Genomic DNA, 109879 nt, shown 5'->3' on the forward strand with positions numbered 1-109879 from the left:
TTGCCGCCAACTTCCTATCCAGTGTGGCGCTCGCCACTGCCGTCGCCTTCTGGCTGTGAATGAGTCCGAACCCTAGAGGGTGGATTGTATGACGAACTCAAAGCCGAAGAGTGTCCAGAGGAGACCTTCAAAAGGATAGAGTCGGCAAACCTAGGGACCTTCGACTGCTACTGTATCGCATGCAAAAGGGAGACGCCTTTCATCTGTGAGGAGCATGACACGCCGAACCGAGGGGGAGGCCTTCAAAAAGGAAATGCGTTAATCAATCCGCCTCCCGTATTTGCTTTACGTTCGGTCTGTCAGAGATGCTTGAAAACGTACTTCTACGTTTTTCGATACGAGCAAGGCGTGATGACTAAGATTGGCCAGTTTCCTTCGATTGCGGACATTGCCTTCACTGAGCTTCGCGGCATTGAGGCTGGGCTTGAAGAGAGTGACAGAAAGGAACTTGGCAAGGCGTTGGGCCTCTACGCGCATGGCGCCGCTCTAGGAGGATTTGCTTACCTCCGGCGCGTATTTGAGCGAATGATAGATCGTGCCCAGCAGCGGATGGTGGACCAAGGGCGGGCTGTAGAAGAATTCTCTAATCTCAAGATGGCAGAGAAAGTGGCGGCCGTTGCCGATGAGTTGCCCAGTGCGGTAGTTTCCCAGAAGGGCGTGTTCGCTGTGCTTAGCCTCGGCTTACACGAGCTGGACGAAGAAAAGTGCCGAGAGCTTTTCCCGTTAATGAAAGCCGTGATCTTCCAGATGCTGGAAGAAGAAGAGCATCTTCGCAAAAAGGCCAAGTCTGAGCGTGAAACGGCTGGGGCGCTGAGCAAGGTGCTCTCAAGTGGGCTCAAACCACCAATCCCACAGCAAGGATCAACCCCGTGAGCGCGGTCACGATAAGGTGCCATTGGAAGTTGTGAACAACGACCGTTTGCTTGTTCGGCTTAGGTGGAGGATCGGGCACGCGCTCTAGCCGCACAGGCTTACGCTGCGCTGGTACTTGGCTCTTTGGAGGTCTGCGTTTCATAGAATCCACTCACACGAAAAATAGCAATTTCGTTACCGCCGTCATTGCGGTTCGAAGGCCATTCCGTGGTGAGATTCATTTAGGGGGCTTTCCCCTGCCCCGATTCGTAGGCCGGTTTCAGGCGAGGAAGCAAGGATGTTATTTCGCTTTTTTTGCTACCGGCCTGTGGATACCGAAATTCTTCGGCTTCACTGTGAGGTGGACGGCTGTGTTTGTGAGCCGTACTTCCGAGAGGTTCGGGAGTATGTGTGAAGGCGAAAGCAAAACCTGGGAAATCACCGAACATCGGCTGACGATGCGTAAGGAGATTCCTTGAGGGGCATCGGATACCCACTGCTTCCCCATACAAAATGCTCATCTTCGAGCAGCCAATGATATAGATTCCGGTATTTGATATCTGGATGTATCTTAACGCTAACGCCTCCCCGCCGGCCTTTGTCCTCACCGAAAAACGGCAAAACGTAGGGAAAGAATGGCGCTGCTTGGCGACGTCCTGCGAAATGCGCCGTCGTGATTGAAACCACCAAATCGGCTAGCTGTAGGATACGAGAAAGGTGAAACGGCATGCTGACAATTGGGCAGGCCAGCTTTCCAAATTCGGAGTACCGACTTCCTGTGGCAACCATGTCCGCACACACAGATAGATACCGTGCTTCCCCGACCTTATCTCCGCCAGGTCGGTCTATAATCACCATGCCAGTTTGATCGTGACCCAGCCGTCTCTGGAAACGCTCCAATGTCAGGATCAGAGCTGACATTTCATGACTATCCGTACCATCTATGGGCGCGGTACGCGTTCCACACATAGAGACGAAAGCGAACGGATCGAATTCGAGAGCGATTTTTAGAACGGCTCGTATGAGCTGCCCTCTCTGTTAATCTTTCAGATTCGTTTTGAACCAGCTCTTCTTCGGCGGCGACCATTTAAATGCTTCACCTTCCGGTAGACCGAACTCCGATGAACACTCTTGGTTGAGGCGGTTGTTAAGTTCGCTGGCTCTATCAGCGGCGACACTGATTCCTCCGATAGCGACCAAATCATCCATGCCGTCGCGCGCATTATTTTTTTGCTTAGAATCATCTAGAAAAAGCAGGCGAGTATGTCCTGGCATCAAAATCTCGTATCTAGTTGAAGTTAGTTCGAGCTATTCTTTCGACGAACAAGCGGAGCCTCTGCGATCACTGAACTGCGACCGAGGCTAGGAGGGTGGCCGTTCGGACTCGATCCCGTGGGTGCATTTTCAGCGGCATCTCAGCCCCCCGTGTACTGACCGTTTAATTCCGTTTCGTTAAGACTGATCGCAGCATATCAGGACCACGCCTCTTCTCCGAAGCAAGCTAGAACAACGACCGTTTGGCTATCTTGTCCTTTCGAAGCCGCCATTCCGCTCCCCACCCATCACCAGACGTTCGTGCTTAGTTAGCCGCACTCTAAAAGCTGACCGTCGGCTATGAACGGGTTCTGTGCCGAGATCTGCCCAGCGAACGCCCCCGGGCGCCGAAATTCAGCCGGTCGTCACGGCACAGTCAATCACGGGCGCTGAAGCCGCTCGCCAATCTCACCCCAGCCCCGCCCGCTCCAGCAGCCCCGTCGTGCTCGCGTCGAAACTCCCGCCGCCCTTCTCGATCGCCTTCGCCATCTGCTTGCCCAGTTCGACTCCGAACTGGTCGAAGGGGTTGATCCCCATCAGGACCGCGCCGGCGAAGACGCGGTGTTCGTGGAAGGCGATCAGCGCGCCAAGCGTCGCGGCGTCGAAATCGTCGGCGAGGATGGTGGCGCTGGGGCGGTCGCCGGGGGAGTGGCGCGCGGGGTCCTCGCCCTTGTCGCCCGCCATCAGCGCCGCGGCCTGCGCGAAGCAATTGGTCAGCAGGATGCGGTGATGCGCGGGGTCGAGCGCGTCGCCGGGCGCCACGCTGGCGATGAAATCGACCGGGATCAGATGCGTGCCCTGGTGGAGCAGCTGGAACACCGCGTGCTGCGCATCGGTGCCCACCCCGCCCCAGGTCACCGGCGCGGTCGCGCCATCGACGGGCTGCATCTCGGCGGTGACGCGCTTGCCGTTGCTCTCCATCTCGAGCTGCTGGAGATAGTCGGGGAACAGCCCCAGCCGCTCGTCATAGGCGAAGACCGCGCGGGTCTGGCAGCCGCGGATGCGGGTGTAGTAGAGATCGGCGAAGGCGGCGCGCAGCACGAGGTTGGCGCTGCCGTCGGTGTCGCGGAAATGCTCGTCCATCGCCTTCGCGCCGGCGAGGAAGGCGCGGAAATCCTCCATGCCTGCGGCCATGGCGACGGGGAAGCCGATGCTCGACCAGACCGAATAGCGCCCGCCGACGCTTTCGGGGAACGGCAGGATGCGGGTCTCGTCCATCCCCCATTCGACCGCCTTTTCCGGGCTGGCGGTGAGCGCGACGACGCGACCGTAGGGATCGGCGACGCCGTTGTCGGAGAGCCATTTGAGCGCGGAAGCCGCGTTGGTCATGGTCTCGATGGTGGTGAAGGTCTTGCTGGCGACCGCGATCAGAGTTTTCGCGGGATCGCAGGCGGCGAAGGCGGCCTCGAGCGCGACCCCGTCGATGTTGGAGACGACGTGGACGTCGCAATAGGAGAGCTCGCGGCTGAGCGCATCGACGCCCAGCGCGGGGCCCAGCGCCGAGCCGCCGATGCCGATGTGGATCAGGTGGTCGACATCGCCCAGCGCGCCCTGATGGATCGCCTCGACCAGCAGAGCCATCCGCTCGAGCAGCGCCTCGGCCTCCTCCACCTTGGCGGGGTCGCCGACGCCGCGCAGCGTGGCGTGATCGGCGGCGCGGTTTTCGGTCGGATTGACCACCTCGCCCGCGAACAGTTTCGCGCGCATGCCGGCGAAATCCATCGCCTCGGCGAGTTCCTCGAAACCGGCGAGAACCGCGCGATCGAGATGGGTCTTGGACCAGTCGAAGAAGATCCCGCCGGCATCGAGGATCGCGCTCTCATCCTCTGCGCCCTCGGTCCCGCTGCCCAGCTCGATCCGGCCCGAGAGCATGGCGACGCGGTCCGCATCGCCGGGTTCGTCGGTCCCTTCGCCGCCATCGCGGGTGGCGCTGAACAATTCGCGCAAGGTGGGGCGCGGCAGGGCTGCGAGACGGGTCCACAGATCGGCGGGCGAAATCATGCGCAAAAGTCCTTTAATGGCCAGCCCTGCGCGCCTAGGGAATCGCCCCATGAATGGCAAACCCCCACTCGCCGCCACGATCGCATCCGCGCGCGACAGCGGGGCGCAAACCCCGTCCGAAGGTCAAAGGCCTTCCGAGAGCGAAGACCGCGAGGACTGGTGGAGCTTCGCCAAATTCGTGCTCAAGGTGGTGCTGGCGGTGCTGGTGTTCCGCACCTTCCTGTTCGCGCCCTTCACCATCCCCAGCGAGAGCATGCTGCCCGGCTTGTGGAAGGGCGATTATCTGGTCGCGGCGAAATGGCCCTATGGCTATTCCGACGTCTCGATGCCGTTCCAGGCGCCGCTGGTGCCGGGACGGATCCTCGCCGACCTGCCCGAGCGCGGCGACGTCGTGATCTTCAAGCATCCGATCGACGGGACCGATTACATCAAGCGCGCGATCGGTCTGCCCGGCGATACGGTGGCGCTGCGCGGCGGACGGGTGGTGCTCAATGGCGAACTGCTCGAGCAGGAGGTGGTGCGCGAGTTCGATCTGCCGCTGTCGGCCAACACCCAATGCGTGCGCGGGGGGCTGGAAATGCAGACCGCGGCGGGCATGGTGTGTCGCTATCGCATGGCGCGCGAGACGCTGCCTTCGGGGCGCAGCTACCATGTGCTCGACTTCGGGCTGACGCCGCAGGACGATTTCGGGCCGGTGGTGGTGCCGCGCGACCGGCTGTTCGTGATGGGCGACAATCGCGACAATTCGCAGGACAGCCGCTTCGACGCAGCGCCCGGCGGCGGCGTGGGGCTGGTCCCGACCGACCGCCTCGTCGGCCGTGCGAGCATGGTGCTGTGGTCGACCGATGGCGGCGCAGAATGGATCAAACCGTGGACCTGGTTCACCGCCGCGCGCTGGGACCGGATCGGAGAGGGGTTGTGAGCGGCGAGAGCCTCGACCCCGCGGCGCGCGAATGGCTCGATCGCACGGGCTTCGCGGTCGGCGACGAGGGGCTGTGGCGCGCCGCGCTCACCCATGGCAGCCTGGGCGAGGCGAAGGATTACGAGCGGCTCGAATTCCTCGGCGACCGGGTGCTCGGGCTTGCGGTGGCCGACTGGCTCTATGCCCGCAGCGAGGCCCCCGAGGGGCGCTTGTCGCAGCGGCTCAACGCGCTGGTCAGCCGCGAGATGTGCGCCGAGATCGCGCGCGGGCTGGGCCTCGCCGAGCACATCCGCATCTCCAAACAGGCCAGCGCCGATGGCGGGCGCGACAGCGACAACATCCTGGGCGATGTGATGGAATCGCTGCTCGGCGCGCAATTCCTCGAAAACGGCTTCGCTTCGGCGCGCGATCTGGTGCATGAGCTGTGGCGTCCGGCGCTCGAAAGCGGCGCGGGCCAGCGCAAGCATCCCAAGAGCGCGCTGCAGGAATGGGCCGCGGGCAACCAGCGCCGCCCGCCGCAATACGAGGTTACCGGTCGCAGCGGCCCCGACCACGCCGCGCAGTTCACCGTCAGGGTGAGCGTCCACAAGGTCGGCGAGGCCGAAGCGAGCGCGGGCAGCAAGTCCGAGGCGGAACGCGAGGCCGCGCGCCTATTCATGGAGAAATACGGATGACTTTACCGGAATGACCGACGAAGCGATGAAAGAGAACGAAAGCGGCCCCGCCCTGCCCACCCGCTGCGGCGTGGTCGCGGTGCTGGGCGCGCCCAATGCGGGCAAGTCGACGCTGGTCAACCAGCTGGTCGGGCAGAAGGTCGCGATCACCAGCGCCAAGGCGCAGACCACCCGCGCCCGGATGCTCGGCATCGCGCTGCACGAGAGCGACGGCTTCGCGACCCAGATGGTGCTGGTCGACACGCCCGGCATCTTCGCGCCCAAGCGGCGGCTCGACCGCGCGATGGTCAGCGCCGCCTGGGAAGGCGCCGAGGCTGCCGATGCGGTGCTGCTGATGGTCGATCCGCTCAAGCAGCGCCGCCACGAGCTGCTGCCGATGCTCGAGCAATTGAAGAACCGGCCCGAGCGCAAGTTCCTGGTGCTCAACAAGGTCGATAGGGCCAAGAAGGAACCGCTGCTGGCGCTGGCGCAGGAGCTGGGCGAACTGGGCGATTTCGCCGAGATCTATTTCATCTCCGCGCTGACCGGCGATGGGGTGGCCGAGCTCAAGGACGTACTCGCCGGGCTGATGCCCGAAGGCGAGTGGATGTATCCCGAGGACCAGGTCAGCGATGCCAGCGAACGGCTGCTCGCCACCGAGATCACCCGCGAACAGCTCTACAAGCAGCTCCACGAGGAACTGCCCTACGACAGCACGGTGCGCCCGGAGAAATACATCCAGCGCAAGGACGGCAGCCTCGAGATCCACCAGCAGATCGTGGTCGCGCGCGACAACCAGCGCATGATCGTGCTCGGCAAGGGCGGCAGCATGATCAAGTCGATCGGCGCCGCCGCGCGCCAGGAGCTGAGCGAGCTGCTGGGCCAGAAGGTGCACCTGTTCCTCCACGTCAAGGCGACCGAGAACTGGGCGGAAGACAAGGAAATCTACGAGGAAATGGGGCTCGACTGGGTCGGGTAAATGTCCGGAATCTAGCATGTTAGGACTGGACTGGAGGTGCCGAAATCGCTCCAGACCGGGGCATCATGATTACCAGTGGAAGCCACACACCCGGAGTCGACCCAGGCCTCTTCAAAGTGCCGCCATTTGCCGCGATCCGATACGAGCGTCCGGCGGCGACATTGCGCGGCCTCGTTTCGGATTATTTCGTCTTCGATTCCGAAGGACCCGAGGCGCAGAACGTCACCAATTGGATGCTGCCGACCGATCCGGTGATCCGGCTGACGCTGACCTCGGCACCCATTCTGGTCGAAATGGGCGAGGACAGCTGGGTCCGGCGACCGACCGCTGCCTTCTACGGTCCCGCGACCCGGGCCCGCCGGGTGCGCACGAACGGCGGGGTGACCATCGGCGCGGGGCTCACAGCAGCGGGGGTGGCCCGGCTGGCGGATCTCGACCTGTCGCGCCATCGCGACGGCATCGTCGAACTCGAGCGGATCGTCGATGCGCACGCCGCCGCACGGCTTGTCGCCGATTTGCGCGCTTCGGATCAGGGACCTGATGCCAAACCCATCCTTGATGCATTCTTCCTGCAGGCCATGTCTCGACCGCACCGGAGCGAGGGCCGCATCCGGGACTTCGACCGGGCGTTGCGACAGCAAGAACTGGAAACGGCGAGCGATTTCGGTGCCCGGCTGGGCCTGCCGCCCCACACCCTCAGGCGTTTGGCCAACCGCCATTTCGGCTTCCCGTCACAGACGTTGATCGCGCGGACGCGGTTCATGCGCTCGCTGATGGCGATCACCGAAGCGGGCGCCACCAAAGGCTATGCCGCGATCGACGCCGCCTATTTCGACACCTCGCATTTCCTGCGCGATTGCAAGCGTTTCCTGGGCATGACGGCGCGCCAGTTCATGGCGCTGGACACCACCTATCTCGACGTCGTGGTGCGCGCGCGGCGGGCGGTGATCGGCACGGGCAGCCCGATTCTGGACAAGCACGATTAAAGCGCGGGCTGAACGTCGTTATTCCAGCGTCTACCCGGCATCCCAGAGAAGGTCGTCATCCCAGCGGAAGCGGCGATCTCCGTCGGCCTGACCCGACCGCAGCGCTTCCACGAAGCAGATCCCAGCTTTCGCTGGGATGACGATGGGTGGGATAGGCGTTAGCCGTTGATCTCTTCGAATAGATCGCGCCACTCGGGGTTCGCTTGCTCGATCAGCTCGATCTTCCAAGAGCGACGCCAGGCCTTTAGCGCCTTCTCGCGGGCGATGGCGTCTTCGATCGTGGCGTGATGTTCGATCAACACCAGTCGATCGAGGCCGTACCGGCGCGCAAAGGCGGAACCCTTGCCGCTGCGGTGCTGCACCATTCGCGCCGCCAGATCGGCCGTCACGCCGAGATAGAGAACCCCGCGCGGTTTGTTGGTGAGGATGTAGGTGTAGCCGCCTCTGGACATCCAGCCCTCCCCTCGTCATCCCAGCGAAAGCTGGGATCTCTCGCCAGCTTAGCGCCAGCCCGAGACAGATCCCAGCTTGCGCTGGGATGACGCAATGAGCGCATTGGCCGCATTGGTGCCTTACCGCTTCTTCATGATCTCGATCTTGTTCTTCTTGGCGAAGTCCTTGGTCGATTCCTCGCTGCGGTTCAGGGATTTGGCGATTTCCTTGAGGCCCTTGCCCTTGGCGGCAAGGGTGCGGAGCATCCCCGCCTCGTCGGCGCGCCAGGGTTGCTTGTGGCGTTCGAAATGCTCCTTCGCCATCAGTCTTCCGCCTTCTTGGCGGGCGCTTTCTTTGCAGCCGCCTTCTTTGCCGGAGCCTTCTTCTTCGCAGGGGCCTTCTTGGCGGCGGCTTTCTTGGGCGCAGCCTTCTTGGCCGAGGCCTTGCGCTTCTTCTTGACCGGGCCCTTGGCGACCCGCGCGTCGATCAGCGCGATCGCTTCGGCGTCGGTCAGATCCTCCGGCTTGGCGTCCTTGGGGATGGTGGCATTGGTGGTGCCGTCGGTGACATAGGGGCCGTAGCGGCCCGGCATCACCTTCATCTCCGCGCCGCTGACCGGGTGGACGCCGAGCGTCTTGATCGGCTCGGCCTTGCCGCGGGTGCCGCCCTTGCGGTTGGCCGCCTCGGCGAGCAGCGAGACCGCGGCGTTCATGCCGGTGTCGAAGACGTCGCGGGTGCTGGTCAGCTTGGCGTATTTGCCGTCGTGGCGCAGATAGGGGCCGTAGCGCCCGATCGCCGCCTCGATTTCCTTGCCGGTCTCGGGATGGGTGCCGACGATCCGCGGCAGCGCGAGCAGTTTCAGCGCCCATTCGAGATCGAAATCGTCGAGATCCTTGGGGATGCTGGCGCGTTTCGCCTCCTTGCCCTCGCCGAGCTGGATATAGGGTCCGAAGCGCCCGGTCTTGCGCTCGACCGGGAGGCCGGTGGCGGGGTCCTCGCCCATCACCGCATCCTCGGCGGCCTCGTCGCCCTCCCCGCCCGGCTGGGCGAAGCGGCGGGTGAACTTGCACTCGGGGTAATTGGCGCAGGCGACGAAGGCGCCGTAGCGCCCGCCGCGCAGCGCGAGGCGACCGCCCTCACGGCCTTCCTTGTCGCACAGCGGGCAGAAGCGCGGCTCCTTGCCGTCGGCGCGTTCGGGGAAGAGATAGTCGGAGAGATATTCGTCGAGCACCTCGGTGACTTCGGAGGGCTTCTTCTCCATCACCTCTTCGGTCTTGGGCTTGAAGTCTTTCCAGAACGCTTCGAGCAAGGTCTTCCACGCCTCGTTCCCGGCGGACACCTCGTCGAGATCGTCCTCCATCCCGGCGGTGAAATCATAGGCGACGTAGTTCGGGAAGAAGCGTTCGAGGAACGCCGTCAACAAGCGACCGCTTTCCTCGGCGAAGAAACGGTTCTTCTCCATCCGGACATATTCGCGGTCGCGCAGCGTCTGGATCGTGCTGGCGTAGGTGGACGGGCGGCCGATGCCCAGTTCCTCGAGCCGTTTCACCAGCGAGGCTTCGGAGAAGCGCGGCGGCGGCTGGGTGAAGTGCTGATTGGCTTCCACAGCGGTCTTGGCAGGCGCATCGCCCTTGCGCAGCACCGGGAGCAGGCCCTCGTCCTCGTCCTCCGCCTTGTCGTCGAAGCCTTCCTGATAGACCGCGAAATAGCCCGGAAACTTCACCACCTGGCCGGTGGCGCGGAGCTCGTGCCGGCCGGTCGCATCGCGCAAGGTCACGGTGGTGCGTTCGAGCTGCGCGGTCGCCATCTGGCTGGCCATGGCGCGCTTGAAGATCAGGTCGTAAAGCTTGGCTTCGTCCCCGCTGCCCGCTCGATCTTTGCGGAAATCGGTCGGGCGGATCGCTTCGTGCGCTTCCTGCGCGTTCTTGGCCTTGGTGCTGTAGAAGCGCGGTTTCTCGGGGCGATAATCGTCGCTGAACCGCTCCACGATGGCATCGCGCGCGGCCATGATGGCACTCATGTCCATCTGCACGCCGTCGGTCCGCATGTAGGTGATCGCGCCTGCTTCGTAGAGCGATTGCGCCAGCCGCATGGTATGGCTGGCGGAGTAGCCGAGCTTGCGCGAGGCCTCCTGCTGCAGCGTCGAGGTCGTGAAGGGCGGCGCGGGGTTGCGCTTCAAGGGCTTGGTCTCGACGTCCTCCACGGTGAAGCGTCCGTCGTCCACCGCCTGCTTCACCGCCGCGGCGCTGGCCTCGTCGCCCAGCGTCAGCTTTTCCAGCTTCTTGCCGTCGAACTTCACCAGCCGCGCATCGAACGCGGTGCCGTCGTGCTGGAGCTTGGCCAGCACGCTCCAGTATTCGTCCGCGCGGAAAACCTCGATCTCGCGCTCGCGTTCGCAGATCAGCCGCAGCGCGACCGACTGCACCCGGCCCGCGCTTTTGGCACCCGGCAGCCGCCGCCACAGCACGGGGCTGAGCGTGAAGCCATAGAGATAATCGAGTGCGCGGCGCGCCAGATAGGCGTCGATCAGCGGCTGATCGAGCTCGCGCGGGGCCTTCATCGCCTCGGTCACCGCGGTCTTGGTGATCGCGTTGAAGGTCACCCGATCGACCTTGGCGGGCAGCGTCTTGCGCTTGGCCAGCAGTTCGCGGACATGCCAGGAAATCGCCTCGCCCTCGCGGTCGGGGTCGGTCGCGAGCACGAGCCGCGTCGCCTGTTTGGCGGCGTCGCTGATCTCCTTGAAGCGGCTCTGCTTGTCGCGATAGAGTTCCCAGTCCATCGCGAAATCCTCGTCCGGGCGGACGCTGCCATCCTTGGGCGGCAGGTCGCGGACATGGCCGTAGGAAGCCAGGACCTTGAAGTCCTTGCCGAGGTATTTCTCGATGGTTTTCGCCTTGGCGGGCGATTCGACGATGACGAGTTGCATGAGTGTCTGGAACGTCCCTTACGTGTGCGTATGCGTATACGCGCGAAAATGGGGTCGGGATTCGCGAGGCGTCAAGCGCGATATTCGCGAACGATGCAGGAGCGGCGGCGGGTGGACAGGAGGATGGATTGCTGAGCCGGGCGGCGGAGGCGATCCGCTCCTGACTCGCTTCGCGCGCGATTTACAAGGGGTTTGCCAGCGCAGCTTCGGTTCGCGCGATGTAATCGCGGGTCAGCGGGAGAACCCGGCGGTCGCGGCAGTACTGGATCTGGTAATTGCACATGCCGCCGTTTTCGAAGCTCGAGGTCGCCCCGGCAAGGTAGAAGGTCCACATCCGGAAGAAGCGTTCGTCGTACATCGCGACGATCTCGTCACGATGGGCCATGCAATTGGCGTACCACGCCCGCAGGGTCTTGGCGTAATGCAGCCGCAACATCTCGGTGTCGCTGGCGATCAGGCGGAATTTCTCGCTCGCGGCGACCGTCTCCGACAGCGCGGGGATATAGCCGCCGGGAAAGATGTATTTGCGGGTGAAGGCGTCGGTCGTCCCGGGCGATCCGATCCGACCGATCGTGTGCAGCAGCATCACCCCGTCGTCGGCGAGCAGATTGGCGCAGGCCTTGAAGAAGGTCGGGAATTGCGGCCGCCCGACATGTTCGAACATCCCCACCGAGACCAGGCGATCGTAGCGCTTCCCGCGTTCGGGCAGTTCGCGGTAATCGACCAGTTCGAAGGCGACCCGGTCGGCCACGCCCGCTTGTCCGGCGCGTTCCTCGGCCAGGGCCAGCTGTTCGCGCGATAGCGTGATGCCGGTCACCTGGATATCGAACTTGCGCGCGAGGTAGATCGCCATCCCGCCCCAGCCGCAGCCGATGTCGAGCACGGTCTGCCCATCGCGTAGCGCCAGCTTGGCGGCGATATGCGCGAGCTTGGCCTCCTGCGCCTGCGCCAGCGTCTCGACCCCCTCGCCCCAATAGCCGCAGCTGTATTGCATATGTTCGGGATCGAGCATCAGGCGGTAGAGATCGTTTCCGATGTCGTAGTGATGCGAGACATTGCGCTGCGATCGCAACCGGTCGTTGAGCGCTTCGCGGGCGAAGGCGATCCGGTTGCCGAAACGGCGCAGCGGACTGGGTTCGCCGATCGATCCACCGCGATCCCACGGTGCGTTGGTGCGCAGCAGCTCGACCAGTTCCATGATCCCGCCCCGCTGCAGCGTCAGGCGACCGTCCATATAGGCTTCGGCAGCGCCGAGGCGGGGATCCATGACGATGTCGCGCGGCACGCGCTTGTCGGCGAAGGTCAGCGCGACATCGGGGAAACCCTCCGCCGGGTCACCGAAAGAGGTCCTTGTGCCGTCGGCGAAGGTGACCTGAAGGGTGCCCCGCTTCACGATCGAGGCAAGATAGCGGCTAACCAGAGTCTTGCTCATGGGGAGCGATTACTATTGCCCGGATCCCCCGACGGCCACTCCTTTTTCGCTCCGGCGGTTCGCTGCCCGAACGAGCGCTCTGCTCAGGCCGTCAACGAAACCCGCCCCGCTGCGTGGCGCTCGAGCCGGCCGGCGATCTCCAGTTCGAGCAGCGCGAGTTGCACCGCCGCCGCGCTGGTCCCCGACTGGCGGATGAGCTCGTCCACTGCGACCGGGGCGGTGGTGAGCAGCGCTTCGATCTTTGCTGGCTCCGCCTCGGCCAGTTCCTCGGGCGCGCAATCGAACGCCGCGGCGGGTTCGCGGAAGGTCGAGCGCGGCACGCCGTCGAAGCCCGAGAGCAGTTCGATCACGTCCTCGGGCGATTGCACCAGCACCGCGCCTTCGCGGATCAGGTGATTGCCGCCATGGCTGCGCGGCTCGAGCGGGCTGCCGGGGATCGCCATCACCTCGCGCCCCGCCTCGCCCGCCAGCCGCGCGGTGATGAGGCTGCCCGATTTGACCGCTGCTTCCACCACCAGCGTGCCCGCCGCGAGCCCGGCGATGATCCGGTTGCGGCTGGGGAAATGGCTGCCGCGCGGCTCGGTGCCCGGCGGCTGTTCGGCGAGCAGCAGGCCCTCGCTCGCGATCCGTTCCTGCAGCGCGGCATGCTGAGGCGGATAGGCGATGTCGATACCGCTGGCGATCACGCCGATGGTGCGGGGAAACGCACCCTGGTGCGCCGCACCGTCGATCCCGCGCGCCAACCCCGAGACGACGGTGAACCCCGCCTCCCCCAGCGCGGAGGCGAAATCGCGCGCCAGCTTGACCGCCGCGGCGCTGGCGTTGCGCGCGCCGACCATCGCGACGCAGGGCTGCGAGGACAGCGCCAGGTCGCCGCGCCAGGTCAGGATCGGCGGCGCGCTTTCGAGCTGGGCCAGCAGCGCGGGATAGTCAGGCTGGTCGTGGAACAGGTATTTCGCGCCCGCCTTGCGCACCGCCTCGATCTCGCGCTCGATGCTCTGGGCGGGAGCGGCGCGATAGGCGCGTCCGCCGCGGCTGCCGAGTTCGGGCAGCGCCGCGAGCGCCTCGACCGCACTGCCGAACCGCGCGAGCAGCTGGGTGTAGCTGACTGGGCCGATATTGGGCGAGCGCAGCAGGCGGATGCGGGCGAAGGCTTCGGCCTGGTCGAGCGCTCCGGCCATCCCGTCATCCCAGCGGAAGCTGGGATCTCCCGCAGGTCGGGCGCCGGGAGGAGAGCGATCCCAGCTTTCGCTGGGATGACGGAAAGGCCCTGGGCGTCACCCCTTGCTGCCCACCCGAGGCTCGGTCCCGGCAGCCAGCCGCTTGAGATTGGCGCGGTGGAGCCAGATCACCAGCAGCGCGATCAGCGCCAGCACCGGCACGAAGGCGGGGTAGCCGAGCAGCGCCGCGGCCAGCGCCGCAGCGACCACCGCGCACATCCCCGCCAGCGAGCTGATCCGCGATGCCGCCAGCACGCCCAACCAGACCAGCCCGTAGGCCAGCCCCAACGGCCAGGCGAGGCCGAAGCAGACCCCCGCATTGGTCGCGACGCCCTTGCCCCCCTTGAAGCCCAGCCAGACCGGAAAGCAATGCCCCAGCACCGCTCCCAGCGCCGCGGCGGGGACCGGGCCGAAATAAGCCGCTGCGCCTTCGGGCTGTGCGAACAGCCGCCAGGCGAGCAACACCGCGAAAAAGCCCTTGGCGAGATCGAGCAGCAGCACCGCCGCCGCCAGCCCCTTGCTCCCGGTGCGCAGCACATTGGTCGCGCCGATATTGCCGCTGCCGATCTGCCGGATGTCGCCCTTGCCGCCGAGCCTGGCGAGGATCAGTCCGAAGGGGATCGAGCCCAGCCCGTAGCCGAGCAGCGCGGCCCAGAGTGTAGCGATCGTGAACTCGGTACCCATGTCTGCGCGATCCCCCACAATCGGTTCGGGCGCCCCTTGTCCAAACGCCGCCCTTTCGCCTACCGCATCTACCGGAAGCAAGGCCCTTTCGACAAGCTCAGGACAAACGGAATTGGACAAACCCGAGCCGCATACCCCGATCCTGGTGTTCGATTCCGGCGTCGGCGGACTGACGGTGCTGGCGCAATTGCGCAAGCTGCTGCCGCAGGCGCCGGTGATCTATGCCGCCGACATGGCCGGGCTGCCCTATGGCGCCAAGAGCGAGGCCGAGGTGGCCGCGCGGGTCGCGGGGCTGCTCGGACGGATGGCCGAACGCTACCAGCCGCGGCTGATCTGCCTCGCCTGCAACACCGCCAGCACGATCGCGTTGGGCATGGTGCGCGAAGTGCTCGAGACACCGATCGTGGGCACGGTGCCCGCGATCAAGCCCGCGGCCGCGCTCACCAAAAGCGGCACCTTCGGCCTGCTCGGCACCGAAGCGACCATGCGGCAAGCCTATGTCGACGAACTCGAACGCGAGTTCGCCAAGGGCAAGGTGCTGCTGCGCCACGGCGCCAACGGGCTGGTGCCGCTGGCCGAGGCGAAACTGCGCGGCGAGCCAGTGTCGGTCGATGCGGTGGCGCACGAAGCCAAGGGGCTGGTGCTCCAGCAGGGCGGCGAGGCGATCGACACGGTGGTGCTCGCCTGCACCCATTTCCCGTTGCTGGCGGAGGAGCTGCGCGCCGCCTTCGGCGAGGACGTCACCCTGCTCGACGGATCGGAAGGCATCGCGCGGCGGATCGTCGCGCTGACGCAGGGCCAGCGCTTCGAGCGCAGCCGCTCCGATTTCGCGGTCACCACCGGCGACCTCGCGGATTTCAGGAAGCTGGCCGCGGCCTTCGCGGCGCAGAAGATAACCCGGCTCGAAAGCTTCTGAACCCTTGCGAGTCATTCGCAAAGATCGCGGTGGCAAATCGCCCGAATTCTCCCTAGATCGACCTCCGAAATTGCCGCCGCTGGCGGCGCGACGAAGCGGTGACGCGTGAACTACGGACAGGTTTTCGACCAGGCGATCGACCGGCTGCATGCCGAGGGCCGCTATCGGGTGTTCATCGACATCATGCGCAACAAGGGGGCCTACCCCAATGCGCGCTGCTTCCACGGCCACAACGGTCCCAAGCCGATCACGGTGTGGTGCTCCAACGACTATCTCGCGATGGGGCAGCACCCCAAGGTGATCGAGGCGATGGAAAACGCGCTGCACGATGTCGGCGCCGGTTCGGGCGGCACGCGCAACATCGGCGGCAACACCCATTTCCACATCGAGCTCGAGCGCGAGCTGGCCGATCTTCACGGCAAGGATGGCGCGCTGCTGTTCACCAGCGGCTACGTCTCCAACGACGCTACGCTCTCGACGCTGGCCAAGCTGCTGCCGGGCTGCGTGATCTTCTCCGACGAATTGAACCATGCCAGCATGATCGCCGGCATCCGCAATTCGGGCTGCGAGAAGCGGGTGTTCCGCCACAATGATCTCGAGCATCTCGAGGAACTGCTCGCCGCCGAGGACGAGTCCGCCCCCAAGCTGATCGCTTTCGAGAGCGTCTATTCGATGGATGGCGATGTCGCCCCGGTCCACGCGATCTGCGATCTCGCCGAGAAATACAACGCGCTGACCTATATCGACGAGGTCCATGCGGTGGGCATGTACGGCGCGCGTGGCGGCGGGATCACCGAGCGCGACGAGGCGGCGCATCGGATCGACATCATCGAAGGCACGCTGGGCAAGGCCTTCGGGGTGATGGGCGGCTATATCGCGGCCGACAACCGCGTGATCGACTGCATCCGCTCCTATGCGCCCGGCTTCATCTTCACCACCTCGCTAAGCCCCGTGCTGGTTGCGGGCGTGCTCGCGTCGGTCAGGCATCTCAAGGGGTCGAGCGAGGAGCGCGAGGCGCAGCAGGCCAATGCCGCGATGCTCAAGGCGATCCTTGGCGAGCGCGGGCTGCCGGTGCTGCCTTCGACCACGCATATCGTGCCCTTGATGGTGGGCGATCCGGTGCGCGCCAAAAAGATCAGCGACATTCTGCTCGCCGAATACGGCGTCTATGTGCAGCCGATCAACTTCCCCACCGTGCCGCGCGGGACCGAGCGGCTGCGGTTTACGCCCGGCCCGGCGCATACGGTCGAGATGATGCACGAACTGGGCGAAGCGCTGGTCGAGATCTGGACGCGGCTGGAAATGGACCTCGCCAAGGCCGCCTAGCCCGCGCTGCCTGACCTGCAAGGGATTTGCGCAAACCCGCCGCTGCGCTACCACGCCTGCAATAACGCAGGAGAGAGTATGAGCGGGACGCCCGAACAGACCTATGCCGAAATCGTGAGCGGTCGTCGCTCGACGCGCGGCTACCTCGACAAGCCGGTTCCGCGGGCACTGATCGAGGAAGTTCTTGCCCTAGCCATGCGCTCGCCATCCTCGATGAATACGCAGCCGTGGCATTTGCACGTCATCACCGGCGAACCGCTCGACCGCATCCGCAAGGGCAATACCGAGCGCATTCTCGCGGGCGAGCCCGACAGCCGCGAGTTTCGCCGCGGTCAGCCCTTCGCCGGCGTCCACCGCGATCGCCAGATCGGCGTCGCCAAGCAGCTGTTCGGCGCCATGGGTATCGAACGCGACGACAAGGAAGCACGTCAGGACTGGGTGCTGCGCGGCTTCCGCCAGTTCGATGCACCCGTCTGCGTGATCGTGGCGTACGACCGCGAACTCTCCGAAAGCGACGACACCGCTTTCGACTGCGGCGCGCTGACCACCTGCCTCGTCAACGCGGCGTGGTCGCGCGGCCTGGGCTGCGTGATCAACTCGCAAGGGATCATGCAGAGCCCGGTGGTGCGCGAGCACGCCGGCATTCCCGACGATCAGGTGATCCTGAAGGCGGTGGCGATGGGCTGGCCCGACGAGGAGTTCCCGGCGAACGCAGTGGTGAGCACCCGCAAGCCGCTGGAGGAAGCGGCGCGGTTCGTCGGCTTCGACGATCGGCAAGAGTGACCTGAAAGGCCGAGATTTCCCGGCAAAAAACCGCAACAGCGCCCAGATACCCAAAGGCCGCAATGAATAACAATTGTTAACTTAACTATTGTCCGATTTGCGTGGCGTAAAATATCCCAGGAATATCCGCAATTCTCGGAACGCCATCCACTCGGCTCCGTTCATTGACCATACACGCAGTCAAGAATGGAGATACTATGGCGGAGATTCCGATCGAGAAAAAATCCGGATCCAAATGGCTTTGGATCCTGCTGGCGTTACTTGCGCTGGCCCTTATCGCCTGGTGGCTTCTGGATAACGACGGCGACGACGTCGTAGAATACACAGACGAAACCGTAGTTGCGGACACCGTACCCGTAGCAACCAGCATGCTGGTTGTCGGAGAGAGCGTCGATCTGGACGCGGTGGAAGTGACTGGACTTGCCGGCGACATGGCGTTCTACATCGAAATGAACGGCGAGCGCGTACCGGTGTTCTTCGATCAGGTCCCGACTCCCGGTGACGCGACCGAAGGGGAATACGACATCAACCCCGGTTCGATCCTCAACATCGAGGGCGAAGTCCGCTCGGCGACCGATACGCTTCCGGCCAATGCCGATCCGTCGATCCTCGGCACCTCGCAGAACTACATTTTCGCAAATTCGATCGAGATGGTCGGTAGCTGATACCGGCGGCGGTTCTCTGCCGTAACGACCCCCCGATCCTCACAATCAACTCAGGAGAAACATCATGCGCCACGACAAACGATACGAAAAGCTCGACGCCCTCGGCGACTGGAAGCTCGAGCACAAATCGCAGGACATCCGCGGCATGCCGCTGGTCAGCCCCGCAGGTGAACAATTCGGCATCATCGACGATCTGCTCGTCGATCGCGACAACGAACGCGTGATGGCCGTTCGCCTCGAAGATGGCCGCGTCACCCCGGTCGAACCGCTCGACATCCACGACAATTGCGTCGTCTATGGCGAAGAAGCGGTCGCCTATGCCGATCGCGGCGTCAAGGAAGGCCATGTGGTCGACGAAGAAGTCGTCCCCGTCGTCGAAGAGCGCGTGGCCGTGGGCAAACGCGTTGCCGATCGTGGCCGCGTCATCAACGTCCACACCGATGTCGTCACCGACAAGGTCAGCGAAGACGTGCACCTGCGCACCGAGAACGTCTCGGTCGAGAAGCGACCGGTCGATGATCGCCGCGTATCCACCAAGGATGCCAATGCGATGCTCGACGGCAAGTCGGTCACCATGACCGAGCGCAACGAAGAAGCCGTGGTCGCCAAGGACGCCGTCGTCACCGACGAAGTCGTGGTCAAGAAGACCGCCGGCGACAAGGTCGAACACGTCGATGAAACCGTCCGCAAAACCAAGGTCGACGTCGACACCGACGACGCCCGCCGCCGCTAACCGCGTGCGATAGGTAAGGAATGGGCCGGCAGCGGAGACCCCGCTCCCGGCCCTTTTCCGTTCAGGATGGAGCCCCAGAGATGACAAGAACCGACAAGACAGATCCCGCCCGCGGAACGGTCGTGAAGGAAGCGGTCCTCCCGGTCGTGGAGGAACGCGTACGGATCGACAAGACCGTCGAACAGGGTCGCACCGTAACGGTGACGACCCGCCCGGTAACCGAGACCGAAACACTGAGCCAGAAGCTGGCGCACGAACGCGTGACCGTGGAGCGCGTCCCCATCGGCCAGGTGGTCAGCGAAATGCCCTCGGTCCGCGAGGAAGGCGACCTGACCGTGATCCCGGTGGTCGAGCAACGCGCCCGGGTGGTGGTGGAACAGGTGCTGGTCGAGGAGATTCACCTGCGCCGCACGCGAGAGGAAACCGTCGAGAATTTCGAGGTCGAGCGTCAGCGGACCGAGGTCGATATCGACGAATGATCCGCCAGCAATAAGAACGACGCGGGGCGGGAGCGAACTCCCGCCCCGCTCGCGATTATCGCAGGCTCACCACATTGTCGCTGACCTTGCGCGCCCGGCTGCCGTCATAGAGGCTGGCCATCGGCTCGTCCTCGACGATCAGGCTCTGGGTTGCGCCGAAGCCGTTGAAATCGGTCTTCATCGCCGCGCCATAGGCGCCCAGCATGCCGATCTCGATATAGTCGCCCGCCTGGATGTCCTCGGGCAGCGCGAAGGGACCGGGCATGTAGTCGGCATCGTCGCAGGTCGGCCCGTAGAACGCGAATTCCGCTTCGGGCTTTATGAGGTCGTCCTCGAGCGCGCGGACCGGGAATTTCCAGTCGACATGCGCGGCATCGAACAATGCGCCATAGGCACCGTCGTTGATGTAGAGTTCCTCGCCGCGACGCTTTTCGACCTTGACCACCAGCGACGAATATTCCGCGCACAGCGCACGGCCCGGCTCGCACCAAAGCTCGGCGTTGTAGGCGATCGGCAGCGCGTAGAAATGCTGGTGGATGATGGTGAAATAGTCTTCCAGCGGCGGCGGCTCGAGCCCGGGATAGACGCTGGGGAAGCCTCCGCCGACGTCGATCATGTCGATCACCACCGATGCCTCGGCGATCGCCGCGCGGGTACGGTCGAGCGCCTGGACATAGGCGAACGGGCTCATCGCCTGACTGCCGACGTGGAAACACACGCCCAGCCAGTCCGCATGCTGGCGCGCCTGCTGGAGCAACAGCGGCCCCTCGGTGAGGTCGCAGCCGAACTTGCTGGCAAGGCTGAGCTCGGAAAATTCGGAGGACACGCGCAGCCGGACGCACAGCCGCAGATCGGTGGCCGCTTCCCCGGCATCGTCGGTGCAGGCAGCGACGATCTTCTCCAACTCCTCGACGCTGTCGAGGCTGAAGGTTTTGACCCCGTGGACCCGGTAGGCCTCACGGATCGCGCTCGGCGCCTTGATCGGGTGCATGAAGCACAGCACCGCTTCGGGCAGGATGCCGCGCACCAGCCGCACCTCGGCGATCGAGGCGACGTCGTAATGCGTCACCCCGGCGTTCCAGAGCACGCGCAGCAGCTCGGGCGAAGGATTGGCCTTCACCGCATAGAGCGACTTGCCCGGAAACTTCTCGACGAAGAAGCGCGCCGCACGCGTGGCAGCGTGCGGACGGTTGAGAATGACGGGTTCGTCAGGCGCGAGAGCGCGAACTACGGACCGGGCGTCGGGATAGGTGAGCAATTCAAGGGACCCCCAAAACGGTTAGGTTTCGTGACACTGCCTAGCGGTCGTGAGTCCCACCCTTGTTGAAGGGGCTTCGGCAGCGGAGGAGCGCATGTAGGGCCTGCGCGTGCAAAAGCAAGCGGATTCCCCGCGGCCAGCAACGGCCGGTCGCAGCGACATTTCAGGACAGCCGGTTGCGGAAATCCTCATAGCCGAAGCTCCTGACCAGTTCGAGCGCATCGCTGTCGCTGTCCCACAGCCAGATCGAGGGCAGCGGGACGCCGTTGAATGTGTTGGTCTTGACCATCGAATAATGCGCCTGGTCGAGGAATGCGATCCGCTGCCCCGGTTCGGCAGGCACCGGCAGGCGGTAGTCGCCGATCACGTCGCCCGCGAGGCAGGAGGAACCGCCCAGCCGCACTGCACTGCCCTCGCCGGTCTCGTGGAGCCCCGTCTCGTTCAGCATGGCCGGGCGATAGGGCGCCTCGATCACATCGGGCATGTGGCAGGTGGCGGAGACATCGGTGATCGCGAAGGGGACCTCGTTGACCCCGGTGTCGAGAATCGTCCCGACCAGGATGCCGGCATCGAGCGCCACCGCCTCGCCCGGCTCGAGATAGATTTCGGCGCCGGTGTCCTCTTTCGCGTCGCGCAGGAACTCGATCAGCTCATCGCGCTGGTAATCGGCGCGGGTGATATGGTGCCCACCGCCCATGTTGATCCATTTGAGCTGGCCGAAATAGGGTTCGATCGCATCGAATACCCGGTCCCAGGTCTGCGCCAGCGGCTCAAAATCCTGTTCGCACAGATTGTGGAAATGGATTCCCTCGACACCCTCCATATGCTCCTCGGTGAGCTGGTCGAGCGGGAAGCCCAACCGCGAGCCGGGGCTGGAGGGATCGTAGCGCGGCACTTCGCCGGTGGGGACCTGCGGATTGATGCGCAGGCCGACGTCGAAATCGCCGCCGGTCGCCCGCGCCTGGTCCATGATCAGCGCCGCGCGGCGCATCTGCGCGGGCGAATTGAAGATCAGGTGGTCCGAAAGCCGGCAGATCTCCTCGAGATCCTCGGGCTTGTAGGCGGCGCAATAGGTGGCGATCTCGCCATCGTAGAACTCGCCCGCGAGCCGCGCTTCCCACAGCCCCGAAGCGCAGACCCCGTCGAGATATTCGCCGATCAGCGGCGCGACCGACCACATCGAAAAGGCCTTGAGCGCCGAGAGCACCTTGATGTCGGCGGCGTCGCGGATCTCGGCCAGCACCTGGCAATTCGCGCGCAGCTTCGCGGCATCGACCACGAAAGCGGGGCTGTCGACGCGCGAGAGGTCGAACTGCGCAAAGGCGCCCGGATCGCCGGCTTTGGTTTCCATCTTTGTTATCCCGTCAGTCGTTTCGCGCAGAGAACGCAGAGTAGCAGAGCACGCCGAGTTAGTCCGGCCGGTAGTTGTTGACCATCCGCCGGATACCGTCGCGCATGGTCGCCGCGGAGAAATTGAGCAGCAGCCCTACGGGCTGTTGGGTCAATCGAAGATAGGTCAGCAGCTGCTTTGCGTGCGCTTTGCTCAGCTGCTCGACCGACTTGATTTCCAGTATCAAGCGTTCGTCCACCAGGATATCGATCTTGAATGCCGCGCCGAAGGCGTGGCCATCGAATTCGATCGGCACCGGCACCTGCCTCTGCACAAGAAGGCCCCGTTTCTCCAAGCGGCCCGCGAGCACAGTTTCGTAAATACTCTCGAACAATCCCGGGCCAAGCTCGCGGTGAATCCCTATCGACTCTTCGATCACGGCAGAGGAAATTTCGTCGATCGACATTCACCCCCCCCCGCGCTCTCTGCTCCTCAGCGTTCCCTGCGCAAACCGAACCCTAGAACCCCACCGGCCCCTCGAGCTCCGCGACGTTCCACGGCAGGCCGTGCGCGTTGAGCATCTCCATGAAGGGATCGGGGTCGAATTCTTCCATGTTGAACACGCCCCCCTGTCCATTCGGGCCCTTCCACGCGCCCTGCAGCACCATCGCGCTGCCGATCATCGCGGGAACGCCGGTGGTATAGGAAACCGCCTGGTTGCCCGTCTCGGCATAGGCATCCTCGTGGTCGCAGATATTGTTGATGTAGAAGGTCTTCTCGCCCCCCTTTTCACCATTTGGCCCGTCGAGCGCCTCGCCGGTCGCGATGACGCCGATATTGGTCTTGCCCTTGGTGGTCTCGCCCAGCGATTCGGGCTTGGGCAGCACCGCGGCGAGGAACTGCAGCGGGACGATCTCGCGGCCCTGGTATTTGACCGGCTCGATGCTGGTCATCCCGACGTTCTGCAGCACGGTGAGATGCGTGATGTACTGGTCGCCGAAGGTCATCCAGAAGCGCGCGCGCTCCAATTCGGGGACGAAGCGCGCGAGACTTTCGAGTTCCTCGTGATACATCATGTACATGTTCTTGGGGCCGACGGCCTCGAAGTCGAATTCGACCTTTTTGGCCAGAGCGGGGGTTTCGACAAAGGCACCGTTTTCCCAGTGGCGCGCGGGCGCGGTGATTTCGCGGATGTTGATCTCGGGGTTGAAATTGGTGGCGAAATGCTGGCCGTGGTCGCCGCCATTGCAGTCGAGGATGTCGAGCTGGCGGATGGTCTTCAGCTTGTGCTTCTTGAGCCACATCGTGAACACCGATGTGACGCCGGGATCGAAGCCCGATCCCAGCAGCGCCATGATCCCGGCCTGCTTGAAGCGGTCGTGATAGGCCCATTGCCATTTGTACTCGAACCTGGCCTCGTCCTTGGGCTCGTAATTCGCGGTGTCGAGATAGTGCACACCGGCCTCGAGACAGGCGTCCATGATCGGCAGGTCCTGATAGGGCAGCGCCAGATTGACCACCAGGCTGGGCTGCACCTTGCGGATGAGGTTGACCATCGCCGGAACTTCCTCGGCGTCGATCTCGTAGGTGGCGACGTTCTGGCCGGTGCGCTCCTTGACGCTCTGGGCGATGGAATCGCATTTCGATTTGGTGCGGCTGGCGAGATGGATGTCCGCGAAGATATCCGCATTCATCGCCATCTTGTGCACGCATACCGAACTGACGCCGCCCGCGCCGATGACCAGGACTGTCGACATAATAACTCCATTGCTTGCCCGACCGGCGCGCTCGCGGGGCCGATCCGTGATGCTTGCTCACATAGGGAAATGCGCTAGCCCCGCAACATGATCCGAGAAACCATCCGCATGCCCACCCGAGAAGGCGTCCTTGCCGCCGCCCAGAGCATCGCCGCGATCCTGCCGCCCACCCCGCTGCTCCCGGTCGAGATCGCCGGGGTGCGCTGCCACGCGAAGGCCGAAACGCTGCAGCCGGTGGGCGCGTTCAAGATCCGCGGCGGCTGGTGGCGCTTGTCGAACCTGACGCCCGAGGAGCGCAAGCGCGGCGTGGTGGCGGTGTCGAGCGGCAATCACGCGCAAGGCGTGGCCTGGGCAGCGCGGCGGCTGGGAATTCCCGCAGCGATCGTGATGCCACGCAACGCGCCCAGGGTGAAGCTCGAGGCGACCAGGGCGCTGGGCGCGGAGATCGTGCTCTACGAGCGCCCCGGCGAGGATCGCGACGAGGTCGCCGCGCGCGAGGTCGAGCGGCGCGGTGCGGTGCTGGTCCATGCCTTCGGCGATGCATGGGTGATCGAGGGCCAGGGCAGCGCGGGGATCGAGATCGCGGCCCAGCTGGGCGGCGAGCCGTCGCGGATCCTCGTGTGCTGCGGCGGCGGCGGGCTGGCGGCCGGGCTCGCACTCGCCTGCCCGGGCAGCGCCATCGTGCCCGTCGAGCCCGTAGGCTGGGACATGGTCGGACAGGCGCTCGCCAGCCGAGAAATCGTCCGCGTGGGTGCCAATCCGCCCGCGACGATCTGCGACGCGCTCCAGCCCGATGCGACCAAGCCGATCAATCTGGCGGTGCTGCAGGACCGCGCCGAGCCGGGCATCACCGTCACCGACGAGGAAGTTCGCGCGGCTCAGCGCTTCGCGTTCTCGACGCTGCGGCTGGTGGTCGAACCGGGCGGCGCGGCGGCGCTGGCGGCGGCGCTGGCGGGCAAGGTTACGCTCGACGAACGCAGCGTGGTGATGCTGACCGGGGGCAACACCGATGCCGCCAGCTTCGCCGCGACGATTGCCGGAACCGGCGCACCGTAAACAGCGCGTTTGACAATCTTCCGCCGCCGCCTAGTTTCGCGCGCAACAGGGAGGAACTTCAATGCAAGCTCAAATGCTCGCGCCGGCCGCCGTGCTGGTGCTGTGGACTCTCATCATGCTGTTCTGGATGGCGTTCACCCGCCTGCCCGCGATGAAGGGCCTGGGTGGCGGGTTGAAGGACGCCAAGCCCGGCGGCCGAGGTCAGGATCTCGATGGCGTCATTCCCGACAAGGTCCAGTGGAAGGCGCACAATTACATTCATCTGCACGAGCAGCCGACCATCTTCTATGCCACCGCGCTGATCCTGGCGGTGATGGGCGCTGGCGCGCTGGATGTGGTGCTGGCGTGGATCTACGTCGCGCTGCGGATCGTCCACTCGGTCTATCAGGCGACCGTCAACGTCGTGAAGATCCGGTTCCTGTTCTTCATGCTCTCGACCTTCGCGCTGCTGGTGCTGGCGGTGCGCGCGGTGATGGCGACGCTGCTGTTCGATCCGGGTCTGGCGCCCAACTGATGGAAACCGCGATCGCCCAGTCCGCCATCCTCCAGCCGGTCGTGGCGCTGCTGGCCTGGACGATGGTGATGTGGCTGTGGATGTACGCCACCCGCCTGCCTGCGATGACAAAGGCGGGGATCGCGCCGAACGATGCCCGCAAGACCGGCGTCCTCGACGAGCGCCTGCCCGCGCAGGTCCAGTGGAAGGCGCACAATTACAACCATCTCCACGAGCAGCCGACCGTGTTCTACGCGGTCTGCCTGCTGCTCGCGATGGTGGGCTGGGGCGACGGGTTCAACGCGTGGCTTGCCTGGGCCTATGTCGGTCTCAGGGTGGCGCACTCGCTGGTGCAGGCGACCGTGAATGCGGTAGCGGTGCGCTTCGCGCTGTTCGCGCTATCGAGCCTCGTGCTGATCGCGCTGGTCTTCCACGCCGCGATCGGGGTTTTCGACATCCACTTCTAGGCGCTCACTCCGCCGCTTCCTGCTCGGCGGATTCCGCGGCATGCGCATGGCCGTCGGTGTCGATCTCGAGATTGGCGAGGAAGCGTTCCGCGTCGAGCGCTGCCATGCAGCCCATCCCCGCGGCGGTGACCGCCTGGCGATAGACGTGATCGGTGACGTCCCCCGCGGCGAAGACGCCGGGAACTTCGGTCTTGGGGGTGCCGGGTTCGACCAGCAGATAGCCGCCATCGTCCATCGGCAGCTTGCCCTTGAACAGCTCGGTGGCGGGCGAATGGCCGATCGCGACGAATGCGCCGTCGACCTTCAGTTCGCTCGCCGATCCATCGACGGTGTCGCGCAGGTTGAGATGGGTCAGCCCGCCCGCGAGCGGATCGCCCGCAAAGCTCTCGACCTCCTTGTTCCACAGCACCGATATGTTGGGATGGTTCAGCAGCCGCTCCTGCAGGATCTTCTCGGCGCGCAGCGAATCGCGGCGGTGGATCAGCGTGACGTCGTCGGAGTGGTTGGTGAGGTAGAGCGCTTCCTCGACTGCGGTGTTGCCGCCGCCGATCACCGCGACCCTCTTGCCGCGGTAGAAGAAGCCGTCGCAGGTCGCACAGGCCGAGACGCCCTTGCCGCCCAGCTCCTGCTCGCCCGGCGCGCCCAGCCATTTGGCCTGCGCGCCCGTCGCGATCACCAGCGCATCGCCGATATATTCGTCGCCGCTGTCGCCCACCGCGCGGAACGGCGAACCGTTTGCCAGATCGACCTCGACGATGGTGTCCCACATCATCCGCGTGCCGACATGCTCGGCCTGCGCCTTCATCTCCTCCATCAGCCACGGGCCCTGGACCACGTCGCGAAAGCCGGGATAGTTCTCGACATCGGTGGTGATGGTCAGCTGACCGCCGGGCTGGAGGCCCTGCACCACGATCGGCTCCATCATCGCGCGCGCGCCGTAGATGGCGGCGGAATAGCCTGCGGGGCCTGAGCCGATGATGAGCAGCTTGGTGCGATGGGTCGCCATGGAAATCTCTCGGTAAAAGCTTGCGGGAAGCGTCTATATGGGAAGCGGAAGCGCCTGTGTCACGCCACCAGGCGCGCGTGCAAGCGGGTGCGCATGGCGTCGTCCACACCTATGACCTTCTCGAGATAGGCATCGAGCGAACCGTGGTCGCGGTCCACCTCCTCGCGGTAGGTGGCGAGGTAGTCCTCGTGAACCTCGAGCAGCGCGCGGATCGCTTCCTCGTCGAGCTTGCGACCCAGCCGCTGCTCGATCCCCGGGACCGACTGTTCGCGCAGCACCGACAATGTCGGCGCGGCATTGGTGCGCAGGAATTCGGCGAGCTGATCCTCCTCGCTCGCGCCCAGCGCATGCAGCAGCATCATCGCCGCCACGCCGGTGCGGTCTTTGCCCGCGAAGCAATGCACCAGGCTGGCGCCCTCGCGCTCGTCCAGCGCGCGGAAATAGCGCCCGAACATGTCGATCATCGCCGGATTGCGCGGCATGCGGGTGTAGACCGCGATCATCCGCTGGTGGGCGTATTGTGCGGTCGTCGTTTCCGCATCCACATCCATGTGCGGAGGGCTGGAGCTGGTTTCGCCCTCGTAGAAGATCACCTCGCCATCGAAGCCCTCGATCCGGCGGCAGGGATTGCGATCGCGCTCGGAAGTTCCGCGCAGATCGATCACGGTGCGGATATCGAGTTCGGCGATGGCGGCGAGATCGGCATCGCTGGCACCGACATGCTGGCCGGAGCGGTACAGCAGGCCGGTGCGGACATGCCCTCCGCCCGAAACCGACCAGCCGCCGTAGTCGCGGAAATTGTGGATGCCCTGGGTGGGGACGAAGGGTTCTCGAATCATGCGCGCGAGCGTGGCAGCAGGCAGGCCGGGCAACAAGTCCAGTCTAGGCAATCACGACCTATTCGCTGATGTCCGACTCGGCGGGCACGAGGATCAGCGTCTGGTCTTCCACCCGCCAGCCCGACAGCCGCGACAGCACGTTCATGCCCAGCACATTGGTTCGGCCCAGATTGGGGGCGATCACGACATCGATTCCGCTCGCCTCGACATTGCCGAAGCTGAGCGTGTCGGCGGTGGATATCTGCGCGCTGACCGCACCATTGGCGGTGGTGATACGCACCGGGATGCCGCCGGTACGCGCGGCCAGACCGGCACGATCCGCCACCTCCTGCGAGACGGCGGTCACGGTGGCGCCGGTATCGACCAGGAAATTGGCGGGCACGCCGTTGAGCCGCGCCTCGAGCCAGTAATGGCCATCGGGCGACAGCGGCACCCGCGTTTCGCCGCCCTCGACCACCTGCTCCGGCAGGCCGAGCTGCGGCACCGCCAGATCGATCCGCGAATCGAAGCGCGACAGCTGCAGCACCACGGTGATCAGAATGGCGCCCAGCGCCAGCGTGCTCAGCGTGCGGACCACGCGTCCGGCGGCGATCCGGCGATGCACCATCACCGCGCCGATCCAGCCACCGACCATCGCCACGATGGCGGCGATCAGCAGTTCGAAACGCGGGATCGAGCGCACGATGTCAGCGGTCGCATCGAAGGCCAGGGCGAAAGCGGAAGCGAAGTCCATCACCGCGATATAGGAACGCGACCCCTGCGGGTCCATGAACCGCGGCGGATTGTCGCGCTGGCGTGCAGGGTCACCCCAAATGGGCAATCATGCGATCGGCCAGTTCACGCCCGGAAACCCACGCGCTTTCCACCCGCGGCGCGAGCAGCCAGTCGCCCACCAGCCCCAGCCGCAAGGACGGATCCCACAGCGCGGGCTCTCCCGCGACCGGTTGCGCTCTGGCATAGAGCCAGCGATGCGCGGCTGCGTAGGTCGGCGCGACCGGGGCGACAGCATTCTCGGTAAAGAAAGCCGCGAGCAGCTTTGCGGCAATTGCGTCGGGAGCTTCGTCGAGCCGATCTCGCGTCCATCGCGGCGCGCCTGAAGAACCCAGCTCTCGCTGCCGCTGCGCCCCGGCTTGGCACCGTCGCGCGCCGCCCAAGCCACGGAATCGCCCGTGGCGAGCGTATCGGGCAGCGGCAGAGGCTGCGCGAAACAGGCCATTACCGTCCAGCAGGGCTCCGAGACCGTCCGCTCGGCGCGATCGCCGAACTGCGGCGAAAAGCCCGCGACCAGCGGCCCCGCCTGCTCGGCCGGAACCGCGACGACGACGGTGGAATGGCTTTCCAGCAACCCGTCGCCATGCAGCATCCACTCACCCGCGACCCGATCGAGCCGGTCGATCCGCGCGCCCCAGCCCACATCGAGCCCTTCGGCCATGGCGCGGACCGGCTCGTTCATGCCGGGCACGCCGACCAGCGCTTCGTCGCCCGCGGCGGGCCATGGTGCCACCCTGCCCGCCTGCTGCCACGCCGCAACTTCGGCGCGGAAGCGCTCGTCGCGCGCGGTGAAATATTGCGCTCCGTGGTCGAAGCGCAGCCCGCGCCCCTCCACCGTCACACGCCGGGTCGACATCCTCCCGCCCGGCCCGCGACCCTTGTCGTAAATTTCGACGGTCAGACCGGCCTGCACCAGCGGGCGGGCACAGGACAGCCCGGCCATCCCGGCACCGATGATCGCGACAGTCATGGCAGCACCGCCCGGTCAGGGCGCCTTGCGCGGATCGGTCGCCTCGGCGAGGATCAGCGAGAAGCGCTCCTTGCTGTCGAGCCAGCGTTTGCGCGGCGACCAGCCGCCCGCGTGGAGCAGCATGTCGGCGCTGCGGCGGGTGAACTTGTGGCTGTTTTCGGTGTGGATCGTCTCGCCTTCCGCCATCGCGAAGCTTTCGCCGGAAACCGAAAACTCGATCCCGTGCATGGCTTCCAGATGCATCTCGACGCGGGCGTACTCGTCGTTCCAGCGCGCGACATGGCGCAGGCTTTCGACCGGGATCGTGCCCTCGAGCTCGCGGTTGATCCGCCGCGCCAGATTGAGATTGAACTCGCCCGTCACCCCGCCCGCATCGTCATAGGCCGCCTCGAGCACCGCGCGATCCTTGACCAGATCCATCCCGATCAGCAGCAGCGGCTGGACCCCGTGATCGGCCTGCAGCGTCAGCCGCATCGAGCGCAGCAGCTCGACCGCGGTCCAGGCGACCATATTGCCGATGGTCGAGCCGGGGAAGAACCCGAGCTTTGCCGCCTTTTCCACTTCGGAAGGCAGCGTCACCTCGGCCATGAAATCGGCTTCGACCGGATAGACCGGCAGCCCGGGAAATTTGGCCGAGAGCTCGATCGCCGCCTGACGCAGGAAATCGCCGGCGATGTCGAGCGGGACGTAGGAGGACGGCGCGATCGCGTCGAGCAGCAGCGGGGTCTTGACCGAGCTGCCCGAACCGAATTCGACCACGGCGCGGTCGGGGCCGACGGCGGCGGCGATCTCGCCGGCGCGTTCGGTGAGAATTTCAGTTTCGGCGCGGGTGGGGTAATATTCGGGGACCTTGGTGATATCCTCGAACAATTGCGAGCCGGCATCGTCGTAGAGCCAGCGCGCCGGGATCGCCTTGCGTCTCGCGCGGAGCCCTTCGAGCACATCGGCGCGAAAGGCGCGGTCGACTCCGTCCTCGTCGCGATCGACGAGAGCTATTCCTTCGCTGGTCTTCATCACAGATCTCTGGCGAGGCGCAGGCCGGTGAACTGCCAGCGCTGGTGGGGGTAGAAGAAATTACGGTAGCTGGCGCGCGAATGGCCGCGTGCGGTGGCGCAGCTCGCGCCCTTGAGCACGAACTGCCCGCTCATGAACTTGCCATTGTATTCGCCCACCGCGCCCGCAGCCGGCTTGAACCGCGGATAGGGCAGATAGCCCGAGCGGGTGAACTGCCAGCAATCGCCGAACAGCCCCTCGCTGCCGCGCGGCTGGACCGGGCCGGCACTGTCGAGCTGGTTGCCCGCGGCGGCATCATGGGCCGCCGCCGCGCCTTCCTGCCCGCGCGCGATGGCTTCCCACTCGCCCTCGGTGGGCAGCCGCTCGCCCGCCCAGCTAGCAAAGGCATCGGCCTCGAAATAGGAAATATGCGTGACCGGCGCCTCGGGATCGCGCGGCTGCCAGCCAGCGAGCGTGAACTGCTCGCCCTCGCGCCAGTAGAGCGGCGCGATGATGGCGTTATCCTTCACCCAGCCCCAGCCGTCGGAGAGCCATAGCGTCGCCGTCTCGTAGCCGCCGTCGGCGATGAAGGCGTCCCACTGCGCATTGGTGACCAGCCGCCTCGCCAGCGCGAACGGTTCGAGCAGCGTGCGATGCGCGGGGCCCTCGTTGTCGAAACCGAAGCCCTCTTCCTGATGGCCGATCCGCGCGATGCCGCCGGGGTGGCGGTGCCAGCCTTCCGATCCGCCGCGCAGGCGGGCGTCTGCGGCTGCCTGGTCGTCCGTCGGCTGGCTGAGGTCCCCGCCTTCGCGGGGACTCGCGTCTTCCCACATCGCCGGACCCAGCGGGTTCTGGAACAATGCGTGCTTAATGTCGGTCAGCAGCAGTTCCTGATGCTGCTGCTCATGCGCTATCCCCAGCGCGATCAGGTCGGCGTGCTGCAGATCCTCGAGCAGCGGCTCCATCGCCGCGCTCACATGCGCGCGATAGGCCAGAACCTCGTCGAGCGAGGGGCGCGAGAGCATCCCGCGCGCAAAGCGGGCGATCCGCTCGCCCTCGGTCTCGTAATAGGAATTGTGGATGAAGGCCCAGCGCTCGTCGAACGGCGCATAGTCCGCCCCGTGCTCGCGCAGCAGGAAGGTTTCCCAGAACCAGGTGGTGTGCGCCAGATGCCATTTGGCGGGCGAGGCGTCTTCCATCGACTGGATCGTGGCGTCTGCATCGGACAGCGGCGCGACCAGCGCCTCGCTCAGCGCGCGGGTCGCGCGAAACCGCTCGGTAAGTCCTGCGGTCGGGGCGGTCCCGGATCTGGTCTGTAGCTGTGCGACGGTAAGACCCCCTTGTAGATGCAGCTGCCAATGCGCGGCGAGCGAGCCTCACAATGACGAGAAACCGCCGTTTCCGAAAGGGGTTCCGGAAAAAACCCTTTGCAGAGGCGCTGTCGGACCGCGGGTTGCGCGGTCAGCGCTCAGGCGGCGTCGGCGCGGCGCACCTGCGCTTCGGCGTTGAGCATTTCGGCCAGCAGGAACGCCAGTTCGAGCGATTGCGCCGCGTTGAGCCGCGGGTCGCAATGCGTGTGATAGCGATCGCCCAGCGCCTCGTCGGTGATCGCCACCGCGCCGCCGACGCATTCGGTGACATCCTGTCCGGTCATCTCGACATGGATGCCGCCGGGATGCGTGCCCTCGGCGCGGTGAACCGCGAAGAAGCCCTTCACCTCGCTCAGGATCCGGTCGAAGGGGCGCGTCTTGAAGCCGCTCTCGGCCTTGACGACATTGCCGTGCATCGGATCGCAGCTCCACACCACCGGATGGCCCTCGCGCGTCGCGGCGCGCACCAGCGGGGGCAGGCCCTTCTCGACCTTGTCGTGCCCGAAGCGGCTGATCAGCGTGATCCGGCCCGGCTCGCGCGCGGGATTGAGCGTGTCGAGCAGCCGCAGCAGCGCATCGGGTTCCAGGTTCGGCCCGCATTTCAGCCCCAGCGGATTGCCGATCCCGCGCGCGAATTCGACATGCGCGCTGCCTTCGAAACGGGTGCGGTCGCCGATCCAGACCATGTGCGCGCTGGTGTCGTACCATTCGCCGGTCAGCGAATCGCGCCGCGTCATCACCTGCTCGTAGGGCAGCAGCAGCGCCTCGTGGCTGGTGTAGAAAGTGGTGCGCTGCAATTGCGGCATGGTGTGCGGATCGATCCCGCACGCTTCCATGAAATCGAGCGATTCGCCGATCCGGTCGGCGATATCGGCGAATTTGTCGGCCCAGGGGCTGCGGCCCATGAAGTCGAGCGTCCACTGGTGCACCTGCCGCAGATTGGCGTAGCCCCCGCCCGCGAAGGCGCGCAGCAGGTTGAGCGTGGCGGCGGCCTGCGAATAGGCGCGCACCATCCGCTGGGGATCGTTTCGGCGGGTTTCGGGGTCGAACTCTATCCCGTTGATATTGTCGCCGAGATAGCTTGGTAGAGTCGTGTCGCCCTGCGTCTCGGTGGGCGAGGAGCGCGGCTTGGCGAACTGCCCGGCCATCCGCCCGACCTTCACTACCGGATGCTTGCTGGCGAAGGTCAGCACCACCGCCATCTGCAGGATCACGCGGAAGGTATCGCGGATATTGTCGGGGTGAAATTCGGCGAAGCTCTCGGCGCAGTCGCCGCCCTGGAGCAGGAAGGATTCCCCCGCCGCGACCTGCGCCAGATCCGCCTTTAGCGCCCGCGCCTCGCCCGCAAAGACCAGCGGCGGGTGCGAGGTGAGCGTCTCCTGAGCCGCCGCCAGCGCCGCAGCGTCTTCGTAGTGCGGCAGATGCCGCGCTTCGAATTGCGTCCAGCTGTCGGGCGTCCACGCCTTCGTCATCATCGATCCATTCATCGGCCACACGGCAGTATCGCCGTCGCGTTGCGCAATTATCGCAAGCGGAACCGCCAGCATGCCGCAAGCATGTTTTGCTTGGCCAGCGCAAAAACCCGATTGCCGCGATCGGGATTTCAGGCCCGGCGTCACCGCCTCAGCGTCAGCGTCCCTGCATGATCGCAGGCGCATTCGAGGGGCGGATCTCGCCAGCAAGTTGCGTATCCTCGGGGATCACCGCCAACCGCCAACCGTCGCGACCGCCGAAATATTTCTGCGCCAGCTGCGTCATAGCCTCGGGCGTGGTCCGCGAATAATCGGTGAGCAGCGAGCGCAGCAGCGCGATCCTGCGCGGATCGACGGTCGAACCTTCCAGCTGATACAGCCAGAACAGATTGCCGCTCGAGGCGCGCGAGATCGACTGGCGGAGCGGTTCGGTCACCCGCGCGAGCTCGTCGCCATCGGGGGCGGTGGTGGCGAGCTCGTCGGCGATCCGCTCGGCCTCCTGGAAGAAGATCGGAACGTCCTCGGGCTGCAATTGCGCCAGCGCGCTGATCCGGCCACCGCCGGCGATGTCGCTGGGCCATTCGGAGCGCACGACCGGGGCATAGCTCGCCCCCGCCCGCTCGCGCATCGCGTCGAACAGCCGGTTGTTGAACAGCTGGACGAGGATTTCGAGCTGGCGCGATTCGCGCAGGCCCGCCACCCCGCCGCCGCTCGGCCAGGCGATCACCGCCGCAGCCTGATTGGCATCGCCGCGGTGGTAGCGGATCGTGGTGTCCTCGTCGGCGGGGAAGGAGGGCACGCGCGCTGCGATCTCGGCGGGCAGTTCTTCGCGCGGTTCCAGCGCCCCGAAGGTCCGCGCCAGCGCCGCCACCGCCTCGTCGCGTTGAAAATCGCCGAAGATCAGCACTTCGATCGGACCCTGCGCCAGCAGCGGTTCCCAGAAGGCGCGGAAGCCGGCGGGATCGCTCGCGGCCAGCGCGGCGAGATCGGGGGTGGCGAAGCGGGCATCGCCATCGCGCAACAGCGCTTCCAGGTCGCGGTTGAGCACTCCCGCGGGACTTGTGGCGAAGCTTTCATAGGCCAGCCGGGCCGCAGCCTGCGCGCGCAGCACCGGGCTTTCGTCCCAGCGCGGCATCTCGAGCTTGGCGGCGAAAAGGTAGAGCTGGTCGGCCAGATCCTCCGCTCGGGTCTGCGCGAAGAAGGTGAAGGCCCCCTCGTCGATCGAGAAATCGAAGCCCATCTTGCGCCCGGTGCTGATCCGGTCGAGCTCTTCCTCGCCCAGTTCGCCCACGCCGGAACTGATCAGCGCCATCTCGCCGAGGCGGGCATAGGTGGCCTGCGCCGGGTCGATCGCGCGATAGCCGCCGCCGAAGCGGACCTTGACCGAGACGCGGCCGGGTTCGGCATCATTGTCCCACAGCAGCGCCTTGACGCCATTGGCGAAATCGACCCGCTCGACATCGAGCACTCCGATCGGCCCGGCTTGCACGACATCTCCGGGCTCGCCGATGGGGGGCAGCTCGTCGAAGGCGATCGTGGCGGCACTGAGCCGGGCGCTGCCATCGGGCTCGACCGGAGCGGACAGCGCGGCGCGCAACCGGTCGGCGTCCGCCTCGCCCGCAGCGGGCGTGACATAGGCGGCGCGGATCACCGGCCCGGAAAACAGCGCGCGAGTGTGATCGAGGATCTGCTGCGGAGTGATCGCATCCTTCATCCCGCGGAAAACGGAGAGCACGGTCTCGGGCGCGGCGACCGCTTCGCGGATATCGACCGCCTGGACGATATCGTCGGCCAGCCTGCCCCCCGCCATCACAGAACGTTCCGCGACGGAGCTTTCGAAGACCTGTTCGAATTCGGCGATCTCGCGATCGATTTCTTCATCGGTCGGCGGGGTCGCGAGCGCATCGGCGATGACCGCTCGGACATCGGTAAGCGCAGTTTCCCAATCCTCGCTGAGCGGCGCGAAGCTGACGAAGGTGGCATCGGTCGAGCGGCTGATATCGTCCTGCCGGACCTGCGCGTAGAGATAGCTGCCGCCGGCGCGGGCGCGCGATTCCAGCCGCCGGTTGATCAGCGCCTGCGCCAGCGAATCGCGCAGCAAGCCCTGGTTGTAGGCGATGGTGTCCTGGACCGGACGCCACGGGCGCAGCACGGCGTAGGTCAGGCTGCGCGGCAGATCGGGTTCGACGATCGTCACCGTCTCGCCCACCGGATTGGCGGGATCGGTGCCCGGAGGCGCGAGCGGATCGCCGAAATCGGGAGCCGCGCTCGGTTCGCCGCGGACCTGCCAATCGCCGAACTTGGCTTCGATCTGTGCCGCGAGCAGCATCGGATCGAGATCGCCGACCGCGACGATGACGGTGTTCTCGGGCCGATACCAGCGGCGATGGAAGGCGTTGACGCTGCGTCCCGTCGCCGCCTGCAGCGTTTCCACCGTGCCGATCGGATTGCGGGTGGCAAGCCGCTGGCCGGCGAACAGCGTCGCCCGGCTGGCGTCGGCGCTGCGCTGTGCCGCACCGCCGCGTTCGCGCATCTCGGCGAGGATGATCGGGACTTCGGCGCCCACGGTGGCGTCGCTGAGCACGGGTTCGCGGACCATGCCCGAGAGCAGCTTCATGCTTTCCTCGAGTTTGGCAGGGTCGATATTGGGCAGATCGAGCTTGTAGACCGTGTGTGTCGGGCTCGTCTCTGCATTGGTGTCGCTGCCGAAGGTCGCGCCCAGCCGCTGCCAGGTCGGGATCGCTTCCGACGTGCCGAGATATTTGCTTTCCCGGAACAGCAGGTGCTCGAGCAGATGGGCGTAGCCGCGCTCGTTCTCGGCCTCGTGCAGCGAACCGGCATCGATACGGACCCGGATCGAAGCCTGATCGGGCGGCACGCCGTTGCGGCGCACCGCGTAGCGCAGACCGTTCTCCATCTCGCCGAAAAGCCATTCCTCGTCGCGCGGGACATCGGAACCGCGGTAGATCCACGGCACCTCGTCGCCGGTCTGCAGCGCGGTGGGTGCCGGAGCAGGAGCGGGAGTCGAGACCGGGACCACGATCTCCTGCGCCAGCACCGGGTGCACGGACAGAAGGGCGATCGGGGCGAGGAGAGCAAGCTGCCGGGTGGCGCGCGCGAAAATGGTCATTCGCGGCATATAGGGTGGCATTGGGTGAAGCGGTAGTGAACACGCAGTCCGCTGCGCCCTCAAGTGCCGCCTTGTCCCGGTCCTCTGTCCACCCTACATCCAGACCCATGTTCATTGAGACCGAAACCACGCCCAACCCGGCGAGCCTGAAATTCCTCCCCGGCCAGCAGGTGATGGCCCAGGGGACGCGCGAATTCGCCGATCCCGAAGCCGCCGAGGCCAGCCCGCTGGCGCAGGCGATCTTCGACACCGGAGAGGTCGTGAACGTCTTCTTCGGCAGCGATTTCATCTCCGTCACCGCAGCGCCCGGGGTCGACTGGACCGCGCTCAAGCCGCAGGTGCTCTCGATCCTGCTCGACCATTTCGTCGCCGAGGCGCCGCTGTTCGCACCAGGCACCGCCGCCGGAATCGCGGTTCCGCCCGAAGGCGGCGAACTGCTGGTCGAGGAAAACGCCGAAGACGCCGATATCGTCGCCCAGATCAACGAGCTGCTCGACACGCGGGTGCGCCCCGCCGTCGCTGGCGACGGCGGCGACATCCAGTATCGCGGCTTCAAGGACGGGGTCGTCTTCCTGACCATGCAGGGCGCATGTTCGGGCTGCCCTTCATCCTCCGCCACGCTCAAGCACGGCATCGAGGGCCTGCTGAAACATTACGTGCCCGAGGTCGTCGAAGTCCGCGCCGCCTGACTTCCACTCCACTTGCACAGCCATAGGATTTTCATGCCCCAGCAGTTCCACGACAACACGCTGTCCGCCGACGCGCTCGACCAGATCTTCCGCGAGGCGCGCACCTACAATGGCTGGCTCGACAAGCCGGTGAGCGAGGATCAGCTTCACGCGATCTACGAATTGTTCAAGATGGGACCGACCTCGGCCAATATGCAGCCCGCGCGGATCGTGTGGGTCAAGTCGCAGGAACAGAAGAACAGGCTGGCGGAACTGGCTTCGGATGCCAATGCGGACAAGATCCGCGCCGCGCCGGTCACCGCGATCATCGGCTACGACATCGATTTTCACGAGGAACTGCCCTGGCTTTTTCCGCATACCGATGCCAAGAGCTGGTTCGCCGGCGACGAGGCGGGCCGGATCGAAGGCGCCAAGCGCAATTCCGCGCTCCAGGGCGCCTATATGATAATCGCCGCGCGCGCGCTCGGGCTCGATTGCGGGCCGATGTCCGGAGTCGATCTCGACGGGATCACCAAGGAATTCTTCGCCGACCAGCCGCGCCACCGCGCCGACTGGGTCTGCTCGATCGGCTATGGCGATCCCACGAGCATCTTCGAGCGCAGCCCACGCCCCGATTTCGACAAATTCACCCGCATCGTCTGAGGCCCGCCGCTTGAAGCTCGTCCAAGGCTGAGGCATCGCACCCGGATGCGAACGCTCGCGATCGAATGCGCCACCGAAGCCTGCTCCGTCGCCCTGTTCGAGGGCGCGGACGCGGATGCGCACTTGCTGGATCATCGCCACGAGGTGATCGGGCGCGGCCATGCCGAGCGGCTGGTGCCGATGATCGCCGAACTGCCCGCTCGCGGGCGGGCGGAGCGGATTCTGGTCTCGCTCGGCCCCGGCAGCTTTACCGGCACGCGGATCGGGCTGGCGACCGCGCGGGCGCTGGCAATTGCCTGGGGCTCCGAGGTGCTTGGTTTCCCGACGCTGGCGCTGGTCGGCGCGACCGCGCGGGCTTTCGCCGACACGGCGGAGCCGCAAATTCTGGTGGCGATGACCGGCGGGCACGGCGAATATTTCGTTCAGCTCTTCGGCGATCGCGGCCTGCCACTCGCCGACCATGCTTCGCTGACTCCGGAGGCGGCTGCGGGCTTCGCCGACACGCCGCTGGTCGCGGGCAGCAGGGCGGAAGAACTGGTCGGCCTGCGGGGATCGGGCCAGGCGCTCGACCTGTTGCCCGACGCGCGTTACGCCCCTGCCCTCCCCGTCTCGCTGCTCACCGACCGTCTCTCTCCGATCTATGGTCGCCACCCGGACGCCAAGCTTCCGGCATGACGCAGGACGAGACGATCGACGCCATCATGCAGGTCATGGAACGGGCTTTCGATCCCTATTGGAGAGAAGCCTGGAACCGGCGTCAGGTGACCGACAGTTTCGCGCTGCCTTCGACGCATGCGCTGCTAATCGATGCCCAGGGCAATATTGCCCACCATCCCGCAGAAACGATCGGTTTCGTGCTGTCGCGCATCGTGCTGGACGAAGAAGAGTTGCTGCTGGTGGCGATCGCCCCCGAATATCGCGGCAAGCAACTTGGCAAACGGCTGATAGAACACTCCGCCAGCGCGGCTCGCGACCGCGGCGCGACCCGGCTGTTCCTCGAAATGCGCGCCAACAATCCCGCCGACCGCGTTTACCGTGCCGCGGGCTTCGAGCGGATCGGAATGCGCAAGGATTACTACCGCACTGCCGATGGAGAGAAGCTCGATGCGATCACTTTCGGAAGAAATTTAACCAATTGAGCCGGTCGTCTGTCGAGTTTTACTTGAAAACGATGACAGTGGAGTTGCAATTGTGAACCGAACGGTTCAAGGGCCGCGGCAGAAGCCTCGTCGACAAGAGGCCCCTCCGACAGATCGGATCGCCAAGGATTGAAAATGGATAATTTTGAGAACGACACGAGCGAAATGCTCATCACCCTTACCAGCGACATCGTCGCTGCCCATGTCAGCAACAACAGCGTCTCCGTGGACGAAGTTCCTACGCTGATTTCCAAGATTCACGCAGCCCTCGCTGATCTCGGCCACCATGCCGAGCCCGTCGAGGAAACGCCCGAACCCGCCGTTTCGGTGCGCGCTTCGGTCAAGCGCGACCATCTCGTCTGCCTCGATTGCGGCAAGAAGATGAAGATGCTCAAGCGCCACCTGACCACCGAGCACGACATGACCCCGGCCGAATATCGCGATCGCTGGAGCCTGTCGGCCGATTATCCGATGGTCGCTCCCGAATACGCCGAGACGCGCCGCGATCTCGCCAAGAAGATCGGTCTGGGCCGCAAGCCCGGCCAGCAGCGCGGCCGCAAGAAGAAAGCCGACTGAGCCGAGGCCGAAGCTTGAGCAAAACGCCCCGCCCCCCTATGGGTGCGGGGCGTTTTTGTATTGGAGCATGACTTGCAGCAGCGGATCGACCTCGAACAGCTTTGCGCCGACAAAGGGCTGCGCATCACCGAGCAACGCCGCATCATTGCGCGCGTCCTCTCGGAAAGCGACGATCACCCGGATGTCGAGATGTTGCACGAACGCGCCGCGGCGATCGACGCCAAGATCTCGATCGCCACGGTCTATCGCACCGTTCGCCTGTTCGAGGATGCCGGCATTCTCGACCGCCACGATTTCGGCGACGGTCGGGCTCGCTACGAAGCCGCGCCCGAGGCGCATCACGATCACCTGATCGATGTCGAAAGCGGCAAGGTGGTCGAATTCGTCGATCCCGAACTCGAAGCGCTGCAGAAGCAGATCGCCGAGAAGCTGGGCTACCGACTCGTCGATCACCGGATGGAACTCTATGGCGTCCGGCTCGACCGCGAGGACTGAGACCCGCAGCGCCGCGCGGCTGGCCGCGATGCGCGGCGAGCCCGCCCAACTCGACTGGTCGGACAGGCTCCGGCTCGCGCTGCGCGCCGCGGGCATCATGGCGCTGCTGATCGTGTTCGTGCCGCTGCATTACCTGTTCCGCATCTTCGCCTATGGCTCGCCTTTCCCGATGTATTTCCTGCGCTATGTGGCTCGGGTATCGGGCGCCAAGGTCGAGATCGTCGGCACCCCGCTTCGGCGCGACGTGTTCTTCATCGCCAATCATGTTTCCTGGATCGACATACTGGCGCTCGCAGGCGCCAGCGGGACGGCGTTCGTGGCGAAATACGAATTGTCGCAGGTGCCGGTGATCGGCTGGCTGTGCTCGCTCAACCGGACCGTCTTCGTCCAGCGCGAGAACCGGCTCGGGGTTGCGGCACAGATCAACGCGCTGCGCGAGGCGCTGGCCGACAATTGGTCGGTGACGGTATTCCCCGAAGGGACCACCACCGACGGCCATTCGCTGCTGCCGTTCAAATCCTCGATGCTCTCGGTGCTGGAACCGCCGCCGCCGGGCGTGCTCGTCCAGCCGGTGATGCTCGACTATGGCACTGCGGGCGAGGAAATCGGCTGGATCGGCGAAGAAAGCGGGCTCGACAACGCCAAGCGGATTCTGTCGCGGCGCGGCAGCTTTCGGGTGCGGATTCATTTTCTCGAACCCTTCAGCCCCGAGAAGCACCGCGGACGCAAGGCGATCGCCGCACGGGCCCGCGAGGCGATCGAGGAGGCACTGCTGACCGCGCTCGGCCACCCCTCGCGCGATTTCGCCCATACCGTGGCGCCGATCCGCTACGTCGCGCCCGCCGATCGCAGATCCCCGCCTGTAGACTAGAGCTCGGCACGCACCAGCCAGTCGTGGAATATCCGCACCGGGCGTTCCTCCAGCGCAGTCGGTCGGCAGACGAACCAGTAGCTGTAGGGGCTTTCGACCTCGACCCCGTAAAGATTGGTAAGCCGCGGATCCGCGGCGCGGCGCAGATGATCGTCGTGCATGATGGCGATCCCGAGGCCCTGCGCCGCGGCCGCCAGCATCAGCTGGCCCGAATCGTAGTGATCGATCGCCGCCGGCTCGAGATCGTGGAGCGAGAGTGCCGCCTTCCATGCCTCGAAGCTGGCGGGCAGTTCCTGATGGATGAGAAAGGTCTGCTTCGCCAGCAGGTCGCGATCGGGTTCGGCTCCGAGCGCCTCGGCGATCGCGCGGTTGGCGATGGCGTGGACGCGGTTGTAATCGAGCCGCACTGCATGCAACCCGCTGGCGGGTCCACGCGACAGGATGATCCCGGCATCCAGCGTGTCTCCGACCCGATCTTCGATATGCGGTCCGGTGTCGATATCGATATGCAGCAAGGGATGCGAAGCGCGCAGTTCGCTCAGCCGGGGGAACAGCCGCTGGCTGCCGAACAGCGGCAGCACGCCCAGCCGTAGCCGCAGCAGCGACATGTTCTCCGATTGGCTTTCCACCGCCCGCGCCAGCGCCTCCAGATGCGGATTGACCGATTCGTAGAACGCCTGCCCCTCGTCGGTGAGCTTCATCGACTGGCGCGCGCGGGTAAACAGCTTCTTGCCCACGAAGCTTTCGAGATTGCCGATCCGGCGCGACAGCGCCGAAGGGCTCAGTCCCAGTTCGTCGGCGGCGGCGCGAGCCGATCCGAGCCGGACGGTGCGAGCAAAGGCTTCGAGCGCGCGGAGCGGGGGAAGTCGGCGGATGACCATCGCCTACTCCATGGCGTCCGCAAGGGGTCCTGTCGAGTAGGCGATCAGTCCGCAGCCTCGCGCGCGGGCTCGTGGAGCCGCAGCCGGGTGACATGGGTCTCGTCGCCGTCGATGACTTCGATTCGCCAGCCGCTGGGATGGTCGACCACCGCGCCGACGGGGGGCACCTGTTCGGCCAGCACGAAGGTCAGCCCGCCCAGCGTGTCGACCGATTCCTCGACCTCGGCCAGCCGCGGGTCGATCCGTTCAGCGACCTCGTCGAGCTCCGCGCGGGCGTCGCAGTCCCACATTCCCTCGCCGATCGGGAGGATCAGATCGACCGGGGTCTCGTCGTGCTCGTCCTCGATATCCCCGACGATCTCCTCGACCAGATCCTCGATGGTGATGATCCCGTCGGTTCCGGAGAACTCGTCGAGCACGATCGCCAGATGCATCCGCTGAGCGCGCATGTCGGCCAGCACGTCGAGCGCGTTGCGGGTCTGCGGAACATAGAGCGGCTGGCGCATCAGCACCGTCCAGTCGGCCGGCGGCCGGTCGCCGCGCGCCAGGAAGGGAAACACGTCCTTGAGGTGGATCATACCGACCACCTCGTCGAGCTGCTCGCGATATACCGGCAGACGCGAATGGCCGTGCTCGGCGAAGGTGTTGACCAGTTCGTCCCAGCTCGCACTCGCCTCGACGGCGATGATCTCGCCGCGCGGGATCGAGACGTCGTCGGCGTCGTGCTCGCTGAAATGCAGCAGATTGCGCAACATCTGACGCTCGACCGGCGAGAGATCGCCCTTGCGGCTTTCCATCGTCTCCGGGGTGCCGGAATTCTCGCCCTCGTGTTCGTCGATGGCTTCCTCGAGCTGCGCCCGCAGCGAACGGTCGCCCTGATCGGAGTCGAACAGCTTTCGGATCGCGGGCCAGAGCCCGCCGCTACTTTCCGCGTCTCCCGCGGGTGATGAAGAATCGGGCATGGCCCTCGAACGCACTCCTTTTAAACGCGATCCCCATATGGGTCGGCGATCGCCAGTTTTTCAAGCGCCGCGATTTCCAGCCGCTCCATCGCCTCGGCCTGCGTGTCGCTCTCGACATGATCGTGACCCGCCAGATGAAGCAGACCGTGGACGATCAGATGGGCGGCGTGATCGGCCAGCGGAACGCCCTTTTCCGCCGCTTCGCGCGCACAGGTCTCATGCGCCAGCGCGATATCGCCGAGCAGTTCGGGCGGCCCGTCCGCGCCAAGCGCCAGCAGATCGTCGCGCTCCAGCATCGGAAAGGACAGCACATTGGTCGGCTTGTCGCGCCCGCGCCATTCGCGATTGAGTGCGTGGACCTCGGCATCGGAGGTGAACAGCAGGCTGGTCGAGAGCCGCGGATTCCCGAGCTCGGGCGCAATCATGGCAACCGCCTGCGCCGTGTGCGCGGCAAGGCCCGTCCAGTCGCCGCTGGGCCAAGGGGGCTCGACTTCGGTGTCCAGTTGCATTGCGTTCGGCTTGTGGTTGGAGGGTCCCTGTGACGAATCTGCGTACGGCGGTCGCGGTGAAAAGGGAATGTCCGAGAATGGGTGAGAAGCTGACGTGGGGTATGAAAGTCCTCAGAGCTTGCTCAAACGAGATATCCCGATGGCGCGGATGGAGGACATGCTAGTGTTTTTGGGCATCAAAATCATCCTCTCGGTAGGACCAGGCTTGTGGGACCCAGTTGTGGAGCGGCTGGATATCGCGGGGTTCATAAGCCCAACCTTGAATCCAGAGGCCATGATGCTCGAGTAGTTCTGGCAACACTGCAAGACGATCTTCTAGCCACTCGGCTGTAGGTAATGACCTTTCGAAGATTTCTCCACCGAGAGACCACAATTCAAGTGGTGGATCCGATAAGGGGAGCCCGGTTGCCATCAGTTCTCTGTTCGCGCCCGATGCCGCTTTCTGGACGACCTCATCATCGACAGGGATTTTGTATAGGTCGTGTCGCCATCCTATGGTCCAGCAAACTTGCGGCGTACCTTTTTGTGCATCCGTCAGGTTGGCAATCCAATCTAACGCCGATGCGCTTTGACGGCGCAGTTCATTGAGGTGATCGTCGACTTCGTTACTCACTCCAATATGCCATCGAATTCCTCGCGAAGGGTAAGCTGTCGCGCCCATGCTTGAGATGAGACTACTAAACCTCAGAAACGTCCGCAATTGGGTCGGATGTCGTCAAATTCAAAGCCGCGCGATATTCCCCGCCCTGCTCGACCGCCCATCCCCTCAAGCGTCCGGCCCCTCGTAAGCCTCGACGATCCGCCCCACGATCGGGTGACGCACGACGTCGGCGGCGCTGAAGCGGGCGGTGCCGAAGCCTTCCACGCCTTCCAGCTTCTCGACCGCATCGGCGAGGCCGCTCATCCCGATGCCTCCCGGGATATCGACCTGCTTCGGATCGCCGCAGACCACCATCCGGCTGTTCTGGCCGAAGCGGGTGAGGAACATCTTCATCTGCTCGCGGGTGGTGTTCTGCGCCTCGTCGAGGATGATGAAACTGTCCGCCAGCGTGCGCCCGCGCATGAAGGCGATCGGCGCGATCTCGATCTCGCCGCTGGCCATGCGCCGGTCGACCTGCTCGGGCGGCATGCAGTCGTAGAGCGCATCGTAGAGCGGGCGCAGGAAGGGATCGACCTTATCCTTCATATCGCCGGGCAGGAAGCCCAGCTTCTCGCCCGCCTCGACCGCGGGGCGAGACAGGATGAGCCGCTGGACGCTGCCGCTGATCAGCTGGCTGACCGCCTGCGCGACCGCGAGATAGGTCTTGCCGGTACCTGCCGGGCCGAGCGCGAAGATGATGTCGTCGCGGCTGAGCGAGCGCATATAGGTCGCCTGCGCCACGCTGCGAGGGACGATGGTCTTGCGCCGGGTGCGGATCATGATCGGCGGCAGGTCGGGCTCGCCCTCGATGATCCCGTCGAGCGTGGGCTCGTTGGACATCGCGATCACCGATTCGATCGTCCCCGCGTCGAGATCCTCGCCCAGCGCCAGCCGATCGTACATCGCCTGAAGGACATCGCGCGCGCGGGCGACGTTGTCCTCCGGCCCTTCGACATGGATCTGGTCGCCGCGCGCCGAGATGAACACCCCGAGACGGTTTTCCACCTGGACCAGATTGGCGTCGAACTGGCCGAACAGCGCACCGAGCAGGCTCTGGTTGTCGAAGGTGATCTCGGTCTGCGCGCGGCGGATCTCGCGCTGCGGAACGGGCGGACGCGACAGCGCGGGGGCGGCGCCGTTGCGGGGTCTGCTGACGGATTTTCGAGCCATAGGGTCCTTTGCAACTCGGCCATGCGCGGCCGGGCGAGTCGCAAGATTAGGCTCGCGGGGGCGCAGTGCAAGCGCTGCTGCGGCATGGCGGTGGATTGTCACGCCGGCGCAATGGTTTGGCTCGGATGATCTGGTCTCGTAGAGCCGCTCAGGCGGCGACGTTCTCGCGGATGACTCCGCGCAGGGAATTGGGACCCGCCTCGGCAAGGTGAACCTCCACCAGATCGCCGATCGCGCAATCGCCCTCGAACCAGACCGATTGCAGCCAGGGCGATTTGCCGAGCCATTGTCCGGCGAGCTTGCCCTTGCGCTCGACCAGCACCTCGCAATCGCGCCCCTGGGTGGCGCGGTTGAAGGCGTGCTGGTCGCGGTTGATGGCAGCCTGCAGGCGCTGAAGCCGCTCGTCCATCACCTCCATCGCCACCTGATCCGCCATGGTAGCGGCCGGCGTCCCCGGGCGCGGCGAATATTTGAAGCTATAGGCCTGCGCGTAACCCACCGCATCGACCAGTGCGAGCGTCTCCGCGAATTCGGCCTCGGTTTCGCCGGGGAAGCCGACGATGAAATCGCCGCTCAGCGCCAGATCGGGCCGCGCGGCGCGGAACCGCTCGAGCAGGCGCAGATAGCTGTCCGCAGTGTGGCTCCGGTTCATCGCCTTCAGCACCCGGTCCGAGCCGCTCTGCACCGGGAGGTGGAGATAGGGCATCAGCTTGTCGATCTCGCCATGCGCGGCGATCAACGCATCGTCCATGTCGGCGGGATGGCTGGTGGTGTAGCGGATGCGCGCGAGGCCATCGACCTCGGCCAGCGCGCGGATCAGGCCCGCAAGGCCCACCGCGTGGCCGCGCTCGTCCTCTCCGCTCCAGGCGGAGACGTTCTGGCCCAGCAGCGTGATCTCGCGCGCGCCGGCATCGACCAGCTTGCGCGCCTCAAGCGTGAGATCGGCATAGGGGCGCGAGATCTCGGCGCCGCGGGTGTAGGGGACGACGCAATAGGTGCAGAATTTGTCGCAGCCTTCCTGCACGGTGAGAAAGGCGGCGGGCGCGCTCTTGCGGCGCTCGGGGAGCGCGGCGAATTTGGCGATCGCGGGCATGTCGGTGTCGGTGTTGCGCTCGCCTTGCACCGCCCGGTCGATCATGTCGGGCAGGCGGTGATAGGCCTGCGGGCCGACCACCATCGACACCGCCGGCGCGCGCGCCATGATCTCGTCGCCCTCGGCCTGCGCGACGCAGCCCGCGACCGCGATCAGCGGCGTCTTGCCCGCTTTCGCGCCCGCCTTCACCAGCCGGCCGATGTCGGAATAGACCTTCTCTGCCGCCCGCTCGCGGATGTGGCAGGTGTTGAGCACGACCAGATCTGCCTCCTCGCCCTCGGGCGCGGGGGTGATGCCGCGCTCGCCGAGCATCTCCGCCATGCGCTCGCCATCATAGACGTTCATCTGGCAGCCGAAGCTCTTGACCCTGTAGGTCCGGGGGGCGGTGGTCGGTTTCATGGGAGGGATGCGCCTTACGGGAAAGGCGGCGCCGTTTCAATGCCGGGCGATGCCGGACGAGCTGCCGCTTGCGGCACGGCAGCCGGGTGCTAGACCCGAATGGTTCCACCGCCATCGAGAACCATTTGCTCCGACCCCGCATCCTGCTGCTGCTCGTCGCCATCGGAGCGCTTTTGGCACTGTTCTCGTGGCAGGCTAACCGATATGGTGATACATCCGTCGAGTACTTCATGCAGCGGCACGGCCTCTCCGCTGCCAGCATCGCCTATGGACCCGCGGGAGCGGAGCCGGTGCGGCTCGCCATCGGGACCCATCCCGACGCGATAATGCCCTATTACAGCCTCTCCAAGCCGCTCACTGCGGCGTCGGTGCTGGCGCAGGTCGAGGCGGGGACGATGCGGCTCGACGACCGCTTCGCCGGGGCGAGCCTGCGGCAGTTGCTCCAGCACACCGGCGGGTGGGATTCCGCCACCGCTGGCGATGCCGTCGCGGAGCGCGAGGCCGGGTCGCCCTGCATCGCCCTGCCCGTCCCGCCCCGCCAATTCGTTCCGGGTACCCGCTACGCCTATTCGAACACCGGCTACTGCCTGCTGGGCGCGGCGCTGGAGGAGGCGACCGGGCGGTCCTACGCAGAAGCGGTCCGCGCAGGTTTCCCAGAGGCGGAGGCGATGGGTTACGACGGACTGCTGGGTCCGGCGGGCGGCTGGTCGGGCACCGCAGCCGCCTATCACCGCTTCGCCAGCCGACCGATTGACCCGGCCACGACAGGCCACCCTTTCCCCCGCCCCGGCGACACGCCCTACGGCCTGGGATGGGGCGTGGGGGAGGATGGCACTTTGGCGCATTTCGGCTGGCTGACCACGCGCGGTCACTTCACCGCGGTGGTGCGCAGCCAAGACTTCGTCGTGGTGGCGCTATTCGAGGGCGTGCCGCCCGATCCCGAGCGCGCCAAGCGCGAATTGCGCGGCGTCCTGCTCGGCCTGCGGGACCGACTGCCGGACTGAGCCCCGAACGAGCGGGGCTCAATCCTGCAGGTTTAGCCCACGGTCGCCTTGGCGATCTTGCCCGGATTGGCCGGCGGTTCGCCCTTGGGGAGCGCGTCTACGTGTTCCATGCCGCTCTCGACCTGGCCCCAGACGGTGTACTGCTTGTCGAGGAAGCGCGCATCGTCGAGGCAGATGAAGAACTGGCTGTTGGCGCTGTCGGGCACCTGGGTGCGCGCCATCGAGCAGGTGCCGCGGGTGTGCGGCTCGGAATTGAACTCGGCCTTGAGATCGGGCTTGTCGCTGCCGCTCATGCCGGTGCCGGTGGGATCGCCGCCCTGCGCCATGAAGCCGGGGATCACGCGGTGGAACACCACGCCGTCATAGAAGCCCTCCTTCGCCAGTTCGGTGATCCGCTCGACATGGCCGGGCGCCAGATCGGGGCGCAGCTTGATGACGACATCGCCGCCCTTTCCGTCGCCGCAATCGAGCGTAAGGGTGAGCTTTTCGTCGGCCATGATATCGTCTCCTGAAGTTGCGGCGCCGCTATAGGCGATGCGCGCGCAATGTCACCACCCCGGCCCGGGTTTTGGTGCCTTGCTTTTGATGCCTCCTCCCCTAGAGCGGCGCCATGGCCAAGCGCGAGCGCCCCGACGACGAAGCGATGCCGGGCGAGCGCCGGCAGGCCTCCGCACGCCACGAAGACCGGTACGAAGACCGCGCCGACGGTCGCCCAGACGACCGGATCGACGACGAGCGGATGGACGAGGAGAATATCCTCAAGCCCGAATACGTCCGCAGCGTCCGGGAGTCGCTTGAAGCGGGCGACGACGCGCGGGTTTACGAACTGGTAGAACCGCTCCACCCCGCCGACATCGCCGATCTGCTCGAGCTGTTCGAACGCGACGAGCGCCATCAGCTCGCCGCCGCGATCACCGATCTGATGACCAGCGATGTCGTCGCCGAGCTCAACGACTTCGTCCGCGACGACATGATGGAATCGCTGCCCGCCGCGCGGGTGGCGTCGATCGCCGAGCAGCTCGATACCGACGACGCGGTTCAGCTGATCGAGGATCTCGACCGCGATAATCAGCGGGCGATCCTCGCCGAACTCGATGCCGAGGACCGGCACGCGATCGAAAGCGCGCTGGCCTATCCCGACGAGACCGCCGGGCGGCTGATGAACCTCGACTTCGTGGCGGTGCCCGAGCATCTCACGGTCGGCGATCTGATCGATTTCCTGCGCGAGGATCGCGCGCTGCCCAACGACTTCTTCGAGATCTTCGTGGTCGACGAGCGGCACCATCCGGTCGGCACCTGCCAGCTGTCATGGATCCTGCGCACCCCGCGCACCATCCCGCTGGTCGACGTGATGAAGCGCGACCAGACGCTGATCCCCGCCACGCTCGACCAGGAAGAGGTCGGCAACATGTTCCAGAAATACGCGCTGATCTCGGCGGCGGTGGTGGACGAGAGCGGACGGTTGGTCGGCCAGATGACGGTGGACGATGTGGTCCACATCATCGCCGAGGAGGCGGGCGAGGACGCGCTGCTGATGAGCGGCGCGGGCGAAGGCGACATCAACGAGCCGATCCGCGATGCCTATTACAGCCGGGTGCGCTGGCTGGTCGCCAATCTGGGCACCGCGCTGATCGCCAGCCTGATCATCGCGGCCTTCGGCGCGGCGATCGAGCAGCTGGTGGCGCTCGCGGTGCTGATGCCGATCGTCGCCAGCATCGGCGGCAATGCCGGGACGCAGACGATGGCTGTCACCGTCCGCGCGATCGCGATGAACCAGCTGACCCGCTCCAACACCGGGCGGATCCTGCTGCGCGAAATGCGCGTCGCGATGCTCAACGGCGCAACGATCGCGCTGCTGATCGGCCTCGCGACGGGCTTGATCTTCACGCCGCTGCTGGGGCTGGTGATCGCCGCGGCGATGGTGATCAACGTCATCATCGCCGGGCTGGCCGGGGTGTTGGTGCCGGTTATCTTCGACCGGCTCGACACCGATCCGGCGGTTGCCTCGAGCGTCTTCGTCACCATGATCACCGATTCGATGGGCTTCTTCGCATTCCTCGGGCTCGCGGTGGCGAGCGGCGTGGTTGGCTGACGGGTCCGGCTAGAGTAACGGCTGACTTGAGGCTCGCGCCCCACCCCCTATCTAGGCTGCCATGCCGCTTCACCTGACCAAGATCGCATTCGGCGCCAAATCCTACGCCGGAATCGAAAGCTGGTACGCCAACCGCCCGCGGGTGAGCGTCAACACCCGCTATCGGCCGACCCGGTGGGAGGAATGCATCGGCGGATCCTTGTTCTGGATCCACGAGCACAATCTGGTCGCACGCAGCCCGATCACCGGCTTCACCGAACAGGACAACGGTCGCTGGTTCATCGATCTGGAGCCACGGCTGATCCCGGTGCTGCCCAAGCCCAAGCGCGCGCATCAGGGCTGGCGCTATCTCAAGGGAGATCCCCCGCGCGATCTGGTGGAGGGCGAGGACATCGGCGATGTCATGCCCGGCCGCCTCGCGGGGCGTTTGCAGAAGCTCGGGCTGATCTGACCCATACGTCGGTGGGCGGGACATCGATGGAAGGAACAGTGACGGGGGGACAGGCGTTGTACGGTAAAGGAGAATTTCTATGCCCGACCGCCAATCCAGGCATCCCGACAACGAGCTGATCGACGGGCTGACCGAAAACCCCACCCCCTCGCAGCAGAGCAGCGCGGGCGGCAACGTCAATCGCGACGTCGGCAAGCGCGGCGAACTCAACCGCGCCACCGACCCGGACAATCGCGAGCCCGAGATCGGCTCGGACAATCCCGCACAGGACGCCAAGAAGGGCCCCAAGACCCGCGCCGCGATCCAGGAAGCGCGCAACAACAGCAGCAGCTGATCCGCCCAACCCGGATCGACGCAATATCGATCAACGAACGCCGTCCTTCGGGCGGCGTTTCGCTTGTGGGACCGAAATTGCCGCGGCAGTGCCGCGCTAGACCGCCGGCTCCGCCGTTTTCTCCGCAACCCGGCGCAAGGCATCGACGTAGGCTTCCGGCGGCTGCGCACCGGGGATAAGGAACTTGCCCGCCAGCACCATTGCCGGGACCCCGGAGATGTTGAGATCCCATGCCGCGCGTTCCTCGGCGCGGGTCTTGCGGGCGATTTCCTCGCTGTCGAGTGCAGACTCCGCCGCGGCGCGGTCGAAACCGGTCTCTTCGGCTATATCGAGCAGCACCACGCGCTCGCCGATCCGGCGGCGCTGGTTGAAGTGAGCGGTGAACAGCGCGAGCTCGAGCGCGGTCTGGCGTTCATAGCCATGCGTCTCGCCCGCCCAGGTGAGCAGCTTGTGCGCCTCGAAGGTGTTCCACATCATCGCATCGGGCGCAGGCTCCTCGCCCTCGTAATCGAGCGAGACGCCCGCGCTCTGCGCCGCGCTGCGCATCTGGCCCTGCACCTCCTTCGACTGTTCCAGAGTGCGCCCGTATTTGCGCGCGATATGCGCGGTGCGCTCCTCGCCCTCGGCCGGCATGTCGGGGTTGAGCTCGAAGGCGTGCCAGCGAATGTCCGCCGCGATCTCGCCGTCGAGCCGGTCGAGCGCCTGGCGCAGATTGCCCCAGCCGACCAGGCACCATGGGCACATGACATCGGACCAGATGTCGATGGTCAGCTTGCGCGGTTCGGTCATCGGTCTCTCCACCAAGTCAACAGGTGATGCGCGATCGCCTGTGCGGGGGGCGCGGCAAAGGGGCCGTCGCCGGCGAGCGAGGCGGCGACTTCCTCGCGCGTAAACCAACGGATTTCGGCCAGTTCGGTTTCGTCCACCACAAGCGCATCGTCATCGGCATAGCCATGGCAGCCGATCATCAATTGCGAGGGGAACGGCCAGGGCTGGCTGGCGATATAGGTGACATCGCGGACCTTCACGCCGCTTTCCTCGAGCACCTCGCGCGCCACGCCTTCCTCGATGCTTTCGCCCGGCTCGACGAACCCCGCCAGCGCGGAGAACCGCCCCTCGGGCCAGCCCTTGCCGCGCCCCAGCATCAGCCTGCCGTCGTATTCGACCAGCATGATCGCGACCGGGTCGGTGCGCGGGAAATGGCTCGCTGCGCACTGATTGCATTCGCGCTGCCAGCCGCCCTTGGCGATCCGCGTCGTACCGCCGCACTGGGCGCAGAAGCGATGGCGCGCGTGCCAGTCGACGATGCTGCGCGCACCGCCATAGATCGCCAGATCGTCGGGGGTGAGACTGGCCATCGCCTGCCACACCGCCGGGTTCGCCAGCCGCGGCGCGGCATCGCCCGCCGCCGGGACGCAGGCGAAGCAGGGCTTGCCGCCGTCGAGCCCGAGAAACACCAGCTCGGCATCCTCGGGGGCGTCGGCGAGCGTGCCCCAGGCGAGCGCGCCGGCCTGGTCCATTCCGGGCATCAGCCCGTCGAGCGCGAGCAGCCGCGCCCGCCAGTTCATGTATCCCGCCAACCTCTCCGGGTCGGCGCGGTCATTGTCCGCACGGTCGAGCCGCGAGCCGGTAAACGCCAGCATCAGGCGCCCTGCATCATGGCCAGATCTTTCGCGACCGCCGCCGGGAAGCCGGCGTGGATCGGATAGGCTTCGGACGGCATATATTGGGTGAACATGGCCGCTCGCAGATTGGCGTCGTAGTTCACGAAGGCGACCGTGCCCGCCGCCCCGCCCCAGCCGTAGGAGCCATCGGTCACCCGGCCCCCCGCGCCGAAGCCCTGGCCTTCGATCCAGGTGCCCTTGGTAATGGCGGTTTCGGGGAGCAGGTCGGAGGTCCCGACCCGGACCGCCAGCTCGCCCATGATCCGCTTGCCGTCGAGCATGCCGTAACCCAGCAGCATTCGCAGGAAGCGGTCGTAATCGCGCGGGCTCGAAACCAGCCCTGCGCCGCCATAGGGGAAGGACGGTTCGTCGAGATAGATCGAGGCACGCGCCGGATCGATCGGTACGGGGACGGAAGCGACGATTCCGTAATTGGTGGTGAAGCGCCCCACTTCGCTTTGCGGAACGCGGAAGAAGGTGCTGGTCATCCCTGCGGGTTCGAACAATCGCTCGCGCAGGAAGGCCTCGAAGCTCATCCCGCTCGCGACCTCGATGACCCGGCCCATCAGGTCGAGCCCGACGGAATAGCTCCATTTGGAACCCGGCTGGAGCACTAGCGGCACCTGCGCCAGCCGGTCGGCGAAATTGTCGAGCCCGCGTACCGCCTCGGCCCGACCGAGACCCGGAACGGGGATGCGGCTGACCTGGCCCGGCACGATCCCGCGCTCGACGTAAAGTTTCGAAATCGGGCCCTTCTGGACGATGTTGTAGCCCAAACCAGCGGTGTGGGTGAGTACCTGGCGAATGGTGATCGGGCGCACCGCCGGCACCAGATCGGTAACGGAGCCGTCGTAGGTGCGTTGCACTTGCATATCGGCGAAAGCGGGAAGGATTTCGGCCAGCGGCTGGTCGAGACCCAGCTTGCCGTCGTCGATCAGCATCATCGCCGCCATGCCCGTGATCGGCTTGGTCATCGAGTAGATGCGATAGAGGCTGTCGATTCCCGCGGTTGCCGCCTGACCGATCGCGAGGGTACCCTTGGCGATCACCAGCGGATCGCGTTGGCCCCAGCCCAGCGTCGCGGCCATGTTGGCGACTTTGCGCTCGCCGACGTATTTGTCGACCATCGCCGCCACCGCGGGCCATTGGCCGTGCTGCGCAGCGGGCCGAGCCGACAGCCCCGCTCCCGGCAGCCCGGCAAAAGCGGCTCCGGCGCCGATCATGGCCCCCCCGCGCAGCAGGCTGCGGCGGGATAGCTGGTGGCTGTCGAATTCGCGGTAGGCCATGCGGTGTCCTCTCCTGGTGGCGCGTGCAAGCCGCGCCGATGCATTCGCGGTTGTGAACACCCGATTGCAAATTGCAACCTTGGAAAAGCCCCTCGGGGCGATCCTCGCTTGCATGACGGCGCTGTCTTACCTATCTATGACACATGCTTAACATTGTCTCGATCCTGCTGGGAATCCTCTCGCTCGTCATTGTCATCCCCGCGACCATTCCCTTCCTCGGCTGGGGAAATTGGTTCGCGCTGCCGATCATCGTGGCGGGTATCGCCGCGGGGCAATTGTCCTCGCACCGAAGCGGGCGCAATTTCTGCCTCGTTGTACTGGCGATCGCGATCGTCCGGCTCGCGCTGGGCGGCGGCATTATCTAGGCGAGCGCCAGCCGAGCCGCCTTTGCGAACAGCGTCGGCAAACCGGCGTCATCGAGCGTGGCCAGCGGCCACCATTCGCCCTCGCCCTGCGGCGTTTGCAGGCCTTCATAGCGCCTAACCGACAGTTCGAGCCGGGCATGGGTGAATACATGAACGACCCGCCCGAGCGGCTGCCAGTCTCCGACCAGCGGCGTCTCACCCCCGCCGTCGACCTGCGCCGACCAGCCATCGTCGGGGAGCGCGCGCATCCCGCCGAGCATGCCCTTGCCCGCGCGGCGGACCAGCCAGACGCAATCGTCGCGTTCGATCCAGAAGGCAGTTCCTCGGCGGACGGGTTTCTCCTTCTTCTTGACCTTGATCGGCAGCCGGGCGGGATCGCCGCTCGATCGTGCCGCACAGCCCTCTGCCAAAGGGCAAAGCAGGCATTTGGGATCGCGCGTGGTGCAAATAGTCGCGCCCAGATCCATCATCGCCTGCGCGAAATCCCCGGCGCGGCAGTCCGGAGTTGCCGTCTCGGCGGCGGCGCTAATGGCCTTGCGCGCCTGCGGTAATGGGATTTCGATCGCGAACAGCCGCGCCACCACCCTCTCGACATTGGCATCCACCACCACCGCGCGGCGGTCGAAGGCGATCGCCGCGACGGCGGCCGCGGTGTAGGCGCCCAACCCCGGCAGTTCGCGCAGTTCGGCTTCGGTGTCGGGGAACCCGCCCCGCGCCGCAACTGCGCGTGCGGCCTTGATCAGATTGCGCGCCCGCGAATAATACCCCAGTCCCGCCCAGGCGGCCATCACCTCCTCCTCGGGAGCCTCGGCGAGCGCCGCAACGGTCGGCCAGCGTGCGGTGAAGGCGGCGAAATAGGGCTTCACCGCAGCGACCGTGGTCTGCTGCAACATCACCTCGGAAAGCCAGACGCGATAGGGGTCGGGTGCCGGTTCGCCGGGCCTCGCCCGCCACGGGAGCGAGCGGGCATGGCGGTCGTACCATTCGAGCAATCTGTCGGCGATGGTGGAGGTCACGGCGCGGCTATGGCATGGGGAGCGCACAGATGGAAAGCGACACGCCCCCGAAGCCCGCCAAAGCGAAAGCATCACCCGCGAAGGGCAAGCCCTCGAACCGCGTCAAACCCTACGAGCGCCCGCGCGGGGGCCAAGCCAAGGCGATCAGCGATCTGATGCCGCAGATCGGCCGCACCGCCTTTCGCCGCTTCGGTTTCGTCCAGTCGAGCGTGGTTTCGCGCTGGCCCGAAATCGTCGGCGAGGCGCATGCCCGCGTCTGCGCGCCCGAATCGATCCGCTTCCCGCCGGGCGAGAAATCCGAGGGCATCCTGCAACTGGTGGTCCTGCCCGCGCATGCCCCGCTGATCCAGCATGTGATCCCTGAGATCGTCGAGCGGGTGAACCGCTTCTTCGGCTACAAGGCGGTGGCGCGGGTCAAGATGCGGCAAGGCGCGGTTCAGGCGCCCGCCCTTAGCGAACGCCCCAAAGCGCCGCCCTCGCTCAAGCCGATTCCGATGGAATTGGGAGACAGCCTGCGCGATATCGGCGATCCGGAACTGCGCGCCGTGCTCGAATCCCTCGCGCGCAGCTTCGGCGATGGGGACAAGGAAAGCGACGAGAGATGACCAAACGAAGTGTAAAGCTGGCGCTGGCGCTGGGCGTCACCGCGCTGGCCGGGAGCGCCGTCGCGGTTGTGGCGCAACCGGGGCAGAACTGGACCACCACTGTCGTCGAACGCGACAACGGACATCTGCTCGGCAATCCCGAAGCCAAGGTCAAGCTGGTCGAGTTCATGAGCTACACCTGCTCGCATTGCGCCGATTTCGCGCGCGATGGCGAGCCGGCGATCAAGCTGGCCTATGTCCCCAACGGCAGGGTCAGCTTCGAAATCCGCCATCTGCTGCGCGATCCGATCGATCTGACCGCGGCGCTGCTGACCCATTGCGGCGACCCGGCCAAATTCGCCGAGAACCATTCGGCGATCCTGCACGCGCAGGACGAATGGTTGGCCAAGGCGCGCGCCACCACTCAGGCGCAGCGCTCGCGTTGGCAATTCGGCACCAATGGCGCGCGTCGCCAGGCCATGGCGAGCGATCTGGGCTTCTACACCCTCATGGAACGGCGCGGCTATTCGCGGGTCGCGCTCGACCGCTGCCTCGCGGACGAGACGAAGGCGGCGGCGCTGGCCCAGTCCAGTCAGGCCGATATCGCGGCCTACAAGCTCACGGGCACGCCCAGCTTCGTCGTGGACGGCAAGCTGCTCGACGGCGTCTTCACCTGGTCGGCGCTCGAGAAGGCGCTCGGCAGCCGCTTCTGATCGCCACCGCCATGGGTCGATTTGTGTGAAAAAGCGCAAGGCCGCGCTTCCATCCACCCGCACCTCTCGGCTAGCCTCGCCACTCTATACCAAGGACCCGCTTCGATGACCGCAATCCGTTCTCCGTTTCTCGCCGCATTGGCCTTCCCGCTCGCGCTGGCGCTGTCCGCCTGCGGGTCGGGCGCGGAAGAGACCGGCAGCCTCGAAGGCGAAGCGATCGCCGAAATACCGGCGCCCGAGGGGCAGGAATGGTCCGATGTCGTCACCGTCACGGAGGCCGATGGCTATCTGCTCGGCAATCCCGATGCGCCGATCAAGGTCATGGAATATGCCTCGCTGACCTGTCCCGCCTGCGCCGCATTCGCGCAGAACGGTGCCGACCAGCTCAAGGAAGAATATGTCGACACCGGCCGGGTGAGCTACGAATTGCGCAACCAGATCCACGCCCCGCACGATCTCATGCTCGCGCAATTGGTGCGGTGCGGTGCGGACGAGACCTATCACCCGCTGTCCGATCAGGTTTGGAAAAACCTGCAATCCGTCCTCGGCCCCGTCTTCGAGCGGCAGGAGCAGTTCCAGCAGGCGCTGGCGCTGCCCGAGGACCAGCGCTTCGTGGCCGCTGCCGAGGTCGCGGGCTTCTACGACTTCTTCGCAGCGCGCGGGATCAGCGAGGATCAGGCGCGCAGCTGCCTCGCGGATTTCGACGCGATGACGGCGATCGCCGAAAATTCGACCCGGCAGTCGAACGAGCTGGGAGTGACCGGCACCCCGACGTTCTTCGTCAACGGCAGCAAGCTCGACACCGTCAACACCTGGCAGGCTCTCGAACCCGTGCTCCAGCGCGCCGGCGCCAGGTAACAGTCGGCGCGGGGTAGCGGATCGGCGATGCTCCTCAGCAAGCTCAAGCTCAGCGGCTTCAAGAGCTTCGTCGAACCGGCAGAATTGCACATCGAACCTGGGCTGACCGGGGTCGTCGGCCCCAATGGCTGCGGCAAGTCCAACCTGCTCGAGGCGATTCGCTGGGTGATGGGCGAGAATTCGCCCAAATCGATGCGCTCGGGCGGGATGGAGGATGTCATCTTCGCCGGCACCCAGTCGCGCCCGCCGCGCGATTTCGCCGAAGTGGTGCTGAACGGCCGGACCGGCGACGGCGAGGAATTGCAGGTCATCCGCCGGATCGAGCGCGGCGCGGGTTCGGCCTATCGCGTCAATGGGCAGGACGTGCGCGCCAAGGATGTCGCGCTGACCTTCGCCGATGCCGCCACCGGCGCGCATTCGCCCGCGCTGGTGAGCCAGGGCAAGATCGCGCAGGTGATCGCCGCCAAGCCCGCCGAACGCCGCCAGATGCTCGAAGAGGCGGCGGGGATCGCCGGGCTGCACGTGCGCCGCCGCGATGCCGAGAGCAAGCTGCGCCAGACCGAGGCCAATCTCGCGCGGCTCGAGGATCTCGCCGCCGGGCTCGACAGCCAGATCGCCTCGCTGCGTCGCCAGGCCAGACAAGCCGATCGCTACACCGCGCTATCGGCGGAGATCCGCACCGCCGAAGCGAGGCTGGTCTTCGCCCGCTGGCGTGATGCCGCCGCCGCCGCCGAGGCAGCGAAAGCCGAAGCGGCACAGGCCGAGGCGCGAGTTGAGGCGAGCAAACGCGCCGCCGACACAAGCCAGATGGCCCAGCACGACGCAGCGCAGGCTCTGTCCGCTGCGCGCGACGAACTCGCAGACCGCCGCGACGACGCCACGGCGCACGGTCACCGAATGGCGGCGCTAACCGAACAGCTCGATGCGGCGGAGCAGCGCTTGCGCGATCTCGATCGCCAGAAGGAGCGGCTCGAGGAGGATCGCGGCGATGCCGACCGGCTGACCCGCGATGCCGCCGGAGCGCTGGCGAAGCTCAAGGCCGACTTGGAGGCCAGCCGCAAGGCGCTGGCCGCGGACGAGGAGCGGCGACCGACGCTGGCCGCGCGCGCCGAAGATGCCGAACGTGCCGCCCGCGCAGCCGAACTCGCGCTCGCCCGCGCCACCGCAGACAATGCCGGAACCGAAGCCGAATGGCGCGTCGTGGAGGCCGAGATCGCGCAGACACGCTCGCGGCTCCAACGCCACGAAGCGGATCGGCAACGGCTCGACGAAAGCCGCAAGGCAGCAGAGCGCGAGAATGCGGAGCTCGATATCGACGCGGCGCGCAAGGCCGCCGAAGCGGCCACCGAGGATCGCGAAGCGCGCCAGCAGCACATCGCCGCGATGCAGGCGCGCAAGGGCGAGTTGCAGCAGGCGCGCGACGATGCCGCGAGCGCGCTCTCTGCGGCGCGGGCGGAGCTATCGGGAATCGAACGCGAATTCGCCGCGCTCGACCGCGACCGCGAGGCGCGCGAAAAGGCGGCGCAAAAGCGTCAGGGCCGCAAGCAGGCGATCGACGGCTTGCGCGCCGCCAAGGGCTATGAGCGTGCGCTTGCCGCAGTGCTCGGACGCGACAGCAAGGCACTGCTCGGCGATCCCGCCGGCAGCGAGGAGGGCCGTTTCTGGACTGGCAAAGCGGCGCCCGCACCGGTCGCGGACAGCCTGGCCGCCAAGGTAGACAATTGCCCCCCCGAACTCGCAGCGCGGCTGGCGCTGGTGCATGTCGCCGGGTCCGACGATGGCCGGCTGCTCCAACCGGGCGAATGGCTGGTAACCACCCAAGGCTATCTGCGACGCTGGGACGGGTTCGTCGCGCGCGGCGAAGGCGCCACCGAGGCTGCGCGGCTCGAAGCGGAAAACCGCCATGCCGAACTCGCTGACACGCTTCCGGCGTTACGCGCTGCGGTCGAGCGGGCCGAGACTGCCCAGACGGAGGCGCAGGAGCAACTCTCCACATTGCAGCGCGACCTTGTGGCCGCAGAACGCGAGCTGGCGCAGGCCTCGGAAGATGAGCGGCACAAACTCCGGGCGCTCGATCAGGCCGAGGCCACACGCGAGCGGATGGCAGCGCGGCGCGCCGAGCTTGATCGCGCGCAGTCGGAACTCGATGAATTGCTCGGTTCGGCGAAGATGGAAGCTGCGGCAGCGGAATCCAAGCGCGCCGCCCTGCCCGACCCCGCGACCGGCCGCGCCACGCTCGAGACCGCCAGAGCCCGCAACGAAGCGGCCCGGTCGGCGATGCAGGCGGCAGCGGCCGAACTCGCTGCTCACGACCAGGCGCTGGCGGTGGCTCGCGAGCGCAACGCGGCGCAGCGTTCGGACATGGCCAATTGGGAAGCGCGCTCGGGCGAGGCGGCGCGGCGAATGGCCGGTATGGCGCAGCGGCTGGACGAAATCGGCGAGGAACGCGCCGTTCTGGCCGCCAAGCCCGAGGGGCTGATCCGCGAGATCGAGCAGGGCGACGCGGTGCGGAGCCGGCTGACCCAGGGCCTGGAACGGGCCGAAGCTGCGCTCGCCAAGGCCCAAGATGCCGCCGTTTCCGCCGATCGCGGATTCGCCGCCGCCAACGAAGCTTTGGCCCAAGCGCGCGAGAATCGCGCCGGGCTCGCCGCGCGCGCCGAAAGCCAGGACGCTCGCCGGATCGAGATGGCGCAAACATCGGGCGAACGCTTCCGGTGCCCGCCCCCGCACCTGCCGGGCAGCTTCGGCTTCGACGCGCAAGCGATCAGCTCCGCCGAAGCCGAGAGCGAGGAAATGGACCGCCTTACCGCCAGCCGCGAGCGGATCGGCCCGGTCAATCTGGTGGCGGCGGAGGAACTCGCCCGGGTGGAGGCCGAGCACGGCGCGAGCTCCGCCGAGCAGGCCGAACTGGCGGAGGCGGTCGCACGGCTGCGCGGCTCGATCGGCAGTCTCAACCGCGAGGGACGCGAGCGGCTACGCGCTGCCTTCGAACGGGTCGATACCCACTTCCGTCGGCTGTTCACGCAATTGTTCGAAGGCGGACAGGCGCATCTGGCGCTGATCGACAGCGACGACCCGCTCGAGGCTGGCCTCGAGATCTACGCCCAGCCGCCCGGTAAGCGGCTCCAGTCGCTGACGCTGCTTTCAGGCGGCGAACAGGCGCTCACCGCGATCGCGCTGATCTTCGCGCTGTTCCTCACCAATCCGGCGCCGATCTGCGTGCTTGACGAGGTCGATGCGCCGCTCGACGACGCCAATATCGACCGCTTCTGCGATCTGCTCGATGCGATGGTGAAGGAAACCTCGACACGCTATCTCATCGTCACCCACAATGCGGTGACCATGAGCAGGATGCACCGGTTGTTCGGCGTTACGATGGTCGAAAAGGGCGTGAGCCGGTTGGTGAGCGTGGATCTGGGTGCGGCGGAAGAATTGCTCGCCGCCGAATAGATCAGGCCGCGAGCGCGCGCTCCAGCCGGTCGCGAATGGCTTTGAGTTGCTTCACGACATCTTCGCTGACGGGCTGCGGCGGAGAATCCTGCGCCGCAGCCTGCTGGTCGGGCGCACCCAGAATCGCGGCCTTGGCGCCCTTGAGCGTATAGCCTTCGCGGTTGACCAGCCGGTCGATGCGTTCGACCAGCGCGACATCTTCGGCGCGATAATAGCGCCGGCCGCCGCTGCGCTTGAGCGGTTCGAGCATCGGGAACTGCTGCTCCCAATAGCGCAGGACATGCGGCTTGATGCCGAGCGCCTGCCCGACCTCGCCGATGGTGCGCAGCGCGCCGCTTTCCTTGCCATCGTCGAAATCGGCCATTGCGCTATTCCTTTGCGATGCGGTCCTTGAGCAGCTGGCTGGCGCGGAACGTCAGCACCCGGCGCGGGGTGATCGGAACTTCCACCCCGGTCTTGGGATTGCGCCCGACGCGCTCCTTCTTGTCGCGCAGCACGAAACTGCCGAAGCCGGAGATCTTCACATTCTCGCCATCGGCCAGTGCACCGCACATCTTGGCCAGAATCGATTCCACGATCTCGAGCGATTCGGCCCGCGACAACCCCATCTTGCGATTGATCGTTTCCGCCAGATCGGCGCGAGTGAGCGTACCCACCGAACGCATATCGCATCCTCCTCGATTCCAAGCGCGACCCGCACGAAACCCGGCTATCGGACTAGCCGCTGCGGTCGATCCGTGCAACGGATAGTGCTGATTTTCCCGCGAAAAGCGCAGACCCCTTCACATGCGGACCAGCGAAGCGCCCCAGGTAAAGCCCCCGCCCATCGCTTCGAACATCACCAAATCGCCCGGCTTGATCCGGCCGTCGCGCGTGGCGACGTCGAGCGCAAGCGGAACCGAAGCTGCGGAGGTGTTGGCGTGACGGTCCACGGTGACGATCACGCGCTCGCTCGGGAGGCCGAGCTTGCGCGCGGTTGCGTCGAGAATACGGGCGTTCGCCTGATGCGGAACCACCCAGTCGACAGCGTCGATCGTCATATCGACATCGCTCAGGACCTCGCTCAGCACGTCGGCGAGATTGACGACTGCATGGCGGAACACCTCGCGTCCCTTCATCCGCAGCTTGCCCACGGTGCCGGTGCTCGAGGGGCCGCCATCGACGTGGAGCAATTCGCAATGTTCGCCGTCCGCGTGGAGGCGGGTGGCAAGAATGCCGGGTCCGTCATGCGCCACGTCCTGCGCTTCGAGCACCACGGCGCCGGCGCCATCGCCGAACAGCACACAGGTGGTGCGATCCTCCCAGTCGAGAATGCGGCTGAAGGTTTCGGCACCGATCACCAGCGCCTTCTTGGCCATTCCGGTGCGCAGCAGCGAATCGGCGGTCGCCAGAGCATAGAGAAAGCCCGAGCAAACCGCCTGGACATCGAAAGCGATCCCGCCGCGGCAGCCCAGCGCCCGCTGGACTTGCGTCGCGGTGGCGGGAAAGGTGTAGTCGGGGGTAGCGGTGGCGAGAATGATCAGCCCGATCTCGTCGGCGGCGACGCCCGCCGCCGCGAGCGCCTGGCGCGCGGCCTCGATGGCGAGGCTCGAGGTGGTCTCGCCCTCTCCGGCGATATAGCGCTGGCGGATACCGGTCCGCTCTACGATCCAATCGTCGCTCGTGTCGACGCGTTCGGCCAGTTCGGCATTGCTGACGCATTTGCTGGGCAGCGCCGAGCCCGTACCGCGCAGGATCGAACGGATCATTTCGCCGCGAGCCCGGCCGTCGCGCCGCTAGCTCTGCCGCCGAGATCGCCGATCTGCGCCAGATCGTGAGCGATGCGGTTGGTGATATCGTCCTCGAGCAGCCGCGCGGCGACTTCCACCGCATTGGCCACGCCCTTGGCGTTGGCGCTGCCGTGGCTTTTCACCACCACGCCGTTGAGCCCGAGAAAGACCGCGCCATTGTGATTGTTCGGATCGAGATGATGGCGCAGCAATTCGGTTGCGGGTCGCGAGACGAGGAAGCCGACCTTCGACCGGATCGAGGATGCGAAGGCCTGTTTCAGCAGATCGGTGACGAAGCGCGCCGCGCCTTCGATCGCCTTGAGCGCGATGTTGCCGGAGAACCCGTCGCAGACCACAACGTCGCATTCGCCGCGGTTGATCTTGTCGGCCTCGACGAAACCCTCGAAATCCATCGCCAGCCCGGTTTCGGCGCGCAGGCGGTTGGCGGCGTCCTGGATATCCTCGGTGCCCTTGGTCTCCTCGGTGCCGATATTGAGCAGCCGGACTCGGGGGCGTTCGCGACCGCTGACTATCCGCGAATAGGCGGCGCCCATGATCGCGAACTGGACGAGGTTGCGCGAATTGCCTTCGCTGTTCGCGCCCAGATCCAGCATGACGACATCGTCGTCGGTGAGCGTGGGGAGCAGGGCTGCAAGCGCGGGGCGGTCGAGACCTGGCATGGTGCGCAAGGCAAGCTTGCTCATCGCCATAAGGGCGCCGGTGTTGCCCGCGCTGACGGCAGCTCCGGCAAGTCCCTGCTTCACCGCATCGACCGCGAGGCCCATGCTGGTGGTCTTGGCGCGGCGTAGCGCCTTGCTCGGTTTCTCTTCGCCGCCGACCACATCCTCGCAATGGAGGATCTCGGAAGCGCCGCTCATGCCGGGGTGGTTTTCGAGCGCCGCCTTGATCCGGGCTTCGTCGCCCACGAGCAGGAACTTGAAACGGTCGTGGCGGCGCCGGGCTAGCGCCGCGCCTTCGATCATCACGCGTACGCCTTCATCGCCGCCCATCGCATCGACGGCGATACGCGGAAGATTCATGACGTGCTCCGGCTGGTTACGGTCAGAGACCGACGGCGACGATCTCGCGACCGTTGTAATGTCCGCAATGGTTGCACAGATTGTGCGGACGCTTCAGTTCGCCGCAGTTCGAGCACTCGTGATGAGCTTCGACCTTGAGCGAATCATGCGAACGGCGGTTGCCGCGGCGATGGGGAGATACTTTTCTTTTGGGGACGGCCATGGCGGCACCTGTTCCTCAATAAATTCTAGATGGTTGGTGGCCGCCCTAGGGGACGGCCCGGCAACGCACAAGGGTGCGTCAGACCGAAAAATCCAACCCGTGACGGTGAAGAAGCGCGCTATAACGATATTCGTTCCACTTGCAAGCGGTTGATAGCGGGAGTGCCAGCGTTGTTCGAAACCGCGGGCGCGCCTATCGTGAGAATGAAACGAGGGGGAGAGCACGAATGGACGGCACGACGATTTTCCTGCCGGTGACGCTGAGCGCCGCTGCGGCCGCGGCACTGATCAATCTGTGGCTGGCGATCCGGATCGGCCAGCTTCGCGGCAGCACGAGCATCGTCCACGGCGACGATGCGGGCGGGCCGCTGACCCGGCGGATGCGCGCCCAGCTCAATTTCGTCGAGAACACCGGCTTCGTGCTGATCCTGATTGCTGCCATCGAACTGGCCGGCAAGGGCGGCCAGTGGCTCGCCATCGTGGCCGCGGTCTATATGCTCGGCCGGATCGCGCACGGCATCGGGATGGATGGCGAAACCGCCACTCTACCACGCAAGATCGGCACCGTGGTGACTCTGCTCACCCTGCTCGGCCTCGCGATCGCCGCGACGCTGGTGGCGCTGCGGGTGATCTGACCCCCCGTTCGGGGCCGCCCTGTTCAGGACAGCGCGTAGTCGCTGACGAAGGCGTTGGTCTTGCGCTCCTGCCCGAAGGTGCTGGTCGGTCCGTGACCGGGAATGAAGGTAACTTCGTCGCCCAGCGGCCACAGCTTGCCGGTGATCGCATCGATCAGATCCTGGTGATTGCCCATGGGGAAATCGGTCCGCCCGATACTCCCCTGGAACAGCACATCGCCGACCACAGCGAACTTGCTCGGGCGGTGGAAGAACACGACATGGCCAGGCGTATGGCCGGGGCAGTGGATGACCTCGAGCACCAGCTCGCCGACGGTCACGGTGTCGCCATCCACCAGCCAGCGGTCGGGCTCGAACACCTGGCCGTTGACGCCGTATTTGCGGCCGTCCTCGTCGAGCCGGCTGATCCAGAACCGGTCGGCCTCGTGCGGCCCTTCGATCGGCAGGCCGAGTTCCTTGGCCAGGATCCCCGCCTCCCCGCAATGGTCGATATGGCCGTGGGTGATGAGGATTTTCTCGAGCTCGACCCCGCTCTGCTTCACCGCCGCCTTGAGCTTGTCGAGATCGCCGCCCGGATCGATCAGCGCGCCCTTGTTGGTGGCGGTGCACCAGATCAGCGAACAGTTCTGCTGCAGCGGCGTGACGGGCACGATGCCAGCTTTCATCGGGGGCCCGGCTTTCGTCGGAGGCGTGGGAGCGGTCTGGGTCATCGGCTGGACATGGCTCGTCCGATGCATTTGCGCAACCGGCGCTGCAGCAACTCCCGAGCGCCCGGTTTGCAACGACGGCCCATTTGTGCATTGTGACGACCGGGTCGGAAAGGGAGGCAAAGCGATGGAAACTTGCGACTACTCTGTAAAACCCCTGTTCGCCGAACCCTATTTCGTGACGAACATCGCCGATGCGATAAGTCCGCGGCAGGTCGAATTCATCAACGAGCTGAAGATGCTCCAGAACCAGGTCAATCTCATTTCCGAGGACCTGTATATCTTCAAGCGACCGGAACTCAGGACCATCGCGGATGCGGTGCAGCGAGCGCTCGACACCTATGCCAGCGAAATAATGGGCATCGCCCAACATCTCTATGTGACCCAGTCATGGGCGCTGGCCAATCCACCTGGTGTGGGCATGCACGGGCACGCACATTCCAATTCCATCGTCTCGGGATCGCTCTATTACTGCGATCTCCCGGAACCGGGCTCCAACATGATCTTCGACCGCCACCGCATGTACCAGCAACTTGCGCTGACGCCGGAGGAGGGCAAGGCGAACATCTACAACACGACCAAAAACGCCATCCAGCCCAAGAAGGGCGATCTGGTGCTCTTTTCTTCGAGCCTGTTGCATTTCGTCGAGCCCAACCAGTCGAGCGAAACCCGGCATTCGATCGCCTTCAACACCTTTCTGAAAGGCCAGCTGGGGAGCTTTCGCGACGTCTCGGAACTGGTTCTGAGCTAGGATCGAAAGCGGCGGAAGCCATTCGAGGCCAGCGCCCTCGCTCACCCGGCAACCGTCACAACCGGCCACCCTTCCAGACTACGCGGCCGATGATCTCGATCTCCTCGCGCGCCAGTTCGATCGGCGGATAGGCCTCGTTGGCGCTGACCAGTCGGATCCGCTCGGAACCGCTGGCCTGGACCTGCTTGACGTGCAAGGCATCGCCGATGCGCAGGACGAAGACGCCCTCGCCGGCGCGCTTGTTGCGATCGACGAAGATCTCGTCGCCGCTGCGCAGCACGGGTTCCATCGAATCCCCTTCGACGCGGATGGCGGAAAGATCCGCACCCTCCAGCCCCATTTCGCGCAGCCAGCGGCGCGAGAAGCGGAAGCTGTCGAGGGAAATTTCCGCCGATCCCAGCGCTCCCGGTCCGGCCGAGGCATCGAGCGGGAGTCGCGGAACGGCGATGAAATCCTCACTCAAAGTCTTCCGCAAGGGCACTGACGACGCGCCCAATTCGCTTTCCGAAACCCCGAAGAATTCGGCCAGCTTGTGCCGGTCGTTCTCCTCCAGGCGACGGGGCGATCCCTTGCGGACGAATTGCTGGAGGTAGCTCGGGTTGCGGCCGAGCATGGCGGAGAGCGAAGCGAGGCTGGAACGGCTGGCCTGCGCCAGTTCGAGCAGGCGGGCGCGTTCGGGCGCGGCGGCGTCATGAATTTCGACCAACAGCTGTTCCTCGGCACTTCGTCGAACCCGACATCGACATTTCCTATACCATAGGATTTTTCCTAGACAAGTTGGATTTCGGCTGGAACAAATAGCGAACACAGACCGCGAATCGCCAAGCCGAGGGAGTGCCATGCTGATCCGATCCGTCGAAAAATTCCTCCGCGAGCAGGAGATGCCCGCCACCAAATTCGGTCGCCTCGCGGCGAGCGATCCGCGCTTCGTGCTCGATCTGAGGATGGGACGCGAACCGCGCGGCTTCATGGCGGCGCGGGTGCTGTCCTTCATGGACGGCTATCGCGCCGGTCGGGAGGCTGCGCATGTCGAGTGACGGCCCTCCCCTCCATCCGCCCCGAAGCGGGCTGCGAACCGTGCGGCGATCCACCACCGACCGGCTGCGCGAAGCGCTGCTGGCGCTCGCCGAACAGCGCGGCGAGGTGCTGGTTCACCGCGAAAAGGCCTGGGCCAGCATCACCTTCGCGGGAACGCGTCACACCCTCTCGCTGCGCTTCACCGGGAGCGAGGCGGTGGCCGCGGGCGAACGCTTCGTCGCCGCGCTTCCCGAGCATGAATTCGCCATCCCCGGCCAGCTGGTCGCCGATGCGACGGTGAGCGAGGTCGAGCACCGGTTGCTGCCCGATCCGCTGCTGGTGGTGGGGTGCGAATTGCTGCTGCTGGAGGAGGCCTAGGCCCGTGTCAGATGCGTCGACACCCCCGGCCTCCAACCAATATCACAACCATCGTCACCCCGGCCCCCGAGCCGGGGCAATGCTTCCTTCCGGCGGCGTGCTGGAGACAGCCCGGCCCCGGATCAGGTCCGGGGCGACGGTGATATGACCACTCAGGTCCGCCGAATCACCAGATTGCGGATCTCGGTCATGTCCTCCATCGCGAAGCGCACCCCTTCGCGGCCCAGGCCCGAGTTCTTGACCCCGCCATAGGGCATGTTGTCGACGCGGAAGCTGGGGACCTCGTTGATGCAAATCCCGCCGCATTCGACCCGGTCCCATGCGTCGAGCACCTTGAACAGATCGCGGGTGAAGATCCCCGCCTGCAAGCCGAATTCGCTGCGGTTGACCTCTTCGAGCGCCGCATCGAAGTCATCGAACTTCATCAGCACCGCGACGGGCCCGAACGCTTCCTCGTTGACGATCTTGGCGGCGGTATCGACATCCTCGAGCAGGGTCGCCTCGATCATCTGGCCGTCGCGCCCACCGCCGCACAGCAGCGTGGCGCCGTTCGCCACGGCCTCGTCGATCCACCCCTTGAGGCGCTCGGCCTCGCCCTCGTCGATCATCGGGCCGATGAAGGTGTCGCGCTGCTTGGGGTCGCCCACCACCAGCGATTGGGCGCGTTCGACCAGCATGTCGCGGAACCGGTCGTAGACCGCGGCGTGGATGAGGATGCGCTGGACGCTGATGCAGCTCTGCCCCGACTGGTAATAGGTGCCCTTGATCACCCGTTCGATCGCGTCGTCGAGATCGGCATCCTCGTCCACGATCACCGCGGCATTGCCGCCCAGTTCGAGCACGACCTTCTTCTTGCCCGCGCGCGCTTTTAGCGCCCAGCCGACCGTGTCCGAGCCGGTGAATGACAGCAGCTTGAGCCGCTCGTCGGTGGTGAACAGATCGGCGCCGTCGCGGCTGGCGGGCAGGATCGAGAAGGCGCCCTCGGGCAGATCGGTCTCGGCCAGCACCTCGCCGATGATCAGCGCGCCCAGCGGGGTCTTGCTGGCGGGCTTGAGCACGAAGGGACAACCGACCGCGATCGCCGGCGCGATCTTGTGCGCGGCGAGGTTGAGCGGGAAATTGAACGGGCTGATGAAGCTGCAGGGGCCCACCGGCACCCGCTTCCAGATCGACTGATAGCCCGCAGCGCGGGGGGAGATGTCGAGCGGCATCACCTCGCCGCCCAGCCGCACCGATTCCTCGGCGGCGATCCGGAAGGTGTCGATCAGCCGGTCGACCTCGCCCTCGGCATCGCCGATCGGCTTGCCCGCCTCGACGCAGAGCGAATAGGCCAGCTCCTCGGCGCGCTCCTCGAACCGCGCCACGCAATGCTCGAGCACGGCCTTGCGCTCGAAGCTCGCCAGCCGCGCCATCGGCTCGGTCGCCCGGACCGCGCCGGCTATCGCCGCGTCGATGATCTCGGGGGTCGCCAGCGCAGTGCGGAACGCGATCTCGCCGGAGTATTTGTCGGTCACCGCGAGATCGGTGTTGGGCTGCTGCGCCTTGTTGTTGAGATAGAGCGGGTAGGTATCCTTGAGCTTGGGCACGGCATCGTCCTCGTCATCCCGGCCACCATGCCGGAAACCCGCTTACTTCTGACCCGCCGCGAGAAGAGAAGCGGGACCCCGGACCGGGTCCGGGGTGACGGAGGAAGAAAGTTCGAGCGGGGAGGTCGTTCCGTCAGTAACCCAGTTCGAGATCGAGCCGCGGTTCGACCGGCTCGCCGCGTTTCCAGCGCTCCAGATTGGCGATGAAGCGGTCGGCGCTGCGCTGGAACATCTTGGTCTGCGCGCGGCCCGAGAGATGCATGGTGATCTGCGCGTTCTCCAGCGTCCACAGCGGATGGTCTTCGGGCAGCGGCTCGGGATCGGTGACATCGAGCAGCGCGCCCTCGATCGATTTCGAACGCAACGCCTCGATCAGCGCGGATTGGTCGACCACGTCGCCGCGCGCGATATTGACCAGCACCGCGCTGGATTTCATCGCCGCCAGTTCTTCCGCGCCGATCATGTGGCGGGTCTCGGGAGTGGAAGGAACCGCCAGCACCACCCAGTCGAACTCGCCCAGCCTGGCGCGCCATTCACCCGGCCTGAGCGCGCCATCCGCTCCCGAGCGGCGAACCGGCACGACCTCCATGTCGAAACCTTCCAGCCGGGTCTTCACCAGCCCGCCGATCGCCCCCATCCCCAGCAACAGCACCCGCTCGCCCGCAAGCTCGCGCTTGCCGGGGCTGTCGAGCAGCCATTCGTGCCGATCCATCGCGCGCACCACCTCGGCATAGCCCTTGGCGTGCGCGAGCATCAGCAGGACGACATATTCGGCGATGGTCAGCGCATTGATGCCCGCGCCATTGGTAACCACCGTGCCGCGCTCTGCCAGCAGATCGAGCGGCAGGAAATCGAGCCCGGCGTAGATCGAGTTGAGCCATTTGAGGTTAGTGGCAGCGGTGACGACCTCCGCCATCGGCGCGTGCTGCGCGAAGTCGAACCAGCCGATCTCGGCCCGAGGGGCGAGTTCCAGCGCCTCTTCCTTGGACATGAACCAGTGCGGCTCCACCCAGTCGGGCAGGCGCGGCTCGACCAGCGGGCGGATCATGGCGGAAAGGACGGCTGTGGTCATGCGGGAAGGCTCCTCTGGGCGCACCCTATCCGTTGGGGTTGAGGGAAGTCGAGCCGTTCGTGCGGGGCCTCTCGACTTCGCTCGAGGCGAACGGCTTTGGGGTATCAATCTTCGTCATTGCGAGCGTAGCGAAGCAATCCATGGAACTGCGCCATGGATTGCCGCGTCGCCTGCGGCTCCTCGCAATGACGAGGTTGGGACTGTCGCAACCACCCCCCGTTCGAGTGCAATCGAGACACCTCGCGCGACCGCCTCTCGGCTACGCTGGAGGCGAACGGAATAGCCCGTGCCTAAATTCCCTCAGCCCAGCTTCCATTCCCAGCCGAGCGGGTCGCCGTCCATCACCTCGACCCGCTTGGCTGCAAGCTCGTCGCGGATTGCGTCGGAGGCGGAGAAATCCTTGTTCGCGCGCGCCTGCTGGCGGCGGGCGATCAGCGCATCGATCCCGGCCTCGTCGATTTCGGCCGCGACCGGGTTCAGCCGCAGGTCCTCGCGGGTCAGCTCGAGCAGGCCGAGCCCGAGCAATCGGTCGGCGATCCGTACCCCCTGGATGCGCTTGGCGGCGGGGATCTTCTTGGCAGCCAGCAGCGTCTCGAGCTGGGTCAGCACCACGGCGGTGTTGAGATCGCCGCAGATCGCCTCGTCGAACATCGCCCGCTCCTGCGCGCTCAGCGGAAAGCTGCCCTCGGGCTGCTTGCTGGCGGCGAGTTCGGCCTTGAGCTTGTCGATCTGAATCACCAGCCGCTTGAGCCGGGTGAGCGCTGCGCCCAGCCCTTCCCAGCTGAATTCCAGCTCGCTGCGGTAATGCGCCTGGAGGCACATCATCCGGTAGGCGAGCGGGTGATAGCCGCGGTCGATCAGCAATTGCAGGCGCAGGAACTCGCCCGAAGACTTGCTCATCTTGCCGCTGCGCTCAATCAGGAAGTTGTTGTGCATCCAGATCTTCGCACCCGAATGCGCGGCCTCGTCGAGCCCGCCGCAGCCGCAGAAGGCCTGGTTCTGCGCGATCTCGTTGGGGTGGTGGATCTCGCGGTGATCGATCCCCCCGGTGTGGATGTCGAAGGGGAAGCCGAGCAGCTTCTCGCCCATCACCGAGCATTCCAGATGCCAGCCGGGTGCGCCGCGGCCCCAGGGCGATTCCCATTCCATCTGGCGCGTCTCGCCGGCCGGGGTCTTGCGCCAGATCGCGAAATCGGCGGCGTTGCGCTTGCCTGCGACGGTGTCGATCCGGCCCTCACCACCATCCTCGGTGACGGCGCGCGCGAGGCGGCCGTAATCCGCGACGGTCGAGACGTCGAAATAGAGCCCGGAGTCGAGCTCGTAGCAATGCTTGTCGGCGATGCCCTTGGCGAACTCGATCATCGGCTCGATGTAGTCGGTCGCCACCGACCATTCGGCGGGCTGGCGGATGTTGAGCGCGCGGACATCGGATTTGAACGCTTGCGTGTAGTGGCGCGCGATGTCCCAGATCGATTTTTCCGACTTGGCTGCAGCCTGCTCCAGCTTGTCCTCGCCCGCATCGCCGTCGTCGGTGAGATGGCCGACATCGGTGATGTTGATGACGTGGGTGAGCTTGTAGCCCCGCCACTCGAGCGCGCGCCCGAGCGTATCGGCGAAGACATAGGCGCGCATGTTGCCGATGTGGGGGTAATTGTAGACCGTCGGTCCGCAGCTGTAGACCCGCGCCTCGCCCTCGTGGACGGGGACGAAGGGCTCGAGCGCGCGAGTGAGCGAGTTGAACAGCGTGAAGGTGGGTGCGGTCATGGGGGGCCTGATACAATCACGTCATCCCAGCGCAAGCTGGGATCTGGTGCGGCCTCGAGCAATTCCGGGAGCGATCCCAGCTTGCGCCGGGATGACGGGGCGGTTTACCACCCCTCCCAGCGCGTGGTCTCCTCCAGCGGCGCACGCTGGACATCGAAGCGGTTCACCGGGGCTTCGGGATCGCGATAGCCGATCGCCATGCCGCAGAAGAAGGTGTGATCCGCAGGGATCTCCACCATCTCGCGCACCTGCGGGCTATAGGCCGCCCAGGCTTCCTGCGCGCAGCTATCGAGCCCAGCCTCGCGCAGCAGCAGCATCAGTGTCTGCAGCCACATGCCGATATCCGACCATTGCGGCGGACCCATGTATTTGGGCGTGTGGACCAGCATCAGCACCGGCGCGCCGAAAGCGCGGAAGTTCTGCGCGAACCACATCAGCCGTTTGGCCTTGTCCTCGCGCGCAATGCCCAGCGCGGCATACATGTCCTCGCCCACCCCGAAGCGGCGCTGCTCGTAGGCCCCGTCGAGATCTGTGGGGTAGATATCGTATTCGGGCCGGAGCGCCGCGCGCCCCTTGGGAAACTCGAGCGCCACTCGGTCGAACAGCGCCTGCATCGGCGCCCCGGTCAGCAGCACCGCGTTCCACGGCTGGACATTGCCCCCCGAGGGCGAACGCTGCGCCTGCTCGAGAACGCGGGTGAGTGTCGCGCGATCTACCGGCTGGTCGGTAAAGGCGCGCACCGAGCGGCGCGTCTGGACGGCTTGGGTAACGTTCATTGCGGTTTGCTATCGAGCAGGTCCGCGACATTGCGCCGCCCACTCGCCACCCGGAGAATCGTTACGCGATCGCCCGTATCCTCGAAGAGCGCAAGATACCGGCCGAAGCTTGCCGCGCGGACCGCACCGCCCCATTCCTCCCGGAGCCTGTACCTTCGAGGATTTTCGGGGATCTGCTCGATGAATGCGCGGAGTTCGGCCAGAAACGACCTCGCTCGCGGAGGATTGTCTTCGGCAATATACTCACCGATTTCGACGATATCGGTCCGGGCTTGCTCGGTATATTCGAGCTTCACTCGCCTTGCTCTACAGACTTTCGACGCGCCACACGATCGATCGTGTCGAGAGCCTCGGCGAAGACTTCATCGGACGAGAAACGCGGACCCGATCTTGCCCGATCGAGAATCGCACGCATGCGGGCGTTCTCGGCTTCGCGGTGATCGTAGTCCTCGCCCCAACCCCGCAAGGCTTCACGCACGACCTCGCTGGTGGTGGCGTATTCGCCGCGCTCGACGGCAGCCCGGAGACGGGCGACCATCTCTTCGGGCATGGTGACGGTGATGCGTTCTAGCTTACTCATAGGCCTACATTATCATACGATGTGTGACTTGAGCAACGCATGAGAGGATCTTGCGCCAGAGGCAGGTTCAAGGATTGAGGCAATGACTAAGCGGCCGCCTATTCCTCCTCGAACAGCCCCGCGAGTTGTTCGATGATCGTTCCGCCGAGCTGTTCGACATCCATGATCGTCACCGCGCGCTTGTAATAGCGGGTGACGTCGTGGCCGATGCCGATCGCGACAAGCTGGACCGGGGACTGTTTCTCGATCCAGCCGATCACCTTGCGCAAATGGCTTTCCAGATAGCCCGCCTGGTTGACCGAGAGCGTGCTGTCATCAACCGGCGCGCCGTCGGAGATGACCATAAGGATGCGGCGATCCTCGGGGCGGCGCAGCAGCCGGTCGTGCGCCCAGAGCAGCGCCTCGCCGTCGATGTTCTCCTTGAGCAGGCCCTCGCGCATCATCAGCCCGAGATTGCGGCGCCCGCGGCGCCAGGGTTCGTCGGCCTGCTTGTAGATAATGTGGCGCAGATCGTTGAGCCGGCCCGGTTCGGCGGGACGGCCGTCGGCGAGCCAGGCCTCGCGGCTCTGCCCGCCCTTCCAGGCGCGGGTGGTGAAGCCGAGGATCTCGGTCTTGACCCCGCAGCGCTCGAGCGTGCGCGCCATGATGTCGGCGCTGATCGCCGCGATCGAGATCGGCCGCCCGCGCATCGAGCCAGAATTGTCGATCAGCAGGGTGACCACCGTATCCTTGAACTCGGTATCGCGCTCCATCTTGTAGGAGAGCGCGTGGCCGGGGCTGACGACCACGCGGGTGAGGCGCGCGGCGTCGAGCATGCCCTCTTCCTGGTCGAAATCCCAGCTGCGGTTCTGCTGCGCCATCAGTCGCCGCTGCAGCCGGTTGGCGAGCCTTGTGACGATGCCCTGCAGCCCGGCGAGCTGGCTGTCGAGATAGGTTCGCAGCCGTTCGAGTTCCTCGCGGTCGCAAAGCTCGCTTGCCTCGATCACCTCGTCGAAGGCTTCGGTGTAGGGGCGGTAGTTGAAATCGAGCGGATCGTCGGTCCAGGGGCGGTTGGGGCGGACCGGCTGCATGCCTTCCTCGCCCTCGTCCGAGGGGTCGCCCTCGCCCATCTCCTGCTCGCCCTCGGTGTCTTCCTCGGCCTCGCCATCGGCGTCGCCCTCGGCGGTCTCGCCCGCCATTTCGGTGGCCTGCGGCTCGGCGTCGCCCTCGTCCTGCTCGTCGGCGCCGTCCTCGTCCTCAGGGGTTTCGCCATCCTCCTCGTCGCCGTCCTCGCCGCCTTCGTCGGGGGCATCCTGCGGCAGGGTGAGATCGAGGTGACGCAGCATGTCGAGCGCGAGCCGCTGGAACGAGGCCTGATCGTCGAGACTGTCGGCGAGCGCCGCCATGTCGCCGCCCGCCTTGGCTTCGATATGATCGCGGACCATGTCCACGCCCTTGCGCGCGCGCTCGGGGATCGCTTCGCCGGTCAGCGCCTCGCGCAGCATCAGCGACAGCGCAGTGGGGAGCGGGACATCCTCGGCGCTGTCGGCGCGGACGATCGGATCGGAAGCGGTGCGCAGTTCGACCGCCGCATCGAGATTGGCGCGGATGCCATTGTACTGCGTGGTGCCCAGCGCCTCGTAGCGGACCTGCTCGACCGCGTCGTAGCAGGCGCGTGCGATCGGCTCGGGCGGCGCGGATTTCTCGTGGACGCGCTCGTTGTGGTGGCGCAGCTTGAGCGCGAAACTGTCGGCGAAACCGCGCGCCTCGCGCGCCTGGTCCGGCGGGACATTGCGCCCTGGCAGCGGCACGCGGAAGTTCTTGCCCGCAGACGACGGGCTGTCCGCGCTCCAGGCGACCTCCACCTCTTCCTCGCGCGCCAGCGCCCGCGCGGTGCCGGTCAGCGCCTGCTTGAATCGGTCGAGAGGGGTCTGGTCGGTCATCGCGTACCCGGGTTCGGCTGCATCATCCGATGGTCTGGCCGGTGGTCTTCCAGTCGGCCAGGAAGCCCTCGATGCCCTTGTCGGTCAGGACATGCTGCGCCAGCGACATGATCACCTTGGGCGGCATGGTGGCGACATCGGCGCCGATCAGCGCGCTTTCGAGCACATGGGTGGCGTGGCGCACGCTGGCGACGAGGATTTCGGTGTCGAAGGCGTAATTGTCGTAGATCGTGCGGATGTCGCGGATCAGCTCCATCCCGTTGGCGCCGTTGTCGTCGTGCCGCCCGACGAAGGGCGAGACGAAGGTAGCCCCAGCCTTGGCCGCGAGCAGCGCCTGATTGGCGGAGAAGCACAGGGTCACATTGACCATGGTGCCGTCCTCGGTGAGCTTGCGGCAGGTCTTGAGCCCGTCGATGGTGAGCGGCACCTTGATGCAGACATTGTCGGCGATCTTGCGCAGGATCTCGGCCTCTTTCATCATCGTCGCGTGATCGAGCGCGACCACTTCGGCGCTGACGGGGCCATCGACGATCGCGCAGATCTGCCTGGTGACCTCGAGGAAATCCTGCCCCGATTTGGCGATCAGCGAGGGGTTGGTGGTCACCCCGTCGAGCAGGCCTGTTTCGGCCAGTTCCTTGATCGCGTCGATCTCTGCGGTGTCGGCGAAAAATTTCATGCTGTGCGCTCCGGGGGTTTGCGAGTCACGGCCAGCCTTAGCGACCGACAGGCGCAGGGGCTAGTGGGCGTCCAGTGACGGGCTAGAGCGCCGCAGCGGTGCCGAAGACGCCGATGATGAGCGGGTCGCGGGTGGCACCCGGATCGGCGCGGATGGCGGCTTCCTCGCGCGCGATCTCGCCCCAGATGATGTCGTCCACCCCGGTCGCGACCCGCCCGGCGAGCGCGCCCACATCGACTCCGGAAAGCCCCGCGATCAGCTCGCCCACCAGCGGATCCTGCGCGACCCGCATCGCAGTCCCGAGCTCGGGGACCATCGCCTCGACCAGCCTCCCGCCCATCTGCCCGCGCAAATAGCCGGTCGCCGCGCTCGGTCCACCGCGGACCAGATCGACCGCGTTCTGGAACCCGATCACCCGCACCGCATCGGTCACCAACGGCGCGGCTCGCTGCGCACCGCGATAGGCGACATCGGCGAAGGCGCTCTCGATCCGGTTCTTGAATAGCGCCGAGGTGAGGATCCGGCTCAGCACATCGCCTCGGGTGCCGAGCAGATTGCCCAGCCCGAGCTGCGCGACCTGGCTGTCCCAATAGCCATCACCCTGGAGCATCCGCGCGAAGGCGCGCTCACTCGATAGGAACAGCATCCGCTCGACCGCATCGACGAGGCTGTAGCTCCCCATGCTCTGGCAGGCCGGCAGCGCCAGCAGCGCAGTGCCTGCGGCGAGACCGCCGAAGGTCCGGGTCATGAAGGCGCGGCGGCCGAGGAAAGCGGCGGTCGGGGCGGCGAGAATATCGGTCATATCGTGCATCCTCTTGTAGCATACCCTTGTCGTGGGCGCGGGCTGCCGCCCATATGCGTTACCAGATGAACCGCGTCCGCTGCCTCGTCCTCAACGCCGCACTCGGCCCGCTCGACTACCGCGTGCCGGAGGGGATGGTGGCCGAGCCCGGGCAGGTGGTCGAGTGCCCGCTGGGCCCGCGCACGGTGGTAGGAATCGTCTGGGAGGCCGAACGGCTCCCCGGTGCCGAGGTTCCGGCGGAGAAGCTGCGCCCGCTGCGGGCCGCGATGCCGATCCCGCCGCTGTCCGCAGCCCTGCGGCGGCTGATCGAATGGACCGCGGACTACTACTGCGCCCCGCTCGCCAGCGTGGCTCGGATGGCGCTGTCCTCCGGCGGGGCGCTGCGCGGCCCTGCGACGATGACCGAATACCGGCTCTCGGGCGGGATGCCCGAGCGGATGACCGCGCAGCGCGAGGCGGCGATCGAGGCGCTCGAGGGCGAGCAGGCGACGGTGCGCGAACTGGCGGGAATCGCCGGGGTCTCCGAAGCGGTGCTGCGCGGGCTGGTCAGTCACGGGGTGCTCGAGCCGGTCGGGGTCGATTGCGACCGCCCCTACCCGCGCGCCGCTCCCGATCATGCGCAGCCCGATCTCAGCGCCGAGCAGCAGGCAGCGGCGGATATTTTTACCGATGCGGTGCGGGCGAAACGGTTCGCGCCCTTCCTGCTCGACGGGGTGACCGGCTCGGGCAAGACCGAGACCTATTTCGAACCCATCGCCGAGGCACTGCGGCTGGGGCGGCAGGTGCTGGTGCTGCTCCCCGAGATCGCGCTGACCGAGGCCTTCCTGACCCGCTTCGAGGAGCGCTTCGGCACGGCGCCGGTGCTGTGGCATTCGGCGCTTAAATCGACCGAGCGAAGGCGCGCCTGGCGCGCCATCGCAGAGGGCGGCGCGCAGGTGGTGGTCGGCGCGCGCTCGGCGCTGTTCCTGCCCTATGCGAAGCTCGGGCTGGTGGTGGTCGACGAAGCCCACGAGGTCAGCTTCAAGCAGGACGACGGGGTGCGCTACAACGCCCGCGACGTCGCGGTAATGCGCGGCCATTTCGAGCGCATTCCGGTGGTGCTGGCGAGCGCCACGCCCGCGCTCGAAAGCCTCGCCATGGCCGAGAACGGCACCTACACCCGCGTCGAGCTGCCGCGCCGGTTCGGCGGAGCGCAGATGCCCAGCATCACCACCATCGATCTGACGCAGGAGAAACCTGGCCGCGGCGCCTGGCTCGCAGAACCGCTGATCGCTGCGATCGCGGAACGGCTGGAACGCGGCGAACAGTCGCTGCTGTTCCTCAACCGCCGCGGCTATGCGCCGCTGACGCTGTGCCGCAATTGCGGGTTCCGCTTCAAATGCCCCAATTGCAGCGCCTGGCTGGTCGAGCACCGTTTCAGCAGCCGGCTCGCCTGCCACCATTGCGGCCACGAGACCGCACCGCCCCCGACCTGCCCCGAATGCGGCGAGCCCGACTGCCTCGTCGCCTGCGGCCCCGGGGTCGAACGAATCGCCGACGAGGTCGCCGACCGCCTGCCCGAGGCGCGGGTGTTCGTCGCGACGTCGGACACGCTCAACTCGCCCGGCCGCGCGGCGCAATTCGTGGCGCAGGTAGAGTCGGGCGCGATCGATGTGATCGTCGGCACCCAATTGGTAACCAAAGGGTTCCATTTCCCCGAGCTGACGCTGGTGGGGGTGGTCGATGCCGATCTCGGGCTCGAGGGGGGCGATCTGCGCGCGGCGGAGCGGACCTACCAGCAGGTCGCGCAGGTCGCGGGGCGCGCGGGCCGGGCGAGCAAGCCGGGCGAGGTGCTGATCCAGACCCGCCATCCCGACGCCCCGGTGATTGCCGCGCTGGCCTCGGGCGATCGCGACGGGTTCTACGAGGCGGAGACCGAGGCGCGGCGGATGGCGGGCGCCCCGCCCTTCGGCCGCTGGGCGGCGATCATCGTCTCGAGCGAGGAAGAGGACGAAGCGCGCGAGGCCGCCAACCGCATCGGCGCCGCGCGCCCGCGCCACGACGACATGGCGATCTACGGCCCCGCCCCCGCCCCGCTGTCGCTATTGCGCGGGCGCTACCGCTACCGGCTGCTGATCAACGCAAAACGCAGCGTCGAACTCCAGGCGATCCTGCGCCGCTGGCTCGGCGCATTGCACCACACCGCCGGGGTGCGGGTGAATGTCGATGTCGATCCCTATAGTTTCGTGTGATCCAGCTTCAGGTCGAACTCGGCCCGCGCGCTTTCGACCGCGCCGATGTTGGCGATCGCCCAATTTCCCAATCTAGCCACGGGATCGCATAAGGATGTGCCGAGCCCGGTGAGTTCGTAATCGACGCGGGGCGGCACCGCTGGCGTCACCGTGCGCTTCACCAGCCCGTCGCGTTCGAGCCCGCGCAGGGTGCGGGTCAGCATCCGCTGGGAGATGCCCGGAATCCCGCGCCTCAGCACGTTGAACCGCTGCGAGCCCTCGGCGAGGCTCATCACCACGCGCACCGACCATTTGTCGCCGACCCGCGCGAGGATGTCGTTCACCGCGCTGCATTGCGGCGGGCTCTCGACGCCGAGGGTTACACCGGTGTCCCTAGCGGACATCGCAGTGCCTTCTTGCGCGATGTGGGTAGCGGTTTCCATATGGCCTCCAGGTTATCGACAGTAACTATGGAGTTCCGAAATGCAAATCCTACGTATCGACAGCGCCACCACCGGTGAACAGTCCGTCACTCGCAAGCTCACCGATGAGCTGACCCGCCACTTCCGTGAGAAGCACCCCGACGCCAAGGTGGTGGAGCGCGATCTGGTCGCCGATCCGCTGCCGCATATCGACCCGATCACCACCAAGGCGATCCGCACCGCCCCTGAAACGCATGAGGAAGCGGTCGCCGCCGCCTATCCCGACGAGCGCGCGGTGCTCGACGAGTTTCTCGCCTCCGATGTGGTGATCGTCGGTGCGCCGATGTACAATTTCTCGATCCCCAGCCAGCTCAAAGCCTGGCTCGACCGGCTCGGCGTGCCGGGGGTGACCTTCCGCTATTCCGAAGCCGGCCCCGAAGGGCTCGCGGGCGGGCGCAAGGTGGTGATCGCCTCGGCGCGCGGCGGTGCCTATTCCAACGACGACATGGCCGAGAACCAGGAAAGCCTGCTCGCGACCATGTTCGGCTTCCTGGGGGTCGACGATCTCAGCTTCGTCCGCGTCGAGAAGACCGGCTTCGGCCCCGAAGCGATCGAAGAGGGGCTCGCCGCCGCCAAGGCCGAGATCGCCAAGCTCTAGCTAGGATGCGAAGGGTCGGGCCTCGCCGCGGCGATGCCCGACCCCGCGCGGAGGCTTTCCGAAGACGCTGGTTCCGCCGAAGGATCGCTGGGCGCGAGCCATGATTTCGATCCGCTTTCGCCGGTGCGATTCTAGCGATAGAGGGCGGCGATGATCGAACTTTCCTGCCTTTGCGGCCAGCTCCGCGTCGAACTCGCCAGGCGTCCCGACTTCGTCCACGAGTGCAATTGCACTCTGTGCCGCAAGACCGGCGCGCGCTGGGGCTATTTCCACCCCTCCGAAGCCAGCGTGACAGGCGCATCCCAGGGCTACAGCCGCGGCGACAAGCCCGACCCCGCCGCCGAAATCCGCTTTTGCGAAAGCTGCGGCGCGACCACCCATTTCATTCTTACCGCCGAGGCCGCGGCGAAATACGGCAACACCATGATGGGCGCGAACATGCTGCTGGCGGACGAGCGCGATCTGGCGGGCGTCGAACTGCGCTTTCCCGATGGGCAGGCCTGGTCGGGCGAAGGCGAGTTCGCCTATGTACGCGAGGCCCGAATTCTCGGGTGAGCGAAACGAAGCACCCTGCGCTCGGGCCGAGCCGTTACATTGCAGCGACCTAACGCCGGCGTTCAGACTACGAAGCATAGCGTCGGCTATTCAAGCTGGATGAGACCAAGAATACTTCTCGGGCTGGGCGCGCTTCTGGCGATCACAGGCTCCGCCGCTCTGGCAAGCACCATGGCCTCCGACTGGACCATCGGCCCGCACATCCGCGGCAAGAACTACTCGGTGGGGATGCCGTTGCAGCCCGCGCCCACCCGCAACGGCTGGGCCTTCGCCTTTCCCTACCCCGACCGCTCCGCCGGGCATGTCCATTACGTGACCTACGACCCCGGTTCGCTCGCGGGGAAATCCCGGATCGTTGTGCACTACCGCGTCGATGCCGCGCCCGGCACGCGTTTCGTGCCGCAGGAGCATCCCGAACTGCCCGGCACGGTCTCGATGGTAATCCAGCAGCGCGGCGACAATTGGAAGGCGAAGGGACGGTTCGAACATTACCGCTGGTACTCTCCGGCAGCAAAGGTCCAGGAAATCAGGCCGGGCGAGCACCAGATGACGCTCTCGCTCGACGATCCAGCGTGGATTTCGGTCTATGGTCGCCCTGCAAGCGAAAACACGCGTGCATACCGCGAGGCGCTCACCAATTCCGCGCGGCTCGGGCTGGTTTTCGGCTCGACCGCCGCAAGGGGACACGGAGTTTACGCCACCGCGCCCGCGGGTTTCGAACTGGTCAGTATCCGCGTCGAGTGAGCCGACAGCGCCCGGCGCCCCGCCCGGATGTTCCGGATCAATTCGTCCGGTTGGGCTTTCCGGCCTTGCCGCGCCGACGCGCCAACAGGAACAGCAGCGTGGGCCAGAATATGGTGTTGAGGATATCCACCACCGACCCCGTCATCGTGGCGCCGCCGGCGGGCGAATAGGCGTCCATCACCTCATTGCCGAACGCGAAGACGTAGACCAGGGTGATCGGCACGCGCGAGCGCATGCGGTGCCCCAGGAACAGCGCCGCGGCGAAGAAAATGATCAGGCCCGCATGGAGGTGCAGCAGATCCTCGGTCGCCCCCAGAGTCGTCCCGAGGGATTCCTTGGCGGCCGAATACTGGCCGAGATAATGGATGATCGAGCTGCCCACGCGGTCCCGCTACCGCGCGGTCATGTGCTTGTCACCAAGAAGTGCGGCTATCCGCTGGGTGCGCACAAAAACCGGGGCAGGCGTCCGGAAGATCCCGCGGGATTACCGCCGATCCGTACACTTCTCCCGGCGCAGCAGCTCTTGCTTGATCGCGGTGCCATAGGCATAGCCGCCCAGCCCGCCGTCCGCCGCAATCACGCGGTGGCAGGGGATGAGCACGGCGATGTTGTTCGCGCCATTGGCGCCGCCGACCGCGCGGCTGGCGCCGGGATTGCCCAGCGCTGCGGCGAGTTGGCCATAGCTCCGCGTTTCGCCGGGCGGGATTTCGCACAGCGCCTGCCAGACGCGCTGCTGGAAAGCGGTGCCCTTTACGTCGAGCGGAAGGTCCGCGCCGCGCCCGGGCTCCTCGACCGCCTGCGTCACCTGTTCGAACAACTCCCGGAACTCCTCGCCGCCTTCGGCGAGCATAGCACCGGGAAAGCGCCGCCGCAGATCCGCCTCGCCCTCGCCGAAGGAGAGGCAGCACACGCCCGTCTCGGTCGCGGCGACCAGCATCGAACCCAGCGTCGTCTCGATTACGGCCCAGTGGATCGTCCGGCCCTTGCCCCCGCCACGCCAGTCGCTCGGCGTCATCCCCATCCGTCCCTCCATCGCGGCGTAGAAACGGCTGGGTGCCGCGAAGCCTGCATCGTAGATCGCATCGCTCACCCGTCCGGCCCCCGCCAGCATATCCTTGGCGCGCTCCTCGCGCAGCGCGCGGGCATAGGCGGCGGGCGAGAGCCCGATGGCGCGTTTGAACAGGCGCTGGAAATGGCTCGGCGCATAGCCGGTCAGCCGCGCCAGCTCTGCAAGACTCGCGCTCCCGCCCGCCCCGATCGCGTCGATCGCCGCGCGCACCGCCGCCTCCTCGCCGCTCTGGCGATCGGGCGCGCAGCGCTTGCAGGCGCGCAGGCCCGCCGCCTCGGCCGCGGCGGGGTCGGCGTAGAAGTGCACGTTCGACCGCTTGGGCGCGCGCGCCGGGCACGATGGGCGGCAATAGATGCCGGTGGAATGGACACCGGTGACGAAAGCACCGTCGAAGCGCCGGTCCTTCGCCAGCGCGATCCGCCAGCACTCGTCGTCGCTCAACGCCTGGGCACCCAGCAATCGGGCGTTCCTAAGATCGGCAGGTTCGGCTGCGGTCATGCCGTTCATCCTTCATGGCTTCGCGTGGGCTTGCAAGCGTCAGCTAACCCATTTCGCCACGCGCGGCGTCCCGAAGCTTGCGGTCAATGACACGGACGCGATAGAAGCGCCGCCGGATGGGACGTCTCCTTACTCTTCTGGTGCTGCTGCTCGGCATGTTTGTCGCACCCTCGCCCGCGCAAGCCGAGCCGGCGGATATCGACGCGGCGGCACGCGGCGTGGTGCGCGTGGTTATTCTGGGCAGCGATGGCGAGGAGGTCTATCCGATCAGCCACGGCAGCGGGTTCGCGGTCAGTCCCACGCAGATCGTCACCAACGCCCACGTCATCCGCGACGCGTTGGCCGACGACAGCCTCAGGATCGGCATTGTCCCCTCCGATGGCGCAGGCGCGGTCTATGGCAAAGCGGTCGCAATCTCCTCGCGCAACGATCTGGCGCTGGTCGAACTGACCGGCGATCTGCGGCTGCCGCCGCTGACGCTTGTGGGCGGGCCGCTGGCCGACAGCGGCGAGAGCTATGCGGTCGGCTATCCGATGAATGTCGACAAGGCGCAGGGACTCGATATCGGCGATATCTTCCGCAGCCAGCCCCCTGTGAAGAGCCGCGGGTTTCTCGCCGGAACGCGGCCCAGCCGCAGTTTCGACACCGTGCTCCACACCGCGCCGATCGCGCGCGGCAATTCGGGAGGGCCGCTGCTCGATGGTTGCGGCCGGGTCCTGGGGGTCAACAGCTTCGGGGCGGATTCGGGTGGATCGGATGCGGAGTTCTTCTTCGCCGTCTCGAACCGGGAATTGCGCGCCTTCCTGCGCGACAACGGCGTGGCGCCGCGGATCAACGATACCGAATGCCGCAGCCTCGACGACCTCGAAGCCGAGGAACGCGCCCGTCTGGACCGCGAACAAAGCGCCGCACGCGCGGCGCTCGACAATCGCAGCGAGGAAGAGCGGGTCCGGCGCGAGCGGGCGCGCTTCGAGGCCGAGATGCAGGTCCGCGACGAGCGCGACGATCGCATGCTCGCCAGCGTGTTGCTGCTCCTGCTCGGCGCCGGTCTGATCTGGTGGGCGTTCGAGAAGCGCGAGCCGGTCGAAAGCGAATTCGGCACGGTCGCCTGGCCGGTCCGCAACCGGATCGTGCTGGCGCTGGGGATCGGCGCGGTGCTGATGGCGCTGATGCTGCATGTCAGCCGACCGGGGATCGACGAGATCGACCGCCGTGTGTCCGCGGTGATGGGCGGGGAAGCCGACGAGAGCGACGGTGCCGGCGAGCTCCGCGCGAACGGCTCGGGATCGGGGAAGACAGATTACGTCTGTACGCTCGATCCGCAGCGCAGCCGCGTCACCAGCGCGCAGGCGCAGCAGGTCAGCTTCGAGTGGAGCGCCCAGGGCTGCGTAAACGGGCGGACCCAATACGGGCTCTCGGCCGGAACCTGGTCGCGCGTCTTCGTGCCCAATGAGGAACAGGCGGTCGCGGTCAACAGCTTCGACCCGGCGCGACGGATCTACCGCACCGAACGCTATCTGCTCTCGCGCGGAGCCATGAACACGGCGCGCGCGGCGCGGAGCAAATATTCGGCGCCAGCCTGCGGGACCGAGGATGCCGCTTCCTCGCTGGGTGACATGCAGACCGAGGTGGTTTCCAGCCTGCCCACCCAGCCCAACGAAAGGCTGGTCTATTCTTGCGAGGTGGCGGAAGGCGACTAGGCTGCCAGAGCCTCGCCGCTCAACGTGATGCGGTGCATCTCGCGGGCGTGCCCCTGATAGTCGTTCATCGCATAATGCCAGGTCGTCCGATTGTCCCAGATCGCGACCGAGCCCGGCTCCCAGTCGATTCGGCACTGATGCGCTGGGTCCATTGCCGCGGCATAGAGCCGGTCGAGCAAGGGGCGGCTGTCGGCGCGGCTCCGACCGACGATGCTCACCGTGAAGGCCGGATTGACGTAGAGCAGCCTGCGCCCGGTCGCCGGATGGCGGATCACGACCGGATGGCTCGCGCCGGTGGTCATCCCCTGACCGCGCAGTTCGCTTCCGATATCCGTCTGCGCATAGGCGCCATCGGCAGCATAGATATGATCGGCGGTGTGGAAGGCTTCGAGCCCCGCGATTTCGCGCTTCAGATCGTCGGACAGCGAATCATAGACCGCTCCCATATGGGCATAGAGCGTATCGCCGCCCGACGGCGGCAGCACGCGCGCCACCAGGATCGAGCCCATCGCGGGCACTTGATCGTAGGAGTGATCGGTATGCCAGCCGCCGCCGATATTGGTCTGCTGGTTCTCGCGCTTGCGCACCACCGCGATCTCGGGATGCTCGTCGGTCAGCGGGAAGTAATTGTTGATGTCGATCCCGCCCCAGCGCTGCGCGAACGCGATGTGCTCTTGCGGCGAGAGCTCCTGACCCCGCAGCACCGCGACGCCATGCGCATAGACCGCCTCCCGCACATCGTCGAGCGTCGCACCCGCAGCGTCGGCGAGCTGGACGCCGGTTATTTCCACGCCGCATGACGGCGCGAGCGGTACGATCTGCATCGAATCTCTCCCTGCGCTCCTTGCGGCGCCTCGTCGGCATCCTACATGGCGAAAGGACGGAGTCCATCATCCGACCTGCGATTTGCGACCGGATCGACGGGCACCCGGCTTGCGCTTCCCCAGACCCGATGCTAGGCGCGCGACAGCTTTGCCGGGGTGGCATACGCCCACCCGCGACGCCAGGCTGACAGCATCGTTTTTTTCCGGACCTCGAGAGGACGACAACGCGTGGAGAATTCCGCCGGTATTCAGGCTAGCCTGGCAGGGCGCTATGCGTCGGCCCTGTTCGACCTGGCGAGCGAGAACGGCACAGTGACCGCTGTCGAATCGGACCTCGAGAAGCTCGAGACCGCTTTGGCCGAATCGGACGCGCTGGCCCAGCTCACCACCAACCCCAAGGTTTCGCGCGGCGCCGCCGGACAGGCGCTTGCCGGCGTGTCCGATGTGCTCGGCCTCGCCGAACTGACGCGCAATTTCATCGGCGTGCTCGCGCACAACCGGCGGCTGGCGCAATTGCCCAAGGTGATCCGTTCCTTCCGCGCCATTGCCGCCGCCCAGCGAGGCGAAGTCACCGCGCAGGTGAGCAGTGCGCATGCGCTCAGCGATTCGCAGCTGGAACAGATCCGCTCGCGGCTCACCGCGCGCGAGGGCCGCACCGTCAAGCTTTCCACCGCCGTCGATCCCGAATTGCTTGGCGGTCTGGTCGTTACCATCGGATCGAAGCGCATCGACGGCTCGATCCGCACCCGCCTCAATTCCCTCGCCCAGGCGATGAAGGCCTGATCAAAGGACGTTACTCATGGATATCCGCGCCGCAGAAATTTCCAAGGTCATCAAGGACCAGATCGCCAATTTCGGCACCGAAGCCGAAGTCAGCGAAGTCGGCACCGTCCTGTCGGTGGGTGACGGCATCGCCCGCATCCACGGCCTCGATCAGGTCCAGGCCGGCGAGATGATCGAATTCGCCAACGGCGTTCAGGGCATGGCGCTCAACCTCGAGGCCGACAATGTCGGCGCGGTGATCTTCGGTGCCGACACCGAGATCAAGGAAGGCGACACCGTCAAGCGCACCCAGACCATCGTCGACGTGCCCGTCGGCAAGGGTCTGCTGGGCCGCGTCGTCGATGCGCTGGGCAACCCGATCGACGGTAAGGGCCCGATCGTGGCGACCGAGCGTCGCCGCGTCGAGAAGAAGGCGCCGGGCATCATCCCGCGCGAGTCGGTCTCCGAGCCGGTCCAGTCGGGCCTCAAGGCGATCGACGCCCTCGTTCCGGTCGGCCGCGGCCAGCGCGAGCTGATCATCGGCGACCGCCAGACCGGCAAGTCCGCCGTCGCGATCGACACCTTCATCAACCAGAAGGAAGCCAATCGCAGCGACGACGAGAACAAGAAGCTCTATTGCATCTATGTCGCGGTCGGCCAGAAGCGCTCGACCGTCGCGCAGATCGTCAAGAGCCTCGAGGAAAACGGCGCGATGGAATATTCCATCGTCGTCGCCGCCACCGCGTCGGAGCCCGCTCCGCTGCAGTATCTCGCGCCCTACACCGGCTGCGCGATGGGAGAATTCTTCCGCGACAACGGCATGCATGCGGTCATCGTCTATGACGATCTTTCCAAGCAGGCGGTCGCCTATCGCCAGATGTCGCTGCTGCTGCGCCGCCCGCCGGGCCGCGAAGCCTATCCGGGCGACGTGTTCTATCTCCACAGCCGCCTGCTCGAGCGCGCGGCCAAGATGAACAAGGCCGAAGGCGGCGGTTCGCTGACCGCGCTGCCGATCATCGAGACGCAGGCGGGCGACGTGTCGGCCTATATCCCGACCAATGTGATCTCGATCACCGATGGCCAGATCTTCCTCGAGACCGAGCTGTTCTATCAGGGCATCCGCCCGGCGATCAACGTCGGCCTCTCGGTGAGCCGCGTCGGCGGCGCCGCGCAGACCAAGGCGATGAAGAAGGTTTCGGGCTCGATGAAGCTCGACCTCGCGCAATATCGCGAGATGGCCGCTTTCGCCCAGTTCGGTTCGGATCTGGATGCCGCCACGCAGAAGCTGCTCAACCGCGGTGCGCGCCTGACCGAGCTGCTCAAGCAGCCGCAGTATTCGCCGATGCCGTTCGAAGAGCAGACCGTGTCGATCTTCGCCGGCACCAACGGCTTCCTCGACGCGATCCCGGTCGATCGGGTGAACGAATACGAAAGCGCGATGCTCAGCCACATGCGCAGCGAGCATGCCGAGGTGCTGGAGACCATCCGCACCACCGGCAAATTCGAGGACGACACCAAGGCCAAGGTCGTGGCTGCGCTCGAGAAATTCGCCAAGCAGTTCGCCTGATTGATTTCGCCGTCGTCCCGGCGAGAGCCGGGATCTCGTGCCGCAAGGTGCGACCTAGTGGATAGAGACCCCGGCTTGCGCCGGGGTGACGAATTGGAGAGTTAAGAGAGTGGCATCGCTCAAAGAACTCAAGGGCCGTATCAACTCGGTCAAATCGACCCAGAAGATCACCAAGGCCAAGCAGATGGTCGCGGCGGCCAAGCTGCGCCGTGCGCAGGCGGCCGCCGAACAGGCGCGTCCCTATGCCGAGCGCCTGTCGGGCGTCATGGCCTCGCTCGCAGGCAAGGTCAGCGGCGACAGCGCGCCCCGGCTGCTCGCGGGCACCGGCTCCAGCCAGCGCCACCTGCTGGTGGTGGTGAACACCGATAAGGGCCTGTGCGGCGGTCTCAACGCGAACATCGTCAAGGCCGCCAAGGCCCGGGCGCGAGAGCTGATCGCGGGCGGCAAGGACGTGCAGTTCTATCTCGTCGGCAAGAAGGGCCGCGCGCCGATCAAGCGCGACTATGCCGACCGGATCGAAAAGCACTTCGACACCAGCGAGGTCCGTACGCCGGGCTTCGAGGAAGCCGAGGCGATCGCCGACGATCTGATCGCACGGTTCGACCGGGGCGAGTACGACATCGCCGAGCTGGTCTATCCGATCTTCCGCAGCGCGCTGTCGCAGGATCCGACCATCGACCAGCTGATCCCCGTTCCCTCGCCCGAGGTTTCGGGTAACAGCAAGGATGTCGGCGCGGTCGTCGAATACGAACCCGGCGAAGAGGAAATTCTCGAGGAATTGCTGCCGCGTTACGTCAAGACGCAGCTGTTCGGCGCTCTGCTCGAGCGCGAGGCCTCGGAACAGGGTGCCTCGATGACCGCTATGGACAATGCCACGCGCAATGCCGGCGATCTCATCAAGGATCTCACCATCAAGTACAACCGCAGCCGCCAGGCTGCGATCACCACCGAACTGATCGAAATCATCGCGGGCGCCGAAGCGCTCTGACCCCTATGAAAGCCAATCTCTTGACCAAACTCGCCTTCCTTCTCGTTCCCCTGTTCGCTCTGGCCGCTTGCGGAGAAGAGCCCGCCGCCGAGGTGGCGCAGACGCAGGTCGCGACGCCCGAGCCGGTAGCGACGCTGCCGGCTCCCAACCAGGCGCTGTTCACGCAGCTCTATGCCGACGCCTGTCCCGAAGCCGAGCCGGTCAACACCGCAGTGTGCCGCCGCGCCGGCCTGGGCTCGGACGAGGTGCTGTGCGAATTCGGTCTCGGTGAGGACGAATATCTGCGCAACGACGCCACCCTTACTCCCGGCGATGGTCAATGGACGCTCGCCGATCCCGAAAACGTGTGCGCCGCCGCTTAAGGCGCCCAACTCCCAAGGCAGGATCCAGATCATGGCCACCGCTCCCGTACTCAACCAGACCACGACCGGCACCATCAGCCAGGTCATCGGCGCCGTCGTCGACGTACAGTTCGAAGGCGAACTGCCCGCGATCCTGACCGCGCTGGAAACCCGCAACGGCGACAGCACGCTCGTCCTCGAGGTCGCGCAGCATCTCGGCGAAAACACCGTGCGCACGATCGCGATGGACGGCACCGACGGGCTCACCCGCGGGCAGGACGTCGTCAACACCGGCAACCAGATCACGGTTCCCGTCGGTCCCAAGACGCTGGGACGGATCATGAACGTCATCGGCGAGCCGATCGACGAGCGCGGTCCGATCGGTGCGGACATGACCATGCCGATCCATGCCGAGGCACCGCTGTTCGTCGACCAGTCGACCGAAGCCGCGATCCTCGTCACCGGGATCAAGGTCATCGATCTGCTCGCGCCCTATGCGCGCGGCGGCAAGATCGGCCTGTTCGGCGGCGCGGGCGTCGGCAAGACCGTGCTGATCCAGGAACTGATCAACAACATCGCCAAGGGCCACGGCGGCGTCTCGGTGTTCGCCGGCGTCGGCGAGCGCACCCGCGAGGGCAACGATCTCTACCACGAATTCCTCGATGCGGGCGTCATCGCCAAGAACGAGGCTGGCGAAGCGGTTTCCGAGGGATCGAAGGTCGCGCTGGTGTTCGGACAGATGAACGAGCCTCCGGGCGCCCGCGCCCGCGTGGCGCTGTCGGGTCTGACGATGGCGGAATATTTCCGCGACGTCGAAGGCCAGGACGTGCTGTTCTTCGTCGACAACATCTTCCGCTTCACGCAAGCCGGTTCGGAAGTGTCGGCGCTGCTCGGCCGTATTCCTTCGGCAGTGGGCTATCAGCCGACCCTGTCGACCGACATGGGCAATCTGCAGGAACGCATCACCTCGACCAACAAGGGCTCGATCACCTCGGTCCAGGCGATCTACGTTCCCGCGGACGATCTCACCGATCCGGCGCCTGCCGCTTCCTTTGCCCACTTGGATGCGACCACCACGCTGAACCGCGCGATTTCGGAGCTGGGCATCTACCCGGCGGTCGATCCGCTCGACTCCACCAGCCGCGTGCTCGAACCCCGCGTCGTCGGCGAGGAGCATTACCAGACCGCTCGCCGCGTCCAGGAGACGCTGCAGAAGTATAAGAGCCTGCAGGACATCATCGCCATTCTCGGGATGGACGAGTTGTCCGAAGAGGACAAGCTGACGGTCAGCCGTGCGCGCAAGATCCAGAAGTTCCTCAGCCAGCCGTTCCACGTGGCCGAGGTCTTCACCAGCATCCCGGGCGTGTTCGTCCAGCTCGAAGACACGGTGAAGAGCTTCAAGGCGGTGGTCGACGGCGAATACGACCACCTGCCCGAGAGCGCCTTCTACATGGTCGGCGGCATCGATCAGGCGGTCGAGAAGGCCAAGAAGATGGCCGACGAATCCTGACGCATTTCCCTCCCGCTCGCGGGAGGGCGGAGACCCTAGCATGCCCTTGCATTTCGAACTCGTCACCCCGGTAAAGCAGGTCCGCAGCGAGGACGTCCACATGGTCGTCGTCCCCGGCACGGACGGCGAATTCGGCGTTCTCGAGGGGCATGCGCCCTTCATGTCGACGATCCGTGACGGTGCGGTCCAGATTTACCGCACCGAAGGTGCCGCGGCCGAGATCATCGAGGTCCGGGGCGGCTTTGCGGAAGTGGGCGAAAACGGCCTCACCGTGCTGGCGGAGCATGTCGAGGGCTGATCTGGCCTATGATCGTTGGGAAACGATCGCTTAAAACGACAAAGGGCGACCCCGGCGGGTCGCCCTTTTCGTTTCCGGCACCGAAACAGCAAGCTTCGTTGCCCCCGGCGGTCGGGCGCGCAGCTTACCTCTCGCGTTTTGCAGCCGCCTTCTTCTTTTTCATCGCATCGTGGAAGCGGTCGGCCCAGCCCGGCTTCACGATCTGCTCTCCGCGCACCATCCGCAGATCGCCATCTGCGACATCGCCGCTGACCGCGCTTCCCGCGCCCACGATCGCGTCGCGACCGATCGTCACCGGGGCGATCAGCGAACTGTTGGAGCCGATAAAGGCCCCTTCCTTGATGACGGTCCGGTATTTGAGATAGCCGTCGTAATTGCAGGTGATCGTACCCGCGCCGATATTGGCGCCTGCCCCGACCTCGGCATCCCCCAGATAAGTCAGATGGCTGGCCTTCGCGCCCTCGCCGAGCACCGCCGCCTTCATCTCGACGAAATTGCCGACAAAGCTGTTCCTTTCCATTACCGCCCCCGGGCGCAGGCGAGCGAAGGGGCCGACCTGTGCGCCCTCGCCGACGCTGGCGCCTTCCAGATGGCTGAAGGCTTTGATGCGCGCGCGATCCGCCACGGTCACGCCGGGGCCGAACACGACACTGGGTTCGATCACGACATCGCGGCCCAATTGTGTGTCGTAGCTGAAGAACACCGTCTCGGGGGCCTTGAGCGTGGCGCCCTCGGCCATCGCTTCCTCGCGGCGGAAAGCCTGCCATTGCGCCTCTGCGGCAGCGAGTTCGGCGCGGCTGTTGATCCCGGCGACTTCGCCCGGCGCATCGGTGGTGACCACCGCGCAGGCATCGCCATCGCCAATCGCGATATTGACCACGTCGGGCAGGTAATATTCGCCTTGGGCGTTGTCGTTGCCGACCCGGCGCAGCAGCGCGAAGAGATCGGACGCGCGCCCCGCCATCAGCCCCGAATTGCAAAGCCGACAGGCGCGCTCTTCGGCGCTGGCGTCCTTGAACTCGACCATCTTGTCGATCCGGCCCGTACCGTCGGCGATCACCCGACCGTATGCGAGCGGATCCTTGGGCTCAAAGCCTAGCACCACCACCCGCGGCGCATCCTCGGCGTGGAGCCGGTTGAGCATCGCGCGCATGGTCTCCGCGCGCACGAAGGGCACATCGCCATAGAGCACCAGCACATCGCCTTCGAAGCCATCGAGTTCGCTCTCGGCCTGCTGAACAGCGTGGGCGGTACCCAGCTGCGGATCCTGCAGGCAGGTGCGCGCCGTATCGCCAAGTGCGGCCTCGATCTGTTCGCGACCGGCACCGACCACCACCACCTTACGGGCGGGCTCGAGGAGATCGACCCCGGCCATCAGGTGATGGAGCATCGGTCGACCGGCGATCGGGTGGAGCACCTTGTGCAGGTCGCTCTTCATCCTCGTTCCCTTGCCCGCGGCGAGAATGACGGCGGCGAATTCGCGTTTCTGGATCATGATCAGCCCTTGCCACCATTCGCTTGCGGTTTGAAGTCGCATCCGCCACCGCCTCGACATGGCCAAATTCCCCTTCGACATTGTGGCATTCGATCTCGACGGCACCCTGCTCGACACCTTTCGGGATTTGGGCGCGGCGGTGAACCACGCGTTGGCACTGGGCGGCTTCGACGCCATCCCGGTGGACAGCAGCAAGGACCTGATCGGCGGTGGCGCAAAAGTCATGCTGGCGCGCGCGGTCGAGCGCCAGGGCGGCATGCCCGCCGACGATTTCCACGCGCTCTACAAGCAGATGCTGAGCTATTACGCCGCCAACAATGCGGTGCATTCGCGGCCCTATCCTGGCGCCGAGGACTGCCTCGACGCGCTCGCCGGGCGCGGGGCGAGGATGGCGGTCGTGACCAACAAGTTCGAGGATTTTGCCCGCCGGATCCTCACCACGCTGGAGCTCGCGGATCGTTTCGAGACGATCATCGGGGGCGACACCATGGGCAAGGGCCGCGCGAAGCCGGAGCCGGATTCGCTGATCGAGGCGCGGGCGCGTTGCGGCGGCGGCAGCTTTGCCTTCGTCGGCGACAGCACCTATGACGTCATGGCGGCGCGCGCCGCACAGGTACCGGTGATCGGCGCGCGCTATGGCTATTGCGACAAGCCACCAGGCGAGCTCGGGGCGGATGTCGAGATCGATTCGCTGGCCGCACTGATCCCGGCGCTCGAGGACCTGAGGCCCGCCTGAGCCACCTTCGGACCCTACGGCGCGGCGGCGCGCCGAACTGACGGTTGCAAGCGCATGGCGAACATGTCAGTCCGCCGCTCGGATTGACGTTCACGTAAACCCTATCGGAGAACCAGCATGACCATCGATTTCAAGGACAAGGTAGCCATCGTAACCGGCGCAGGCGGCGGTCTGGGCCGCGAATACGCGCTCGAACTGGGTCGCCGCGGCGCCAAGGTCGTGGTCAATGATCTGGGCGGATCGCGCGACGGGACCGGCACTTCGGATATGGCCGCCAAGGTCGTCGAGGAAATCGAGAAGGCCGGCGGTACCGCGATGGCCAATGGCGCCTCGGTCACCGAGCCCGAGCAGATGGAAAAGATGGTCGCCGACGCCAAGCAGAAATGGGGCGGCGTCCATGTGCTGATCAACAATGCCGGCGTGCTGCGCGACAAGACCTTCGCCAAGATGACCGCCGAAGACTTCGCCTTCGTGGTCGACGTCCACCTCAACGGCTCGGCCTATGCCACAAAGGCGTGCTGGGAGACCTTCCGCGAGCAGGCCTATGGCCGCGTGCTGATGACCGCGAGTTCGACCGGACTGTTCGGCAATTTCGGCCAGGCCAATTACGGTGCGGCCAAGCTGGGCCTCGCGGGCCTGACCAAGACGCTCCAGCTCGAGGGCGCGAAGTACAACATCAAGGTCAACACGCTGAGCCCCGTGGCGGGCACGCGGATGACCGAGGACCTGTTCCCCGAAGAAGCCTTCAAGCTGTTCGACCCGGTCAATGTCGTCCCCGCAGCGCTGTTCCTCGTCAGCGAAGATGCGCCCAGCAACGCCATCGTCGGCGCGGGTGCGGGCGGGTTCCACTCTTCCTGGGTGGTGATGAACGACGCGGTCTGGCTCCCCGAGGACCAGCGCACGGTCGAAGGTTTCGCCGAGAACTGGAAGGCGATCTCCGACTTCTCCAATCTCAAGGCGCCGCAGTCGGGTTCCGAACAGTCGGGCAATATCCTGACCGCGATGCAGAAGGTCACCGGCACCGGCCCGTCCTCCGCGCGCAGCTGATCCTGCCATCCGCTTATGCGGCGTATTGACGCCGTAATACACCGAGCCTATTCTCCCTGTCTTCAGGATGGGGAGAATAGGCCGTGTACAGCCAGCAGGATCTCAATTCCGCAGTTGCGGCGGGCGCGATCAGCGCCGAGGCCGCCGATGCACTGCGCGCCCATGTCGCCGCGCAGAACGACTCCGTACCGGCCGATGCCGAGCATTTCCGCCTGATCACCGGGTTCAACGATGTCTTCGTCTCGATCGGCGTGGTCATCCTGCTCGTCGCCATGGCAGCGATCGGCGGATCGATCTATGAAAGCAATGCCGGGCCTTCCCCGGCCGGCGCGGCGCTGGTGGCGGGCACTTCCTGGCTGCTTGCCGAATTCTTCACCCGCAAGAAACGCATGGCGCTGCCCTCCATCATCCTCCTGCTCGCCTTCGTCGGCGGAGTATTTTCCACGCTGGTCGGACTCTCGCTGGAACTCATCGGAAACGACCCCGCCCGCGAGACCGTGGGCGTGCTGCTCATTGCGTTGGCCGGCCTGATCACAGCTGCGGCGGCCTGGCTGCACTGGAAGCGCTTCATGGTGCCCATCACGATCGCTGCGGGCACCGCCGCGCTCGCAGCCACGGTGGTTGCGCTGATCGTTGCGGCGATCGGACCGAATTCGGACAGTGTCGGCGATGTCGTGCTGGGCATCGTGTTCTTAGTGGGGCTGGTGGTCTTCGCCTTCGCCATGCGCTGGGACATGAGCGATCCGACGCGCGGAACCCGTCGCAGCGATGTCGCCTTCTGGCTGCACCTGCTCGCGGCGCCGATGATCGCGCATCCGGTGTTCTCGCTGATCGGCGTGACCGATGGCAGCAGTTTCGGACTGGGCGCGGCGCTCGCCGTGCTGGCGATCTACGTCGCTTTCGGGCTGGTCGCACTCGCCGTCGATCGGCGAGCACTGCTGGTTTCCGCCCTCGCCTACGTGTTGATCGCGCTGACCATGCTGTTCGATCGCTTCGGCGCGGTGGAATTGAGCTTTGCGCTCACCGCGCTGGTGATCGGCTCCGCCCTGCTGACGCTCAGCGCGATGTGGACGCCCATCCGCCGCGCCGTGGTGACGGCCATGCCGGCCACCATGACGGCGCGGCTCCCCGCCACCGCCTGAGGGTCAGTCCTCGACCGCCTTGAGCAGGCGCCGCTCCATCGGCGCAAGGACGCCGACGAGCTCGTGACCGCGCTTGAGCACCTGGCCGTGTTCGCCGAACAGCGTCCACATGCCCTGGCGGTTGCGCAGCGCGGGGCGCTTCTCGACCCGCATCTGCGGGCGTTCGGCGGCACGGCGGAACGCGGCGAAGCTCGCCATGTCGCGCGCGAAATCCATCGCATAATCGCGCCATTCGCCCGCCGCGACCATGCGGCCATAGAGATCGAGGATGCGGACCAGCTCGGTACGGGTGAACGCGACCTGGAGCGGCGTGCGCTGCGGAAAGGGCAGCACCGTGCCCGAAACCGAAGGTGGGTGCCCCATCAGTCCTGCGTACCGCTGCGCAGGCTCTCGTCCTCTGCTCCTGCGGCGGCTTTAGGCAAGGCGCTGCGCAGGCTGTCGAGCTCGGTGCGCATTTCGGTGAGCTGCTTTTCGAGCGCGGCGATGCGGCCCGGATCGGGTTCGCAGGGTTCATTGCAGGGTGTGCCATAAGGCATGAATTCGCGTATATAGGTTTCAACCGGCACCAGCGTGCTGCGCGCCTTGAAACCGACCATCGTCGCGCCTTCGGCCACTTCGTCGGTAACCACCGCATTGGCACCGATCCGCGCGCGATCGCCGACTGTGATCGGCCCTATGACCTGCGCCCCCGAACCGATGATGACATTGTTGCCGATCGTCGGATGACGCTTGCCGCCCACGCCATTGGTCGGGTTCGTCCCCCCCAGCGTGACGCATTGATAAATCGTCACGTCATCGCCGATCACGGCGGTCTCGCCGATCACCGAAAAGCCGTGATCGATGAAGAAATTGCGCCCGATCTTCGCGCCGGGATGAATGTCGATCGCGGTCAGGAAGCGGCTGGTGTGATTGACCAGCCGCGCAAGGAAGAACAGCTCGGCTTCGAACAGCCAATGCGCCACCCGATGCCAGAACAGCGCCCAGACGCCGGGATAGAGCAGCATTTCCCAACGCGAGCGCGGCGCGGGATCGCGGGCGCGGATCGAGTCGAGATAGGCAAACAGACGGTCGATCATCGGTCGGGATTCTTCCACTATTGGCGAATCAAAGCAAGCGGGCCTGCTCGGGCCCCTCCACGGCATCCAGCGCATCGCGCCAGATCGACATGGTGGCGGGCGCCTTGCGTTCAAGCGAAATCCGGTCGATCTCGGCGACCACTCGCTCGATCGCGGCATAGCTGCGGGTCAGGCGCGGCACGAGGTAGCTCGCCGCCCCATCGGCCAGCACGAGGCGGCGCTGCTCGGCATGCGCGGCGATAAGCTCGGCCACCATGGCATCGTCGGGCGGAGCTATCGCAAGCTGCAGCGATCCGCCCAGCCGGGAGCGCAGATCGGGCAGCGCAATGTCCCACTCGGCGTCATCGGCGACCAGCAGCAGCGGACGACCACCCTCCTGCGCGCGGTTCCAGCGGTGGAACAACTCGGTCTCGTCCCAATCCTGCGCACCGTCGATCGCCTCGCCGCGGCCCTCGGCTTCGAACCAGCGCGCCAGCAGCGATTTGCCCGAACGCGGCGGCCCCAGCAGCACTGCGGTGCGAAAAGGCCAGTCCTGCGGCCGGGCAAGCGCATCGACCGCGCTGCGGTTGCCCGCGCCCACGACGATGCGCGAAGGGAGGTTGTCGCCGGATTCGAGAGGGAGCGCGATCTGGGACATCGGCGGCGCGCCTCTGCCTAGCGGCTGATCAGGAGCGCGTTGTTGCCCGGCTGCACCGTGAAGCCGCGCGCGCGCAGTGCAGCGGCAAGCTCCTGGATCGAACCCGCATAGCTTACCGTCAGCACCGAAGTGCCGCCGATCGCAGTGCTGCGGATCCCGGCGTTGCGCACGCCCGAGGACCCGCGAACATCCGCGAGCGCAGCGTTGAAGGCGGCGGCATCGGGCGTCTGGACCTGCACGGTATAGAGCCCGACCGAACCTTCGGGCGGAGGCGTATTGATCGGCGCGGCGCTGATCGTGCCATCGGTCTCGGCGGTCTCACGCTCGCGATCCGCGCGTTCGCGGGCGGCGCGCGCCTCGCGCTCGCGCGCATCCGCCGCCTGCCCGGCCTCGATCAGCCGCAGCAGCGCCGGGTCGATTTCCGGGGTGCCCAGATTTAGCGTGGGATCGGGCTTGAGCAGCCCGTCGGCCAGAGCCTTGGCAAAGATCGCGTCGAAACGCATGACCGCCTTCTCGAGCATGGCCGGCAGCGCTTCGGGATTGGGGGCTGTCATCGCGAAACTGGCGAGAAAGCGGTTGTCGGGGCCGTAGCGCGCGGTGAACTTGCCGGTTACCGGACCGCCGGGATAGGAATAATCGAGATTGGCGATCGGGATCAGCACATCCGAAGCGCTGAACTGATCGAGGACATTGCGCCACCACAGCCGGCTGCGCCGCCCGGTCTGGCCATAGGTGATGAGCAGCGAATCGCTTCCCGCCCCCGAAGGTCGGACGTAATCGATCCGGCTAGAGCCCGCCTGATATTCGGCCCAGGCGCGCTGCCAGGGATTGCGCATCTCGTAGACCAGCTGCGTCCCCGCCGAAACGGTGACCGGAACCAGCAGCATCGGCGCCGAACGCTGCGCCTGCTCCTCGCCGCCGAGATAGGCGTTCGCGCGCTGGCGGTCGAAGATCACCCCCAGCCTTGCGATATACCGCCGCGGGCCAAGCTGTTCGCGTTCGATCACGATTGCGGAGACCACCGCAGCGATCTGCGAATCGGACAGTTCCGGCCCCTCGAGCCGCTCCCAAGCCTTGCGCTGGGCCACTTCCCAACCCTTCGCCCGGGCGTCCTGGGCATTGTCGCCGGTGACGTCCACCTCCACCCCGGTTACCGAAATGTCGCGCGAAGCTGCGATCGGGGCGATCCCGCGCTCGCCGGCGACCTGCGCGACCAGCGCCGCCGCGCCCAGCGCAAGCAGCGCCAGAGCGGCGATCAGCAGGGCCCGCGATCGGCCGAGGGATGGAAGAGCAAAGCGCATCATGGGGAAAACACCGGCCTTTTGCCCAAAGCCCCGTGCGAATCCAAGCGGGAATGCTAAAGCACCCGGCATGGATGGCAAGAATTCCCCCTACACCTATGCCGATGCCGGCGTTTCGATCGCCGCAGGCAACGCGCTGGTCAAGGCGATCGGACCGCTCGTAAAGGCCACCGCCCGCCCCGGCGCCGACAGCGAGTTGGGTGGGTTCGGCGGCTTTTTCGATCCGAAGGCGGCGGGTTACAACGATCCCCTGCTGGTCGCCGCGAACGACGGGGTTGGAACCAAGCTCAAGCTGGCGATCGATCACGACCGCCACGACAGCGTCGGCATCGATCTGGTCGCGATGTGCGTCAACGATCTCATCGTTCAGGGCGCCGAACCGCTGTTCTTCCTCGATTATTTCGCCACCGGCAAGCTCGAGAACGGCATCGCCGAACGCGTGGTCGCCGGAATCGCCGAAGGCTGCAAGCAGGCCGGCTGCGCGCTGATCGGTGGCGAGACCGCCGAGATGCCGGGAATGTATGCGCCGGGCGATTACGATCTCGCCGGCTTCTGCGTCGGCGCGGTCGAGCGCGGCGAACAGGTCACCGGCGAACGGGTTGCACCCGGCCATGTGCTGCTCGGCCTCGCCAGTTCGGGCGTTCACTCCAACGGTTATTCACTGGTGCGCAGGCTGGCCGAAGACAAAGGCTGGCAGCTCGACGCGCCTGCCCCTTTCGACGCCGCACTTACGCTGATCGAGGCGCTGATCGAGCCGACCCGCATCTATGTGGCTAGCTTGCTGCCGCTGGTGCGCGACGGTTTGATCGATGCGCTTGCCCATATCACCGGCGGCGGCTTGCTGGAAAACATCCCGCGCGTGCTGCCCGAAGGCGCGCACGCCAGGGTCGATGCCGGTCTGTGGGCGCAGCCGGAACTGATGGCCTTCCTCCAGGCGGAGGGAGGGATCGAGCCCGAAGAAATGGCGCGCACTTTCAATTGCGGCATCGGCATGGTGCTGGCGGTAGAACCGGCGCAAGTCGAAATCGTCCGCACTCGCCTCGAAGATGCGGGAGAGATCGTGCTTGCGGTGGGCGAGATAGTTTCCGGGACACGCGGCTGCACCGTGCGCGGGGGCGGCGGAGTGTGGTCCGCCAGCGAGGCCTGGGAAGTGACGCATAGTGGCTGACAAGGCCCGGGTCGCCGTCTTCGTCTCCGGGCGGGGCAGCAATATGGCGGCGCTGCTCTACGCCTCCCGCCTTCCCGATGCTGCCTACGAGGTCGTGCTGGTCGCCAGCAACGATCCCGCCGCACAAGCGCTGGCGCTCGCCACAGCGGAAGGCGTGCCCACCTTCGCGCTCGCGCATCGCGGAATGGCACGCGCCGATCACGATGCCGCGATGGAGCAGGCGGCGCGCGATGCCGGAGCGGAGTACATCGCGCTCGCCGGCTACATGCGAATTCTGACACCTAGCTTCGTCGCGCACTGGGCGGGACGGATGCTCAACATCCATCCCTCGCTGCTGCCGAAATATCCCGGCCTCGACACCCATGCCCGAGCCATTGCGGCGGGCGACAGCGAGGGCGGTGCCTCGGTCCATCTGGTGACCGAAGACCTCGATATGGGCGAGGTTCTGGGCCGAATCCCGGTCGCCATTCGCCCCGACGAGACCGCAGACGGGTTGGCCGAACGCGTGCGGCTGGCCGAACACCAGCTCTATCCGCGCGTGCTCGCCGATTATGTGTCGCGGCCATACGATGCCGCCTGGCTGCTCGAGCGGGTACGCGCGCTGGCGCTGGCGCTGCCGGAGACGCACGAGCGCGAAAGCCATGGCTCGCCCGGCTGGCGCGCGGGGAGCGCGAAGACCGGCAAGTATTTCGCCTATTTCTCCGACCAACATCACGGGACGCCGCATATCTCGCTGCTGGTGAAATGCAGCGGAATGGACGAACTGGAGGCTCTCGTCGAAGCGCAGCCGATGGCCTATTACAAGCCCGCCTATTACGGCGCGAGCGGCTGGATCGGGCTGATCCTCAACCGGGCCGGGGTCGATTGGGAGGGAGTGGCCGACCGGCTTGAGCACAGCTGGCGGCAGGTAGCACCCAAGAGCGCGACGAAGTTCCGGGACGCGGCGGACGAATTCTGATGCCCCCCCGCGCGCATCCCCTGGCCCGCTCGCGAGCGGCTGAATTGGCGACGCGCATGGTCGAGTTGCTGTGGGAACACGTGACGCCGAAACCGCCGCTTGAGCCCGAGTTCCTGTGGGAAAAGGGCAGCGCAGGCTTCTGCGCGGAAGACGAGACTTCGCTCCGAGAACCTCAGGACATCGCCGATTTTCGCCAACGCCTGGAGGTCCTGTGCCGCTCCTTGCGCGACGAAGCACGGCTCAACGCGTTGGGCCACACCCTAGCCTATGGCCAGCTCACCGCAGCGATCCGCAAGCGGCATGCGCTCGGCCGGCTGTGGCGCGAGCGGCCCGAACTGGCGACGACGCGGATCGCGTCGCCGATCGTGGTGGTGGGCCAGATGCGCGCCGGGACGACGCGGCTGCATCGGCTGCTGTCCGCCGATCCCGCGCATGCCGGGACACGCTTCTGCAATGCGTTCGACCCGGTCCCGAGAAGGCCCGACTGGCGCCCGATCAAGAGCGGTTTCGCGCTGGCGATTGGCCGACGGATCAATCCCTGGCTCGACACGCTACACCCGTTCGGCGCGACGCGGGTGGACGAGGAGATCAGCTGGCTGTCCTACGCGCTCGACGCCTGCACATACGAGGCGCAGTGGCGCATACCGAGCTTCGTCGCCTTCAACGAAGCGAGCGATCCGACCCCGATCTATCGCGAATTTGCGCGGATCCTGCGCAGCGATGCCGCGGCGACGGGGAATGCCGGATTGCCGCGGGTGCTCAAGGTTCCGCAATTTTCGGAGGCGCTGCCGGCGCTGCTCGATCAGTTTCCCGACGCCCGCATCATCGTCGCCCGGCGTGACGAGGAGGCGGTGCTGGAGAGTTCGGTTTCGATGGTCGCGAGCCAGTTCGCGTTCCAGTCGGATCATGCCGATCTTGCCGCCATCCGAGCGGAATGGCGGCGGAAAATCGCGCTGCGCAAGGCCCGGATCGAGGCCGCGCTGGCCCAATTCGACGGTCCGCTTGCCCGAGTGGACTTCGATGAGTTCGACATCGACAGCGAGGCGGTCGTGGAACGCATCTATAAAGATCTGGGAATCGGTCTTTCACCGGAAGCCCGGATTGCCATGCGCCGCGAAAGCGCGCGCGCCTCGCGCGACGGCCACGGGCAACATCGCGCGCAGATCGCCGGCTTCAAATCGCAGGGTGCGGAACCGGGCACCCAAACCGGAACGGCTCGCCAGACCTGAAATTCAAGCAGCTCGCGAACCGGCGGGGGAGAAGGCGAGATGCCCCGCCTTCTCCCGCCAGCCGGATCAGCCGACGATTTCGTCGTCGTTGAAGAAGAAGGCGATCTCGGTCGCGGCGTTCTCTTCGGAATCCGAACCATGGACCGAATTGGCCTCGATGTTCTCGGCATAGGCCTTGCGGATCGTGCCCTCGGCGGCGTCGGCGGGGTTGGTCGCGCCCATCACGTCGCGGTTGCGCTTCACCGCGTCCTCGCCCTCGAGCACCTGGACCACCACCGGGCCGCTGGTCATGAAGCTGACGAGCTCGCCGTAGAAGGGGCGATCCTTGTGGACTTCGTAGAAGCCCTTGGCCTGCTCCTCGGTCATCAGGATGCGCTTGGAGGCGACGACGCGCAGGCCGGCTTCCTCCAGCATCTTGGTAACCGCGCCGGTCAGGTTGCGGCGGGTGGCATCGGGCTTGATGATCGAAAAGGTGCGGGTGGTCGCCATGGGGAATATCCTCGTTGTCGCAGGGATGGGTCGCAGGGATGAAAATGTCGTGGAATTGGCCGCGCCCCTAGCGCCGCGCCCGCGCGCGGGCAAGCGTCAGTTGAGCGAGCGTCAGTTGAGGCCGCGCCTCAGGGTCAGCTGCCCGGTGGTCTCGCCGGTCGCGCCGCTGGCCTGGAAGGCGAAGCTGGTGCCGTCCGGCGCTTCGCCCGCGATCGTGGTCATCGCGCCGGTCTTCAGGTCGATCGCAACATCGACCCCGGCGGCCTCGGCCTGGCGGCGATAGAACGCGACCAGATCTGCGAGACTGTCCTCGCTCGCCAGCGAAACCACCACCCCGGTCGCATCGTCGCGGCCAATCTGGATCGTGTTGCGGATCTCGGCGCCGGGATAGATCGAGAACCCCTCCGGCAGCCGCGGGGGCACCGTCTCGCCCGCGCGCATGATAGTGGTGCCGTCTTCATTGTTGACCACCGCGCGGGTCTCGCCCGTCGCGGGATCGACCTCATAGCTGCCGGGCGCGAATTCCTGGCGCGGCTGCTCCTCGACCGGTTGCTCGGCTTCGGGACTGCAGGCGGCAAGGGCGAGAGTGGTCAGAGTGGCGAGAAGGGCGGTGCCGACGGGGCGCATGGGAGTCTCCTTTATCCACCCAACGTGGGATCACCCCACTTCGGTCCAGCCGTTACCCTCCTGTTTCCAGGCATGGCTCTCGATCGCCTCGCGATTGCGGAAACTGCGCCACAATTCGCGCGCATCCTGTGTGGCCGCAGCATCGAAGAGCAGGAAGGCGCGCTCGAAACCGCCCGCTTCCTCGCGCCAGCGGCCATCGGCGAGCACCACCATGCGCGCCTCGTTGGGTGCGGTGCAGGTCTCCGAGAGCAGGATCGGCTGGCGCGCCGCGTGCGGCTCGCCCGCCTCGCCATGGGCGAGGAAATGCGCCCCGCCCTCGCTCCACAGCGCTCGCGAGATGGCGGCACGCCGTTCCTCGTCCTCGCTCACCACCAGCAGCCGCTGCCCGGCCTGCAGCGCTTTTCGCGCCAGCAGCGGCACGACCTGTTCGACCGGATCGCGGCTCAGCTGGTAGAAATCGACCCGCATCGCCTCACGCCGCCCGCGCGCGGCGGCAGCGCTCGGAGCAGAATTTCACCTGCTCCCAATCGCGGGCCCATTTCTTACGCCAGGCGAAGGGCAGACCGCAGGCGGCACAGGTCTTCGATGGCAGGTCGCCCTTTTGCCGCATCCTGCCCGTGCCGCCCGCCACCTGCGTGGCTCAGCCTTCGATCGTATCGGCGACCAGCTGGTTCATCAGCCGCACGCCGAAGCCGCTCGCGCCCTTGTCCCAGGTCGCGCCCGGCTTGTCGGTCCAGACCGTGCCGGCGATGTCGACATGCGCCCAAGGGGTCTCGTCCATGATGAAGCGCTGGAGAAATTGCGCCGCGGTGATCGATCCGGCCGCCTTGCCGCCGATGTTCTTCATGTCGGCGATCGGCGATTCGAGCATCTTGTCGTAGGCGGGGCCCATCGGCATCCGCCAGACGCTGTCGCCGCTGGTCTTGCCGGCCTGTTCGAGATCGGCCCAAAGATCGTCGTTGTTGGAGAACACCCCGGCGTGCTCGTGACCCAGCGACACGATGATCGCGCCGGTCAGCGTCGCAAAATCGACCACCCGGGCGGGCTTGAACTCCTGCTGGACCCAGTGGAGCGCGTCGCACAGCACCAGCCGCCCTTCGGCATCGGTGTTGAGGATCTCGATCGTCTGGCCCGACATCGAGGTAACGATATCTCCGGGGCGCTGCGCCGCGCCATCGGGCATGTTCTCGACCAGTCCGACCACGCCGATGACATTGGCCTTGGCCTGGCGCTTGACCAGCGCGAGCATCCCGCCCGCAACCGCGCCGCCGCCGCCCATGTCCCATTTCATGTCTTCCATGCCGGGACCCGGCTTGATCGAGATTCCGCCGGTATCGAAGGTCACGCCCTTGCCGACGAAGGCCACCGGCGCTCCGCCCTGTTCGCCGCCGTTCCAGCGGATCGCGAGGATGCGCGATTCGCGCATCGAGCCCTGGCCGACGCCGAGCAGAGCGCCCATGCCCAGATCGTGCATCTGCGTCTCGTCGAGGACGATCAGCTCCGCCCCGGTGCCTTCGAAGCGTTGCTGGCAGCGTTCGACGAAGCTTTCGGGATAGATCACATTGGCGGGCTCGGTGACCAGTTCGCGGGTGAACTCGACCCCCTCGGCAACCGGCTCCACTGCCTTCCACGCCGCTTCGCCGCCGTCGGGAGCGTTGAACACCACCACCTTCTTGAGCGTGATCTTCTGCTCGTCCTTGAGCTTGGTGCGGTAGACGTCGTAGCGCCAATTGCGCAGCCGCAGCCCGAGCAGCAGATGCGCCAGCTCCTGCACCTTGAGGTTGCCACCGTCGACGCCGATCGTCTCGGCCCCGGCGGACTGGAACTTCGCCGCCAGAGCCGCGCCGGCGCGCTCGAGATTTGCGGAGCGCTTGGCATCGCCCGGATCGCCCGCGCCGACCACGGCGAGCCGGATCACCGCGCCGCCACGCTCGACGAAACCGTCGAACAGCTGGCCGGTGCGACCCTTGAAGCGCGCCGCCTGGGCGCCTTCCGTCATGGCCTGTTCGAGGCCGTCGGGAAGCTTGCCCTTGTCGGCGGTTTGGGCGATGAGCCGCAGCCCTTCAGGACGGGACTGGCTAAATTCGATGTTCATGGGATCTCCCGGAATTCTGGATCGGGACGCTGCGGCTCCGGGCCGCGACGCCCCCTTTCGGATGGCGATTGCGATTAGGCCGACGCAATGCGATAGGCAAGGCATGCCCTCGCCCCGCCGCCGTGCGACCCGTTCCTGCTCGCTTCAGGCCCGCTCGCTTGGGGCCGGCTCGTCTTGGGCGCGTCTGGCGGCATCGGCCTGCTCGCTCGCCTTCGTGCTCGCCCCCGCCCAATTGGCGGCGCAGGAAGGCGCGGCCGCCGGAATGGCCACCGCGCAGGAGCCGGTGGATCTGCCCGACGCGGCCGACCCGGTTTTCACAGGTGAGCAGAACGAGGGCCTGCCCCAGGCGATCGCACCCGTCCCCGGAGCCGAACCGATCCCGAGCGAAGCGGACGATGGCCGCACGATCCACTTCGAGGCCCAGACGCTCAGCTACGACGAGCCCAGCGATACCGTCACCGCGGCGGGCAATGTGGTGCTGCGCAGCGGCGACCGTTCGGTGCGCGCCGATCGCGTCACCTGGAACCGGCAGAGCGGCGAGATTCTCGCCGCCGGTCGGGTCCGCTTCGTCGACGAGAACGGCAATCAACTCTATTCCGACACGGTCACGCTGACCGACGAATTCGAGACCGGGGCGATGGAGGATCTGCTGCTGGCGCTGCGGCAGGGAGGGCGGCTGGCGGCGCAATCCGGCCTGCGCGAGGCGGATGGCACGATCACGCTCTCGCGGGCGGCCTACAGCGCCTGCGCGGTGACGACGCCGGAAGGATGCGACAAATCGCCCAGCTGGCGGATCACCGCCGAACGGGTCAGCTACGATCCGCAGAACAGCGAAGTGCGGTTCCGCAACGCCTATCTCGAACTGTTCGGCGCGCGAATCCTGCCGCTGCCGGGACTGGCGATCCGCACCGACGGGGGCGCGGTGGCCGGGTTCCTGGTCCCCGACCTGCGGATCTCGGAAAGCAATGGGGTAGAGGTCAGCGGCAGCTACTACTGGCGGCTGGCACCCAACAAGGACCTGACCGCCAGCGCCTATCTGTTCACCGGAGCGCCGCCGATGGTGAGCGGGCAATACCGCCAGCTCGCCGACGAGGGCGCGTTCCAGATCACCGGCTACGCCACCCACAGCAGCCGCATCTCCAGCTTCACCGGCGCGCCGACCACCGAGCGGGATCCGCGCGGCTATCTGTTCGCCAATGGCAAGTTCCAGTTCACCCCGCATTGGAGCCTGACCGGATCGGTGCGGGTGGCGAGCGACCGCACCTTCCTGCGACGCTACGACATCAGCCGCGACGACCGGCTGCGCTCGATGGTCGAACTCGAACGGATCGACCGCGATTCCTACCTTTCGATCGCCGGCTGGGCAGTGCAAACGCTGCGGCTGGGCGCCGATCAGGGACAGGTGCCGCTGGCGCTGCCGGCGATCGACTACCGCAAGCGGCTCACCGATCCGCTGCTGGGCGGCCAGGTCGAACTGCAGGCGAACAGCCTCGCGATCCTGCGCCGCGATGGGCAGGACACGCAGCGCGCCTTCGCCCGCGCGCGCTGGGATCTGCGGCGGATCACCGGGCTCGGCCAGGTGGTCCAGCTGACCGGTATGCTGCGCGGCGACGTCTATCATTCGGACGAAAATCTGCTCACCCCAACCCCCCTCTACCGCGGCGAGCCAGGCTGGCAGGGGCGCGGGATCGCGCTGGCGGCGGTCGATCTGCAATGGCCACTGATCGGGCCGCTGGCGGGCGGCGAACAGGTGTTCACCCCGCGCCTGCAACTGGTCGCGACCCCGCCGATCCGCAATCTCGCGATCCCCAACGAGGATGCCCGCGCGATCGATCTGGAGGATTCCAACCTCTTCGCGCTCAACCGCTTTCCCGGCTACGACCGGATCGAGGACGGGGTGCGGCTGACCTATGGTTTCGACTGGCAGCTGCGGCGGCCCGGGCTCGAGGTCAAATCGACGCTTGGCCAGTCCTACTCCCTCGACCGCGATCCCGGTATCCTGATCGACGGCACCGGCTTGTCGGAGCGGGTTTCGGACGTGGTCGGGCGAACCGAGGTGCGGTTTCGCGACTTCGTCAAATTCACCCACCGCTTCCGGCTCGACAAGGATAGCCTGGCGATCCGCCGCAACGAGATCGACGCCACCGTCGGCTCCGCGCGGACCTATGCCGAAATCGGCTATCTGCGGCTCAATCGCGATATCACCGAGGTCGAGGATCTGCAGGACCGCGAGGAATTGCGCGCGGCAGTGCGCGTGGCCTTCCTCGACTACTGGTCGGTGTTCGGCTCGGGCGTGTTCAACCTCACCGATCGGTTCGAGGACCCGACGCTGGATTCCGACGGTTTCGAGGCGATCCGCACCAGATTGGGCATCGCCTATCAGGACGATTGCATCGAGATGGGGCTGACCTGGCGGCGCGACTATGTCAGCAGCGGCGATGCCGAACGCGGCGATACCTTCCAGCTCTACTTCAGCCTGCGCAATCTGGGTTTCCGCTGAAAGCCTCGGCACCGCGCCGGGGCCTGCGCCGCGACGCCGTGCGCGGCCCCGTTGGCAGCGCGCCGCAAACGCGCTATCCGGCGCGCCAATCAGCTACGGTTCAGCCTGCGATTGGCAGGGACCACAGCCATATCCGGGCGTTGGCAAACGACGCCGCATTGGGACGATAACCACGTGATGCGCAAAACGCTTTCCAATCTGGTCTCCACTCTCGCGCTGGCCGGGCTCGTCGCGGCGCCGACCGCCGCTTCGGCGCAGGCTTCCGCGTCCACCGCGAATGCGCTCGACCTGCCCGAGAACATCACCATCGTCGGGCCGCAGACGCCCAATCTGCGCACCGCGACCGCGGTGGTGAACGGAGCGGTGATCACCGGGACCGACATCGATCACCGGGTCGCGCTGGTCACCGCGGCGAGCGAGAACGAGATCGGCGGCGAAGAGCTGCAACGCCTGCGGATGCAGGTGCTGCGCAATCTGATCGACGAGACGCTGCAGATCCAGGAAGCCGAGGCGCAGGAAATCGCCATCGCGCCCGAGGAGATCAACCAGACCTATGCGCGGCTCGCGCAGCAGAATTTCGGTCAGAACACCGGAGCGATGGATGCCTATCTGATCGGCATCGGCTCCTCGCCGGTCTCGCTCAAGCGCCAGATCCAGGGCGAACTCGCCTGGCAGCGGCTGCTGCGCCGCAATGTGGCGCCGTTCGTCAATGTCTCCGAAGAGGAGGTGAACGAGCTGCTCCAACGGCTCGAGGCGTCGCGCGGAACCGAAGAACATCGGCTGGGCGAAATCTTCCTTTCGGCAACCCCCGAGAGCCGGGCCGCGGTCGAGCAGAACGCCGCGCGGATCATCGAGCAGATCCGTCAGGGCGGCAGCTTCGTCGGCTATGCACGGCAGTTTTCCGAAGCCTCCACCGCTGCGGTCGGCGGCGATCTGGGCTGGGTGCGGCTGGCGCAATTGCCCGCCGAACTCGCTACCGTGGCGCGCGAGATGCAGCCCGGTCAGCTGGTCGGCCCGGTTCCCGTCCCCGGGGGCTTCTCGATCCTCTATCTGATCGACAAGCGCCAGGTGCTGACAGCGGATCCGCGCGATGCGCTGCTCAGCCTCAAGCAGATCTCGATCGGCTTCGAACCGGCCACCACCGAAGCGCAGGCTACCGCCCGTGCCGGCGAATTCGCGCAGGCGATGCAGTCGATCCGCGGCTGCGGCGATGCCGAGAACGCCGCCGGCGCGATCGGCGCCACGGTGGTCACCAACGACCAGATCCGCGCACGCTCGCTTCCCGAATCGCTCCAGAATGCGGTGCTGCAGTTGCAGATCGGCCAGACCACCCCGCCCTTCGGCTCGGTGGAAGACGGCATCCGCGTGCTGATGCTGTGCGGCCGCGACGATCCGGAGGCCGAAGCGGGTCCCGACTTCGACCAGCTGATGGGCCAGATCGAGGACGAACGCGTCAACAAGCGCGCCCAGCGCTATCTGCGCGATCTGCGCAACGATGCCTATATCGTCTACAATTGAGATCGAAGGGTGAGCGGATCGCACCCGCCCGGTGAGATCCCGCCGCTCGCGCTCTCGCTGGGCGATCCGGCCGGGATCGGTCCCGAGCTGATCGCCGAGGCGTGGTTCCAGCGCCGCTCGCTGGGGCTGGCGCCGTTCGTGGTTGTCGGCGGGGCGAACATCGTCACAAGCGCGGCGCGCAGCCGTGGTCTGGAAGTGCCGATCGTCGCAGTCGAGACCATGGCTGCGGTCGATGCGGCATTGTTCGACCGCGGCCTGCCGGTGTTGTCCTCGCGAGATGGCGTCTATGCGCCCGGCAAGCCCGACGCCGGAGGGGCGCAACTGGCTCTCCACTCGCTCACCGAAGCCTGCCGCGCGGTGCGCGAGGGCGAGGCCTCGGCGCTGGTGACGCTGCCGGTTGCCAAATCGCAATTGGCGCTCGCTGGCTTCGGCCACCCCGGGCAGACCGAGTTCCTGGCGCAGCAATGCGGCGTCTCCGAACGCGATGCGGTGATGATGCTGGCCGGGCCGAGCCTGCGCGCGGTGCCGCTCACGGTCCACTGTCCGCTGGCGGAGGTTCCCCAGCGGCTGACAGTGGACCTCATCATCCACAAGGCGCAGATAGTCGCGCGGGCGCTGCGCGAGGATTTCGGCATCGAGCACCCGCGCCTCGCGCTGGCGGGGCTCAACCCGCATGCGGGCGAGGACGGACGGATGGGGAGCGAAGAGGCTCGCATCATCGCCCCCGCCGTGGCCGCGCTGCGCGAGCAAGGGATCGAGGCCACCGGACCGCATCCCGGCGACGCCCTGTTCACCCGCCGCGCGCGCGCGACCTACGATGTCGCGCTGGCGATGTATCACGACCAGGCGCTGATCCCGCTCAAGGCGCTCGATTTCGACGAGGGGGTGAATGTGACGCTCGGACTGCCGATCGTGCGGACCAGCCCCGATCACGGCACCGCCTTCGCAATCGCGGGCGAAGGCATCGCCGATCCGGGTGCGACCTTCGCTGCTTTGCGGATGGCCACCGAATGCGCGACCCGGCGCACGCGGCGCGAGCCCTGAGCTCTGCATCGGTCATTGCGGGCCCCCTCAGGGGGCACGGCAATCCACCCCTAGCGGCGAGCCACGTCCCTCTTGCTAGGGATTGCTTCGCTTCGCCCGCGATGACGAGCTAAGGGGGTGCGATATGCATCCAGACCTTCCTCCCTTGCGCGAAGTGATCGCTCGCCACGGGCTCAGCGCCTCCAAGGCGCTCGGCCAGAACTTCCTGTTCGACGAGCATCTGCTCGACCGGATCGCTGCCGTTCCGGGCGAGCTGCAGGACATTGCGGTGCTCGAGATCGGCCCCGGACCCGGCGGGCTGACGCGCGCGCTGCTGCGCGCCGGGGCGCGGGTCACCGCGATCGAGATGGATCGCCGCTGCCTTCCCGCGCTCGGCGAATTGCAAGACGCCTTCCCCGACCGGCTGACGGTGATCGAAGGCGATGCGCTGAAGCTCGACCACGACGCAATCATGGGCGAACCCCATGCGGTTGTCGCCAACCTGCCCTACAACGTGGGCACCGCGCTGTTCGTCCGATGGCTGGGCGGGCAGGACTGGCCGCCGCGCTGGACCTCGCTGACGCTGATGTTCCAGCAGGAGGTCGCGCAGCGCATCGTCGCCACGCCCGACGCCAAGGCCTATGGCCGGCTCGCCGTTCTCGCGCAGTGGCGCACCAGCGCGCGTCTCGCGATGAAGGTCCACCGCAGCGCCTTCACCCCGCCCCCCAAGGTGATGAGTGCAATCGTCCATGTCGAGCCCGCTGCGATGCCTTCGGGCGTGAGCGCGCGCCAACTCGAGCGGCTGACCGAGGCGGCTTTCGGCCAGCGTCGGAAGATGCTGCGCCAGAGCCTGAAGGGCGTGCCCGGTGCGCTCGGCGCGCTCGAAGCCATGGGGATCGACCCGCAGCGCCGTGCGGA

117 protein-coding genes (1 of these 117 cut by a window edge) are annotated in these 109879 nt (G+C 66.1%); 55 read left to right on the forward strand and 62 right to left on the reverse strand.

Features of this window, described 5'->3' with window-relative positions:
* Nucleotides 1-309 precede the first annotated feature (309 nt).
* Nucleotides 310-873 carry a hypothetical protein gene (locus tag Q9K01_RS08985; RefSeq protein ID WP_305929911.1) on the forward strand — a complete coding sequence of 188 codons (564 nt, stop codon included), beginning with the start codon at nucleotides 310-312 and terminating at the stop codon, nucleotides 871-873.
* A gap of 417 nt (nucleotides 874-1290) precedes the next feature.
* On the opposite strand, the gene Q9K01_RS08990 is transcribed toward Q9K01_RS08985, so the two are convergent.
* The 3 genes from Q9K01_RS08990 to pgi all read right to left on the reverse strand — a co-directional run bounded on the left by Q9K01_RS08990 (nucleotide 1291) and on the right by pgi (nucleotide 4167).
* Nucleotides 1291-1773: a hypothetical protein gene (locus Q9K01_RS08990; RefSeq protein WP_305929912.1), complete on the reverse strand. Its 483-nt coding sequence runs from the start codon at nucleotides 1771-1773 to the stop codon at nucleotides 1291-1293.
* Nucleotides 1774-1890: 117 nt separating this feature from the next.
* The gene (locus Q9K01_RS08995; RefSeq protein ID WP_305929913.1) at nucleotides 1891-2127 is read right to left on the reverse strand and encodes a hypothetical protein; all 237 of its coding nucleotides are present in this window, start codon (nucleotides 2125-2127) and stop codon (nucleotides 1891-1893) included.
* A gap of 447 nt (nucleotides 2128-2574) precedes the next feature.
* Nucleotides 2575-4167, reverse strand: coding sequence for a glucose-6-phosphate isomerase (pgi, locus tag Q9K01_RS09000; protein WP_305929914.1), 1593 nt, complete (start codon nucleotides 4165-4167; stop codon nucleotides 2575-2577).
* Nucleotides 4168-4216: 49 nt separating this feature from the next.
* Here pgi and lepB point away from each other — a divergent pair, with 49 nt between their 5' ends.
* The 4 genes from lepB to Q9K01_RS09020 all read left to right on the forward strand — a co-directional run bounded on the left by lepB (nucleotide 4217) and on the right by Q9K01_RS09020 (nucleotide 7707).
* On the forward strand, nucleotides 4217-5089 hold the full coding sequence (gene lepB, locus Q9K01_RS09005; protein WP_305929915.1) for a signal peptidase I: 873 nt from the start codon (nucleotides 4217-4219) through the stop codon (nucleotides 5087-5089).
* A complete protein-coding gene (rnc, locus tag Q9K01_RS09010) occupies nucleotides 5086-5763 on the forward strand; it encodes a ribonuclease III (protein ID WP_305929916.1) in 678 nt (225 codons plus the stop codon). The genes lepB and rnc overlap by 4 nt, the downstream gene beginning before the upstream one ends.
* A gap of 25 nt (nucleotides 5764-5788) precedes the next feature.
* Complete coding sequence (era, locus tag Q9K01_RS09015; protein ID WP_422785313.1) at nucleotides 5789-6721, forward strand: GTPase Era; 933 nt, start codon at nucleotides 5789-5791, stop codon at nucleotides 6719-6721.
* Nucleotides 6722-6837: 116 nt separating this feature from the next.
* Nucleotides 6838-7707 (forward strand): helix-turn-helix domain-containing protein, encoded by an 870-nt coding sequence (locus tag Q9K01_RS09020; RefSeq protein WP_305929918.1) that lies wholly within the window; start codon nucleotides 6838-6840, stop codon nucleotides 7705-7707.
* A gap of 158 nt (nucleotides 7708-7865) precedes the next feature.
* Here Q9K01_RS09020 and Q9K01_RS09025 read toward each other — a convergent pair whose 3' ends face one another.
* The 6 genes from Q9K01_RS09025 to plsY form a co-directional block, all read right to left on the reverse strand.
* A complete protein-coding gene (locus tag Q9K01_RS09025; RefSeq protein WP_305929919.1) occupies nucleotides 7866-8159 on the reverse strand; it encodes a GIY-YIG nuclease family protein in 294 nt (97 codons plus the stop codon).
* Between the two features lie 120 nt (nucleotides 8160-8279).
* Nucleotides 8280-8462: a hypothetical protein gene (locus Q9K01_RS09030; RefSeq protein ID WP_305929920.1), complete on the reverse strand. Its 183-nt coding sequence runs from the start codon at nucleotides 8460-8462 to the stop codon at nucleotides 8280-8282.
* Nucleotides 8462-11065, reverse strand: coding sequence for a type I DNA topoisomerase (gene topA, locus Q9K01_RS09035; RefSeq protein WP_305929921.1), 2604 nt, complete (start codon nucleotides 11063-11065; stop codon nucleotides 8462-8464). Before topA ends, Q9K01_RS09030 begins: the two co-directional genes overlap by 1 nt.
* 181 nt (nucleotides 11066-11246) lie before the next feature.
* Nucleotides 11247-12497 carry an SAM-dependent methyltransferase gene (locus Q9K01_RS09040; RefSeq protein WP_305929922.1) on the reverse strand — a complete coding sequence of 417 codons (1251 nt, stop codon included), beginning with the start codon at nucleotides 12495-12497 and terminating at the stop codon, nucleotides 11247-11249.
* 83 nt (nucleotides 12498-12580) lie between these two features.
* The gene (dprA, locus tag Q9K01_RS09045; protein ID WP_305929923.1) at nucleotides 12581-13678 is read right to left on the reverse strand and encodes a DNA-processing protein DprA; all 1098 of its coding nucleotides are present in this window, start codon (nucleotides 13676-13678) and stop codon (nucleotides 12581-12583) included.
* Nucleotides 13679-13774: 96 nt separating this feature from the next.
* On the reverse strand, nucleotides 13775-14401 hold the full coding sequence (plsY, locus tag Q9K01_RS09050) for a glycerol-3-phosphate 1-O-acyltransferase PlsY (protein ID WP_305929924.1): 627 nt from the start codon (nucleotides 14399-14401) through the stop codon (nucleotides 13775-13777).
* A 112-nt stretch (nucleotides 14402-14513) separates the two neighbouring features.
* Between plsY and murI the strand changes: the two genes are divergently transcribed.
* The 6 genes from murI (at nucleotide 14514) to Q9K01_RS09080 (ending at nucleotide 19303) form a co-directional block, all read left to right on the forward strand.
* Nucleotides 14514-15317 (forward strand): glutamate racemase, encoded by an 804-nt coding sequence (murI, locus tag Q9K01_RS09055; protein ID WP_305929925.1) that lies wholly within the window; start codon nucleotides 14514-14516, stop codon nucleotides 15315-15317.
* Nucleotides 15318-15422: 105 nt separating this feature from the next.
* Nucleotides 15423-16643 (forward strand): 5-aminolevulinate synthase, encoded by a 1221-nt coding sequence (gene hemA / locus Q9K01_RS09060; protein ID WP_305929926.1) that lies wholly within the window; start codon nucleotides 15423-15425, stop codon nucleotides 16641-16643.
* A 78-nt stretch (nucleotides 16644-16721) separates the two neighbouring features.
* Complete coding sequence (locus Q9K01_RS09065; RefSeq protein WP_305929927.1) at nucleotides 16722-17426, forward strand: nitroreductase; 705 nt, start codon at nucleotides 16722-16724, stop codon at nucleotides 17424-17426.
* A 197-nt stretch (nucleotides 17427-17623) separates the two neighbouring features.
* Nucleotides 17624-18091, forward strand: a complete 468-nt coding sequence (locus Q9K01_RS09070) for a hypothetical protein (protein ID WP_305929928.1) — start codon at nucleotides 17624-17626, stop codon at nucleotides 18089-18091.
* A 64-nt stretch (nucleotides 18092-18155) separates the two neighbouring features.
* On the forward strand, nucleotides 18156-18824 hold the full coding sequence (locus Q9K01_RS09075; RefSeq protein WP_305929929.1) for a YsnF/AvaK domain-containing protein: 669 nt from the start codon (nucleotides 18156-18158) through the stop codon (nucleotides 18822-18824).
* 80 nt (nucleotides 18825-18904) lie between these two features.
* Complete coding sequence (locus Q9K01_RS09080) at nucleotides 18905-19303, forward strand: DUF2382 domain-containing protein (RefSeq protein ID WP_305929930.1); 399 nt, start codon at nucleotides 18905-18907, stop codon at nucleotides 19301-19303.
* A gap of 55 nt (nucleotides 19304-19358) precedes the next feature.
* Here the strand turns inward: Q9K01_RS09080 and Q9K01_RS09085 are convergent, their stop codons facing one another.
* The 4 genes from Q9K01_RS09085 to Q9K01_RS09100 all read right to left on the reverse strand — a co-directional run bounded on the left by Q9K01_RS09085 (nucleotide 19359) and on the right by Q9K01_RS09100 (nucleotide 23648).
* Nucleotides 19359-20561 (reverse strand): type III PLP-dependent enzyme, encoded by a 1203-nt coding sequence (locus Q9K01_RS09085; protein ID WP_305929931.1) that lies wholly within the window; start codon nucleotides 20559-20561, stop codon nucleotides 19359-19361.
* Nucleotides 20562-20724: 163 nt separating this feature from the next.
* On the reverse strand, nucleotides 20725-21912 hold the full coding sequence (locus Q9K01_RS09090) for a carboxynorspermidine decarboxylase (RefSeq protein WP_305929932.1): 1188 nt from the start codon (nucleotides 21910-21912) through the stop codon (nucleotides 20725-20727).
* A gap of 58 nt (nucleotides 21913-21970) precedes the next feature.
* Nucleotides 21971-22357 (reverse strand): GxxExxY protein, encoded by a 387-nt coding sequence (locus Q9K01_RS09095; RefSeq protein WP_305929933.1) that lies wholly within the window; start codon nucleotides 22355-22357, stop codon nucleotides 21971-21973.
* A 52-nt stretch (nucleotides 22358-22409) separates the two neighbouring features.
* Nucleotides 22410-23648: a saccharopine dehydrogenase family protein gene (locus Q9K01_RS09100; RefSeq protein ID WP_305929934.1), complete on the reverse strand. Its 1239-nt coding sequence runs from the start codon at nucleotides 23646-23648 to the stop codon at nucleotides 22410-22412.
* An 87-nt stretch (nucleotides 23649-23735) separates the two neighbouring features.
* Here Q9K01_RS09100 and Q9K01_RS09105 point away from each other — a divergent pair, with 87 nt between their 5' ends.
* The 3 genes from Q9K01_RS09105 to Q9K01_RS09115 all read left to right on the forward strand — a co-directional run bounded on the left by Q9K01_RS09105 (nucleotide 23736) and on the right by Q9K01_RS09115 (nucleotide 25664).
* Entirely contained in the window at nucleotides 23736-24704 is a 969-nt protein-coding gene (locus Q9K01_RS09105; protein ID WP_305929935.1) for a threonine ammonia-lyase, read from the forward strand.
* A gap of 61 nt (nucleotides 24705-24765) precedes the next feature.
* Entirely contained in the window at nucleotides 24766-25218 is a 453-nt protein-coding gene (locus tag Q9K01_RS09110; RefSeq protein ID WP_305929936.1) for an MAPEG family protein, read from the forward strand.
* Entirely contained in the window at nucleotides 25218-25664 is a 447-nt protein-coding gene (locus tag Q9K01_RS09115) for an MAPEG family protein (protein ID WP_305929937.1), read from the forward strand. Before Q9K01_RS09110 ends, Q9K01_RS09115 begins: the two co-directional genes overlap by 1 nt.
* Nucleotides 25665-25668: 4 nt before the next feature.
* Here Q9K01_RS09115 and trxB read toward each other — a convergent pair whose 3' ends face one another.
* The 8 genes from trxB to Q9K01_RS09155 form a co-directional block, all read right to left on the reverse strand.
* A complete protein-coding gene (trxB, locus tag Q9K01_RS09120; protein ID WP_305929938.1) occupies nucleotides 25669-26670 on the reverse strand; it encodes a thioredoxin-disulfide reductase in 1002 nt (333 codons plus the stop codon).
* 59 nt (nucleotides 26671-26729) lie between these two features.
* Nucleotides 26730-27509: a tyrosine-protein phosphatase gene (locus tag Q9K01_RS09125; protein WP_305929939.1), complete on the reverse strand. Its 780-nt coding sequence runs from the start codon at nucleotides 27507-27509 to the stop codon at nucleotides 26730-26732.
* A gap of 58 nt (nucleotides 27510-27567) precedes the next feature.
* The gene (locus Q9K01_RS09130; RefSeq protein WP_305929940.1) at nucleotides 27568-28278 is read right to left on the reverse strand and encodes a retropepsin-like aspartic protease family protein; all 711 of its coding nucleotides are present in this window, start codon (nucleotides 28276-28278) and stop codon (nucleotides 27568-27570) included.
* Nucleotides 28279-28329: 51 nt separating this feature from the next.
* Entirely contained in the window at nucleotides 28330-29250 is a 921-nt protein-coding gene (locus Q9K01_RS09135) for an NAD(P)/FAD-dependent oxidoreductase (protein ID WP_305929941.1), read from the reverse strand.
* Nucleotides 29251-29265: 15 nt separating this feature from the next.
* Entirely contained in the window at nucleotides 29266-30264 is a 999-nt protein-coding gene (egtD, locus tag Q9K01_RS09140) for an L-histidine N(alpha)-methyltransferase (protein WP_305929942.1), read from the reverse strand.
* The gene (gene egtB, locus Q9K01_RS09145) at nucleotides 30264-31496 is read right to left on the reverse strand and encodes an ergothioneine biosynthesis protein EgtB (protein WP_422785314.1); all 1233 of its coding nucleotides are present in this window, start codon (nucleotides 31494-31496) and stop codon (nucleotides 30264-30266) included. Before egtB ends, egtD begins: the two co-directional genes overlap by 1 nt.
* 215 nt (nucleotides 31497-31711) lie before the next feature.
* The gene (locus Q9K01_RS09150) at nucleotides 31712-33085 is read right to left on the reverse strand and encodes a class II 3-deoxy-7-phosphoheptulonate synthase (RefSeq protein ID WP_305930474.1); all 1374 of its coding nucleotides are present in this window, start codon (nucleotides 33083-33085) and stop codon (nucleotides 31712-31714) included.
* Between the two features lie 157 nt (nucleotides 33086-33242).
* Nucleotides 33243-36215, reverse strand: a complete 2973-nt coding sequence (locus tag Q9K01_RS09155) for a M16 family metallopeptidase (protein ID WP_305929943.1) — start codon at nucleotides 36213-36215, stop codon at nucleotides 33243-33245.
* Nucleotides 36216-36322: 107 nt separating this feature from the next.
* Here Q9K01_RS09155 and Q9K01_RS09160 point away from each other — a divergent pair, with 107 nt between their 5' ends.
* From Q9K01_RS09160 to Q9K01_RS09190, 7 genes are all read left to right on the forward strand, one after another.
* On the forward strand, nucleotides 36323-36904 hold the full coding sequence (locus tag Q9K01_RS09160; RefSeq protein ID WP_305929944.1) for a NifU family protein: 582 nt from the start codon (nucleotides 36323-36325) through the stop codon (nucleotides 36902-36904).
* A 33-nt stretch (nucleotides 36905-36937) separates the two neighbouring features.
* Complete coding sequence (locus Q9K01_RS09165) at nucleotides 36938-37546, forward strand: malonic semialdehyde reductase (protein WP_305929945.1); 609 nt, start codon at nucleotides 36938-36940, stop codon at nucleotides 37544-37546.
* A 45-nt stretch (nucleotides 37547-37591) separates the two neighbouring features.
* Nucleotides 37592-38221 carry a tRNA (adenosine(37)-N6)-threonylcarbamoyltransferase complex dimerization subunit type 1 TsaB gene (gene tsaB / locus Q9K01_RS09170; protein WP_305929946.1) on the forward strand — a complete coding sequence of 210 codons (630 nt, stop codon included), beginning with the start codon at nucleotides 37592-37594 and terminating at the stop codon, nucleotides 38219-38221.
* Nucleotides 38218-38685 carry a GNAT family N-acetyltransferase gene (locus Q9K01_RS09175; protein WP_305929947.1) on the forward strand — a complete coding sequence of 156 codons (468 nt, stop codon included), beginning with the start codon at nucleotides 38218-38220 and terminating at the stop codon, nucleotides 38683-38685. The genes tsaB and Q9K01_RS09175 overlap by 4 nt, the downstream gene beginning before the upstream one ends.
* 135 nt (nucleotides 38686-38820) lie before the next feature.
* On the forward strand, nucleotides 38821-39261 hold the full coding sequence (locus Q9K01_RS09180) for a Ros/MucR family transcriptional regulator (RefSeq protein ID WP_305929948.1): 441 nt from the start codon (nucleotides 38821-38823) through the stop codon (nucleotides 39259-39261).
* A gap of 72 nt (nucleotides 39262-39333) precedes the next feature.
* Nucleotides 39334-39756: a Fur family transcriptional regulator gene (locus Q9K01_RS09185; RefSeq protein ID WP_305929949.1), complete on the forward strand. Its 423-nt coding sequence runs from the start codon at nucleotides 39334-39336 to the stop codon at nucleotides 39754-39756.
* The gene (locus tag Q9K01_RS09190) at nucleotides 39728-40627 is read left to right on the forward strand and encodes a lysophospholipid acyltransferase family protein (RefSeq protein ID WP_305929950.1); all 900 of its coding nucleotides are present in this window, start codon (nucleotides 39728-39730) and stop codon (nucleotides 40625-40627) included. The genes Q9K01_RS09185 and Q9K01_RS09190 overlap by 29 nt, the downstream gene beginning before the upstream one ends.
* On the opposite strand, the gene Q9K01_RS09195 is transcribed toward Q9K01_RS09190, so the two are convergent.
* From Q9K01_RS09195 to miaB, 6 genes are all read right to left on the reverse strand, one after another.
* Nucleotides 40624-41508, reverse strand: coding sequence for a LysR family transcriptional regulator (locus Q9K01_RS09195; protein ID WP_305929951.1), 885 nt, complete (start codon nucleotides 41506-41508; stop codon nucleotides 40624-40626). The two genes, Q9K01_RS09190 and Q9K01_RS09195, sit on opposite strands and share 4 nt — an antisense overlap.
* 44 nt (nucleotides 41509-41552) lie before the next feature.
* Entirely contained in the window at nucleotides 41553-42470 is a 918-nt protein-coding gene (locus Q9K01_RS09200) for a hemolysin family protein (protein WP_305929952.1), read from the reverse strand.
* 20 nt (nucleotides 42471-42490) lie between these two features.
* Nucleotides 42491-42979 carry an rRNA maturation RNase YbeY gene (gene ybeY, locus Q9K01_RS09205; RefSeq protein ID WP_305929953.1) on the reverse strand — a complete coding sequence of 163 codons (489 nt, stop codon included), beginning with the start codon at nucleotides 42977-42979 and terminating at the stop codon, nucleotides 42491-42493.
* Nucleotides 42980-43139: 160 nt separating this feature from the next.
* A complete protein-coding gene (locus Q9K01_RS09210) occupies nucleotides 43140-43592 on the reverse strand; it encodes a hypothetical protein (RefSeq protein ID WP_305929954.1) in 453 nt (150 codons plus the stop codon).
* Nucleotides 43593-43745: 153 nt separating this feature from the next.
* Entirely contained in the window at nucleotides 43746-44789 is a 1044-nt protein-coding gene (locus tag Q9K01_RS09215) for a PhoH family protein (RefSeq protein WP_305929955.1), read from the reverse strand.
* A gap of 148 nt (nucleotides 44790-44937) precedes the next feature.
* Entirely contained in the window at nucleotides 44938-46281 is a 1344-nt protein-coding gene (miaB, locus tag Q9K01_RS09220) for a tRNA (N6-isopentenyl adenosine(37)-C2)-methylthiotransferase MiaB (protein WP_305929956.1), read from the reverse strand.
* 125 nt (nucleotides 46282-46406) lie between these two features.
* Between miaB and Q9K01_RS09225 the strand changes: the two genes are divergently transcribed.
* Complete coding sequence (locus tag Q9K01_RS09225) at nucleotides 46407-47285, forward strand: serine hydrolase domain-containing protein (RefSeq protein WP_305929957.1); 879 nt, start codon at nucleotides 46407-46409, stop codon at nucleotides 47283-47285.
* A gap of 32 nt (nucleotides 47286-47317) precedes the next feature.
* Here the strand turns inward: Q9K01_RS09225 and Q9K01_RS09230 are convergent, their stop codons facing one another.
* Complete coding sequence (locus tag Q9K01_RS09230; RefSeq protein ID WP_305929958.1) at nucleotides 47318-47782, reverse strand: peptidylprolyl isomerase; 465 nt, start codon at nucleotides 47780-47782, stop codon at nucleotides 47318-47320.
* A gap of 146 nt (nucleotides 47783-47928) precedes the next feature.
* On the opposite strand from Q9K01_RS09230, the gene mgtE reads away from it, so the two are divergent.
* The 3 genes from mgtE to Q9K01_RS09245 all read left to right on the forward strand — a co-directional run bounded on the left by mgtE (nucleotide 47929) and on the right by Q9K01_RS09245 (nucleotide 50162).
* Nucleotides 47929-49377, forward strand: a complete 1449-nt coding sequence (gene mgtE / locus Q9K01_RS09235) for a magnesium transporter (RefSeq protein ID WP_422785315.1) — start codon at nucleotides 47929-47931, stop codon at nucleotides 49375-49377.
* Between the two features lie 61 nt (nucleotides 49378-49438).
* Nucleotides 49439-49828 carry a DUF1489 family protein gene (locus Q9K01_RS09240; RefSeq protein WP_305929960.1) on the forward strand — a complete coding sequence of 130 codons (390 nt, stop codon included), beginning with the start codon at nucleotides 49439-49441 and terminating at the stop codon, nucleotides 49826-49828.
* 79 nt (nucleotides 49829-49907) lie between these two features.
* Nucleotides 49908-50162 carry a hypothetical protein gene (locus Q9K01_RS09245; protein ID WP_305929961.1) on the forward strand — a complete coding sequence of 85 codons (255 nt, stop codon included), beginning with the start codon at nucleotides 49908-49910 and terminating at the stop codon, nucleotides 50160-50162.
* A 96-nt stretch (nucleotides 50163-50258) separates the two neighbouring features.
* Here Q9K01_RS09245 and Q9K01_RS09250 read toward each other — a convergent pair whose 3' ends face one another.
* Genes Q9K01_RS09250 through Q9K01_RS09260 form a run of 3 tightly spaced genes read right to left on the reverse strand, consistent with a single transcriptional unit; the run spans nucleotide 50259 to nucleotide 53112 of the window.
* Nucleotides 50259-50951, reverse strand: a complete 693-nt coding sequence (locus Q9K01_RS09250; RefSeq protein ID WP_305929962.1) for a DsbA family oxidoreductase — start codon at nucleotides 50949-50951, stop codon at nucleotides 50259-50261.
* The gene (gene nudC, locus Q9K01_RS09255; protein WP_305929963.1) at nucleotides 50948-51805 is read right to left on the reverse strand and encodes an NAD(+) diphosphatase; all 858 of its coding nucleotides are present in this window, start codon (nucleotides 51803-51805) and stop codon (nucleotides 50948-50950) included. The genes Q9K01_RS09250 and nudC overlap by 4 nt, the downstream gene beginning before the upstream one ends.
* Nucleotides 51805-53112, reverse strand: a complete 1308-nt coding sequence (locus Q9K01_RS09260; protein WP_305929964.1) for a serine hydrolase domain-containing protein — start codon at nucleotides 53110-53112, stop codon at nucleotides 51805-51807. Before Q9K01_RS09260 ends, nudC begins: the two co-directional genes overlap by 1 nt.
* 143 nt (nucleotides 53113-53255) lie before the next feature.
* On the opposite strand from Q9K01_RS09260, the gene Q9K01_RS09265 reads away from it, so the two are divergent.
* Nucleotides 53256-53477 (forward strand): hypothetical protein, encoded by a 222-nt coding sequence (locus Q9K01_RS09265; protein WP_305929965.1) that lies wholly within the window; start codon nucleotides 53256-53258, stop codon nucleotides 53475-53477.
* Here the strand turns inward: Q9K01_RS09265 and mutY are convergent.
* On the reverse strand, nucleotides 53474-54493 hold the full coding sequence (gene mutY, locus Q9K01_RS09270) for an A/G-specific adenine glycosylase (protein WP_305929966.1): 1020 nt from the start codon (nucleotides 54491-54493) through the stop codon (nucleotides 53474-53476). The genes Q9K01_RS09265 and mutY overlap by 4 nt on opposite strands.
* Nucleotides 54494-54522: 29 nt before the next feature.
* Here mutY and Q9K01_RS09275 point away from each other — a divergent pair, with 29 nt between their 5' ends.
* From Q9K01_RS09275 to smc, 4 genes are all read left to right on the forward strand, one after another.
* Nucleotides 54523-55098 (forward strand): DUF721 domain-containing protein, encoded by a 576-nt coding sequence (locus tag Q9K01_RS09275; RefSeq protein WP_305929967.1) that lies wholly within the window; start codon nucleotides 54523-54525, stop codon nucleotides 55096-55098.
* Entirely contained in the window at nucleotides 55095-55790 is a 696-nt protein-coding gene (locus tag Q9K01_RS09280) for a thioredoxin domain-containing protein (RefSeq protein WP_305929968.1), read from the forward strand. The genes Q9K01_RS09275 and Q9K01_RS09280 overlap by 4 nt, the downstream gene beginning before the upstream one ends.
* Before the next feature lie 105 nt (nucleotides 55791-55895).
* Entirely contained in the window at nucleotides 55896-56648 is a 753-nt protein-coding gene (locus tag Q9K01_RS09285; protein ID WP_305929969.1) for a thioredoxin domain-containing protein, read from the forward strand.
* Between the two features lie 27 nt (nucleotides 56649-56675).
* Nucleotides 56676-60098: a chromosome segregation protein SMC gene (smc, locus tag Q9K01_RS09290; RefSeq protein WP_305929970.1), complete on the forward strand. Its 3423-nt coding sequence runs from the start codon at nucleotides 56676-56678 to the stop codon at nucleotides 60096-60098.
* Nucleotide 60099: 1 nt separating this feature from the next.
* Here the strand turns inward: smc and Q9K01_RS09295 are convergent, their stop codons facing one another.
* The 5 genes from Q9K01_RS09295 to rpmF form a co-directional block, all read right to left on the reverse strand.
* Entirely contained in the window at nucleotides 60100-60462 is a 363-nt protein-coding gene (locus Q9K01_RS09295; RefSeq protein WP_305929971.1) for a MerR family transcriptional regulator, read from the reverse strand.
* Nucleotides 60463-60466: 4 nt separating this feature from the next.
* Nucleotides 60467-60763, reverse strand: a complete 297-nt coding sequence (locus tag Q9K01_RS09300; RefSeq protein ID WP_305929972.1) for an integration host factor subunit alpha — start codon at nucleotides 60761-60763, stop codon at nucleotides 60467-60469.
* Between the two features lie 117 nt (nucleotides 60764-60880).
* Complete coding sequence (locus tag Q9K01_RS09305; RefSeq protein WP_305929973.1) at nucleotides 60881-61846, reverse strand: beta-ketoacyl-ACP synthase III; 966 nt, start codon at nucleotides 61844-61846, stop codon at nucleotides 60881-60883.
* Nucleotides 61843-62907 carry a phosphate acyltransferase PlsX gene (plsX, locus tag Q9K01_RS09310; protein WP_305929974.1) on the reverse strand — a complete coding sequence of 355 codons (1065 nt, stop codon included), beginning with the start codon at nucleotides 62905-62907 and terminating at the stop codon, nucleotides 61843-61845. Before plsX ends, Q9K01_RS09305 begins: the two co-directional genes overlap by 4 nt.
* A gap of 22 nt (nucleotides 62908-62929) precedes the next feature.
* Entirely contained in the window at nucleotides 62930-63109 is a 180-nt protein-coding gene (gene rpmF, locus Q9K01_RS09315; protein WP_305929975.1) for a 50S ribosomal protein L32, read from the reverse strand.
* A gap of 226 nt (nucleotides 63110-63335) precedes the next feature.
* Between rpmF and Q9K01_RS09320 the strand changes: the two genes are divergently transcribed.
* A complete protein-coding gene (locus Q9K01_RS09320) occupies nucleotides 63336-63743 on the forward strand; it encodes an MAPEG family protein (protein ID WP_305929976.1) in 408 nt (135 codons plus the stop codon).
* 23 nt (nucleotides 63744-63766) lie between these two features.
* Here Q9K01_RS09320 and Q9K01_RS09325 read toward each other — a convergent pair whose 3' ends face one another.
* Entirely contained in the window at nucleotides 63767-64408 is a 642-nt protein-coding gene (locus tag Q9K01_RS09325; RefSeq protein ID WP_305930475.1) for an MBL fold metallo-hydrolase, read from the reverse strand.
* Between the two features lie 169 nt (nucleotides 64409-64577).
* Between Q9K01_RS09325 and Q9K01_RS09330 the strand changes: the two genes are divergently transcribed.
* The gene (locus Q9K01_RS09330) at nucleotides 64578-65201 is read left to right on the forward strand and encodes a TIGR02466 family protein (protein ID WP_305929977.1); all 624 of its coding nucleotides are present in this window, start codon (nucleotides 64578-64580) and stop codon (nucleotides 65199-65201) included.
* 55 nt (nucleotides 65202-65256) lie between these two features.
* Here the strand turns inward: Q9K01_RS09330 and Q9K01_RS09335 are convergent, their stop codons facing one another.
* Nucleotides 65257-65907, reverse strand: a complete 651-nt coding sequence (locus Q9K01_RS09335) for a S24 family peptidase (protein ID WP_305929978.1) — start codon at nucleotides 65905-65907, stop codon at nucleotides 65257-65259.
* A gap of 133 nt (nucleotides 65908-66040) precedes the next feature.
* On the opposite strand from Q9K01_RS09335, the gene Q9K01_RS09340 reads away from it, so the two are divergent.
* Together Q9K01_RS09340 and Q9K01_RS09345 are read left to right on the forward strand one after the other, a co-directional pair.
* Nucleotides 66041-66238 (forward strand): hypothetical protein, encoded by a 198-nt coding sequence (locus tag Q9K01_RS09340; protein WP_305929979.1) that lies wholly within the window; start codon nucleotides 66041-66043, stop codon nucleotides 66236-66238.
* 40 nt (nucleotides 66239-66278) lie between these two features.
* Nucleotides 66279-66596: a hypothetical protein gene (locus tag Q9K01_RS09345; RefSeq protein ID WP_305929980.1), complete on the forward strand. Its 318-nt coding sequence runs from the start codon at nucleotides 66279-66281 to the stop codon at nucleotides 66594-66596.
* 152 nt (nucleotides 66597-66748) lie between these two features.
* Here Q9K01_RS09345 and Q9K01_RS09350 read toward each other — a convergent pair whose 3' ends face one another.
* The 9 genes from Q9K01_RS09350 to Q9K01_RS09390 form a co-directional block, all read right to left on the reverse strand.
* A complete protein-coding gene (locus Q9K01_RS09350; RefSeq protein ID WP_305929981.1) occupies nucleotides 66749-68182 on the reverse strand; it encodes an aldehyde dehydrogenase family protein in 1434 nt (477 codons plus the stop codon).
* 133 nt (nucleotides 68183-68315) lie between these two features.
* Entirely contained in the window at nucleotides 68316-69254 is a 939-nt protein-coding gene (locus Q9K01_RS09355) for a D-2-hydroxyacid dehydrogenase (RefSeq protein WP_305929982.1), read from the reverse strand.
* A 300-nt stretch (nucleotides 69255-69554) separates the two neighbouring features.
* Nucleotides 69555-71018, reverse strand: coding sequence for a cysteine--tRNA ligase (gene cysS, locus Q9K01_RS09360; protein WP_305929983.1), 1464 nt, complete (start codon nucleotides 71016-71018; stop codon nucleotides 69555-69557).
* Nucleotides 71019-71122: 104 nt separating this feature from the next.
* Entirely contained in the window at nucleotides 71123-71794 is a 672-nt protein-coding gene (locus Q9K01_RS09365) for a nitroreductase (protein WP_305929984.1), read from the reverse strand.
* Nucleotides 71791-72090: a type II toxin-antitoxin system RelE/ParE family toxin gene (locus tag Q9K01_RS09370; protein WP_305929985.1), complete on the reverse strand. Its 300-nt coding sequence runs from the start codon at nucleotides 72088-72090 to the stop codon at nucleotides 71791-71793. The genes Q9K01_RS09365 and Q9K01_RS09370 overlap by 4 nt, the downstream gene beginning before the upstream one ends.
* Nucleotides 72087-72374: a ribbon-helix-helix domain-containing protein gene (locus Q9K01_RS09375; RefSeq protein ID WP_305929986.1), complete on the reverse strand. Its 288-nt coding sequence runs from the start codon at nucleotides 72372-72374 to the stop codon at nucleotides 72087-72089. The genes Q9K01_RS09370 and Q9K01_RS09375 overlap by 4 nt, the downstream gene beginning before the upstream one ends.
* A 98-nt stretch (nucleotides 72375-72472) precedes the next feature.
* Entirely contained in the window at nucleotides 72473-74296 is a 1824-nt protein-coding gene (gene cobT / locus Q9K01_RS09380) for a cobaltochelatase subunit CobT (RefSeq protein ID WP_305929987.1), read from the reverse strand.
* 22 nt (nucleotides 74297-74318) lie between these two features.
* On the reverse strand, nucleotides 74319-74972 hold the full coding sequence (gene fsa, locus Q9K01_RS09385; protein WP_305929988.1) for a fructose-6-phosphate aldolase: 654 nt from the start codon (nucleotides 74970-74972) through the stop codon (nucleotides 74319-74321).
* An 82-nt stretch (nucleotides 74973-75054) separates the two neighbouring features.
* Nucleotides 75055-75774, reverse strand: a complete 720-nt coding sequence (locus Q9K01_RS09390) for a DUF4197 domain-containing protein (protein ID WP_305929989.1) — start codon at nucleotides 75772-75774, stop codon at nucleotides 75055-75057.
* A 65-nt stretch (nucleotides 75775-75839) separates the two neighbouring features.
* Here Q9K01_RS09390 and Q9K01_RS09395 point away from each other — a divergent pair, with 65 nt between their 5' ends.
* The gene (locus tag Q9K01_RS09395; protein WP_305929990.1) at nucleotides 75840-78005 is read left to right on the forward strand and encodes a primosomal protein N'; all 2166 of its coding nucleotides are present in this window, start codon (nucleotides 75840-75842) and stop codon (nucleotides 78003-78005) included.
* Here the strand turns inward: Q9K01_RS09395 and Q9K01_RS09400 are convergent.
* Complete coding sequence (locus tag Q9K01_RS09400) at nucleotides 77990-78427, reverse strand: winged helix-turn-helix transcriptional regulator (RefSeq protein WP_305929991.1); 438 nt, start codon at nucleotides 78425-78427, stop codon at nucleotides 77990-77992. The two genes, Q9K01_RS09395 and Q9K01_RS09400, sit on opposite strands and share 16 nt — an antisense overlap.
* A gap of 40 nt (nucleotides 78428-78467) precedes the next feature.
* Between Q9K01_RS09400 and Q9K01_RS09405 the strand changes: the two genes are divergently transcribed.
* The 3 genes from Q9K01_RS09405 (at nucleotide 78468) to Q9K01_RS09415 (ending at nucleotide 80363) form a co-directional block, all read left to right on the forward strand.
* Complete coding sequence (locus Q9K01_RS09405) at nucleotides 78468-79064, forward strand: FMN-dependent NADH-azoreductase (RefSeq protein WP_305929992.1); 597 nt, start codon at nucleotides 78468-78470, stop codon at nucleotides 79062-79064.
* A 150-nt stretch (nucleotides 79065-79214) separates the two neighbouring features.
* Nucleotides 79215-79619 (forward strand): GFA family protein, encoded by a 405-nt coding sequence (locus tag Q9K01_RS09410; protein ID WP_305929993.1) that lies wholly within the window; start codon nucleotides 79215-79217, stop codon nucleotides 79617-79619.
* A 99-nt stretch (nucleotides 79620-79718) separates the two neighbouring features.
* Entirely contained in the window at nucleotides 79719-80363 is a 645-nt protein-coding gene (locus Q9K01_RS09415; RefSeq protein WP_305929994.1) for a hypothetical protein, read from the forward strand.
* Nucleotides 80364-80400: 37 nt separating this feature from the next.
* Here the strand turns inward: Q9K01_RS09415 and Q9K01_RS09420 are convergent, their stop codons facing one another.
* Both Q9K01_RS09420 and Q9K01_RS09425 read right to left on the reverse strand, forming a co-directional pair.
* Nucleotides 80401-80745 carry a hypothetical protein gene (locus Q9K01_RS09420; RefSeq protein ID WP_305929995.1) on the reverse strand — a complete coding sequence of 115 codons (345 nt, stop codon included), beginning with the start codon at nucleotides 80743-80745 and terminating at the stop codon, nucleotides 80401-80403.
* Between the two features lie 102 nt (nucleotides 80746-80847).
* A complete protein-coding gene (locus Q9K01_RS09425; RefSeq protein ID WP_305929996.1) occupies nucleotides 80848-81930 on the reverse strand; it encodes a bifunctional transcriptional activator/DNA repair enzyme AdaA in 1083 nt (360 codons plus the stop codon).
* 116 nt (nucleotides 81931-82046) lie between these two features.
* Between Q9K01_RS09425 and Q9K01_RS09430 the strand changes: the two genes are divergently transcribed.
* Nucleotides 82047-83630 (forward strand): S1 family peptidase, encoded by a 1584-nt coding sequence (locus Q9K01_RS09430; RefSeq protein WP_305929997.1) that lies wholly within the window; start codon nucleotides 82047-82049, stop codon nucleotides 83628-83630.
* On the opposite strand, the gene Q9K01_RS09435 is transcribed toward Q9K01_RS09430, so the two are convergent.
* On the reverse strand, nucleotides 83627-84454 hold the full coding sequence (locus tag Q9K01_RS09435) for a TauD/TfdA dioxygenase family protein (RefSeq protein ID WP_305929998.1): 828 nt from the start codon (nucleotides 84452-84454) through the stop codon (nucleotides 83627-83629). The genes Q9K01_RS09430 and Q9K01_RS09435 overlap by 4 nt on opposite strands.
* A gap of 228 nt (nucleotides 84455-84682) precedes the next feature.
* Between Q9K01_RS09435 and Q9K01_RS09440 the strand changes: the two genes are divergently transcribed.
* The 6 genes from Q9K01_RS09440 to Q9K01_RS09465 all read left to right on the forward strand — a co-directional run bounded on the left by Q9K01_RS09440 (nucleotide 84683) and on the right by Q9K01_RS09465 (nucleotide 89920).
* On the forward strand, nucleotides 84683-85237 hold the full coding sequence (locus tag Q9K01_RS09440; protein WP_305929999.1) for a F0F1 ATP synthase subunit delta: 555 nt from the start codon (nucleotides 84683-84685) through the stop codon (nucleotides 85235-85237).
* A gap of 16 nt (nucleotides 85238-85253) precedes the next feature.
* A complete protein-coding gene (gene atpA / locus Q9K01_RS09445; protein ID WP_305930000.1) occupies nucleotides 85254-86783 on the forward strand; it encodes a F0F1 ATP synthase subunit alpha in 1530 nt (509 codons plus the stop codon).
* 109 nt (nucleotides 86784-86892) lie between these two features.
* On the forward strand, nucleotides 86893-87771 hold the full coding sequence (locus Q9K01_RS09450; RefSeq protein ID WP_305930001.1) for a F0F1 ATP synthase subunit gamma: 879 nt from the start codon (nucleotides 86893-86895) through the stop codon (nucleotides 87769-87771).
* A gap of 5 nt (nucleotides 87772-87776) precedes the next feature.
* Nucleotides 87777-88133, forward strand: a complete 357-nt coding sequence (locus Q9K01_RS09455; RefSeq protein ID WP_305930002.1) for a hypothetical protein — start codon at nucleotides 87777-87779, stop codon at nucleotides 88131-88133.
* Between the two features lie 31 nt (nucleotides 88134-88164).
* Entirely contained in the window at nucleotides 88165-89622 is a 1458-nt protein-coding gene (gene atpD / locus Q9K01_RS09460; RefSeq protein ID WP_305930003.1) for a F0F1 ATP synthase subunit beta, read from the forward strand.
* A gap of 40 nt (nucleotides 89623-89662) precedes the next feature.
* Nucleotides 89663-89920, forward strand: a complete 258-nt coding sequence (locus tag Q9K01_RS09465) for an ATP synthase F1 subunit epsilon (RefSeq protein ID WP_305930004.1) — start codon at nucleotides 89663-89665, stop codon at nucleotides 89918-89920.
* A 124-nt stretch (nucleotides 89921-90044) separates the two neighbouring features.
* Here Q9K01_RS09465 and glmU read toward each other — a convergent pair whose 3' ends face one another.
* Nucleotides 90045-91415 (reverse strand): bifunctional UDP-N-acetylglucosamine diphosphorylase/glucosamine-1-phosphate N-acetyltransferase GlmU, encoded by a 1371-nt coding sequence (gene glmU / locus Q9K01_RS09470; RefSeq protein WP_305930476.1) that lies wholly within the window; start codon nucleotides 91413-91415, stop codon nucleotides 90045-90047.
* Between the two features lie 58 nt (nucleotides 91416-91473).
* Here glmU and Q9K01_RS09475 point away from each other — a divergent pair, with 58 nt between their 5' ends.
* From Q9K01_RS09475 to Q9K01_RS09485, 3 genes are all read left to right on the forward strand, one after another.
* Nucleotides 91474-92151 carry an HAD-IA family hydrolase gene (locus tag Q9K01_RS09475; RefSeq protein ID WP_305930005.1) on the forward strand — a complete coding sequence of 226 codons (678 nt, stop codon included), beginning with the start codon at nucleotides 91474-91476 and terminating at the stop codon, nucleotides 92149-92151.
* 117 nt (nucleotides 92152-92268) lie between these two features.
* Nucleotides 92269-93198, forward strand: coding sequence for an SDR family NAD(P)-dependent oxidoreductase (locus tag Q9K01_RS09480; protein ID WP_305930006.1), 930 nt, complete (start codon nucleotides 92269-92271; stop codon nucleotides 93196-93198).
* 83 nt (nucleotides 93199-93281) lie between these two features.
* On the forward strand, nucleotides 93282-94340 hold the full coding sequence (locus tag Q9K01_RS09485; protein WP_305930007.1) for a hypothetical protein: 1059 nt from the start codon (nucleotides 93282-93284) through the stop codon (nucleotides 94338-94340).
* Nucleotides 94341-94343: 3 nt separating this feature from the next.
* On the opposite strand, the gene Q9K01_RS09490 is transcribed toward Q9K01_RS09485, so the two are convergent.
* The 4 genes from Q9K01_RS09490 to Q9K01_RS09505 are packed head-to-tail and all read right to left on the reverse strand — an operon-like array spanning nucleotide 94344 to nucleotide 97357.
* The gene (locus Q9K01_RS09490; RefSeq protein WP_305930008.1) at nucleotides 94344-94703 is read right to left on the reverse strand and encodes a DUF2794 domain-containing protein; all 360 of its coding nucleotides are present in this window, start codon (nucleotides 94701-94703) and stop codon (nucleotides 94344-94346) included.
* Nucleotides 94703-95416 (reverse strand): serine O-acetyltransferase EpsC, encoded by a 714-nt coding sequence (gene epsC, locus Q9K01_RS09495; protein WP_305930009.1) that lies wholly within the window; start codon nucleotides 95414-95416, stop codon nucleotides 94703-94705. Before epsC ends, Q9K01_RS09490 begins: the two co-directional genes overlap by 1 nt.
* 28 nt (nucleotides 95417-95444) lie before the next feature.
* Complete coding sequence (locus Q9K01_RS09500) at nucleotides 95445-96053, reverse strand: P-loop NTPase family protein (protein WP_305930010.1); 609 nt, start codon at nucleotides 96051-96053, stop codon at nucleotides 95445-95447.
* Between the two features lie 17 nt (nucleotides 96054-96070).
* A complete protein-coding gene (locus tag Q9K01_RS09505) occupies nucleotides 96071-97357 on the reverse strand; it encodes a heavy-metal-associated domain-containing protein (protein WP_305930011.1) in 1287 nt (428 codons plus the stop codon).
* A 67-nt stretch (nucleotides 97358-97424) separates the two neighbouring features.
* On the opposite strand from Q9K01_RS09505, the gene purM reads away from it, so the two are divergent.
* From purM to Q9K01_RS09520, 3 genes are read left to right on the forward strand one after another with little or no spacing between them, the layout of a single operon-like run.
* A complete protein-coding gene (gene purM, locus Q9K01_RS09510) occupies nucleotides 97425-98522 on the forward strand; it encodes a phosphoribosylformylglycinamidine cyclo-ligase (RefSeq protein WP_305930012.1) in 1098 nt (365 codons plus the stop codon).
* On the forward strand, nucleotides 98515-99480 hold the full coding sequence (purN, locus tag Q9K01_RS09515; protein WP_305930013.1) for a phosphoribosylglycinamide formyltransferase: 966 nt from the start codon (nucleotides 98515-98517) through the stop codon (nucleotides 99478-99480). The genes purM and purN overlap by 8 nt, the downstream gene beginning before the upstream one ends.
* 44 nt (nucleotides 99481-99524) lie before the next feature.
* Nucleotides 99525-100709 (forward strand): sulfotransferase family protein, encoded by a 1185-nt coding sequence (locus Q9K01_RS09520; RefSeq protein ID WP_305930014.1) that lies wholly within the window; start codon nucleotides 99525-99527, stop codon nucleotides 100707-100709.
* A gap of 66 nt (nucleotides 100710-100775) precedes the next feature.
* Here Q9K01_RS09520 and ndk read toward each other — a convergent pair whose 3' ends face one another.
* From ndk to Q9K01_RS09545, 5 genes are all read right to left on the reverse strand, one after another.
* Nucleotides 100776-101198: a nucleoside-diphosphate kinase gene (gene ndk, locus Q9K01_RS09525; RefSeq protein WP_305930015.1), complete on the reverse strand. Its 423-nt coding sequence runs from the start codon at nucleotides 101196-101198 to the stop codon at nucleotides 100776-100778.
* Nucleotides 101199-101309: 111 nt separating this feature from the next.
* A complete protein-coding gene (locus tag Q9K01_RS09530; RefSeq protein ID WP_305930016.1) occupies nucleotides 101310-101825 on the reverse strand; it encodes a hypothetical protein in 516 nt (171 codons plus the stop codon).
* Between the two features lie 30 nt (nucleotides 101826-101855).
* Nucleotides 101856-102293: a DNA polymerase III subunit chi gene (locus tag Q9K01_RS09535; protein WP_305930017.1), complete on the reverse strand. Its 438-nt coding sequence runs from the start codon at nucleotides 102291-102293 to the stop codon at nucleotides 101856-101858.
* Between the two features lie 4 nt (nucleotides 102294-102297).
* A complete protein-coding gene (locus Q9K01_RS09540) occupies nucleotides 102298-102435 on the reverse strand; it encodes a DUF2256 domain-containing protein (RefSeq protein ID WP_305930477.1) in 138 nt (45 codons plus the stop codon).
* A 30-nt stretch (nucleotides 102436-102465) separates the two neighbouring features.
* Complete coding sequence (locus Q9K01_RS09545) at nucleotides 102466-103920, reverse strand: leucyl aminopeptidase (protein WP_305930018.1); 1455 nt, start codon at nucleotides 103918-103920, stop codon at nucleotides 102466-102468.
* Between the two features lie 103 nt (nucleotides 103921-104023).
* Between Q9K01_RS09545 and Q9K01_RS09550 the strand changes: the two genes are divergently transcribed.
* From Q9K01_RS09550 to rsmA, 4 genes are all read left to right on the forward strand, one after another.
* Entirely contained in the window at nucleotides 104024-106420 is a 2397-nt protein-coding gene (locus Q9K01_RS09550; RefSeq protein ID WP_305930019.1) for an LPS-assembly protein LptD, read from the forward strand.
* 177 nt (nucleotides 106421-106597) lie between these two features.
* Nucleotides 106598-107938, forward strand: coding sequence for a peptidylprolyl isomerase (locus Q9K01_RS09555; protein WP_305930020.1), 1341 nt, complete (start codon nucleotides 106598-106600; stop codon nucleotides 107936-107938).
* A gap of 9 nt (nucleotides 107939-107947) precedes the next feature.
* Nucleotides 107948-108982 (forward strand): 4-hydroxythreonine-4-phosphate dehydrogenase PdxA, encoded by a 1035-nt coding sequence (pdxA, locus tag Q9K01_RS09560; RefSeq protein ID WP_305930021.1) that lies wholly within the window; start codon nucleotides 107948-107950, stop codon nucleotides 108980-108982.
* A 124-nt stretch (nucleotides 108983-109106) separates the two neighbouring features.
* A protein-coding gene (rsmA, locus tag Q9K01_RS09565) for a 16S rRNA (adenine(1518)-N(6)/adenine(1519)-N(6))-dimethyltransferase RsmA (RefSeq protein ID WP_305930022.1) crosses the window boundary here: on the forward strand, nucleotides 109107-109879 show its 5' portion. The gene runs 49 nt beyond the window's last position; 773 of the gene's 822 nt are visible here — the first part of the coding sequence; the start codon lies at nucleotides 109107-109109; its stop codon lies beyond the right edge, outside the window.

Origin of the sequence: Qipengyuania benthica (genome assembly GCF_030717865.1) — a bacterium.
Taxonomy (GTDB): Bacteria; Pseudomonadota; Alphaproteobacteria; order Sphingomonadales; family Sphingomonadaceae; genus Qipengyuania; species Qipengyuania benthica.

Excerpts from the sequence above, each read along its gene's own strand:
- Q9K01_RS09130 (WP_305929940.1), bottom strand. The coding sequence starts at position 28,278 with ATGGACCCGCAGGGGTCGCGTTCCTATATCGCGGTGATGGACTTCGCT.
- Q9K01_RS09275 (WP_305929967.1), top strand. The coding sequence starts at position 54,523 with ATGGAAAGCGACACGCCCCCGAAGCCCGCCAAAGCGAAAGCATCACCC.
- Q9K01_RS09125 (WP_305929939.1), bottom strand. The coding sequence starts at position 27,509 with ATGATTCGAGAACCCTTCGTCCCCACCCAGGGCATCCACAATTTCCGC.
- Q9K01_RS09265 (WP_305929965.1), top strand. The coding sequence starts at position 53,256 with ATGCTTAACATTGTCTCGATCCTGCTGGGAATCCTCTCGCTCGTCATT.
- Q9K01_RS09165 (WP_305929945.1), top strand. The coding sequence starts at position 36,938 with ATGCCCCAGCAGTTCCACGACAACACGCTGTCCGCCGACGCGCTCGAC.
- pgi (WP_305929914.1), bottom strand. The coding sequence starts at position 4,167 with ATGATTTCGCCCGCCGATCTGTGGACCCGTCTCGCAGCCCTGCCGCGC.
- cobT (WP_305929987.1), bottom strand. The coding sequence starts at position 74,296 with ATGACCGACCAGACCCCTCTCGACCGATTCAAGCAGGCGCTGACCGGC.
- Q9K01_RS09135 (WP_305929941.1), bottom strand. The coding sequence starts at position 29,250 with ATGACTGTCGCGATCATCGGTGCCGGGATGGCCGGGCTGTCCTGTGCC.
- smc (WP_305929970.1), top strand. The coding sequence starts at position 56,676 with ATGCTCCTCAGCAAGCTCAAGCTCAGCGGCTTCAAGAGCTTCGTCGAA.
- Q9K01_RS08990 (WP_305929912.1), bottom strand. The coding sequence starts at position 1,773 with ATGTCAGCTCTGATCCTGACATTGGAGCGTTTCCAGAGACGGCTGGGT.
- tsaB (WP_305929946.1), top strand. The coding sequence starts at position 37,592 with ATGCGAACGCTCGCGATCGAATGCGCCACCGAAGCCTGCTCCGTCGCC.
- rpmF (WP_305929975.1), bottom strand. The coding sequence starts at position 63,109 with ATGGCCGTCCCCAAAAGAAAAGTATCTCCCCATCGCCGCGGCAACCGC.
- Q9K01_RS09150 (WP_305930474.1), bottom strand. The coding sequence starts at position 33,085 with ATGACGAAGGCGTGGACGCCCGACAGCTGGACGCAATTCGAAGCGCGG.
- Q9K01_RS09455 (WP_305930002.1), top strand. The coding sequence starts at position 87,777 with ATGAAAGCCAATCTCTTGACCAAACTCGCCTTCCTTCTCGTTCCCCTG.
- Q9K01_RS09285 (WP_305929969.1), top strand. The coding sequence starts at position 55,896 with ATGACCGCAATCCGTTCTCCGTTTCTCGCCGCATTGGCCTTCCCGCTC.
- cysS (WP_305929983.1), bottom strand. The coding sequence starts at position 71,018 with ATGACCGCACCCACCTTCACGCTGTTCAACTCGCTCACTCGCGCGCTC.
- Q9K01_RS09030 (WP_305929920.1), bottom strand. The coding sequence starts at position 8,462 with ATGGCGAAGGAGCATTTCGAACGCCACAAGCAACCCTGGCGCGCCGAC.
- Q9K01_RS09190 (WP_305929950.1), top strand. The coding sequence starts at position 39,728 with ATGGCGTCCGGCTCGACCGCGAGGACTGAGACCCGCAGCGCCGCGCGG.
- Q9K01_RS09330 (WP_305929977.1), top strand. The coding sequence starts at position 64,578 with ATGGAAACTTGCGACTACTCTGTAAAACCCCTGTTCGCCGAACCCTAT.
- Q9K01_RS09100 (WP_305929934.1), bottom strand. The coding sequence starts at position 23,648 with ATGTCGACAGTCCTGGTCATCGGCGCGGGCGGCGTCAGTTCGGTATGC.
- Q9K01_RS09195 (WP_305929951.1), bottom strand. The coding sequence starts at position 41,508 with ATGGTCATCCGCCGACTTCCCCCGCTCCGCGCGCTCGAAGCCTTTGCT.
- Q9K01_RS09080 (WP_305929930.1), top strand. The coding sequence starts at position 18,905 with ATGACAAGAACCGACAAGACAGATCCCGCCCGCGGAACGGTCGTGAAG.
- Q9K01_RS09555 (WP_305930020.1), top strand. The coding sequence starts at position 106,598 with ATGCGCAAAACGCTTTCCAATCTGGTCTCCACTCTCGCGCTGGCCGGG.
- plsX (WP_305929974.1), bottom strand. The coding sequence starts at position 62,907 with ATGAATCTTCCGCGTATCGCCGTCGATGCGATGGGCGGCGATGAAGGC.
- Q9K01_RS09025 (WP_305929919.1), bottom strand. The coding sequence starts at position 8,159 with ATGTCCAGAGGCGGCTACACCTACATCCTCACCAACAAACCGCGCGGG.
- Q9K01_RS09395 (WP_305929990.1), top strand. The coding sequence starts at position 75,840 with ATGAACCGCGTCCGCTGCCTCGTCCTCAACGCCGCACTCGGCCCGCTC.
- purM (WP_305930012.1), top strand. The coding sequence starts at position 97,425 with ATGGATGGCAAGAATTCCCCCTACACCTATGCCGATGCCGGCGTTTCG.
- Q9K01_RS09480 (WP_305930006.1), top strand. The coding sequence starts at position 92,269 with ATGACCATCGATTTCAAGGACAAGGTAGCCATCGTAACCGGCGCAGGC.
- Q9K01_RS09110 (WP_305929936.1), top strand. The coding sequence starts at position 24,766 with ATGCAAGCTCAAATGCTCGCGCCGGCCGCCGTGCTGGTGCTGTGGACT.
- Q9K01_RS09545 (WP_305930018.1), bottom strand. The coding sequence starts at position 103,920 with ATGAACATCGAATTTAGCCAGTCCCGTCCTGAAGGGCTGCGGCTCATC.
- mgtE (WP_422785315.1), top strand. The coding sequence starts at position 47,929 with ATGCCGGGCGAGCGCCGGCAGGCCTCCGCACGCCACGAAGACCGGTAC.
- Q9K01_RS09295 (WP_305929971.1), bottom strand. The coding sequence starts at position 60,462 with ATGGCCGATTTCGACGATGGCAAGGAAAGCGGCGCGCTGCGCACCATC.
- epsC (WP_305930009.1), bottom strand. The coding sequence starts at position 95,416 with ATGATCGACCGTCTGTTTGCCTATCTCGACTCGATCCGCGCCCGCGAT.
- Q9K01_RS09175 (WP_305929947.1), top strand. The coding sequence starts at position 38,218 with ATGACGCAGGACGAGACGATCGACGCCATCATGCAGGTCATGGAACGG.
- Q9K01_RS09245 (WP_305929961.1), top strand. The coding sequence starts at position 49,908 with ATGCCCGACCGCCAATCCAGGCATCCCGACAACGAGCTGATCGACGGG.
- nudC (WP_305929963.1), bottom strand. The coding sequence starts at position 51,805 with ATGCTGGCGTTTACCGGCTCGCGGCTCGACCGTGCGGACAATGACCGC.
- Q9K01_RS09200 (WP_305929952.1), bottom strand. The coding sequence starts at position 42,470 with ATGCCCGATTCTTCATCACCCGCGGGAGACGCGGAAAGTAGCGGCGGG.
- ybeY (WP_305929953.1), bottom strand. The coding sequence starts at position 42,979 with ATGCAACTGGACACCGAAGTCGAGCCCCCTTGGCCCAGCGGCGACTGG.
- atpD (WP_305930003.1), top strand. The coding sequence starts at position 88,165 with ATGGCCACCGCTCCCGTACTCAACCAGACCACGACCGGCACCATCAGC.
- Q9K01_RS09325 (WP_305930475.1), bottom strand. The coding sequence starts at position 64,408 with ATGAAAGCTGGCATCGTGCCCGTCACGCCGCTGCAGCAGAACTGTTCG.
- glmU (WP_305930476.1), bottom strand. The coding sequence starts at position 91,415 with ATGATCCAGAAACGCGAATTCGCCGCCGTCATTCTCGCCGCGGGCAAG.
- Q9K01_RS09040 (WP_305929922.1), bottom strand. The coding sequence starts at position 12,497 with ATGAGCAAGACTCTGGTTAGCCGCTATCTTGCCTCGATCGTGAAGCGG.
- Q9K01_RS09425 (WP_305929996.1), bottom strand. The coding sequence starts at position 81,930 with ATGACCGCAGCCGAACCTGCCGATCTTAGGAACGCCCGATTGCTGGGT.
- Q9K01_RS09410 (WP_305929993.1), top strand. The coding sequence starts at position 79,215 with ATGATCGAACTTTCCTGCCTTTGCGGCCAGCTCCGCGTCGAACTCGCC.
- ndk (WP_305930015.1), bottom strand. The coding sequence starts at position 101,198 with ATGGCGACCACCCGCACCTTTTCGATCATCAAGCCCGATGCCACCCGC.
- Q9K01_RS09540 (WP_305930477.1), bottom strand. The coding sequence starts at position 102,435 with ATGCGGCAAAAGGGCGACCTGCCATCGAAGACCTGTGCCGCCTGCGGT.
- Q9K01_RS09400 (WP_305929991.1), bottom strand. The coding sequence starts at position 78,427 with ATGGAAACCGCTACCCACATCGCGCAAGAAGGCACTGCGATGTCCGCT.
- dprA (WP_305929923.1), bottom strand. The coding sequence starts at position 13,678 with ATGGCCGGAGCGCTCGACCAGGCCGAAGCCTTCGCCCGCATCCGCCTG.
- Q9K01_RS09490 (WP_305930008.1), bottom strand. The coding sequence starts at position 94,703 with ATGGGGCACCCACCTTCGGTTTCGGGCACGGTGCTGCCCTTTCCGCAG.
- Q9K01_RS09230 (WP_305929958.1), bottom strand. The coding sequence starts at position 47,782 with ATGGCCGACGAAAAGCTCACCCTTACGCTCGATTGCGGCGACGGAAAG.
- Q9K01_RS09095 (WP_305929933.1), bottom strand. The coding sequence starts at position 22,357 with ATGTCGATCGACGAAATTTCCTCTGCCGTGATCGAAGAGTCGATAGGG.
- atpA (WP_305930000.1), top strand. The coding sequence starts at position 85,254 with ATGGATATCCGCGCCGCAGAAATTTCCAAGGTCATCAAGGACCAGATC.
- Q9K01_RS09180 (WP_305929948.1), top strand. The coding sequence starts at position 38,821 with ATGGATAATTTTGAGAACGACACGAGCGAAATGCTCATCACCCTTACC.
- Q9K01_RS09505 (WP_305930011.1), bottom strand. The coding sequence starts at position 97,357 with ATGATGCGCTTTGCTCTTCCATCCCTCGGCCGATCGCGGGCCCTGCTG.
- Q9K01_RS09530 (WP_305930016.1), bottom strand. The coding sequence starts at position 101,825 with ATGCGCCCCGTCGGCACCGCCCTTCTCGCCACTCTGACCACTCTCGCC.
- Q9K01_RS09260 (WP_305929964.1), bottom strand. The coding sequence starts at position 53,112 with ATGGCCTACCGCGAATTCGACAGCCACCAGCTATCCCGCCGCAGCCTG.
- Q9K01_RS09115 (WP_305929937.1), top strand. The coding sequence starts at position 25,218 with ATGGAAACCGCGATCGCCCAGTCCGCCATCCTCCAGCCGGTCGTGGCG.
- Q9K01_RS09105 (WP_305929935.1), top strand. The coding sequence starts at position 23,736 with ATGATCCGAGAAACCATCCGCATGCCCACCCGAGAAGGCGTCCTTGCC.
- Q9K01_RS09280 (WP_305929968.1), top strand. The coding sequence starts at position 55,095 with ATGACCAAACGAAGTGTAAAGCTGGCGCTGGCGCTGGGCGTCACCGCG.
- Q9K01_RS09160 (WP_305929944.1), top strand. The coding sequence starts at position 36,323 with ATGTTCATTGAGACCGAAACCACGCCCAACCCGGCGAGCCTGAAATTC.
- Q9K01_RS09405 (WP_305929992.1), top strand. The coding sequence starts at position 78,468 with ATGCAAATCCTACGTATCGACAGCGCCACCACCGGTGAACAGTCCGTC.
- Q9K01_RS09430 (WP_305929997.1), top strand. The coding sequence starts at position 82,047 with ATGGGACGTCTCCTTACTCTTCTGGTGCTGCTGCTCGGCATGTTTGTC.
- Q9K01_RS09305 (WP_305929973.1), bottom strand. The coding sequence starts at position 61,846 with ATGATCCGTTCGATCCTGCGCGGTACGGGCTCGGCGCTGCCCAGCAAA.
- Q9K01_RS09390 (WP_305929989.1), bottom strand. The coding sequence starts at position 75,774 with ATGACCGATATTCTCGCCGCCCCGACCGCCGCTTTCCTCGGCCGCCGC.
- Q9K01_RS09240 (WP_305929960.1), top strand. The coding sequence starts at position 49,439 with ATGCCGCTTCACCTGACCAAGATCGCATTCGGCGCCAAATCCTACGCC.
- Q9K01_RS09090 (WP_305929932.1), bottom strand. The coding sequence starts at position 21,912 with ATGGAAACCAAAGCCGGCGATCCGGGCGCCTTTGCGCAGTTCGACCTC.
- Q9K01_RS09155 (WP_305929943.1), bottom strand. The coding sequence starts at position 36,215 with ATGACCATTTTCGCGCGCGCCACCCGGCAGCTTGCTCTCCTCGCCCCG.
- topA (WP_305929921.1), bottom strand. The coding sequence starts at position 11,065 with ATGCAACTCGTCATCGTCGAATCGCCCGCCAAGGCGAAAACCATCGAG.
- Q9K01_RS09465 (WP_305930004.1), top strand. The coding sequence starts at position 89,663 with ATGCCCTTGCATTTCGAACTCGTCACCCCGGTAAAGCAGGTCCGCAGC.
- Q9K01_RS09475 (WP_305930005.1), top strand. The coding sequence starts at position 91,474 with ATGGCCAAATTCCCCTTCGACATTGTGGCATTCGATCTCGACGGCACC.
- Q9K01_RS09320 (WP_305929976.1), top strand. The coding sequence starts at position 63,336 with ATGGACGGCACGACGATTTTCCTGCCGGTGACGCTGAGCGCCGCTGCG.
- Q9K01_RS09375 (WP_305929986.1), bottom strand. The coding sequence starts at position 72,374 with ATGAGTAAGCTAGAACGCATCACCGTCACCATGCCCGAAGAGATGGTC.
- Q9K01_RS09215 (WP_305929955.1), bottom strand. The coding sequence starts at position 44,789 with ATGGCTCGAAAATCCGTCAGCAGACCCCGCAACGGCGCCGCCCCCGCG.
- Q9K01_RS09065 (WP_305929927.1), top strand. The coding sequence starts at position 16,722 with ATGAGCGGGACGCCCGAACAGACCTATGCCGAAATCGTGAGCGGTCGT.
- fsa (WP_305929988.1), bottom strand. The coding sequence starts at position 74,972 with ATGAAATTTTTCGCCGACACCGCAGAGATCGACGCGATCAAGGAACTG.
- Q9K01_RS09550 (WP_305930019.1), top strand. The coding sequence starts at position 104,024 with ATGCCCTCGCCCCGCCGCCGTGCGACCCGTTCCTGCTCGCTTCAGGCC.
- Q9K01_RS09435 (WP_305929998.1), bottom strand. The coding sequence starts at position 84,454 with ATGCAGATCGTACCGCTCGCGCCGTCATGCGGCGTGGAAATAACCGGC.
- plsY (WP_305929924.1), bottom strand. The coding sequence starts at position 14,401 with ATGGGTACCGAGTTCACGATCGCTACACTCTGGGCCGCGCTGCTCGGC.
- Q9K01_RS09355 (WP_305929982.1), bottom strand. The coding sequence starts at position 69,254 with ATGACCACAGCCGTCCTTTCCGCCATGATCCGCCCGCTGGTCGAGCCG.
- Q9K01_RS09365 (WP_305929984.1), bottom strand. The coding sequence starts at position 71,794 with ATGAACGTTACCCAAGCCGTCCAGACGCGCCGCTCGGTGCGCGCCTTT.
- Q9K01_RS09500 (WP_305930010.1), bottom strand. The coding sequence starts at position 96,053 with ATGTCCCAGATCGCGCTCCCTCTCGAATCCGGCGACAACCTCCCTTCG.
- Q9K01_RS09075 (WP_305929929.1), top strand. The coding sequence starts at position 18,156 with ATGCGCCACGACAAACGATACGAAAAGCTCGACGCCCTCGGCGACTGG.
- miaB (WP_305929956.1), bottom strand. The coding sequence starts at position 46,281 with ATGAAACCGACCACCGCCCCCCGGACCTACAGGGTCAAGAGCTTCGGC.
- Q9K01_RS09250 (WP_305929962.1), bottom strand. The coding sequence starts at position 50,951 with ATGACCGAACCGCGCAAGCTGACCATCGACATCTGGTCCGATGTCATG.
- Q9K01_RS09415 (WP_305929994.1), top strand. The coding sequence starts at position 79,719 with ATGAGACCAAGAATACTTCTCGGGCTGGGCGCGCTTCTGGCGATCACA.
- lepB (WP_305929915.1), top strand. The coding sequence starts at position 4,217 with ATGAATGGCAAACCCCCACTCGCCGCCACGATCGCATCCGCGCGCGAC.
- era (WP_422785313.1), top strand. The coding sequence starts at position 5,789 with ATGAAAGAGAACGAAAGCGGCCCCGCCCTGCCCACCCGCTGCGGCGTG.
- Q9K01_RS09340 (WP_305929979.1), top strand. The coding sequence starts at position 66,041 with ATGCTGATCCGATCCGTCGAAAAATTCCTCCGCGAGCAGGAGATGCCC.
- Q9K01_RS09535 (WP_305930017.1), bottom strand. The coding sequence starts at position 102,293 with ATGCGGGTCGATTTCTACCAGCTGAGCCGCGATCCGGTCGAACAGGTC.
- egtD (WP_305929942.1), bottom strand. The coding sequence starts at position 30,264 with ATGAAGACCAGCGAAGGAATAGCTCTCGTCGATCGCGACGAGGACGGA.
- Q9K01_RS09070 (WP_305929928.1), top strand. The coding sequence starts at position 17,624 with ATGGCGGAGATTCCGATCGAGAAAAAATCCGGATCCAAATGGCTTTGG.
- trxB (WP_305929938.1), bottom strand. The coding sequence starts at position 26,670 with ATGGCGACCCATCGCACCAAGCTGCTCATCATCGGCTCAGGCCCCGCA.
- Q9K01_RS09300 (WP_305929972.1), bottom strand. The coding sequence starts at position 60,763 with ATGCGTTCGGTGGGTACGCTCACTCGCGCCGATCTGGCGGAAACGATC.
- Q9K01_RS08995 (WP_305929913.1), bottom strand. The coding sequence starts at position 2,127 with ATGCCAGGACATACTCGCCTGCTTTTTCTAGATGATTCTAAGCAAAAA.